The organism is Nonomuraea solani (assembly GCF_900108335.1).
Classification (GTDB): Bacteria; Actinomycetota; Actinomycetes; order Streptosporangiales; family Streptosporangiaceae; genus Nonomuraea; species Nonomuraea solani.
In genome coordinates this window covers 1-113,022 of sequence record NZ_FNVT01000022.1, presented here as the reverse complement: position 1 = coordinate 113,022, position 113,022 = coordinate 1, and the positions used below count along the sequence as shown (strand labels likewise).

Annotated in this window: 102 protein-coding genes, 2 tRNA genes and 1 pseudogene (1 of these 105 only partly in view); 67 read left to right on the top strand and 38 right to left on the bottom strand. The window is 70.9% G+C overall.

The window, feature by feature from the left end:
• Positions 1-1,223: the 5' end (the start) of a non-ribosomal peptide synthetase gene (locus C4V41_RS48940; protein ID WP_103962924.1), read on the bottom strand. It extends 1,876 nt beyond the left edge of the window; the window shows 1,223 of its 3,099 coding nt (coding positions 1-1,223); its start codon is at positions 1,221-1,223; the stop codon falls past the left edge of the window.
• A gap of 288 nt (positions 1,224-1,511) precedes the next feature.
• Between C4V41_RS48940 and C4V41_RS48935 the strand changes: the two genes are divergently transcribed.
• From C4V41_RS48935 to C4V41_RS48925, 3 genes are all read left to right on the top strand, one after another.
• Positions 1,512-2,216 (top strand): LuxR C-terminal-related transcriptional regulator, encoded by a 705-nt coding sequence (locus C4V41_RS48935; protein WP_146104077.1) that lies wholly within the window; start codon positions 1,512-1,514, stop codon positions 2,214-2,216.
• A gap of 121 nt (positions 2,217-2,337) precedes the next feature.
• Positions 2,338-3,459 carry a hypothetical protein gene (locus tag C4V41_RS48930; RefSeq protein WP_103962922.1) on the top strand — a complete coding sequence of 374 codons (1,122 nt, stop codon included), beginning with the start codon at positions 2,338-2,340 and terminating at the stop codon, positions 3,457-3,459.
• Complete coding sequence (locus C4V41_RS48925) at positions 3,459-4,100, top strand: flavin reductase family protein (RefSeq protein ID WP_200824765.1); 642 nt, start codon at positions 3,459-3,461, stop codon at positions 4,098-4,100. The genes C4V41_RS48930 and C4V41_RS48925 overlap by 1 nt, the downstream gene beginning before the upstream one ends.
• A 22-nt stretch (positions 4,101-4,122) precedes the next feature.
• Here C4V41_RS48925 and C4V41_RS48920 read toward each other — a convergent pair whose 3' ends face one another.
• From C4V41_RS48920 to C4V41_RS48900, 5 genes are all read right to left on the bottom strand, one after another.
• Positions 4,123-5,298: a PucR family transcriptional regulator gene (locus tag C4V41_RS48920; protein ID WP_103962921.1), complete on the bottom strand. Its 1,176-nt coding sequence runs from the start codon at positions 5,296-5,298 to the stop codon at positions 4,123-4,125.
• Positions 5,299-5,424: 126 nt separating this feature from the next.
• Positions 5,425-6,180: a thioesterase II family protein gene (locus tag C4V41_RS48915; protein ID WP_103962920.1), complete on the bottom strand. Its 756-nt coding sequence runs from the start codon at positions 6,178-6,180 to the stop codon at positions 5,425-5,427.
• Between the two features lie 28 nt (positions 6,181-6,208).
• Positions 6,209-8,065 (bottom strand): alpha/beta fold hydrolase, encoded by a 1,857-nt coding sequence (locus C4V41_RS48910; RefSeq protein WP_160150660.1) that lies wholly within the window; start codon positions 8,063-8,065, stop codon positions 6,209-6,211.
• Positions 8,062-8,796 carry an enoyl-CoA hydratase/isomerase family protein gene (locus C4V41_RS48905; RefSeq protein WP_160150659.1) on the bottom strand — a complete coding sequence of 245 codons (735 nt, stop codon included), beginning with the start codon at positions 8,794-8,796 and terminating at the stop codon, positions 8,062-8,064. The genes C4V41_RS48910 and C4V41_RS48905 overlap by 4 nt, the downstream gene beginning before the upstream one ends.
• A 79-nt stretch (positions 8,797-8,875) precedes the next feature.
• The gene (locus C4V41_RS48900; RefSeq protein WP_103962917.1) at positions 8,876-9,397 is read right to left on the bottom strand and encodes a class I SAM-dependent methyltransferase; all 522 of its coding nucleotides are present in this window, start codon (positions 9,395-9,397) and stop codon (positions 8,876-8,878) included.
• 305 nt (positions 9,398-9,702) lie between these two features.
• On the opposite strand from C4V41_RS48900, the gene C4V41_RS48895 reads away from it, so the two are divergent.
• From C4V41_RS48895 to C4V41_RS48880, 4 genes are all read left to right on the top strand, one after another.
• Complete coding sequence (locus C4V41_RS48895) at positions 9,703-10,794, top strand: nitric oxide synthase oxygenase (protein ID WP_235030860.1); 1,092 nt, start codon at positions 9,703-9,705, stop codon at positions 10,792-10,794.
• A 108-nt stretch (positions 10,795-10,902) separates the two neighbouring features.
• Complete coding sequence (locus tag C4V41_RS48890; RefSeq protein WP_103962916.1) at positions 10,903-12,093, top strand: cytochrome P450; 1,191 nt, start codon at positions 10,903-10,905, stop codon at positions 12,091-12,093.
• The gene (locus C4V41_RS48885) at positions 12,090-13,502 is read left to right on the top strand and encodes an aldehyde dehydrogenase family protein (RefSeq protein ID WP_103962915.1); all 1,413 of its coding nucleotides are present in this window, start codon (positions 12,090-12,092) and stop codon (positions 13,500-13,502) included. The genes C4V41_RS48890 and C4V41_RS48885 overlap by 4 nt, the downstream gene beginning before the upstream one ends.
• On the top strand, positions 13,499-14,086 hold the full coding sequence (locus C4V41_RS48880; RefSeq protein ID WP_103962914.1) for a class I SAM-dependent methyltransferase: 588 nt from the start codon (positions 13,499-13,501) through the stop codon (positions 14,084-14,086). The genes C4V41_RS48885 and C4V41_RS48880 overlap by 4 nt, the downstream gene beginning before the upstream one ends.
• A 22-nt stretch (positions 14,087-14,108) precedes the next feature.
• Here the strand turns inward: C4V41_RS48880 and C4V41_RS48875 are convergent, their stop codons facing one another.
• The gene (locus C4V41_RS48875; RefSeq protein WP_103962913.1) at positions 14,109-15,137 is read right to left on the bottom strand and encodes a LacI family DNA-binding transcriptional regulator; all 1,029 of its coding nucleotides are present in this window, start codon (positions 15,135-15,137) and stop codon (positions 14,109-14,111) included.
• A gap of 181 nt (positions 15,138-15,318) precedes the next feature.
• Between C4V41_RS48875 and C4V41_RS48870 the strand changes: the two genes are divergently transcribed.
• The 4 genes from C4V41_RS48870 to C4V41_RS48855 are packed head-to-tail and all read left to right on the top strand — an operon-like array spanning position 15,319 to position 19,798.
• Entirely contained in the window at positions 15,319-16,596 is a 1,278-nt protein-coding gene (locus tag C4V41_RS48870) for an ABC transporter substrate-binding protein (protein WP_103962912.1), read from the top strand.
• Positions 16,597-17,547, top strand: a complete 951-nt coding sequence (locus C4V41_RS48865; protein ID WP_103962911.1) for a carbohydrate ABC transporter permease — start codon at positions 16,597-16,599, stop codon at positions 17,545-17,547.
• A complete protein-coding gene (locus C4V41_RS48860) occupies positions 17,544-18,371 on the top strand; it encodes a carbohydrate ABC transporter permease (RefSeq protein ID WP_103962910.1) in 828 nt (275 codons plus the stop codon). Before C4V41_RS48865 ends, C4V41_RS48860 begins: the two co-directional genes overlap by 4 nt.
• A gap of 26 nt (positions 18,372-18,397) precedes the next feature.
• Entirely contained in the window at positions 18,398-19,798 is a 1,401-nt protein-coding gene (locus tag C4V41_RS48855; protein WP_200824764.1) for a pyridoxal phosphate-dependent decarboxylase family protein, read from the top strand.
• On the opposite strand, the gene C4V41_RS48850 is transcribed toward C4V41_RS48855, so the two are convergent.
• Positions 19,787-22,579, bottom strand: a complete 2,793-nt coding sequence (locus C4V41_RS48850; protein WP_103962909.1) for an AfsR/SARP family transcriptional regulator — start codon at positions 22,577-22,579, stop codon at positions 19,787-19,789. The genes C4V41_RS48855 and C4V41_RS48850 overlap by 12 nt on opposite strands.
• Positions 22,580-22,772: 193 nt before the next feature.
• On the opposite strand from C4V41_RS48850, the gene C4V41_RS48845 reads away from it, so the two are divergent.
• From C4V41_RS48845 to C4V41_RS48830, 4 genes are all read left to right on the top strand, one after another.
• On the top strand, positions 22,773-23,285 hold the full coding sequence (locus C4V41_RS48845; protein ID WP_235030859.1) for an RNA polymerase sigma factor: 513 nt from the start codon (positions 22,773-22,775) through the stop codon (positions 23,283-23,285).
• Positions 23,282-24,157: a hypothetical protein gene (locus C4V41_RS48840; RefSeq protein ID WP_103962907.1), complete on the top strand. Its 876-nt coding sequence runs from the start codon at positions 23,282-23,284 to the stop codon at positions 24,155-24,157. Before C4V41_RS48845 ends, C4V41_RS48840 begins: the two co-directional genes overlap by 4 nt.
• A 110-nt stretch (positions 24,158-24,267) precedes the next feature.
• Entirely contained in the window at positions 24,268-24,657 is a 390-nt protein-coding gene (locus C4V41_RS48835) for a hypothetical protein (RefSeq protein ID WP_103962906.1), read from the top strand.
• A 22-nt stretch (positions 24,658-24,679) separates the two neighbouring features.
• A complete protein-coding gene (locus C4V41_RS48830) occupies positions 24,680-25,063 on the top strand; it encodes a hypothetical protein (RefSeq protein WP_103962905.1) in 384 nt (127 codons plus the stop codon).
• A gap of 126 nt (positions 25,064-25,189) precedes the next feature.
• Here the strand turns inward: C4V41_RS48830 and C4V41_RS61250 are convergent, their stop codons facing one another.
• Complete coding sequence (locus C4V41_RS61250; RefSeq protein WP_200824763.1) at positions 25,190-25,294, bottom strand: malate:quinone oxidoreductase; 105 nt, start codon at positions 25,292-25,294, stop codon at positions 25,190-25,192.
• Positions 25,295-25,360: 66 nt separating this feature from the next.
• Between C4V41_RS61250 and C4V41_RS61245 the strand changes: the two genes are divergently transcribed.
• Positions 25,361-26,215: a hypothetical protein gene (locus C4V41_RS61245; protein ID WP_146104075.1), complete on the top strand. Its 855-nt coding sequence runs from the start codon at positions 25,361-25,363 to the stop codon at positions 26,213-26,215.
• Here the strand turns inward: C4V41_RS61245 and C4V41_RS48820 are convergent.
• Positions 26,208-27,260 carry a chymotrypsin family serine protease gene (locus C4V41_RS48820; RefSeq protein WP_146104074.1) on the bottom strand — a complete coding sequence of 351 codons (1,053 nt, stop codon included), beginning with the start codon at positions 27,258-27,260 and terminating at the stop codon, positions 26,208-26,210. The two genes, C4V41_RS61245 and C4V41_RS48820, sit on opposite strands and share 8 nt — an antisense overlap.
• A 426-nt stretch (positions 27,261-27,686) precedes the next feature.
• On the opposite strand from C4V41_RS48820, the gene C4V41_RS48815 reads away from it, so the two are divergent.
• Entirely contained in the window at positions 27,687-29,558 is a 1,872-nt protein-coding gene (locus tag C4V41_RS48815) for an ABC transporter ATP-binding protein (protein WP_103962902.1), read from the top strand.
• A 148-nt stretch (positions 29,559-29,706) separates the two neighbouring features.
• Here C4V41_RS48815 and C4V41_RS48810 read toward each other — a convergent pair whose 3' ends face one another.
• A complete protein-coding gene (locus C4V41_RS48810; RefSeq protein ID WP_160150658.1) occupies positions 29,707-30,702 on the bottom strand; it encodes an ArsR/SmtB family transcription factor in 996 nt (331 codons plus the stop codon).
• Between the two features lie 292 nt (positions 30,703-30,994).
• On the opposite strand from C4V41_RS48810, the gene C4V41_RS61240 reads away from it, so the two are divergent.
• Positions 30,995-31,471 carry a hypothetical protein gene (locus C4V41_RS61240; RefSeq protein ID WP_146104073.1) on the top strand — a complete coding sequence of 159 codons (477 nt, stop codon included), beginning with the start codon at positions 30,995-30,997 and terminating at the stop codon, positions 31,469-31,471.
• Between the two features lie 357 nt (positions 31,472-31,828).
• Here the strand turns inward: C4V41_RS61240 and C4V41_RS62430 are convergent, their stop codons facing one another.
• A complete protein-coding gene (locus C4V41_RS62430; protein ID WP_160150657.1) occupies positions 31,829-31,966 on the bottom strand; it encodes a hypothetical protein in 138 nt (45 codons plus the stop codon).
• A gap of 85 nt (positions 31,967-32,051) precedes the next feature.
• Between C4V41_RS62430 and C4V41_RS48805 the strand changes: the two genes are divergently transcribed.
• From C4V41_RS48805 to C4V41_RS48795, 3 genes are all read left to right on the top strand, one after another.
• Entirely contained in the window at positions 32,052-32,297 is a 246-nt protein-coding gene (locus C4V41_RS48805) for a hypothetical protein (RefSeq protein WP_103962900.1), read from the top strand.
• Between the two features lie 52 nt (positions 32,298-32,349).
• Complete coding sequence (locus C4V41_RS48800) at positions 32,350-35,097, top strand: helix-turn-helix transcriptional regulator (protein WP_103962899.1); 2,748 nt, start codon at positions 32,350-32,352, stop codon at positions 35,095-35,097.
• A 98-nt stretch (positions 35,098-35,195) separates the two neighbouring features.
• Positions 35,196-35,930: an SDR family NAD(P)-dependent oxidoreductase gene (locus tag C4V41_RS48795; protein ID WP_103962898.1), complete on the top strand. Its 735-nt coding sequence runs from the start codon at positions 35,196-35,198 to the stop codon at positions 35,928-35,930.
• Here C4V41_RS48795 and C4V41_RS48790 read toward each other — a convergent pair.
• Positions 35,854-36,285, bottom strand: coding sequence for an SbtR family transcriptional regulator (locus tag C4V41_RS48790; RefSeq protein WP_146104072.1), 432 nt, complete (start codon positions 36,283-36,285; stop codon positions 35,854-35,856). The genes C4V41_RS48795 and C4V41_RS48790 overlap by 77 nt on opposite strands.
• An 84-nt stretch (positions 36,286-36,369) precedes the next feature.
• Between C4V41_RS48790 and C4V41_RS48785 the strand changes: the two genes are divergently transcribed.
• Positions 36,370-37,107 (top strand): SDR family NAD(P)-dependent oxidoreductase, encoded by a 738-nt coding sequence (locus C4V41_RS48785; RefSeq protein ID WP_103962896.1) that lies wholly within the window; start codon positions 36,370-36,372, stop codon positions 37,105-37,107.
• On the opposite strand, the gene C4V41_RS48780 is transcribed toward C4V41_RS48785, so the two are convergent.
• Positions 37,079-37,717: a sigma factor gene (locus C4V41_RS48780; protein ID WP_103963017.1), complete on the bottom strand. Its 639-nt coding sequence runs from the start codon at positions 37,715-37,717 to the stop codon at positions 37,079-37,081. The genes C4V41_RS48785 and C4V41_RS48780 overlap by 29 nt on opposite strands.
• Positions 37,718-37,894: 177 nt before the next feature.
• On the opposite strand from C4V41_RS48780, the gene C4V41_RS48775 reads away from it, so the two are divergent.
• From C4V41_RS48775 to C4V41_RS48760, 4 genes are all read left to right on the top strand, one after another.
• Positions 37,895-38,716 (top strand): AAA family ATPase, encoded by an 822-nt coding sequence (locus C4V41_RS48775; RefSeq protein WP_103962895.1) that lies wholly within the window; start codon positions 37,895-37,897, stop codon positions 38,714-38,716.
• Positions 38,709-39,464: a helix-turn-helix transcriptional regulator gene (locus C4V41_RS48770; protein ID WP_103963016.1), complete on the top strand. Its 756-nt coding sequence runs from the start codon at positions 38,709-38,711 to the stop codon at positions 39,462-39,464. The genes C4V41_RS48775 and C4V41_RS48770 overlap by 8 nt, the downstream gene beginning before the upstream one ends.
• Positions 39,465-39,544: 80 nt before the next feature.
• Positions 39,545-40,507 (top strand): alpha/beta hydrolase, encoded by a 963-nt coding sequence (locus C4V41_RS48765; RefSeq protein WP_103962894.1) that lies wholly within the window; start codon positions 39,545-39,547, stop codon positions 40,505-40,507.
• A complete protein-coding gene (locus C4V41_RS48760; RefSeq protein ID WP_103962893.1) occupies positions 40,504-41,208 on the top strand; it encodes an alpha/beta fold hydrolase in 705 nt (234 codons plus the stop codon). The genes C4V41_RS48765 and C4V41_RS48760 overlap by 4 nt, the downstream gene beginning before the upstream one ends.
• A gap of 43 nt (positions 41,209-41,251) precedes the next feature.
• Here C4V41_RS48760 and C4V41_RS48755 read toward each other — a convergent pair whose 3' ends face one another.
• The gene (locus C4V41_RS48755; RefSeq protein ID WP_103962892.1) at positions 41,252-41,686 is read right to left on the bottom strand and encodes a cupin domain-containing protein; all 435 of its coding nucleotides are present in this window, start codon (positions 41,684-41,686) and stop codon (positions 41,252-41,254) included.
• Between the two features lie 286 nt (positions 41,687-41,972).
• On the opposite strand from C4V41_RS48755, the gene C4V41_RS48750 reads away from it, so the two are divergent.
• From C4V41_RS48750 to C4V41_RS48740, 3 genes are all read left to right on the top strand, one after another.
• A complete protein-coding gene (locus tag C4V41_RS48750; RefSeq protein WP_146104071.1) occupies positions 41,973-42,539 on the top strand; it encodes a hypothetical protein in 567 nt (188 codons plus the stop codon).
• Between the two features lie 130 nt (positions 42,540-42,669).
• A complete protein-coding gene (locus C4V41_RS48745; protein WP_103962890.1) occupies positions 42,670-44,025 on the top strand; it encodes a PepSY-associated TM helix domain-containing protein in 1,356 nt (451 codons plus the stop codon).
• 151 nt (positions 44,026-44,176) lie between these two features.
• Positions 44,177-44,557, top strand: coding sequence for a hypothetical protein (locus tag C4V41_RS48740; protein WP_103962889.1), 381 nt, complete (start codon positions 44,177-44,179; stop codon positions 44,555-44,557).
• Positions 44,558-44,608: 51 nt separating this feature from the next.
• Here C4V41_RS48740 and C4V41_RS48735 read toward each other — a convergent pair whose 3' ends face one another.
• Positions 44,609-45,172, bottom strand: a complete 564-nt coding sequence (locus tag C4V41_RS48735; protein ID WP_103963015.1) for a DUF4291 domain-containing protein — start codon at positions 45,170-45,172, stop codon at positions 44,609-44,611.
• Positions 45,173-45,243: 71 nt separating this feature from the next.
• On the opposite strand from C4V41_RS48735, the gene C4V41_RS48730 reads away from it, so the two are divergent.
• The 3 genes from C4V41_RS48730 (at position 45,244) to C4V41_RS48720 (ending at position 51,135) form a co-directional block, all read left to right on the top strand.
• Complete coding sequence (locus C4V41_RS48730; RefSeq protein WP_103962888.1) at positions 45,244-45,876, top strand: pyridoxamine 5'-phosphate oxidase family protein; 633 nt, start codon at positions 45,244-45,246, stop codon at positions 45,874-45,876.
• Positions 45,877-46,033: 157 nt separating this feature from the next.
• Entirely contained in the window at positions 46,034-49,870 is a 3,837-nt protein-coding gene (locus tag C4V41_RS48725; RefSeq protein WP_103962887.1) for a Pls/PosA family non-ribosomal peptide synthetase, read from the top strand.
• Entirely contained in the window at positions 49,867-51,135 is a 1,269-nt protein-coding gene (locus C4V41_RS48720; RefSeq protein ID WP_103963014.1) for a M1 family metallopeptidase, read from the top strand. The genes C4V41_RS48725 and C4V41_RS48720 overlap by 4 nt, the downstream gene beginning before the upstream one ends.
• 132 nt (positions 51,136-51,267) lie before the next feature.
• Here the strand turns inward: C4V41_RS48720 and C4V41_RS48715 are convergent, their stop codons facing one another.
• Complete coding sequence (locus tag C4V41_RS48715) at positions 51,268-52,665, bottom strand: serine hydrolase domain-containing protein (protein WP_103962886.1); 1,398 nt, start codon at positions 52,663-52,665, stop codon at positions 51,268-51,270.
• Positions 52,666-52,825: 160 nt separating this feature from the next.
• Here C4V41_RS48715 and C4V41_RS48710 point away from each other — a divergent pair, with 160 nt between their 5' ends.
• Positions 52,826-53,785 (top strand): ATP-binding cassette domain-containing protein, encoded by a 960-nt coding sequence (locus C4V41_RS48710; protein ID WP_103962885.1) that lies wholly within the window; start codon positions 52,826-52,828, stop codon positions 53,783-53,785.
• Positions 53,782-54,588: an ABC transporter permease gene (locus C4V41_RS48705; RefSeq protein WP_103962884.1), complete on the top strand. Its 807-nt coding sequence runs from the start codon at positions 53,782-53,784 to the stop codon at positions 54,586-54,588. The genes C4V41_RS48710 and C4V41_RS48705 overlap by 4 nt, the downstream gene beginning before the upstream one ends.
• 10 nt (positions 54,589-54,598) lie before the next feature.
• Here C4V41_RS48705 and C4V41_RS48700 read toward each other — a convergent pair whose 3' ends face one another.
• Together C4V41_RS48700 and C4V41_RS48695 are read right to left on the bottom strand one after the other, a co-directional pair.
• On the bottom strand, positions 54,599-57,733 hold the full coding sequence (locus C4V41_RS48700) for a BTAD domain-containing putative transcriptional regulator (RefSeq protein ID WP_103962883.1): 3,135 nt from the start codon (positions 57,731-57,733) through the stop codon (positions 54,599-54,601).
• A gap of 29 nt (positions 57,734-57,762) precedes the next feature.
• Positions 57,763-57,966 (bottom strand): hypothetical protein, encoded by a 204-nt coding sequence (locus C4V41_RS48695; RefSeq protein WP_235030858.1) that lies wholly within the window; start codon positions 57,964-57,966, stop codon positions 57,763-57,765.
• Positions 57,967-58,112: 146 nt separating this feature from the next.
• Here C4V41_RS48695 and C4V41_RS48690 point away from each other — a divergent pair, with 146 nt between their 5' ends.
• The gene (locus C4V41_RS48690) at positions 58,113-58,475 is read left to right on the top strand and encodes a peptidase inhibitor family I36 protein (RefSeq protein WP_103962881.1); all 363 of its coding nucleotides are present in this window, start codon (positions 58,113-58,115) and stop codon (positions 58,473-58,475) included.
• Between the two features lie 42 nt (positions 58,476-58,517).
• Here the strand turns inward: C4V41_RS48690 and C4V41_RS48685 are convergent, their stop codons facing one another.
• Positions 58,518-61,364, bottom strand: coding sequence for an AfsR/SARP family transcriptional regulator (locus C4V41_RS48685; RefSeq protein WP_160150656.1), 2,847 nt, complete (start codon positions 61,362-61,364; stop codon positions 58,518-58,520).
• Positions 61,365-61,526: 162 nt separating this feature from the next.
• On the opposite strand from C4V41_RS48685, the gene C4V41_RS48680 reads away from it, so the two are divergent.
• Complete coding sequence (locus C4V41_RS48680; protein WP_103962879.1) at positions 61,527-62,348, top strand: NAD(P)-dependent oxidoreductase; 822 nt, start codon at positions 61,527-61,529, stop codon at positions 62,346-62,348.
• 29 nt (positions 62,349-62,377) lie between these two features.
• The gene (locus C4V41_RS48675; protein ID WP_327537513.1) at positions 62,378-62,728 is read left to right on the top strand and encodes a winged helix-turn-helix transcriptional regulator; all 351 of its coding nucleotides are present in this window, start codon (positions 62,378-62,380) and stop codon (positions 62,726-62,728) included.
• Here the strand turns inward: C4V41_RS48675 and C4V41_RS48670 are convergent.
• Positions 62,721-63,365, bottom strand: a complete 645-nt coding sequence (locus tag C4V41_RS48670; RefSeq protein WP_103962878.1) for a DUF998 domain-containing protein — start codon at positions 63,363-63,365, stop codon at positions 62,721-62,723. The two genes, C4V41_RS48675 and C4V41_RS48670, sit on opposite strands and share 8 nt — an antisense overlap.
• A gap of 63 nt (positions 63,366-63,428) precedes the next feature.
• On the opposite strand from C4V41_RS48670, the gene C4V41_RS48665 reads away from it, so the two are divergent.
• Together C4V41_RS48665 and C4V41_RS48660 are read left to right on the top strand one after the other, a co-directional pair.
• Positions 63,429-64,103 (top strand): TetR/AcrR family transcriptional regulator C-terminal domain-containing protein, encoded by a 675-nt coding sequence (locus C4V41_RS48665; protein ID WP_103962877.1) that lies wholly within the window; start codon positions 63,429-63,431, stop codon positions 64,101-64,103.
• 57 nt (positions 64,104-64,160) lie between these two features.
• Positions 64,161-68,576, top strand: a complete 4,416-nt coding sequence (locus C4V41_RS48660) for a WD40 repeat domain-containing protein (protein WP_146104070.1) — start codon at positions 64,161-64,163, stop codon at positions 68,574-68,576.
• Between the two features lie 8 nt (positions 68,577-68,584).
• Here the strand turns inward: C4V41_RS48660 and C4V41_RS48655 are convergent, their stop codons facing one another.
• A complete protein-coding gene (locus C4V41_RS48655) occupies positions 68,585-69,739 on the bottom strand; it encodes a lactonase family protein (RefSeq protein ID WP_160150655.1) in 1,155 nt (384 codons plus the stop codon).
• Positions 69,740-69,863: 124 nt separating this feature from the next.
• Between C4V41_RS48655 and C4V41_RS48650 the strand changes: the two genes are divergently transcribed.
• The 3 genes from C4V41_RS48650 to C4V41_RS48640 all read left to right on the top strand — a co-directional run bounded on the left by C4V41_RS48650 (position 69,864) and on the right by C4V41_RS48640 (position 71,469).
• Positions 69,864-71,270 carry a hypothetical protein gene (locus C4V41_RS48650; RefSeq protein WP_103962874.1) on the top strand — a complete coding sequence of 469 codons (1,407 nt, stop codon included), beginning with the start codon at positions 69,864-69,866 and terminating at the stop codon, positions 71,268-71,270.
• A 46-nt stretch (positions 71,271-71,316) separates the two neighbouring features.
• Positions 71,317-71,390 (top strand) — tRNA-Lys (locus C4V41_RS48645).
• A 7-nt stretch (positions 71,391-71,397) separates the two neighbouring features.
• A tRNA-Pro gene (locus tag C4V41_RS48640) sits at positions 71,398-71,469 on the top strand.
• A gap of 35 nt (positions 71,470-71,504) precedes the next feature.
• Here C4V41_RS48640 and C4V41_RS64840 read toward each other — a convergent pair.
• A complete protein-coding gene (locus C4V41_RS64840) occupies positions 71,505-71,756 on the bottom strand; it encodes a hypothetical protein (protein WP_235030857.1) in 252 nt (83 codons plus the stop codon).
• On the opposite strand from C4V41_RS64840, the gene C4V41_RS66300 reads away from it, so the two are divergent.
• The gene (locus C4V41_RS66300) at positions 71,712-72,299 is read left to right on the top strand and encodes a flavin monoamine oxidase family protein (protein WP_407670163.1); all 588 of its coding nucleotides are present in this window, start codon (positions 71,712-71,714) and stop codon (positions 72,297-72,299) included. The two genes, C4V41_RS64840 and C4V41_RS66300, sit on opposite strands and share 45 nt — an antisense overlap.
• Here C4V41_RS66300 and C4V41_RS48630 read toward each other — a convergent pair.
• Positions 72,223-72,951: an MBL fold metallo-hydrolase gene (locus C4V41_RS48630; protein ID WP_103962873.1), complete on the bottom strand. Its 729-nt coding sequence runs from the start codon at positions 72,949-72,951 to the stop codon at positions 72,223-72,225. The two genes, C4V41_RS66300 and C4V41_RS48630, sit on opposite strands and share 77 nt — an antisense overlap.
• A gap of 71 nt (positions 72,952-73,022) precedes the next feature.
• Complete coding sequence (locus tag C4V41_RS48625; protein WP_103962872.1) at positions 73,023-73,583, bottom strand: hypothetical protein; 561 nt, start codon at positions 73,581-73,583, stop codon at positions 73,023-73,025.
• A 62-nt stretch (positions 73,584-73,645) separates the two neighbouring features.
• On the opposite strand from C4V41_RS48625, the gene C4V41_RS48620 reads away from it, so the two are divergent.
• The 21 genes from C4V41_RS48620 (at position 73,646) to C4V41_RS48525 (ending at position 99,166) form a co-directional block, all read left to right on the top strand.
• Positions 73,646-74,155: a PadR family transcriptional regulator gene (locus C4V41_RS48620; RefSeq protein ID WP_103962871.1), complete on the top strand. Its 510-nt coding sequence runs from the start codon at positions 73,646-73,648 to the stop codon at positions 74,153-74,155.
• 828 nt (positions 74,156-74,983) lie between these two features.
• Positions 74,984-75,730, top strand: coding sequence for a hypothetical protein (locus C4V41_RS48615; RefSeq protein ID WP_146104069.1), 747 nt, complete (start codon positions 74,984-74,986; stop codon positions 75,728-75,730).
• Positions 75,676-82,965, top strand: a complete 7,290-nt coding sequence (locus C4V41_RS48610) for a polymorphic toxin-type HINT domain-containing protein (protein WP_146104068.1) — start codon at positions 75,676-75,678, stop codon at positions 82,963-82,965. The genes C4V41_RS48615 and C4V41_RS48610 overlap by 55 nt, the downstream gene beginning before the upstream one ends.
• 21 nt (positions 82,966-82,986) lie before the next feature.
• A complete protein-coding gene (locus C4V41_RS61235) occupies positions 82,987-83,250 on the top strand; it encodes a hypothetical protein (RefSeq protein WP_146104067.1) in 264 nt (87 codons plus the stop codon).
• Positions 83,251-83,524: 274 nt separating this feature from the next.
• The gene (locus tag C4V41_RS48600; RefSeq protein ID WP_103962867.1) at positions 83,525-83,917 is read left to right on the top strand and encodes a hypothetical protein; all 393 of its coding nucleotides are present in this window, start codon (positions 83,525-83,527) and stop codon (positions 83,915-83,917) included.
• A gap of 193 nt (positions 83,918-84,110) precedes the next feature.
• On the top strand, positions 84,111-84,368 hold the full coding sequence (locus C4V41_RS61230; RefSeq protein ID WP_146104066.1) for a hypothetical protein: 258 nt from the start codon (positions 84,111-84,113) through the stop codon (positions 84,366-84,368).
• A gap of 717 nt (positions 84,369-85,085) precedes the next feature.
• Positions 85,086-85,343, top strand: coding sequence for a hypothetical protein (locus C4V41_RS48595; protein ID WP_103962866.1), 258 nt, complete (start codon positions 85,086-85,088; stop codon positions 85,341-85,343).
• 230 nt (positions 85,344-85,573) lie between these two features.
• Entirely contained in the window at positions 85,574-85,711 is a 138-nt protein-coding gene (locus tag C4V41_RS62425; RefSeq protein WP_160150654.1) for a hypothetical protein, read from the top strand.
• 61 nt (positions 85,712-85,772) lie between these two features.
• Entirely contained in the window at positions 85,773-86,888 is a 1,116-nt protein-coding gene (locus tag C4V41_RS48585; RefSeq protein WP_103962864.1) for a CIR N-terminal domain-containing protein, read from the top strand.
• 298 nt (positions 86,889-87,186) lie between these two features.
• The gene (locus tag C4V41_RS48580) at positions 87,187-88,533 is read left to right on the top strand and encodes a helix-turn-helix domain-containing protein (protein WP_160150653.1); all 1,347 of its coding nucleotides are present in this window, start codon (positions 87,187-87,189) and stop codon (positions 88,531-88,533) included.
• A gap of 12 nt (positions 88,534-88,545) precedes the next feature.
• Positions 88,546-89,154: an HAD family hydrolase gene (locus tag C4V41_RS48575; protein WP_146104065.1), complete on the top strand. Its 609-nt coding sequence runs from the start codon at positions 88,546-88,548 to the stop codon at positions 89,152-89,154.
• 175 nt (positions 89,155-89,329) lie between these two features.
• Positions 89,330-90,520, top strand: coding sequence for an adenosylhomocysteinase (locus C4V41_RS48570; RefSeq protein ID WP_103962861.1), 1,191 nt, complete (start codon positions 89,330-89,332; stop codon positions 90,518-90,520).
• On the top strand, positions 90,517-91,500 hold the full coding sequence (locus tag C4V41_RS48565) for an NAD-dependent epimerase/dehydratase family protein (RefSeq protein ID WP_103962860.1): 984 nt from the start codon (positions 90,517-90,519) through the stop codon (positions 91,498-91,500). Before C4V41_RS48570 ends, C4V41_RS48565 begins: the two co-directional genes overlap by 4 nt.
• Positions 91,497-92,372, top strand: coding sequence for a glycosyltransferase family 8 protein (locus C4V41_RS48560; protein ID WP_103962859.1), 876 nt, complete (start codon positions 91,497-91,499; stop codon positions 92,370-92,372). Before C4V41_RS48565 ends, C4V41_RS48560 begins: the two co-directional genes overlap by 4 nt.
• Positions 92,359-93,876 (top strand): glycosyltransferase family 2 protein, encoded by a 1,518-nt coding sequence (locus tag C4V41_RS48555; protein ID WP_103962858.1) that lies wholly within the window; start codon positions 92,359-92,361, stop codon positions 93,874-93,876. The genes C4V41_RS48560 and C4V41_RS48555 overlap by 14 nt, the downstream gene beginning before the upstream one ends.
• Positions 93,873-94,481, top strand: a complete 609-nt coding sequence (locus tag C4V41_RS48550; protein WP_103962857.1) for an AAA family ATPase — start codon at positions 93,873-93,875, stop codon at positions 94,479-94,481. The genes C4V41_RS48555 and C4V41_RS48550 overlap by 4 nt, the downstream gene beginning before the upstream one ends.
• Before the next feature lie 5 nt (positions 94,482-94,486).
• Complete coding sequence (locus C4V41_RS48545) at positions 94,487-95,500, top strand: Gfo/Idh/MocA family protein (protein WP_160150651.1); 1,014 nt, start codon at positions 94,487-94,489, stop codon at positions 95,498-95,500.
• A 5-nt stretch (positions 95,501-95,505) separates the two neighbouring features.
• The gene (locus tag C4V41_RS48540; RefSeq protein WP_160150650.1) at positions 95,506-96,447 is read left to right on the top strand and encodes a phosphotransferase family protein; all 942 of its coding nucleotides are present in this window, start codon (positions 95,506-95,508) and stop codon (positions 96,445-96,447) included.
• 12 nt (positions 96,448-96,459) lie between these two features.
• Positions 96,460-96,849 carry a cupin domain-containing protein gene (locus C4V41_RS48535; protein WP_103962854.1) on the top strand — a complete coding sequence of 130 codons (390 nt, stop codon included), beginning with the start codon at positions 96,460-96,462 and terminating at the stop codon, positions 96,847-96,849.
• A gap of 8 nt (positions 96,850-96,857) precedes the next feature.
• Complete coding sequence (locus tag C4V41_RS48530) at positions 96,858-98,036, top strand: DegT/DnrJ/EryC1/StrS family aminotransferase (RefSeq protein WP_160150649.1); 1,179 nt, start codon at positions 96,858-96,860, stop codon at positions 98,034-98,036.
• 23 nt (positions 98,037-98,059) lie between these two features.
• Positions 98,060-99,166 carry a zinc-binding dehydrogenase gene (locus C4V41_RS48525; RefSeq protein WP_103962852.1) on the top strand — a complete coding sequence of 369 codons (1,107 nt, stop codon included), beginning with the start codon at positions 98,060-98,062 and terminating at the stop codon, positions 99,164-99,166.
• Between the two features lie 17 nt (positions 99,167-99,183).
• Here C4V41_RS48525 and C4V41_RS48520 read toward each other — a convergent pair whose 3' ends face one another.
• The 5 genes from C4V41_RS48520 to C4V41_RS61220 all read right to left on the bottom strand — a co-directional run bounded on the left by C4V41_RS48520 (position 99,184) and on the right by C4V41_RS61220 (position 102,763).
• Entirely contained in the window at positions 99,184-100,233 is a 1,050-nt protein-coding gene (locus C4V41_RS48520; protein WP_235030870.1) for a phosphotransferase, read from the bottom strand.
• A gap of 580 nt (positions 100,234-100,813) precedes the next feature.
• A complete protein-coding gene (locus C4V41_RS48515) occupies positions 100,814-101,266 on the bottom strand; it encodes a hypothetical protein (protein ID WP_103962850.1) in 453 nt (150 codons plus the stop codon).
• A gap of 383 nt (positions 101,267-101,649) precedes the next feature.
• Complete coding sequence (locus tag C4V41_RS61225; protein WP_146104063.1) at positions 101,650-101,892, bottom strand: hypothetical protein; 243 nt, start codon at positions 101,890-101,892, stop codon at positions 101,650-101,652.
• A gap of 383 nt (positions 101,893-102,275) precedes the next feature.
• Complete coding sequence (locus C4V41_RS48505; protein ID WP_103962848.1) at positions 102,276-102,575, bottom strand: hypothetical protein; 300 nt, start codon at positions 102,573-102,575, stop codon at positions 102,276-102,278.
• Positions 102,575-102,763: a hypothetical protein gene (locus C4V41_RS61220; RefSeq protein WP_146104062.1), complete on the bottom strand. Its 189-nt coding sequence runs from the start codon at positions 102,761-102,763 to the stop codon at positions 102,575-102,577. The genes C4V41_RS48505 and C4V41_RS61220 overlap by 1 nt, the downstream gene beginning before the upstream one ends.
• Positions 102,764-102,770: 7 nt before the next feature.
• Here C4V41_RS61220 and C4V41_RS61215 point away from each other — a divergent pair, with 7 nt between their 5' ends.
• Positions 102,771-103,808 carry a hypothetical protein gene (locus tag C4V41_RS61215; RefSeq protein WP_146104061.1) on the top strand — a complete coding sequence of 346 codons (1,038 nt, stop codon included), beginning with the start codon at positions 102,771-102,773 and terminating at the stop codon, positions 103,806-103,808.
• Positions 103,809-103,835: 27 nt separating this feature from the next.
• Here the strand turns inward: C4V41_RS61215 and C4V41_RS66295 are convergent.
• From C4V41_RS66295 to C4V41_RS48475, 5 genes and pseudogenes are all read right to left on the bottom strand, one after another.
• Positions 103,836-103,916 (bottom strand): annotated as a pseudogene (locus tag C4V41_RS66295) (endonuclease domain-containing protein); the annotation flags it as partial.
• Positions 103,913-105,055 (bottom strand): epoxide hydrolase family protein, encoded by a 1,143-nt coding sequence (locus C4V41_RS48490; RefSeq protein ID WP_103962845.1) that lies wholly within the window; start codon positions 105,053-105,055, stop codon positions 103,913-103,915. The pseudogene C4V41_RS66295 and the gene C4V41_RS48490, both read right to left, overlap by 4 nt.
• Positions 105,055-105,453 (bottom strand): VOC family protein, encoded by a 399-nt coding sequence (locus C4V41_RS48485; protein ID WP_103962844.1) that lies wholly within the window; start codon positions 105,451-105,453, stop codon positions 105,055-105,057. Before C4V41_RS48485 ends, C4V41_RS48490 begins: the two co-directional genes overlap by 1 nt.
• Before the next feature lie 17 nt (positions 105,454-105,470).
• Entirely contained in the window at positions 105,471-106,307 is an 837-nt protein-coding gene (locus tag C4V41_RS48480) for an alpha/beta fold hydrolase (protein ID WP_103962843.1), read from the bottom strand.
• Between the two features lie 24 nt (positions 106,308-106,331).
• Positions 106,332-106,883: a dihydrofolate reductase family protein gene (locus C4V41_RS48475; protein WP_103962842.1), complete on the bottom strand. Its 552-nt coding sequence runs from the start codon at positions 106,881-106,883 to the stop codon at positions 106,332-106,334.
• A gap of 142 nt (positions 106,884-107,025) precedes the next feature.
• On the opposite strand from C4V41_RS48475, the gene C4V41_RS48470 reads away from it, so the two are divergent.
• Both C4V41_RS48470 and C4V41_RS48465 read left to right on the top strand, forming a co-directional pair.
• Positions 107,026-108,216: an alpha/beta hydrolase fold domain-containing protein gene (locus C4V41_RS48470; protein WP_200824759.1), complete on the top strand. Its 1,191-nt coding sequence runs from the start codon at positions 107,026-107,028 to the stop codon at positions 108,214-108,216.
• A 37-nt stretch (positions 108,217-108,253) separates the two neighbouring features.
• Positions 108,254-108,544 carry a hypothetical protein gene (locus C4V41_RS48465; protein ID WP_146104060.1) on the top strand — a complete coding sequence of 97 codons (291 nt, stop codon included), beginning with the start codon at positions 108,254-108,256 and terminating at the stop codon, positions 108,542-108,544.
• A 74-nt stretch (positions 108,545-108,618) separates the two neighbouring features.
• Here the strand turns inward: C4V41_RS48465 and C4V41_RS62420 are convergent, their stop codons facing one another.
• From C4V41_RS62420 to C4V41_RS62415, 3 genes are all read right to left on the bottom strand, one after another.
• Complete coding sequence (locus C4V41_RS62420) at positions 108,619-108,756, bottom strand: hypothetical protein (protein ID WP_160150648.1); 138 nt, start codon at positions 108,754-108,756, stop codon at positions 108,619-108,621.
• A gap of 204 nt (positions 108,757-108,960) precedes the next feature.
• The gene (locus C4V41_RS48460) at positions 108,961-112,062 is read right to left on the bottom strand and encodes an NACHT domain-containing protein (RefSeq protein ID WP_160150647.1); all 3,102 of its coding nucleotides are present in this window, start codon (positions 112,060-112,062) and stop codon (positions 108,961-108,963) included.
• A gap of 621 nt (positions 112,063-112,683) precedes the next feature.
• A partial coding sequence (locus C4V41_RS62415; protein ID WP_200824758.1) for a hypothetical protein occupies positions 112,684-113,022 on the bottom strand: 339 nt, incomplete at its 5' end.

The window sequence follows — 113,022 nt, the reverse complement described above, 5'->3', positions numbered from 1 at the left end:
CACGTCTGCCGCCATTCGAGCCCGGCGTGCGAGGTGACCTCGGCGGGCTCGTCCTCGACGAAGCGCACCTGGTAGAGGGGCGGCGCGGTGGAGTCACCCTGCGGGAGCTCGTCCACGAGGTGCTCGAACGGCGTCTCCCGGTGCTCCATCGCCTGCGCGCGGGCGTCGGCGATCTGGGCGACCAGCGCGGCGAACGTGGGGTCGCCGGTGAGGTCGGCCCGCAGGACGACCGTGTTCTCGAACGGGCCGAGCACGTTCGCCCACTCGTCGGGGCGGCCGGGCACCGGCAGGCCGACGGCGAGGTCACGCTGGCCGCTGTACCGGGACAACACGGTCAGCCAGGCGGCGAGCAGCACGTCCGGCACAGTGGCGGGCGCGGCGGTGGTCGGCCCAGTGGCGGTCTGGGCGGCCACCTCCTTCCAGCGGGCCGCCAGACCTGCCGGCACCCGCCAGTGGTGGCCGGCGCCGGACAGCGAGCGGCCGCCCATCGGGGGGCGCGGCCGGTCGCTGGGGAGGTTCAGGTCGGGCAGCCCGCCGAGGCGGTGCCGCCAGTGGTCGAGGTCCTGGGCGGCCGCCGGCGTGGCCAGCCGCTCCCGCTGCCACTCGGCGAACCCGGCGAACGTGGCCGGCTCACCGCCGCTCGGCATGTCGGCCGGGGTGGCGGTTCCGGTGTACGTTCGCGCGATCTCGCGGATGAGCAGGCCGACGCTGGCCTGGTCCATGACGAGCTGGTGCGCGACGACCACCATCGTGTGATGGCCGGGCGCCCGGCGTACCAGGGAGATCCGCATCAGCGGCGCGGTCGCGAGGTCGAACACCTGGGCCGCCTCCCTGGCGACCAGCCGCCCGATCTCCCGGTCCTGCTCGTCCGGGGCCAGCCCGGACACGTCCACGACCGGCACGCTGAGCCACACCGAGGTCGAGGGGGCCCACACCGGCTCCCCTTCGACCTCGACGAACCCGCCGGTGAGGAGCTCGTGCCGTCCCGCCACCGCCCGGACGGCCTCCTGGAGCGCGGCCGTGTCGAGCGGGCCGCGCACCTCGGAGACGCCGAGGACGTGGGTGGGGATGCCGGGCTCCATCCGGCGGAGCACCCACAGCCGCCGCTGCAGCGGGCTGAACCGGTCGACGCCGCGACTCCGCTTCTCGACGAGCAGCTCGGCCAGTAGCCGCCGCTTCTCCTCCGCGGAGAGGTTGCCTATGTCTTCACGGCGAGAGGTCATCGTCCGTTCCCTTCGGGGGTGGCGGCAGAGTAGGCACGCTTTCTACTCATCTCGCCGGGAAGGGTAAGTACGCCGCGGCCGGCACTCACAGGGCGGAATTCCAACATTCGCTGTCGGAGCCGCCTTCCGGTGACCGGCAATCGGTGGCCGCGACCAGCCACGCCCGACGGCCGGGACGCAGACGCGTTTACGCTCGGTGAGCCGGGGGAGGGCGGTGGGGTGTCCCCTAAAGCCATCAACGGGGAGGCTGACCGGCACACGCACCACGTCGATTCCGCCTTACCCCCCTTGCCATCCCCAGGGCCACCGCATCCGGCCGCCGCGCGGGTGGACGTCCTCGTCATCGAGGCCGACCCGCTCGCCCGCGGCGTCATCAAGGACAGCCTGCGCCGCGAGCCGTGCCTGAACCTCCTCGCCGAGGCCGACGGCAGAGACGGCGCCAGGAAACTGATGCGTTCGTGCCCGCATTGCGTGGTCGTCATCGACCCGTACCAGCCCAAGATGGGCTCCTCCGTGCTGCACGAGATCGCCGAGACCTGCCAGTGGCAGGTCCTCGTGTTCACGGCGACGCGCTCCAGGTCGTACGTCTCCCAGGCGGTCGCCGCGGGCGCGATGGGCTACCTGCTCAAGGAGAACGGCGCCTGCGCGCTCAGCGCCGCCGTGGTCTCGGTCGCCTCGGGTAACGTCGTGCTCGCCGACTCGGCGGCCCGGGCGCTCCTGCCGATGCCCGCCGGCGGCAGCACACGGGGCCGGCTGCTGCGCAACCTCACCGAGCAGGAGCTGCGCATCCTGCGCTTCCTCTCGCTCGGAGCGAGCACGTCGGAGATCGCCGCCGTCCTGCGCATCAGCGACTCCACGGTCAAGTCGCACGTCTCACACATGCTGTCCAAGTTGGAGGTACGCGACCGCACGCAGGCCGTCGTCTTCGCCTACCAGAGCGGTCTCATCTCGGTCGCCGACTTCGACTGGACGCCCGCCGCCCACCGGGACTGACCGCTTTTCCGGAAGCCGGAAGACGACGGTGGCCGGGTCGTGCACGTCGGGATCGTTCGGCCGGAGTGCGGTGGTTCCTACCATGGTGGCCTGCTTCACCACGGCACGAGGAGGTCGGGTCATGGGCGCGGGTTGCCCCGATATCCGGATCGTCGTCCTTCCGGAGGACGGTCTCGTCCACAGTCGTACCCCGCTCGATGGCCCGCTCCTGGCGGACCTCGCGGCGGCGGCGGACACACTGGCCCGGGCCCGCCTCGCCCTGCTGGACCCCGCCGGGGCGCCGGGCCGTGACCTGCTCGGTGGAGCCGCCGACCAGGTGTGCGAGCTGGCCCGCCGGGCGGCGCTGCCGCCGCTCGACGTTTCCGGGCTGGCGCCGATCGTGCCGAACCACGAGTATTTCGGCGTCCGTACGGCGCCGCTGGACGGGCCGCGCCTGGCCGCCGAGGTGACGACGATCGCCGCCCGCGCCCTCGACGACCTGCGGCACGCCCGGCTGGAGGTGAACGACCTGGCGGCCGAACTCCTGGCCGTCTCCGACCTGCTGACCGCCCTCCCGGGCGACACCGCCGGAAGGCCGGGTGGACCTTCCCGGAAACCGGGCGACGGGCCGTATTTTCCGGTGCCGACCGAGCTGACCCGCTGGATCGTCGTCCACCACCTCTACTTCCTCCTCAACCTCCGCGCCGCCGCCGCCGTGACCCGGGCCGTCGGCGCGGTGCGGAACGGCGACCGGGCGGCCACGCTGGCCGAGCTCCGGGAGGCGACCGTGCACGTGCGGGGCTTCACCGCCGCCATGGTCCACTCCGGCGACATGTCCGCCGCCTGCTACGAGGCGACCGTCCGCCCGACGATGCGCCCGCCCGCCGTGGACACCGAGCTGACCGGCCGCACCCAGCCCGAGCACCGCGCGTACCGGCGCGCGATGGCGGCGCTCGTCGAGGAGTTCGCCGAACCGTACGACACGCTGGCCGCCCGCGACCCCGAACTCGCCCTCGCCAGGGACGCGCTGCTCGAAGCCGACCTCATCGACATCGAACGCCACGTCCTCGTCGCCGCCGCGCTGGTGGGCGGCGACCGCTCGATCGTCCAGGGCGAGGCCACCGAGGGCAACGCGGTCAGCATGCTGCGCACGATGCGGCACGCCAGGGCCGACCGGTATCGGCTGCTCATGAGATACGGCGACGACGTGGCGGCGGCCCTGCCCCTCCTCGCCACCGCCCGCCCCGGAAGGGAGAGCACCTGATGGCCGGCTCGCACGCGCGACCCCCGATGGACCTCGACCGGGACCTGGAGATCGATCCGGCCGAATGGAGCAGGCCGGACACCTACGACCTGGTGACGGCGCTCGTGGTGCCCAGGCCCATCGCCTGGGTCTCGACGGTGTCGCCGGGCGGCCACCGGAATCTCGCGCCGCACTCGTACTTCAACCTCGTCGCCGACCATCCGGTGCACGTGGCGTTCAGCTCCGTCGGCGTCAAGGACACCCTGCGCAACATCCGCGCGACGGGCGAGTTCGTGGTCAACATCGCCGGCCAGCCGCTGCTCAGCGCCCTGGACGCGACGGCCGCGGACGTCGAACCCGAATGCGACGAGTTCATGATCGCGGGGGTCACTCCGGAGCCGGCGCGGTGTGTCCAGGCGCCGCGCGTCGCAGAGGCGCCCGCGCACTTCGAGTGCGTGCTCGCCGACGAGGTGCCGGTCGGCAACTGCATTTTGATCATCGGCCGGGTGGTGCACGTGCACGTGGCGCCGTCCGTCTGGTCGCGGCGCCGGGTGGATCCCGCCGCACTGGATCCGACCGTGCGGCTTTCACGCAGGTACGGGATGCTCGCGCCGGTGTTCACGCCCGAGGAGAGCCCGAGCCCGCACGTCCTGGCAGAGTGAGGGTGCTGCCGTACGGGACCGTTCAGGAGGCGACCGGCAGGGGCTTGCGCGGCCAGTCGAAATAGCGCGCCCCGATGAGAGCGATCTCCAGCGCCAGCCGCTCCCTGGGCACATGGACGTCGTGCCCGGTCAGGACACGGATCCGGTTCAGCCGGTACGTCACCGCGCGCTCCGTCAGGTAGAAGCGCCGGGCGACCTTGGCCGTCACGCAGCCGGAGGCGAAATAGCCGTCCAGCGTCTCCAGCAGCGGCTCAGCACCATAACGGGCGTTGACCAGCGGCCCCAGCACCGTGTCGATGAAGTCCGCGATGACCTCCGCGTCCCTGAGCACGACCCGGTAGAGCAGCAGGTCGGCCGCCGCGATGACCCGCTCCGAGAAGCGGAGCCTGGCGGCCAGCCGCAGCGCCTCGCCACAGTCACGGTAGGAGCGGCACACTCCCTGGACACCGGTACGGGGCTGGCCGACGGCCACCCGCCACGCGGTCGCCGCCTCCTGCTCGATCACCCTGGCCAGCGCCGCCCCGATGGGGGCCTCCGCTCTGCCCTCCTGCCCGGCCGGCGCCGCCACCGGAGCGATCACCAGGATCCGGCCGTCCTTGACGGCCGTGAGCACGTTGCCGTGCTCCACGCCCGCCCGCAGGGCGGCCTCGGCCCGGCCCAGGACCCGGTCCGACTCGCCGAACGGCCGGGCCGCCTCGGCCACCGCCACGACGTGGTCGGCCAGGAGCTGCAGGCCGAACCGTTCGGCACGGTCGGCCAGCGAGCTGATGTCGCCCGTGCCCTCCAGCAGGTCGTCGATGAACCTCCGGCGGGAGTCCTCCTCCGCGCGCAGGGCCTCCACCTGCGCCTGCTGGTAGCCGGAGGTCACGGCGGCCACCGCGGTCGTCATGGCGGTCAGCACGTCGGAGCCCATCGCCGCCACGGCGTCGGCGTCGATCATGCGGCTGCACCGCCCGCGCGCCATGCGCGGCAGGTCGGGCCAGGCCCGCTTCGTCGCGTCGACGAAGAGATCGACGGTGTCGCCCAGCGACAGGCCCTCGTGGGCGGCGGTCGCGCCCGTGCTCTCACATTCCTTCATCTCGCGCTGGCTCAGCCGGCGGCCCGTGACGGCCACGTCGAGCAGCGTGTCGGGGTAGCCGCCTAAATCGGCCCCACCGGGTTCCACGACCAGCTGGAACCTCTTCTCCTTGTCTGCCATGGGTATCACCCAAGTACGTTGTCGATGGAATACCGTCCAGGCCCCAGTGAAACGCGATAGGCAGGACCTGTCATCCGCCACAGGAGGACGACGACTCCTCCAAAGTGGGCCGCCGTCCCGCCCGGCTCAACTATCGGTGGAGAGGGCCTTCACGATCACGGCCAGCACGTCGGCGCGCCGGTCCTGGACGAAGAAGTGGCCGCCGGGCACCTCGTGGGCGGCGAACGCGGCGCTCGTCTGCGCCTGCCAGGCCGCCGTCTGGGCGAGGTCGGCCTCCGGGTCCGTGGTGCCGCAGAACGCCGTGACGGGGTGGTCGAGGGGCGGCTCCGGCTCGTACGCGCAGTTCTCGACGACGGCGAAGTCGGCGCGCATCACCGGCAGCAGCACGTCGAGGACCCCGGGGATCTCGAACACCTCGGGAGGCAGGCCGCCCAGCTCGCGCAGGCGCCGCACCAGCTCCGCCTCGGGCAGCGGGTGCAGCGGCGGCGGCTGGGGCAACTGCGGGGCCGGGCAGCCGGACACGAACAGGTGCCGGGGCGCCGGCGCGCCCATGCGGCGCAGGCGGCGGGACAGCTCGAAGGCGACGCGTGCGCCCATGCTGTGGCCGTACAGGGCGAAGGGCCTGTCCAGCACCTCGACGACGGCCGGGGCGAGTCCGTCGAGCAGCACGCCCATGTCGTCGATGGGATCCTCGCCCATGCGGCTCTCGCGGCCGGGCAACTGCACGGCGCACACCTCGATCGTGGCGGGCAGCCCGCTCGCCCACCCCCGGAACGCGGCCGTGCCGCCGCCACCGTGCGGCAGGCAGATGAGCCGGAGGCCCGCCGCCGGGTTGGGCGGGCTCATCCGGAACCAGCTCGTACGTCCGCCCGGCACGCTCATACCGACCCCCTGACTCGTCACCACCTTTTCATCCCGACCAGGGCACCGTCACGGCCACGATCCAGCCGAGCAGGCCCGCCTGGATCAGGGCCGCCACCCTCGGGTCCCGGCCCGTCGCGTAGGCGGCCGCGGCCAGCGGCTCGAACAGCAGGAGCAGCACGCCGAGGAACAGGGCGTAGAGGCCGACGATGTCCTGGAAGACGCCCAGGGCCAGCCCCGCGTAGACGACGATCACCGCCAGCAGGCGACCGGCCAGCGAGCTCGCCACGGCGACGAGCAGGTTGCCGCGCCGCAGCAGGCCCTCCAGCGCCAGGAAGAAGGGCAGGGCCAGGGCGGCGGAGACGATGCCGGCGATCGCGCGCTCGGAGGTGGGGACGAGCCGGTGGAACACCGGGCCCAGAGGGGCGAGCAGCACGTATGTGCCGGCCAGGCCGACGAGGACGGGCGGCACCAGCCGGGCCGCGCCGCTGGTGAGGGGATGTGGCGGGGCCAGCACCCGTCCCAGCCGGCTCGCCGGGGCCAGGGCCGGGATCGCCAGGAGGATCCCGCCGGAGATGGCGAGGAAGGCCAGCATCGCGTCGCCGCCCTCAAGACCGAGGAACCCGGCCAGCGTGCGGCCGTCCACGCCGCCCACGTACTGGAAGGGCAGCGAGACGAGCATCGCCCCGAGGAACAACCCGAGCCGCCAGTGCATCCCGGCCCCGGAACCCACCCCGGCCCCGCTCCCGGCCCTGCCTTCGGCCCCGCTCCCGGCCCCGCTCCCGGCCCTGCTTGCGGTCATGCCGCCGCCCGCGCTCCCACCCCCACCTCCGGTTCCTTCCGCAGGGTGGGCGCGGCGTTGCGGCGGGATCGTCCCGGCAGGGCCGTTTCCCTCCGGGACCACGGCGTGCACGCGAGGTTCCGTCATGACCATGCCGTACGTCGCGCGGACGTCCGGGGGACGGGGGGCCGTTCTCCTGGCCGCCCTGCCCACCGCGACGCCCAGCCCCGCCAGCAGCACCAGTGCGCAGGGCAGGTACCACGCACTGAGGCCGAGGCGCGGGTCGTCGAGACCCGGTGGCCGGCGTGCCGGGTTGCCGGCCGAGGTGTCCATCCAGGCGACCGCCTCACGGAACGCCGTGTCCGACCACAGCACCGTCATGTGGTCGGTGCCCGGGACGAGGCTCCGCCGTACGGCCTGGCCCGTCAGCGGGTCGCCGTACGTCCGCCCCTCCTCGGGGGTCACGTCCGCGAGCTGCCGCGCCGTACCCAGAGTCTCCTCGTGGATCGGCCGCGCGTCCCCGGCGGCGACGAGGAAGAGCGCGTTGCGCGGCCGCAGCGGCCCGGCCAGGGCCGGGTTGACCGAGCCGGAGAGCGCGACGGTGCCGACCGGCCGCGGGTCCCGCGAGGCGAAGTCGAGCACCAGCGCGGCCCCGAGCGAGTGCCCCATGAGCAGCACGCGCCGGCCGTCCACGTACGGGTAGGTCCCCAGCCAGTCGACCACGGCCTTGAGGTCGGCCCGCAGCCGGTCGGGCTCCGAGGCGAACGGCGTGACGGAGAACGGCGTCCGGCTGGCCCCGTGACCGGCCAGGTCGAAGGCCACCACCGCGTACCCGGCCCGGGCCAGGCTGCGCGCGATCGGGCTCATCATCTCCCGGTCGGCGCTGTGACCGTGCGCGATGACCACGACGGGAGGCCGCTGCCCGGCGGGCCGCGGCAGCGTGAACCCGATGGCCGGATGCCCGGCGGGCGGCCGGCCCGGCACGAAGACGGTGGCCGGGATCCGCCCGGCGATCTCGACGTCGCGTCTCGGTGGCCCGCTCCAGTTCTCGGACCCCAGCCTGAGCAGCAGGAAGGTGGCGGCCAGCAGGGTGACGACCAGCAGGATCCCGCCTGTGCGCCTCATCGCGACAACCAGGCGGCGGCCGAGGCGTGGTGGTGCTCGGAGCCCAGGCATTCCGCCTGCCGGGCCAGATACTCCTGAAGGGGGTCGGCGCCCGCGCCGGACAGGCTCAGCAGCCGCTTGCAGACCGCAAAGCTGTGCACCTGGGACAGCGGCGCCAGCTCCCGCGCCAGCTCCGTGGCGGCGCCCAGCGGGTCGGGACTCACCTGGTCGAGCACCCCGAGCTCGGCGGCTCGCGCGGCCGTCCACCGGTCGCCGAACAGCACCATGCGCCGCGTCAGCGCCACCCCGACATAACGCGGCAGACGGTGCACGCCGAAGCCGGGTATGAGGCCCTCCCGGATCGCGGGCAGTTCGAAAACGGCGTCGGGAGAGGCCACGCGGGCGTCGCAGGCCAGCGCGATCTGGAACCCGCCGCCCAGGCAGTGGCCGTGGACGGCGCAGATCACCGGTTTCGGCATCTCCTCGCAGAGGGCGACCGCCCGTTCCCACTCGTCGAACCACTCAAGGGGGATCCGCCCGGTCGCCAGCGCGGTCAGGTCGATACCGCTGCAGAACGAGCGCCCCGCGCCGTGGATGACGACGGCGTGGACGTCGGGGGAGCCGGCGCAGTCGTGCAGGGCCAGGCCGAACTTCGCCAGCGCCGCGCCGTCCACCGCGTTGAGGACCTCCGGGCGGTTCAGCCGCACCTTGGCGACGTGGTGCTCGACCGTCACATCTACGGGTTCCGACATGCGAGGGAGAGTAGGCCGGGGTCTGCGGGCCGAGGAAGGTGCCATCCCCGACCTTCGATCCGGCGGCGCTTTCCGGATTTCAGAAGGACAGGTCGACCGCGCGTACGAGGCCCAGAAGGAGCCTGCGCCGGTCGGCCACGCGGAACCCCGCCTCGCGCACCGGCCGCCACGCGTGCCGTCCGGCGTGCACGTGATCCAGCACCAGCAGGTGGCCGCCCGGCCGCAGCACCCTCCTGATCTCCGTGAAGGCCGGGCCGCGGCCGAGCAGCGTCAGGCTCAGCGCGCACACCGCGACGTCGAACGAGCCGTCCAGGAAGGGCAGCCGGTGGGCGTCCGACTGGCACAGCGCGACCCGTACCCGCGTGTCGTGGTCTCTGGCGTGGGCCAGCATCGGGCGGCTGTAGTCGACCATCGCGACGCGGCAGCCCGGCGGGTAGTGCGGCAGGTTGGCGCCGGTGCCCGCGGCGACGTCGAGGACGTCGCCATGGGCGCGCGAGCACAGCCAGGCCCGCGCCCGGGCGAACGCGTGCCGTTCGAACGGCCGCATCGCCTCGTCATAGTCGGCGGCCTGGCCGTCCCAGTCCGCGCGGCTCGCCACCATCGCTCCACCGTAGGGAACGGGCACGTCACCCCGGAACACCCCAGGCCCGACGTTTCCGGCGTCCGGAAGGGCGGACCGGGCCGGGCGTCGGTGCTCGGACCTTCGGGATCACCTCGTCCTCCCCGTACATTCGGCCCATCACCATCACTCCCACACCGCGTCCGGGGCTCGCGCCGCGGACCCGGAGGGGACGGAGGAGGTGAGCACAGATGCGTTACCTGCACTGACGTAACGCGGATGTAGCACTCGGTGGCCCGGCGGCATCGCCGGGTCACCACCCCCGCCCGCTGCGCGAGGAGGAGAGCATGACGGAGGTGAGCGTTCCCGCCTCCGGCTCGATGGACGAGGCCGAGGCGTTCGTGCGGCGGTTCCACGACGAGAATCCCGAGGCCGGGCCACCCGGGCGGCGGCTGGAAGAGGTGCGCAGGTCGATCGGCGAGCACGGCACCTACGCGCACACCTCCGCCGAACTGGCCCACGCCGCCCGCGTGGCCTGGCGCAACAGCAAGCGGTGCATCGGCCGGCTCTACTGGCGCAACCTGGTGGTCCGCGACCGCCGCCACGTGACCACGGCCGAGGGCGTCTACCTCGAATGCGTCGCGCACCTGCGGCAGGCGTACGCGCACGGCCGCATCCGCCCGATGATCACGATCTTCGCGCCGGAGATCCCCGGCCGCGCGGGGCCGCGCATCCACAACGAGCAGCTCATCAGGTACGCCGGCTACCGCCGCGACGACGGCACCGTCCGCGGCGACCCGCGCAACGCGGCGCTGACCGAGCGCGTGCTGAAGCTCGGCTGGCCCGGCGGCCCCGGGACCTCGTTCGACCCGCTGCCGCTGCTCGTCGAGACGCCGGGGGAGCGGCCGCGGCTGTTCGACCTGCCCGCCGAGGCCGTGCGCGAGGTGCCCATCGGCCATCCCGATCTGTCCTGGTTCGGGGAGCTGGGGCTGCGCTGGCACGCGGTGCCGGCGATCTCCGACATGACGCTCGTGGCGGGCGGGCTGCGCTATCCGGCGGCGCCGTTCAACGGCTGGTACATGGGCACGGAGATCGGCGCCCGCAACCTGGCCGACGACGACCGGTACGCGATGCTGCCCGAGATCGCCCACCGGATGGGGCTGTGCGCCGCCGACCCCCGCACGCTCTGGAAGGACCGCGCGCTCGTCGAGCTGAACGTCGCCGTGCTCTGGTCGTTCCAGCGCTCCAGGGTGACGATCAGCGACCACCACACGGAGGCGGAGCGGTTCATGCGGCACCTGGAGCGCGAGCGCCGCGCGGGCCGGCGGGTGCCCGCCGAATGGGCGTGGATCGTCCCGCCGCTGTCCGGCGCCGCGACGCCCGTCTTCCACCACGTGTACGACGACGTGGACCTCCTCCCCGGCTTCGCCGGCCACTGAGCGTTGCCGGAGACCGGAAATCTGGGCCGCGGAAGATGTCCCGTAAGCGGCGTATCTGAGATCGGGCGCGCTTGATTACCGTCGGGGCGACATGAGGAGGTGCCTCGAGTGACGGCTTCCACGACGGCGCATGCGGCCGATCCGCTGTTCAACCCGCTCGACGACGACGTCCTGTCCGACCCGTACCCGGCCTACCGCCGGCTGCGGGAGACCGCGCCGGTCTACTGGCACGAGCAACTGGGATGCTGGCTGCTCACCAGGTTCGCGGACTGCTCTGCCGTGCTGCGCGACTCCCAGCGCTTCGCCGCCGACTTCCGCCGCATCGGCGAGCCCACCCCGCCGACCCTGCTGAGCCTGCAGACCCTTGACCCGCCCGACCACACGCCCCTGCGCCACCTGGCCCTGGACGCGGTGCGCGCCCAGGACTTGAAGGCCGTCGAGGCCGCGCTGACCGAGCGCGCGGACGCTCTCCTCGGTCCGCTCATGGACAGGGGCACGTTCGACTTCGTCCGCGACTTCGCCGACCCGTTCACGCTGTTCGCCATCACCCGTTTCATCGGTGTCGACCCGCCGCGCACCGGCGACGCCTTCGACCGCCTGAACGACGACCTCGACCGCAGCATGGACGCCCAGCTCGCGCCGGACGCGCTGGACCCGGGGCTGAAGGCCAGGGCCGCGTTCAACGACCTGGTCCGCTCCTGGCTGGCCGACCCGCCGCGCGCGGGCGCGCTCGGTTACGTGGCCACGCACCTGGCGGGTTCGGGGGTGGCCAACGACGAGGTGCTGGTCAGCTCCGTACGCGCGTTCTTCCACGCCGGGTTCGAGGTGCCCAGCCGCTTCCTGGGCAACGCCGTCGCCCGCCTGCTCCGGCATCCCGACGCCGAGGACGCCCTGCGTACCGGCACGGCCGCGCTCGACCCGGCGATCGAGGAGCTGCTGCGCCTGTCGAGCCCCGTGCACGCGCTCAGCCGCGGCAGCACCGAGGACGTCGAGCTGGGCGGCGCCAAGATCCGCCAGGGCGACGTCGTCACCGCCATGATCGCGGCGGCCGACCGCGACCCGGAGCAGTTCCCCGACCCGGACACGATGGTGCTGGACCGCCACCCCAACCCGCATCTCGGCTTCGGCCGCGGCTCCCACTCGTGCCTGGGGCTCAACGTCGCCCGCGTCGAGGCGAGGGTGGTCCTGTCGGCGCTGCTGAGCCGCCCCCGCCTGCGCCTCGCCGGGGAGCCCGTGGTCCGGCGCAACGCCACGCTGCGCGGCCTGTCCAGCCTGCCGGTCACGGTGACGCGGCCATGAGGGGCCTCTACGTCGACGGCGCCTGGGCGGACCCGCACGGCGGCACGCTGGACGTCCTCGATCCCACCACGGAAGAGAGCATCGGAGCCGTCGCGCTGGGTGACGCCGGGGACGTCGACCGGGCGGTCCGCGCGGCCGCGCGCGCCTTCCCCGGCTGGTCGCGCACCCCCGAACGGGAGCGGCTCGGCCACGTCCGCGAGATCGGCCGGCTCATCGGCCTGCACCTCGACGAGCTGACCGAGCTGATCGTGGCCGATCTCGGCATGCCGCGCGCGATGGCCCGCGACGCGCAGGTCGCCGCCCCCGCGCAGATCTTCACGATGGCCGCGGACCTGGCCGAGGGCTTCTCCGCCCCCTCGCCGGTGCCGGGCGCGGCGGCGGACACGCTGGTCGTCCGCGAGCCGGCCGGCGTCGTCGGCGCCATCACGCCCTGGAACTTCCCGCTGCAGGAGATCGCCGCCAAGACCGCCCCCGCCCTGGCCGTGGGCTGCACGGTGGTGGTCAAACCCAGCGAGATCGTCCCTATGGCGGCGCTCCGGCTGGCGGAGCTCATCGACGCCGCCGGGCTGCCCCCGGGCGTGTTCAACCTGGTGCCCGGCACCGGTCCGGTGGCGGGCGCGGCGCTGGCCGCGCATCCGCTGGTCGACATGGTGTCGTTCACCGGCTCCACGGTCACCGGTGCGCTGGTCGCCGAGGCGGCCGGTCGCGGCGTGAAGAAGGTCGCCCTGGAGATGGGCGGCAAGTCGCCGTGCGTGCTGCTCGACGACGCCCCGCTGGAGACGGCCGTGCCGGACACGGTCATGAACGCGTTCTTCAACTCGGGCCAGACCTGCAACGCGCTCACCCGTCTGCTCGTGCCCCGGGCCCGGCTGCCGGAGGCCGAGAAGCTGGCGGTGGCGGCCGCCGAGTCGAACGTCGTCGGCGACCCCCGCGACGCGGAGACCACGCTCGGCCCGCTGGTGTCCAGGCGGCAGCTCGAACGGGTCCTCGGGTACGTCCGCCGAGGCGGTGGCCGCCTGATCACGGGTGACCGGGCGCTGCCGGAACGTGGCTTCTTCGCCGCTCCGGCCGTCTTCACCGAAGTTCCGCCGGACGCGGTGCTGGCCACGGAGGAGATCTTCGGGCCGGTGCTGTGCCTGCAGGCGTACGAGGGCGAGGACGAGGCCGTCGCGCTGGCGGGCGCCAGTCCGTACGGGCTGTCGGCGGCGGTGTGGTCGGCCGACCGGGAGCGGGCCTCGCGCGTCGCGCGCCGCATCCGCGCCGGTCAGGTGCACATCAACGGCGCCGGCTTCGACCTGGGCGCGCCGTTCGGCGGCTTCAGGCAGTCTGGCCACGGCCGGGAGGGCGGCCGGTACGGGCTGGAGGAGTTCACCCAGCCCAAGGCGCTGCTCGGCGGGGTCGTGACATGAGCGAGCGCTGGTTCAGGTTCCTCTACCGGATCCGCCTGACGCCCTGGGAGACCAGGGGACCCGTCCCCGAACTGGTCGAGGCCGTGGACGGGACGGCCGGCTTCCCGGCCCTGCCCGCCGGCCGGGCGCTGGACATCGGCTGCGGGACCGGCACCCACGTCATCTGGCTGGCCGGGCGCGGCTGGGACGCGGCCGGCGTGGACCTGACGCCCGTGGCCATCGCCCGCGCCCGCGAGAAGGCGGAACGTGCCGGCGTCCAGGCCCGCTGGTACGTGGGCGACTTCATGGACCCGGCGGGGCTCGGCCTGGGCGACGGATACGGCCTGCTGTTCGACCGGGGCTGCCTGCACAGCGTGCCACCCGGGGACCGGGACGCCTACGTGCGGGCGGTCACCCGGATCGCCGCGCCGGGAGCCGTCCTGCTCCTGCTCGGCTGCTACCCGAGCAGGGGCCCGTGGCCCAAGCCGGCCGGCATCGCGAAGGGAGAGGTCGCCGCCCGCTTCGCCGACGGCTGGAAACTGGAGGCCGACGAGGACCGGGAGCGCGGCCACGCGGCCTTCTACCGACTCCAGCGTGTCCCCTGAGACGCCGGAACGTACGGCAACTTTACCGAAAGTTTCGGAGTCGAGCTGTGCTCTCCCGGACGACGAGGTCGATGCCCAGTTCGATACGGGGCCGCGTCAGCGGCTCGCCCTGCGCGAGCTTGAGGAGCATGGTCGTGGCGGCCGCCGCCATCTCGGCGAGCGGCTGCCGGATCGTGGTCAGCGGCGGGGTCGTCCACTGGGTCGAGGGCAGATCGTCGAACCCCACCACGCTCAGGTCGTCGGGAATGCGCAGCCCCAGCCGGTACGCGGCCCGGTAGACGCCCATGGCCTGCCCGTCGTTGCAGGCGAAGATCGCGGTCGGCGGGTCGGGCAGCCGCAGCAGCCGCTCGGCCTGGGCCAGGCCGCCCTCGACGGTGAAGTCGCCCTGGCCGATCAGGGCCGGGTCGGCGGCCACCCCGGCCATGTCGAGCGCGGTGCGGTAGCCGTCGAGGCGGGCCCGGCTGGACAGGGCGAAGTCGGGCCCCGTGATGATCGCGATGCGCCGATGCCCCAGGTCGAGAAGGTGGCGGGTGGCCGCGAGCCCGCCGTTCCAGTTGCTCGCGCCGACCGAGACCTGCGGGCCGGGATCGTCGAGCGGGTCGAGCAGCACGAGCGGCACGCCGCGCGTGGCGAGCTGGTCGCGCTGGTCCTCGTTGAGACCGGAGAACACCGCGATCACGCCGGTCGGGCGGCGGCTCAGCACGCCCTCGATCCAGCCCTTGCCGGGGATGTGGCGGTGCTGCAGCTCCGACAGCACCACGGCGAGCTGGTGGTCGCGGGCGACCTGCTCGACGCCCTTGGCGATCTCTATCGGATAGTCGCCCTCCAGAGCGTGAAAGACCAGCTCCACCAGGGGCGCCGGGCTGACGCGCCGTTGCGGGCGGTAGCCGTGCTCGCGGATGAGGCCTTCGATGAGCGCGCGGGTCTCGGGGGCGACCTCGGTGCGACCGTTCACGACCTTGGAGACGGTCGCGGTGGACACCCCGGCCAGCTCGGCGAGCTGCGCGATGGTGAGTGGCGGTGATGACGGGGTGCCGCCGGCTGCGGTCATGGCCGGAAGTCTATCGGCGCGGATTCGGATTCGTTTCGCTGCGCTGAGTGAGAAGTTCTTGACGGATTTCGAAGCGTCGACCTAGAGTCCCCGGTTAACAATCGGAATTCCCTCCGAAACTTATTAAACCATCTGACGTCTGGTCCCCCCACCCGCCACCGCACGTTCGGAAGAGATCACCGTGAAGCTCCGCATCGTCACACCGGCCACGCTCGCCGTGGCCCTCGCGTTGACCGCCTCCGCCTGTGGAGGCGGCGGCGGCACCTCGGCCCAGCCGTCGGGCGACGGCAAGTCGTTCGAGTTCTGGTCGTTCACCGGGATCAACCAGAAGGCCTCGGTCGAGGACTACCAGAAGCAGAACCCGGGCGTTCAGGTGAAGCTCACCGAGGTGGGCTCCTCCGTCGAGACCGCCCAGGCGCTCACCACGGCGCTGGCCGGCGGCAAGGTGCCCGACCTGGTGCTGATCCAGGGTGACGACCTGCCCAAGTTCGTCCAGCAGCCGCAGAACTTCCACGACCTGCGCCCGATGGGCGCGGACAAGATCAAGGGCGACTACCTGGACTGGGTGATGAGCCAGTCCACGGCCGCGGCGGGCGAGATCATCGGGATCCCGACCGACGTCGGCGGCATGGCCGTGGCCTACCGCACCGACCTGTTCAAGGAGGCCGGGCTGCCCACGGACCGGGAGGAGGTGGGCAAGCTCTGGCCGACCTGGGACGCCTTCATCGAGACCGGCAAGAAGTACACGGCGAAGACCGGCAAGGCGTTCGTGGACAACGCCGGCACCAGCGTGTTCTACCAGGCGGTCAACCAGGGGCCGCAGAAGTACTACGACCCGTCCGGGAACGTCGTCTACAGCACGAGCCCGCAGGTCAAGACCGCGTTCGACCTGGGGCTGAAGGCAATTCAGGCCGGGATCACGGCCAAGCAGAGCTCGTTCACCGACGGGTGGAGCGCGAGCATGGGCAAGGACCGGTTCGCGGTGATCGCGGCGCCGTCGTGGATGCTGGGCGCGATCCGCAGCAACGCACCCGACACCAAGGGCAAGTGGGACATCGCCACCATTCCGGGGGGCGCCGGCAACTGGGGCGGCAGCTACCTGGCCATCCCCAAGGGCGCGGCCAACCCCAAGGCGGCCTGGGACTACATCACCAAGACCCAGTCCCCGCAGGCCCAGCTCGATCACTTCGCCGACTCCGGCTCGCTGCCCACCACGCCGTCGGTCTACAAGGACCCGAAGCTGACCGGGCTGAAGGACCCGTTCTTCTCCGACGCGCCGACCGGGACGATCTACACGAACTCCCTGCTCGGGCTCAAGCCGTTCCGCATCGGCCCGGACAGCTCCGCCATCGGCCAGGAGTTCATCAACGCCATCACCAACGTCGAGCAGGGCAAGGGCGACCCCGCGCAGGCGTGGACGACGGCGCTGGCCAACATCAAGACGGCCATCGGCAAGTAGATGACGACCTCCGTTAGGCCGGCACCGGCGGTGGTGCCCGAAAGGACGGCGCGGGTCCGGCAGCGGCTGGGCGAACGCCTGGCGCCGTACGCGTACATCGCGCCGTTCTTTCTGATCTTCTCGGTGTTCGGGCTGGTGCCGCTGCTGTTCACGTTCTATGTGGCGCTGTTCGACTGGAACCCGATCGGCGAGCACGTCTTCATCGGCCTGGACAACTTCACCCGGCTGCTGGACGACGCCCGGTTCTGGAACGCCGCCTGGAACACGATCAGCATCTGGCTGCTGTCCACCGTGCCGCAACTGCTGATCGCGCTCGGGCTGGCGCACCTGCTCAACCACGCCCGGCTGCGGCTTGCGGTGTTCCTGCGGATGTCGATGGTGGTGCCGTACATCACCTCGGTCGCGGCCACCACCATCGTCTTCGCCCAGATGTTCGATCGCGACTACGGCCTGCTCAACTGGCTGCTCGGGCTGTTCGGCGTCGGGCCGATCGACTTCCTGCAGTCGGTGTGGGGCAGCCACGTGATGATCGCGGTCATGGTCACCTGGCGCTGGTTCGGCTACACGACGCTGCTCTACCTGGCCTCGCTCCAGGCGATCCCGCGCTCGATCTACGAGGCGGCGGCCGTGGACGGCGCCGGCGCCTGGAAGCAGTTCCGGCACATCTCCATCCCGTCGCTGCGGCCGGTGATCGTGTTCACCATCGTCACCTCGACCATCGGCGGCCTGCAGATCTTCACCGAGCCGCTGCTGATCTCCCGCGCCGCCCCGCTCACGTGCGGCCCGGTCCGTCAGTGCCAGACCCTCACCCTCTTCCTGTACGAGCAGGGCTTCGGCCAGTTCCAGTTCGGCTACGGCTCCGCCATCGGCGTGGCCCTGTTCGTCCTGATCATCGCCATCGCCACGCTCAACTACGTCCTGTCCACCCGCATCCGCCCGGAGCGATCGTGAACAAGTCCAGCCGGGTCCGCTGGTGGACCTACCTCATGCTCGCGCTGGCCGCCGTGGCCTGCCTGTTCCCGCTGTACTGGATGTTCGTGGTCGCGACCACCGACACCGCGACCGCCACCCAGCTACCGCCCGAGGTCGTGCCCGGCGGGAACTTCTTCCACCTGGCCGGGCTGGTGTTCACGACGGTGCCGTTCGTGCGCTCGATCGTCAACAGCCTCATCGTGGCCGGGACGATCGGCGTCGGGCACGCGGTGCTCTGCTCGCTGGCCGGGTTCGCGTTCGCCAAGCTGCGCTTTCCCGGCCGCAACGTGCTGTTCCTGATCGTGGTGCTGACGATGACGGTGCCGACGCAGCTCGCCGTCATCCCGCAGTACATGATCATCTCCTCGCTGGGCTGGGTGGACACCCTGCAGGCGATCATCGTGCCGGGGCTGGCCAGCGCGTTCGGCATCTTCTGGATGCGCCAGCACCTGTCCACCACGATCAGCGACGAGATCCTCCAGGCCGCCCGCATCGACGGCGCGACCACCTGGCAGATCTTCTGGCGGATCGCGTTCCCGCTGGTCCGGCCGGCCGCGTTCGTGCTCGGCCTGCTCGGTTTCGTGACCGCGTGGAACGACTTCCTGTGGCCGTTCATCGTGCTGAAATCGCCGGAGATGTACACCGCGCAGATCGCCATCAAGGCCCTGCAGAACAGCTTCACCGTCGATCTCGGACTGGCCATGTCGGGCTCGTTCCTGGCCACCCTGCCGCTGATCGTCCTGTTCGTCTTCGTGGGCAGGCGGATGGTGGCCGGGATCATGGACGGTGCCTTCAAGGGCTGACGGGGCGCGTGTGGCACGATGCCAGCATGTCCGAAATGCCGCGCTATGCCCTTGAACCTGACCAGGCTCACATGCGCGAGATGGGCATGGCGGCACTGTCCCTGGTCGAGGCGTACATCCGGGATCTGCCCCACCTGCCCGCCTTCGACCTCGGCGGCGCCACCGACCTGGCCGCCCGGCTGCGCGAGCCGGCCCCCGAGCACGGCACCGACTGGGACGGGCTGCTGGAGACGGTGGCCGCGGCGGCCGCCGGCGGGGCGACCAGCGCGGGGCCGGGCTATCTCGCCTATGTCCCCGGCGGCGGCCTGTACGTGTCCGCGCTGGCCGACCTCCTGGCGGCGGCGCTCAACAAGTACGTGTCGGTGTGGAATCTGGCGCCCGCCTGCGCCCAGATCGAGGCGACCGCGATCCGCTGGTTGTGCGACCTGTTCGGTTATCCGCCGGCGGCGCGCGGCATCCTCACCTCCGGCGGCTCGATGGCCAACTTCTCGGCCGTCGTCACCGCGCGTACCGCGCTGCTCGACGAGGACTTCCTCGACGGCACCCTGTACGTCACCGACCAGACCCACGCCTCCTCGGCCAAGGCCGCCCGGCTCGCCGGCTTCCCGCGCGCCCATGTGCGCACGGTGCCGACGCTCGGCAGCCTCACCATGGACCCGAAGGCGCTGGCCCGCATGGTGGCCGACGACCGCGCGGCGGGACGGCGGCCGTTCCTGGTCATCGGCAGCGCCGGCACGACGAACACCGGCGCCGTCGATCCGCTGGACGCCCTGGCGGACGTCGCCCGCGCGGAAGGGCTCTGGTTCCACGTCGACGCGGCCTACGGCGGCCCGTTCCAGCTCACCGAGCGCGGCCGGGCCCTGCTGCGCGGCATCGAGCGCGCCGACTCGATCACCCTCGATCCGCACAAGGCGATGTTCCTGCCGTACGGCACCGGCGCCCTGCTCGTCCGCGACGGGCCGCGGCTGCGCCAGGCGCACCACCTCGACGCCCACTACCTGCAGGACCTGGGCGCCGAGGACGACATCCCCAACTTCACCGAGTACTCCCCGGAACTGACGCGGGACTTCCGTGGCCTGCGGCTGTGGCTGCCCATCAAGCTGCACGGGCTGGCGGCCTTCCGCGAGGCGCTCGACGAGAAGCTCGACCTGGCCAGGGTGGCGCACTCGGCGCTGGTGGACGCCGGGTTCGAGGTCCCCTGGGAGCCTTCGCTGACGACCGTGGCGTTCCGCCGGGTGCCCGGCGACGGCGACGCCGACGCCTGCAACGCCCGGCTCCTGCGGCGGGTCAACGCCGGTGGCCGGGTGCTGCTGTCCAGCACCATGATCGGCGGCACGTACATGCTCCGCCTGTGCGTCGTCAGCCACCGCACGCACCTGGACCGCGTCGAAGAGGCCATCGAGGCGATCCGGAACTCAGATCGATAACGTGCGCAGGGCGTCGAGCTTGGCCTGTACGTGCCGCGTCTTCGTGGTGTGAGCCTGAGCCCGGTAGATGATCAGGGCGTGGTTCCAGGATTGGGCGGCCTCGGTGTGCCGGCCGAGCGCGTGGTAGGTGTCGCCCAGCCGCGACAGGGTCTCGGCCTCCTTGCTGGCATAACCGGAGGCGCGGCGCAGGTCGAGGGCGTGGTGGTAGTAGTCGAGGGCTTGCGCGTGGTGGCCGGTGTTGTGGGCGATGTAGCCGAGGCTGTCGAGCGTCGCCGCCTCGCCGAGACGGTCGCCGTGGCGGCGGTTCAGGACCAGCGCCTGCTCGCAGTGCCTCTGGGCATCGGCGAAGTCGGCCAGCAGCGCGTGGTTCCAGCCCAGGGAGTTGAGCGCGTTGGCCTCCTCCGTGGTGTCGCCGACCTTCCGGTACAGGCGCAGCGCGTGCTCCAGGTGGACCAGCGCCTGCTCGTGCTCGCCCTGCTGCTCCCAGGCCAGGGCGAGCGTGTGGCGTACGTACGCCTGGCCGGGAATGTCGCCGGACCGCTCGTACAGGGACAGAGCCTCGGCCAGATGCGGCAAGGACTCCTCGTGGTGCCCCGCGCGGGCGCAGGCGCGGCCGAGCATCTGGTGGATCAGGGCGTGGGCCGCCGAATCCTCCGGGTGCTCGACGGTCGAGGCCATCCGCCAGGTCGAAACGGAGGTCTGGAGCAGGTTGTGACCGAGATGGAAGGTGTCCAGCGTCCAGGCCAGTTGCCACACGGCGAGGTGCAGCCCGTGCTCGGCGGCCAGGCGCTGGGCGGCCAGCAGGCAGGGATGCTCGGCCCTGAACCATTCCTGCGCCGTCGCCGCGTCCGCCAGGTTGCGCGGCAGGCAGCCGGGCGCGGCCGGGGCCAGCTCGAACATGCCACGGCGGCGGGGGGAGAGCAGGAGGTCGGCGACGTACGAGGTGTGCAGGTAGAAGTCCACCAGCCGGCGTACGGCCGCCGCGCGTTCGTCCTCGCTCAGATCGCGGGCGGCGCGTTCGATGGCATAAAGCCGGACGAGATCGTGCATCCGATACCGCCCAGGAACGTGCTGGTGCAGCAGATGGGCGGTCTCCAGCGTGCGCAGCAGCGAACGGGCCTGCACCACCGAGCGGCCGATGAGGCTGGCGGCGGCCGTCAGGCTGATGTCCGGGCCCGGCGCCAGACCAAGCTGGGCGAAGGCCCCGGCCGCCGCGGCGGGCAGCACGCCGTAGGAGGAGCCGAAGACCTCGCGTAAGTCGGTGCTCAGCTCGTCGGTCTGTAACGCGTCCAGCCGGGTGCTCTCCGCCTGGAGCTCCTCGGCCAGCGCGGTCAGGGGCAGCCCGGCGTCGATGATGGCGCGCGCGGCGACGATGCCCAGGGCCAGCGGCAGCCCGGCGCACGTCCTGATGATGTCGTCGGCCGCCTCGCGTTCCGCCGACACCCGGTCCTGGCCCAGGCGGCGTTTCAGCAGCCGGCCGGCCTCGGCGTGGGAGAGCGGGCTCAGCCGCAGCAGATGAGCGCCCTCGGTCGCGATCAGGCCGGTGAGCACGGTACGGCCGGTCACCAGCGTGAGGCTGCCCGGCGACGGCGACAACAGCGGGCGCACCTGGTCGGTCTCGCGGGCGTTGTCCAGGATGACGAGCACCCGCTTGCCGGCCAGCAGGTTGCGATAGAGCCCGACCTGCTCCTCGAAGGTGGACGGTATGCCGTGGTGCGGCGGCTGCAGGAACCCCAGAAGGATCCGGACGGCCTGGGCGGACGGCATCTGCGTGGCGCCCGGGCTGAACCCCTGCAGATCCACGTAAAGCTGACCATCGGGAAAATGCTCCCGCACCCGGTGGGCCCAGTGCACGGCGAGCGCGGTCTTCCCGACTCCGCCCGTGCCGCTGATCACGCAGGTCGTGGCGGTGTACGGCGGCTCCTCGTCTTCAGTGAGGACGAACGCGTCCAGGGCGGCCAGCTCGGCCTCCCGGCCGCTGAAATGCTTGACGTCCGACGGGAGCCGGTAGACCCCCGCCCGCGGCGCGGACCCGTTCACCACCATGGTGCCGGCCAGGATGCCGGCCTGGAGCTGCTGGAGCTCCTCACCCGGTTCGAGGCCCAGTTCGTCGATGAGCACCGAGCGGGCCTGCCGGAATGCCTCCAGCGCCTTGTCGCGCTGGCCCGCCTGCGAGTGCGCGAGCATGATCAGGTGCCAGGCGCGCTCGCGCAGCGGCTGCTCGGCGACGAACAGCCGCAGGTCCTCGATGGCGTTCGCGGGCAGGCCGAGCGCGATCTTCGCTTCGGCCCAGTCCAGGCGCGCCGCGGCCAGCCGCTCTTCCAGCTCGGTCACGCGGGCGAGCATGGGGCCGGCGAGCGTGGTGCCCTCGGCGGGGCGTCCCCGCCACATCGACAGGGCGCTCTCGTACTGGCGGGCGACGGCCTGGAGGTCGCCCTGCTCGGCCGCGGCGTGCGCGAGCCGTACCGCCTGCTCGAACCGCAGCAGATCGACCTCTTCGACGGCCGCTTCGAGCAGGTAGCCCGTGTCTTTGGTGGACAGCCGCGTCTCCGGGGGCAGCGCCCTGCGCAACTGCGAGACGTACGTGTGCAGGTTCGCGATCGCCGACGCGGGAGGCTCCTCCCAGAGCGTCGCGACCATGCGTTCCCTGGAGACCACGGTGTTGACGTTGACCAGGAGGGTGGCGAGCACGGCGCACAGCTTGCCGCCCAACTGGACCTGCCGGCCATCGGGCCAGCGTACCTGCACCGGGCCCAAGACCTTGAAAGTCGCATCAACCAAGGCCCTTACTCCTTGCTTATGACGCTTGTGGTATCTGGGCCGATTGTTACCTACAGGTCTTCACGGGTCGAGAGGGGAAAGACAGGAAGATCGCTCACATCGCTCGCATCGAACCAGGATCCGGAGATTTGCAACGCCCCGCAGGATGCCGGACACAAACCAGGGTGTCCGCCACCTTCGGCAAGGAGAATCCGTGACAGACCGGGATCGCTTCGAAGCGGTCTATGACGCGTACTACTCGGCGATACACCAGTACGCCGCCCGCCGTACCGGCTCGCCCGACGACACCGCCGACGTCATCTCCGAGACGTTCCTCACCGCCTGGCGGCGGATCGGCGAGGTGCCCGAGGGGGAGCGGGCGCTGCTGTGGCTCTATGGTGTGGCCCGCCGCGTCCTGGCCAACCAGAAGCGCGGCGCCTCGCGCCGGGCCGGCCTCGCCGACCGGCTCCGCGACGAGCTGGCCGCCGACCGGCCGGGCACGCCGGCCGATCTGGAGTACGTCCGTGCCGCCTTCGACGAGCTGGGCGAGCGGGACCGGGAGGTCCTGGCGCTGGCGTGCTGGGAGGAGCTGAGCAGCGAGCAGATCGCCAAGGTCCTGGGCTGTACGGCCATCGCCGCCAGGACCCGCCTGCACCGGGCGCGGAAACGACTGGCGGCCACACTGCGCCGCCGGCCGTCCTCGACGATCGTGATGGGGGAAGCGTGAAGAACATCGATCACCTGGTCAAGGCCATCGACCCTGCCCCGCACGCGCCGGTTCAGGGGCCCGGCGCGCGCGAGCTGCGGGCGGCGATCATGGCCACCACCACTCCGGCGCGCCGCCGGTTCCTCACCACGCGGCCGGCACTGCTGCTGTCGGCGGCGACCGCCCTGGCCGTGGCCGTCGCGATCGGCGTCGGCCTGCCGTCCACCGGCCCGGCCACCGAATACGCCAACGCGGCCGTCTCCATCAAGAAGGGCGACGACCATTTCAGCGTCACCATCACCGACCCCGCGGCCGACCACCGGCGCTTCGAGGAGGCGTTCCGCGCGGTCGGGCTGAACGTCCGGGTGAAGGTCATCCCGGTGGCGCCGGACGAGGTGGGTGACCTGATCGGCCCGGTCGTCCCGGAGGGCTTCAGGTGGCACGGCAGCATCGGTGTCCAGGATGTGCGGCCGTGCGCGTCGGCCTTCTGCGGCAAGGTCTGGATGCCGTCCGACTTCCCCGGCCGGGTCGTCTTCGGCGTCGGCCGCCCTGCCGAGCCGGGCGAACCGTACGCCAACGACCGTCCCTACGACCCCATGGGGGAGGAGTCGCTGAAGGGCTACAAGACGCACGGCAAGAAGGTCGCCGTGGTGCGCGCCGAGGCGCTCCGGCGCGGGCTGAAGGTCACCTACCGCCTGCTGTGGAAGCAGGGCGAGGACGGCTACCGCGATCATCCCGCCACCGCGGACCAGGTCAAGAACGGCTGGACCGTCAACGGCACCCGCCCGTACAGCTCCGACGCCGTCGAGCTCTACGTCGAACCCGGCCCCGGCGCCGCGCCCGAGCCGCTGAAGGTCCCCAACCCTCAGTGGTACGACGATCTCACCAACTGAGCACCAATATTCCTTGAGCGTAGGGCTGCGGCGCGGTTCGCGACGCGGCCCTCACACGCTGCCTATTTTCAGCTACGGATCGTATCTGTACGTCATCGAAAGGAACGTCTATGTTCCGTAGCACCCTTGCGGGCGCCCTGGCGCTGGTCGCCACCGGTGGCATTCTCGTCGCCGCCGGCCCCGCCGCACACGCCGATCTCTGGGCTCCGTACGCCAGAGCCGGGGCCATCGTCGACGCGGACGGGAAGCTGAACAACGGCAAGAACGTCATCGACTCCTGGCGGGCCGGCACGGGCAAATACTGCGTCCGGGTCGCCTACGACGTGGACGTGGCAAAGGCGCTGATCCAGATCACGCCACGGAACGCCCGGCGGCTGCCGCACATCGCCTACCGGAACAAGTCGGCGACCTGTAAGCGGGACAACACCGTCGCCGTTCACGTCTACGACACGACCCACGGGCGGCTCGCCGACGGCGGCTTCGACCTGGCCATCTCCTGAACGGGACCAAAGGGACACCGACATGAAGAACTACAAGCGCATCGCGGCCGGAGCACTCGCCGCGGCCGCCGTCCTGGTTCCGTCCGCCGCCCGCGCGGACACGCCGTACGCCCAGGCGTCGGCCAAGGTGGAGATGGACGGGTCCGTCTCACGGAGCAAGCACATCAGCGATGTGTGGCACGTGTCGAAGGGCACGTACTGCGTCGCCGTCGACGAGCACGTCAATCTCGACGGCGCGGTGGCGGTGCACGCCACGCCGGTCGGCCTGTACAACGCCGCGCGTACGCTGTCCGTGGAGGTCGGGGGAGCACCGTGTGGCTGGGGCCGCGATGACATCATCGCCGTCTACAGCAGGGTCGCCTCCAGGGTGCCGGCCGACACCGCGTTCTATCTGACCGTTTCCTGAAGTTCCACGAAATGGCCGCGCGGCATCGCCCGCGCGGCCGCTTTTCATGAGCGTCGAGGTGTGGTGCCCGGAAGGTCTCCGGCGCCGATCGTGTCCCGGATCCTGTGGCGTTCGTCCTCGGCCGCGTCACTGGCGCTGCGATGCCGCGTTGGAGCTCGCCCGCCGGAGCAGCGCACCGAGGGTGGCGCTCATGATCCCGCCGCCGACCAGCACGACGTCGTAGGTGCTCACTTCCATGTTTCCTTACCGCTATTGGAGTTCTGTACGGCGCTGCCCTCGATGACTATCTTTGGCAGTGTGCGTAACGTCCGGAGAAGGACAACATTAGCGCTCGTGCTTGTTCTCGTGGTGGCATGCGGAAATGCCTCGGACACAGCGAGTGAGAAACGTGTGCCGGCCGACATTCCCCCGAAGACCCTGGATGACTGGGCGGCCTTTCCGGCCGATCGGGCCCCGCGGCCATTGCTGATCATCGGTGACCTTCCGATGGCCGCCCCGTCGGAACGCATGCCGGACGAGCTCAAAACCATGACGCGGAACCGGGCGTTCGTCCGTAAATTCGGTCCTGTTGAAACGCCTTCAGGAAAAGTCCGGGTGGAACTTCCAGACGGCCCGGCCGAAATGTCACTGATATCAGCCGAAAAAGCGTTCACGGCGATGGCCAGGCCGGCCCCGGACACGGTGGAGGTCGTCCGGGGTGAGCTGGGTTCGGCTTCGTTCGGCACCGACATGGGCGCCGTGAAACTCCCGGCGTGGCTGTTCTACGTGCGGGGAGCAGAGGCTCCGGTGGCCTGGCCGGCGATCGACCCGGCGGCGCTCTGGAAACCGGGCGAAGTGAGAGCGACCGCTGTGGCGGCGGACGCCCGGCTGGCGCCGGATGGCCGATCCCTGACGGTGAGCCTGCCCGGCCCGCCCGACCCCTGCCCAGGCCAGCAGCCGGTCAGGTACGAGACGCGGGTCATCGAATCGGAGCAGGCGGTCGCCGTCGGCGTACGGGCCGTCGGCGCCCCCGCCGAAGACTGCGTCAGGCTCGCGTTCGGGCGAATGGCCGATTACGGCTTCGTGCTGAAGAGCGCGCTCGGCGGCCGCGTCCTGGTCGACGCGCAGGGTGGCGTCATACCCGTCACGCGGCCGCCGTCGATCATCAGGTGATCGTCGTTATGCCGAAGTCGCGCCAGGCGGTACCGAAGTCCTGGTAGGTCATGGCATTGCCGCCACAGCCCGTGACCGTTCCCTTGGCGACGACGTTGGCCGTCCCGGACAGGGTGAACACCGGGCCGCCGCTGTCGCCGCCCTGGCAGGCGGGCGATCCGTTGGTCCGCTCGGAGTAGATGAGGTCGCTGTAGCACTCGTAGTTGCCGTATACGTCGTTGCCGCACGTGGTGGCGGTGAAGTTGCCGGAATTCTGGATGCTGCACACGGCCCCGCTGCGCGAGCCGGAATGGCAGACGAACTCGCCGGAGTAGGCCCAGTCCCAGCCGGCGACGCCCTTGGTGAATTCGCCGCCGGTGTTGAGGCCGCCGGGAACTCCGCCGTCCCAGATCCGGCTGCCGGCGTTGGTCGAGATCAGCAGGAGGTCGTGCGCGACATGTTCATGCGTCGCGGTGCCGACGAAGATGCTGTCGTTCCCGTTGTTGTGACTTCCGTTGATCCTTCCGCAGTGGCCGGCCGTGAGAAGGTATTCGGCGCCGCCTGCCACGACGCCGAAGCCGGCGGTGCAGAAGGCGCCGTTGTCGTTGTTGTTGAGCCGCATGCCGCCGTAGAAGGGCGAGCTGTCGTTGAGCCGGCCGGCCGGGGTGATCCGCTCGTGCTTCTCGACTCGTACGGGGACGGCGACGTCCTGAAGAATGGAGGCCGCGCCCGCCTGGTCCGACTCCGTCTGCATCACCAGGCCGCTGCCGTCGACCGGAATCGTCACGGTGTGGAACGGCGAGGTGGGGTTGGCCCGCATGCGGGCGACCATGGCGGCCGAAGCGGCTTGGAGCTCGGCGAGCGAGTGCGGTGCGCTCCTGGTCTGAACGGGCGCCTTCTCCTGCGCGGAGACGACGGCCGTTTGCACGTCGGCGGGCGGCGAGCCCTTCCACCAGAGGACGACCTGGCCGTCCCGGAACGCGATCCCCGCGAACCCGGGGGCCTTGGCGCGTTCGACGGCCCAGCGGATCTTGCCGGCGGCCTGCTGGAGGGGTATTTGGGCCATCAGTTTTTCGCGGTCGGCCGGGGCGATATAGCTGAACGGAGTGGATTCCTTCTGGACTCCCGGCTTTTCGTCATCGGCGGACGCCGCCGGGCCGAAACCGAAAGTCAGGGAGCCGGCGAGGATGATTGCCGATAATCGCTTCACGTTTCAGACCTCCGTTGGTGGTGGGGCAATTGCCGGATCATCAACACAGATCATGCGCACGAGGAAATAAGCTCGTCAACTCTTGTCTTGTCGCTTGGCATGTGCTGTCGCGGCCCGTACCGAATTCAGCCTTCCGAAACATCGAATAGAGATTCCAAACGGGCGGCATCGGACAAATATGGCCACGAACCGAAAACATGGACCATCTGTGCACAACGGGGCCTGTCCGGCCGTACCCACTCCAAGTCAAAACTGTCGGTGACGAAGTCCATACTCTCGGTCATGGCAGAACAGGCCCTGGACATGGGCGAGATCACGATCTCCGATTGGTACGGCCACGCCGACAAGATGGCCGAAGTCCGCTTCCGCACGATCGCCGGACGCCTGCCCTCCCTCGTGCGCCAGGCCATGAAGGTGGCCTGGCGGGCCAACCCCCGCGACATCCTGTGCGCGGTCATCCTCAACCTGCTCGGTGGCGTCTTCACCGCCTTCGGACTGCTCGCCACGACGGGCGTGCTCACCGCGCTCTTCACCGCCGGGCCGACCCTCGGCCGGGTCATGGCCGCGCTGCCCAGCCTCGCCCTGGTCGCCGCGGCCGCCGCGATGCGCGCCACGTTGCAGGCGGGCGCGGGATGGGCCCAGGCCCGCCTCAACCCCCAGATCTCCCGCCTGACCGAGGAGCAGCTCTACAGTCTCACCAGCGAGGTCGCGCTCGTGGCCTTCGACGATCCGGATTTCCACGACGCCCTCGAGCGCGCCACCGCGCGCGGCATGTACGTCGCCTCGACCGTGGTCACCGCCGCGATCGACGTGCTCACCGCCGGCATCGGGCTCGTCGCCGTGGCCGGTGTGCTGAGCATGCTGCATCCCGCCCTGCTGCCACTCCTCCTGCTCGCCGTGCTGCCCGATTCGTGGGCCGCCATCCGCGGCGCCCGCATGCGCTACACCACCGAATACGCGCTCATCCCGGCCCGCCGCCGCAAGTGGATCATCGGCAAACTGCTCGCGGAACGAGGCGCCGCCGCCGAGGTCCGCGCGTTCACCATGCGGGGTTTCCTGCTGCGCATGTACGACGCGGTAGCCGCCGCCGAGCAGGACGTCCGGCTCGGGCTCGCCAGGCGGCAGACGATCACGCGGCTGATCGGCGAGGCCATCGGCGGCCTCGGCGCGGCGCTCGTCTACATCGCCCTCGGCCTGCTGCTGGCCGTGGCCGCGATCCCGCTCGCCGTCGCCGGCACTGCCGTCCTGGCCATCAAATCGGCCCAAACCTCACTGGCCAACCTCATGTACGCGACCAACCGCCTCTACGAGGAGGGCCTCTATTTCACCGACTTCACCGGATTCCTCGACCTCTGCACCGAGCGGCACCGCCCGCCGAGCGCCGGTTCCGCCACCACGGCCCTGGCCGGCTTCGAGCGCATCGCCGTCGACGGGGTCACGTTCTCCTACCCCGGCTCCGACACCCCGGCCCTGTCCGGGGTGTCGTTGAAGATCGACCGCGGCGAAGTGATCGCGTTCGTCGGCGAGAACGGCTCCGGCAAGACCACCCTCGCCAAGATCCTGTCCGGCCTCTACCAGCCCGACAGCGGCGTGGTCCTCTGGGACGACGTCGACCTGGCGGACGTTCACCCCGACGCGGTCCGGCTCCGCACCGCCGTCATCGCCCAAGACCACACCCGCTGGCCGCTCACCGCCCGCTACAACATCACGATGGGCACCGACAAGGGCGAACCCGCCCTGCACGCCGCGGCCGCCATCGCCGGTGCCGACGACGTCATCGCCGACCTGCCCCACGGCTACCGCACCCTGCTCGACCGCCGCTTCAAGGACGGCCATGAGCTGTCCGGCGGCCAATGGCAGCGCATCGCCGTCGCCCGCGGCTTCCACCGCGACGCGGACCTGCTCATCTGCGACGAACCCACCGCCGCGCTGGACGCCCGCGCCGAACATGCCGCGTTCGAGGGTCTGCGCAGCCATGCCGACGGCCGCACGGTGCTGCTGATCACCCACCGCCTGGCCAGCGTCCGCTACGCCGACCGCATCTATGTCCTGGATCACGGAAAGATCGTGGAGCAGGGGACTCATGAAGCACTGATGGCCGAGGGCGGCCTCTACCACGAGCTGTACACCCTCCAGGCAACGGCCTACCAGTAGGACTACCGGCATCGTCGCGCAGGCCAGTGCGACATGGCGCTTTCATGTTCGCACTGGCGCCCATCAGGTGGTGAGCCCGGTGGCGAGGTGCGGCCATCCGGCCATTCGGCTCTCCTTGATGCGCGATTTCGTCACCGTGCAACGGTCGTCACATCCGTGACCTCGTCGGCAGGCGGCCTGCGAGCAGGGCCTCGCCCAATGGGCTCAGGGTGTGCAGCATTGTGGTGGCGGTGCGTCGGCTGGCGATCAGGCCCGCGTCGCGTAGTACGGCGGTGTGGTGGCTGATGGTGGGCGGTGACACCCCGACACGCTGGGCCAGCTCGCCGGTCGTGCCGCCGTCGGCCACGGCTCGCAGCACCGCGGCCCGGGTGTCGCCGAGCAGCCGGGCCAAGGCGGTGTCGTGCCGCGTGGGGACCGGCTCGGGGTGGTGCTCCACCGGGTAGACGACGGCCTGCGGGAGTTCGGCGTCGAAGATGGTGAGCGGATGGAGCCGGTTGAAGTAGGAGGGGATCAGCAGCAGGCCGCGCCCGTTCAGATGAATGTCCCGGCCGGAGGGATGGAGAGGGATCTCCAGCACCGGGAAGCGCCAGCGCATGCTCGGGCGGAAGCTGTCGAGCAGGCCGTGCATGCCGCCCTCACGCAGGGCGTGGCGGCGCCGGGCGATGTCGCTGTCGACGCAGGCGCGGATCGTCGGCCAGTACGGCTCGACCGAGAGCCGATGGTAGGCGCGCATGACGTCGCCGAGTTCGGCCAGCGCGCCCGCTCTGCCGGTACGGAGGTCGTCCAGCCAGGCGCCGTGGCCGGGCCCGTCGCCGAGCCGGCCGATCTCCTCGCGTAATCGGCGCCGGGACGTGCTCAGAATGGCGTTCAGGGCTTCTTCCAGCCCGAGCGCGCCCTCTGGGGGAGTGAGCAGGTCGGGGTAGTAGGCGGCGTGGGGCGCGACCGGTAAGAGCCGGTCGCGCACGGGCCGGGCCAGACCCGCGCGATGCAGGTCGTGGCGCACCTGCCGCCGCCACGGCCCGAACGTGTTCTTTCCGTACGTGTTCGGCAGGGCCTGCAGGCTGCCGACGACCTCCCACATCACGTCCGGCCCGTTCGCCACATGAGTGCACGCCAGGTCAGCGCGCGTGAAATGAATGCGCATCCGCCCGCCCCGTCTCCCCGTTGCCCGCATATCCGGCGCTCCCGCCGCGCCGTCTCAGTCAGGAAGACAACGCCGCCCCGCCGTTCTCTACGCACCGGGCGGGAAGCCTTGTGACGCGCATGCGGTGTGCTCCTATCACCGAACGGACACCATCACGAAGGCCAACCGTCGTCAGGCCCCGCGTCTTCGCCCCCTGAACAGGGCGTTTCGAGCCCGATCGAAACGCCCTGGCGCGCTCACAGGCACCAGGAGACGGTAAATCCGTGGGAATGCGCGAGAAGGAGAGTGGCACATGCGCGGACGACTACGGGCTGCGCTTGCGATCGTCGCAAGCGCACTTTCTGTGCTGGTCCTCGGAACTCAGCCGGCGTGGGCGGACTACGACATCAAAGGCTGCAAGGTTTCCTACGGTTACTGCGAAACGGGGGCGATAATCCCGCACAATTCTGAGCTGTGGGTCATCGCCCGGTTCTACGTATGTGGGGGAGGAGCGGTCGAGGCACGCCTTCGTGATTACTCCACCGGTGAGATAGTCGACACCTTCTTCGTAAGAGCGGGCGGCGATGGCAGCGGCGGCGGCGTGTCGCTTCCCTGGCCTTTCCCTCCGGACTGGCCAGGTGGCACGCCCGCGTGCAACAGCGAGAGAGAAATGGTCTACGGCCTGCAGTATCGCCATTGGTACGGCCTGGAAGTCGACGGCGGTGCCGTTGCCGCCGCCGTGTGGATCTGCAACATGACGTACGATCCGCGCAATGGCAGGACCTGCTAGGGAGGTCGGCCCAAGCCCCTGTTTCCCTCGGGCGATGGAGGTTGTGCGGGATGAAACCGCACCCTGCGGGAACCGGGAGACGGATGGCCACGCCGGCAGTCCACGGAGACCGCGCCGGCGTCCCGGAGTCCGCGATGCGCCTCCCGCGAAGGACGCCCCAGGACCCGGCCGCCGCCCGGCGAGCGCGGATGCGCCCTGGGCTGCGGCCGCTTGGTGAGCGGGGCCGTGCTCTGGGCTGCGGCCGCTTGACGAGCGGGCATGAGCTTTGGATCCCGGCCGCTTGGCGAGCCGGGCGCCCCTCACCTGGCGCATCCTGTCCGGAACCGTCTCCCGGCCGCCCGGGGAGGTGCCGGGCGCTCAGGATGAGCAGCGCCGCCAGGCGGCTCGCACAAAGCGGTCACGCGCGACCAGCTCGGTCGTCAGCAGGATCGCGACCGCCTCGGCGGTCGGAAGAGCCGCCAGAACGGCGACCTGCTCGGCGGCCGGAAGAGCCACCGGGCAACGAACTGCTCGGCGACTGTCCGCTCGATGAGGCCCTGCGCCCCGAGGAGGCCGGGCCTTCGCGATCGGGCTGGAGCCGGTGTCCACGGAGACGGCGGGCGGCCAGAACTCGGCGGTCGTGGGCGGGCGCCTCGAAGGGTGCTACATCGGCGGCTTCCCGTTCATGGTGGGCCTGGGCACGGCACCCGGCCCGGTCGCCGGCGGCCGGTTGTTCCTCCGTCTGGGACAGGCGGCCTGGCCCGTGGTGAGGGCCGGTGCGGTGCTCGCCGGTGTCGCCGCGGTGGTGGCGGTGCGCGCGCACCGGGGGAAGGGACGCCTCCGCTAGCGGTTTCACCTGTCTTGGGGGTATTCATAAGGGGGCAAACGGGCGGGGGGCCGTGGATCGACGTAAGCGGGGCACCAAGCTGCTCGGGCGGGGGCGGGAGTGTGCTCTTCTCGATCAGCTCATCGTGGCCGTCCGCATGGGAGAGAGCCGCGTGCTCGTGGTGCACGGCGCGCCGGGAGTCGGAAAGTCGGCGCTGCTGGAGTACACGGAGAGCACGGCGACCGGCATGCGGGTGTTGCGCGCGGCCGGTGTCGAGTCCGAGATGGAGCTGGCCTTCGCCACCCTGCATCAGTTGTGCGCGCCCCTGCTCGACCGCCTGGAGAACCTGCCCGTGCCGCAGCGCGACGCGCTCCAGACGGTGTTCGGGATGCGCGGAGGCGCCTCGCCAGAACGCTTCCTGGTCGGCCTGGCCGTCCTGAGCCTGCTGTCGGACGCCTCGGAAGGAGGCCCGCTGCTCTGCGTGGTCGACGACGCGCAGTGGATGGACCGGGCCTCGGCGCAGGTCCTCGGGTTCGTCGCCCGGCGGCTGCTGGCGGAGTCGGTCGCCCTCGTCTTCGGCTCCCGCGAGTGGGGTCAGGACCTGCTCGGACTGCCGGAGCTGGAGGTCACCGGGCTGAAGGCCGCGGACGCGCACGCGCTGCTGGACTCGGTGACGCACGTACGCATCGATCAGGACATCCGCGACCGGTTCGTGGCCGAGACCAGGGGCAACCCGCTGGCCCTGCTGGAGCTCCCGCGTGAGCTGGCCGTGACCCAGGTGGCGGGCGGTTCCGGCCACCTGGACGCCGACACGCTGCCGAGCCGGATCGAGCGGAGCTTCCTGGCCCGGATCGACGGGTTGCCCGAGCAGACCCGGCTGCTCCTGCTGATCGCCGCCGCCGAGCCGGTCGGCGACCCCTCGCTGGTGTGGCGGGCCGCCGAACGGCTCGGCGTCACCCCGGCGACCGTCCTGGCGAGCGGGACGGACGGGCTGCTGGAGTTCGACGTACGGGTGATCTTCCGTCATCCGCTCGTGCGGTCGGCCGTGTACGGGTCGGCGAAGGAGGAGGATCGCCGGGCGGTCCACCTCGCATTGGCCGAGGTCACCGACGCGCGGGCCGACCCAGACCGCCGCGCCTGGCACCTCGCGTCCGCCACCGCCGCGCCCGATGAGAGCGTCGCCGCCGAACTGGAACGCGTCGCCGGCCGCGCCCAGGCACGCGGCGGGCTGGCCGCCGCGGCGGCGTTCCTGCAACGATCCGTGGCCCTGACCATCGACCCCTCGCGGCGCGCCGAACGTGCTTTGACCGCCGCCGACGCCGGCCTCCGGGCGGGCGACATCGAGGCCGCGCGCCGGTTCGCCGGCATCGCGGAGCGGAACGCCCAGGACGAGTTCCAGCGCGTGCGAGCCCACCTCGTACGCGGTCACATCACGTTCGCCACCGGCTTCAACAACGAGGCGCCGCTGATGCTGCTGACCGCCGCGCAGCGGCTGGAACCCTTCGACATGGACCTGGCGCGGGAGACGTACTTCATCGCCTGGGCCTCCGCGTCGTTCGGCGCCGGAAACCGGGACAGCCTCATGGCCATCTCGCGGGCGATGAGGGAACTTCCCGCCCCCGAAGGCGGCCCGCGGGCCCTCGACCTCGTGCTGGAGGGCTATGCGCTGCTCATCACCGACGGCCGGAGCGCCGCCCTGCCCACGTTGCGCAGGGCGAAGGAGGCGCTGACGGACCATCCCGTACAGGATCTCCTGAAATGGGGCTGGGCCGCGTGCGGTGTGAGCGCGCTTCTCTGGGAGGACCGGATCATGCCCGACACGCCCGCCAGGGCGGTCGAGGCGGTGCGCACGGCCGGCGCCCTGTCCGAGCTGCCCCTTTATCTCCATTCGCTGGGGATCCCGATCTCGTTGAGCGGCGACTTCGCCGCCGCGGCCGCGCTCGTCGCCCAGGCCGATGCCGTCGCCGACGCGACGGGCGTGCCCATGACGCGGCACACCGAGCTCCTGCTGACGGCCATGCGGGGCAGGGAGGCCGAGGCCGAGGCGCTGATCGCCGCCACGATCGAAGAGGCCGGTGCCAGCGGCCAGTTGAACGGCGTCGCGTCCGCTCAATGGGCGGCCGCGGTCCTCTACAACGGCCTGGCCCGCTACGGTCTCGCGCTGCCGGCGGCCCAGGCCACCACCCGGAGCGCCAACGTGATCGTCTCCCAGTGGGCGCTGCCCGAGCTGGTCGAGGCGGCGGCGCGCACCGGCGACGACACGGCCGCCCGCGGGGCGCTCGAAGGGCTGGCGGACGCGGCGGAACCGTGCGACACGGACTGGGCGCAGGGGATCCTGGCCCGCTGCCGCGCGCTGGTCAGCGACGACGACGCCGCGGACGGCCTCTACCGCGAGGCGATCGAGCGGCTGGGCCGGACGATTCTGCGCCCCGAGCTGGCGCGCGCTCACCTGCTGTACGGCGAGTGGCTGCGCCGGGACCGCCGGCGGGCCGAGGCGCGGATCCACCTGCGGACCGCGTACGAGATGTTCGTGTCGATCGGGATGGAGGCGTTCGCCGAGCGGGCCCGCCGCGAGCTGCTCGCCACGGGCGAGACCGTGCGCAAGCGCAGGAACGGAACCTCGACGAGCGACGAGCTGACGGCGCAGGAGCGACAGATCGCCCTGCTCGTACGGGACGGCCTGTCCAACCCGGAGGTCGGGGCGCGTCTCTTCCTCAGCCCGCGCACGGTCGAGTGGCACCTGCGCAAGATCTTCACCAAGCTCGGGATCAGCTCCCGCAGGCAGCTCGGCGACGCCCTGATACCGGTGACCAGTACGTAGCTCGGCCCGACCAGTGGGACACCCTGGTGCGACCCGGCAGGCGCCCGCGCCACCCTCGTCGTGTCCGCGACTCGAGGGACCCGAGGAATGAGGCAGCCATGTACGACCGGCCCCTGGACGGAACCGTCGCGCTCGTCACCGGTGCCGGCGGCGGGATCGGCGCCGCGACCGCGCGCCTTCTCGCCCGCGAGGGCGCGGCGGTGGCCCTGGCCGCCCGCCGCCGCGACCGTCTGGACCAGGTCGCGAGCGAGATCGCGAAGGCGGGCGGAGAGGCGGTCGCGCTGGCGGCCGACATCACCGAGCCCGGACGCGCCGACGACCTGGTGCAGGACACGCTGGATCGGTTCGGCCGCCTGGACATCCTGGTCAACGGCGCCGGGATCATGCTGCTCAACTCGGCCCTGCACACCACGGTCGAGGAGTGGGACCGGATGATCTCGCTCAACGTGGCGGCGCTGCTGCACGTCACGCACGCCGCCGTCCCGCACCTGATCTACGCGGCGTCGACCTCCCCGCGGCAGGTGGCGGACCTGGTGAACGTCGGCTCGACGGCCGGGCGCGTCGCCCGCCCGGGAAGCAGCGTGTACGGCCTGACCAGGTCCGGCCTGGCCGCGTTCACCGAGTCGCTCCGCCAGGAACTGGCCGGCGAACGCGTTCGGGTCAGCGCGGTGGAGCCCGGCGACACCGAGGAGCCGTGGCCGGAGGACGTCGCGGACGCGATCGGCTACATCGTCACGCGAAAGCGGCGCGTCGCCGTCAGCGAGATGCTGGTTCGGTCAGGGGCACCCGGCCCGGCGGTGGGTACGGGAGCACCCGCCCGGAACGCGTGGTGAGGCCGTCGAAGACCAGCTCCAGGTAGCGCCGCCACGCCTGCGGTTCGGCGGCCAGCAGCGGCGCCGCCGTGTGCTGGATGCCGCTCATCAGGAGGACGACATCGGTGCCGGTGAGCTCAGGCCGGACGGCGCCCTGCTCGCGGGCGCGGGCGGTGAGCGTCTCGACGACGTCGCACAGGCGGTCGATCGCGTCGCGTACCTGCGGGTGCTGCACGGACGGGCGTCCGACGACCTCGCAGAACGCCCGATCCCTGCAGAAGATCTCCACGCCGGCCGTCATGAACCGGCGCAGCGCCACACCGGGATCGTCGGCCGTGAGCAGCGCGGTGGCGGTGCCCATGAGCTCGTCGAGCATGCCGAGCATGATCGCCGCCAGCAGCTCCTCCTTGGAGGCGAAGTGCCGGTGACCGAGCGGTCCGTTTCGTGAAGAGAGAAGAACATGAGCAGCACGCTGGACGGAAAGGTCGTCCTCATCACCGGAGCGTCGTCGGGCATCGGCGAGGCCACCGCGCTGGCCCTCTCGGCGGAAGGAGCCCGGATCGCGGCCGGTGCCCGCCGCGCCGACCGGCTGGAGGCCCTCGTCCACAAGGCACCCGGCGCCGCGCTGGCCCTCGACCTCGACGTGACCGACCAGGAATCGGTGCGAGCCGCGGTCGCGAAGACCGTCGAGCACTTCGGCGCCCTGGACATCCTGGTCAACAACGCCGGGCTGATGCTCGCCGGCCCGATCGCGGGCGCGGACCTCACCGAGTGGACGCGCATGGTCGGCACCAACCTGCTCGGCTCCATGTACATGATCCACGCCGCGCTGCCGCACCTGTTGGAGAGCAAGGGCGCCGTCGTCCAGGTCTCCTCGACCTCCGGCCGGATCGCGTCGGCCGGCAACGGCGCCTACGCCGCGACGAAGTTCGGCATCACCGCCTTCGCCGAGGCGCTGCGGCAGGAGGTCACCGCCCAGGGCGTGCGGGTCGTGCTCGTCGAGCCCGGCTTCGTCGCCACCGAACTCACCGACCACATCACCGACCCCGCCATGCGGGCCGCCGCGCGCGACATGGCCGCCGCCATGCGCACCCTGCGGCCCGAGGACATCGCCGGCGCCGTCGTGTACGCGGTCACCCAGCCGGAGCACGTCGCCGTCAACGAGATCCTCATCCGGCCGACCGACCAAACCCGGTAGCGACGTCGGTGGCCAGCAGGTCCTCCAGCTCCGCGAGGTCGCCGGTCCGCGCGGCGGCGAGGAAGGTCCGTACGAGCCGCCGGTGCGCGGCGGCGCTCACCGGGTGGCGCCGCCCGGTGGCGAGGTGGTCACGGGCCCGCCGCACGAGCTGCCGCGCGTGGTCCTCGCCCAGGTGGAGAAGCTCGGAGATCCGCCGGTAGGGGTAGTCGAAGCCGATGCGCAGGAGGTAGGCCGCCCGTTCGGCGGGGGTCACCCGCTCCAGCAGCAGCCGGATCGCGGTGCCGACCGCCTCACGCCGTTCGGCCGCCGTCTCGGGGCTGACCGAGCGGTCCGTCGTGTCGGGCAGCCAGGGGCCGGCGGCGGTCTCGTGACGCCGGCGAGCGGACTGGACGACGTTGATGGCGAGCCTGGTGGTGGTCAGCGCGAGGAACGCGGGCGGGCTGACGACGACCGAGCGATCCGTACGCGCCCACCGCAGCCACGTCTCCTGCACCACGTCCTCGGCCTCGCCCACGTCGTGCAGGACGCGCAGGCCGATCGCGAAGAGCCGGGGCGCGGTGCTGACGAACACCTGCTCCTCGTGGCCTCTGTGCGGCTCCAGCAGGTTCATGGTCACGATCTCGGCTCCGTTCGCACCCCGGCATCCGGCGATGCCGATGTGATCACGGTCGTTTCCGTGGCCCTCGGATCGCGCCCTGGGGAGACCCTGGTCGATACCCTGGCCCGGGCCACGGGGACCCCGGGGGCGAGGCACGAAACGATCTAAGATGGAGCGACGGGGGCGTACATGGCGGGTTCACCGCTTCGAGGGCGGCAGATCGAGTGCGACACGCTGGACCGGCTCGTGACGACCGTACAGGTCGGCCACAGCTCGGTCCTGGTCCTGCGCGGCGAGGCCGGCATCGGCAAGACGGCGCTGCTGGAATACACCCGGGGCGCCGCGTCCGGCTGCCGGGTGGCCAGGGCGGCGGGCGTCGAGTCCGAGATGGAGCTGGCCTTCGGCGGCCTGCACCAGCTCTGCGCCCCGTTTCTCGATCATCTCGCCCGCCTGCCGGAGCCGCAGCGCGACGCGCTCGGAACGGCGTTCGGCCTGAGCACGGGCACTCCGCCCGACCGTTTCCTGGTCGGGCTCGCGGTGCTCAGCCTGCTCGCCGACGTGGCCGAGAAGGAGCCGCTGGTCTGCCTCGTCGACGACGCCCAGTGGCTTGATCACGTCTCCGCGCAGACCCTCGCCTTCGTCGCCCGGCGCCTGCTCGCCGAACCGATCGGGCTCGTGCTCGCGGTGCGCGATCCCCACCTCGAACCCGAGCTGACGGGGCTGCGGCAGCTCGGCGTGGGACGGCTGAGCGACAGCGACGCCCGCGCCCTGCTGGACTCCGTGACCCCCGGACGGCTCGACGAGCTGCTGCCGTCGGCTCTGCACCTGCGCGTGTCGAACCGGGCCCTCGCCGGCGAACTCGCGGGCGCCGACGCGCTGCTCGCCGAGGCGGTGACGATCGGCGAGGTGACGGGCAGCCGGTTCTTCGCCCAGTACGCGGCCCTCGTACTCGAACCCTGGAAGGGCAGGGAGGCCGCGACCCGCCAGGGTGATCGAGACGATCATGCGTGACCCGGCCCTGCGGCGGGAGGGCAAGGCGGTGACCGCCACCCAATGGGCGAGCGCGGTGCTCTGCAACGGCCTCGGTCGTTACGAGGAGGCGTACACCGCGGCCGAGCGCGGCGCCGAGCACCCGCAGGAGCTCGGAGGGCCGTTCATCAGGTCCCTGGTCGAGCTCGTCGAGGCCGCGGTCCGCAGCGGAAGGCCGGCCCGCGCCGCCGGGGCCGCCCGCGAACTCGACGAGCTGGCCCAGGTCAGCGGCACCGACTGGGCCCTCGGAACGTCGGCGGGCGCGCGTGCCCAGGTGAGCGAAGGACCGGTCGCGGAGACGCTCTACCGTGAGGCGATCGACCGGCTCGGCCGTACCGAGGTCCGGATGACGCTCGCCCGGAGCCGCCTCCTCTATGGCGAGTGGCTGCGCCGCGAGAACCGCCGCGTCGACGCGCGCGAGCACCTGGGCATCGCCTACGAGATGCTCAGCCGGATGGGCGCCGAGGCGTTCGCGGAGCGCGCCCGTCGCGAGCTGCAGGCCACCGGCGAGACGGTACGCAGGCGCACCGCCGAGGCGCGCGCCACCCTCACCGCCCAGGAGGCGCAGATCGCGCGCCTGGCCGGTGACGGGCTGACGAACCCCGAGATCGGCGCGCAGCTCTTCATCAGCCCGCACACCGTCGAATGGCATCTGCGCAAGGTGTTCGCGAAGCTCGGCATCGCCTCCCGTAAGCAGATCAGCACCACACTGCTCAGAAGCACGGCCTGAGTTTCCTTTCGGCCCCGCTGTCACAGATCGGCGGGCTGCCCGGTCTTAGCGGGCGAGTCAAGGAAACGGAGCCTTTCGCAATGAACGATAACGTCCTGGAGCCGGCGGCGCGGGAGCTCGCCGCGGCGACCTCCAAGCCCCCGTTCCTGTACGAGCTGGGCGTCGACGGCGCCCGCAAGGTGCTCGACGACCTCCAGGCCGCGCCGGTCGACAAGCCCGACGTGGCCGAGAAGTGGATCACCGTGCCCGCCGGGGCCGGCGACGTGCGCGTACGGATCGTCAGGCCCGCCGCGTCGTCCGGCCCGCTCCCGGTCGTCCTGTACGTCCACGGCGGCGGCTGGGTGCTGGGCAACGCGGGCACCCACGACCGGCTGGTCCGCGAGCTGGCCGTGGGCGCGGGCGCGGCCGTGGTCTTCGTCGAGTACGCCCGCTCGCCCGAGGCCCGCTACCCGGTCGCGATCGAGCAGGCGTACGCCACCGCCCAGTGGATCACCCGCAGCGGTGCCGACGAGGGGCTCGACGCCTCCCGGCTCGCGGTCGCCGGTGACTCGGTCGGCGGCAACATGGCCGCCGCACTGACCCTTCTGGCCAAGCGGCGCGGCGACGTGACCTTCGTGCACCAGTCGCTGTACTACCCGGTCACCGACGCCGCCCAGGACACCGCCAGCTACCGCGAGTTCGCCACCGGCCCGTACCTGACGGCCAAGGCGATGGCCTGGTTCTGGGACGCCTACACCACCGACCCGGCCGAACGCGCGCAGATCACCGCCTCCCCGCTCCGCGCGAGCCTGGAAGAGCTGGCCGGGCTGCCGCCCGCGTTCGTCATCGTCGACGAGAACGACGTGCTGCGTGACGAGGGCGAGGCCTACGCCCGCCGGCTCACCGAGGCCGGCGTGCCGACGACCAGCGTCCGCTACAACGGCACCCTGCACGACTTCATGATGCTCAACCCGGTCAGCGGCACCCAGGCCGCGCGCGCCGCCACCGCCCAGGCCATCGCGGTGCTCGGCGCCGCCCTGAACACCGGAAAGGCCGGCGCATGAGCGAGCGGCCCGTCATCGTCCTGGTCCACGGCGCCTTCGCCGAGTCGGCGAGCTGGAACCGGGTCGTCCAGCGCCTGCACGGCGACGGGCTCACCGCCGTCGCCGTGGCCAACCCGCTGCGGAGCGTCGAGGGCGACGCCGCGTACGTGCGCGACGTGATCGCCGGCATCGGGCGCCCGGTCGTCCTGGTCGGCCACTCCTACGGTGGCATGGTGATCACGCAGGCCGCCGGCCCGGCCGTCCGCGCCCTCGTCTACGTCGCCGCCTTCGCCCCGGAACCCGGCGAGAACGCGTTCCTGCTGTCCGGCAAGTTCGAGGGCAGCACGCTGGGGGCGGCGCTGGAGGCGTACCCGGTGGCCTCCGGCGGCAACGAGTTCCGGATCGCCGCGGACAAGTTCCACCACCAGTTCTGCGCCGACCTCGACGCCGGGGAGGCCGCGCTGATGGCGGCGACGCAGCGGCCGGTGACCGAGCGCGCCCTGACCGGCGCGCTGACGGGGGAGGAGCCCGCCTGGCGTACCACTCCGTCCTGGTTCGTCCACGGTGAGCGTGACCTCAACATCCCGGCCGAGGCGCTGCGCTTCATGGCCGAACGCGCCGGCTCCCGCGGCACCCGCGAGGTCGCCGGGGCCTCCCACGCGATCGCCGCCTCGCAGCCCGACGCCGTGACCGCCACCATCCTCGACGCCGCCTCGGCATAAAGGAGAAAGGCGGGAACCGATTCCCGGTTCCCGCCTTTCGTCTTCACGCCCGCGGCGCGCGGCGATCCCGGCGGGCTTCCAGCTCCTCCGGCTCGACCACGGTCAGCATCGGCTGCCCGGGCGCGCAGAACATCGTCACCACGAACGCCGACTCCTCGTCCGCGAAGTGGTTGCCGTCCTGGTAGTGGATCACGTCCCCGCCGGGCTCCCAGAACGCCTCACCGGCCCGGACCACCCGCACGGGGTCGCCTTCGAGCTCGAAGTCGATGGCGCCCTTGATCACGTACCCGAACGCGGGGCCGGAGTGCCGGTGCGGCGGCGCGCCAGGGCTGTTCGGCGGCAGGGTGACCAGGATCGTCATCGCCTCGGCCCCCGCCGGCGCGGGCGGCGCGCCCGGCACGGTGGCGACCACGTCGAGCTTCGGCGGCGGGCCGCTCTTGTCGGGGTTGTCGAGGTGGTGGTTGTGATCGGTGCTCATCAGGCTTCCTTCGTGAGATGTACGGGCGGTTCTTGGTGGCCGTTGCTGATCAGAGTGGGTATCGGTGTGTCGCGCAGCCCGACGTCGGTGAAACCGGGGACGGGTCGCGACATGTGTCATCTCCGGCGGTGAGGTCGTGGCTCTCCTCCCACATGACCGGGTAGCCCCGGCCGGTTGTGACAGGAAGCCGGATGTGACGTGCGTCTCAGCGGCGGACCGGCCCGTACGGGTGGGGTGATCGCCGAAACAGCCCAGGGAAGATCGGGGCATATGGCACTATTGCCGGGTGCATGTCGGCCGACCTCTCTGGCGCGCGTTGCGTGCCTCCTCGTTCGCGGGGGCGTGCGTGCTGGTGTCGGCGGCCCTGCACGTGCTGGCCGGGGGCACGGTCGTGCACCTTGGGCGGATGGCCGTCGCGCTGGCGGTGGCCTGGGCGGGCGCGTACCTGCTCGGTGGCCGCCCGCGCGGCATGAACGTGCTGCTGGGCGCGTGCTTCGCCGCCGAGTACGGCATGCACCACCTGTTCGGCGGCACCCTGCCGTCCGTGATGGCGCAGAACCCGCACGGGCACGCCGGCGGGCTCGGGATCGGGCTCGGGATGCTGCTGGTCCACGCGGTGGCCGCGGTCGGGTCCGCGTGGTGGCTGTCGCGGGGCGAATCGGGCCTGGCGATGCTGCTGCACCTGGCCGTCGCGGTGCTGGCCGGGTTCTGGGTCGCGCTGCTCGTCGTGGCCGGCGTACCGGCCGTGGCCAGGCACGCGGTCGCCTGGGCCGCCCCCGTGTGGCGGCGGCGGTCGCCGTTCGCCGCGTGCGTGTCCCGGCGTGGGCCGCCGCTCTCTTTCTCCGTTAGCTGATCGGTTTCGGGCCGCGCGGTCTCGTCGCGCGGTCGTTCCCGCGCGGCCGCCTTTTCCGCGGCGGCGCGCTTTCGAGCTGTCTTCCGAGACGTCGCGCTTCCGCGCTCTCGCTGAACGGAGAAACGCCTTCATGACCTCCATCGACGTCCCGCCCACCCCCGTGACGGAGCCCGGCGCGCCGCGCCGGGCGGGCCTGCGCCCCCTCGTGCTGCGGCTGCACTTCTACGCCGGGCTCCTCATCGCCCCCTTCCTCCTGGTCGCCGCGACCACCGGGCTGCTGTACGCGGCCTCGTTCCAGATCGAGAAACTCGTCTACCAGCACGAGCTGACCGCACCGGCCGGCCAGGCCCGGCTGCCCCTGACCCAGCAGGTCGCGGCGGCGCGGGCGGCGCAGCCGCAGGGCAAGGTCAGCGCGGTACAGCCCGGCGTCGAGGCCGGGCAGAGCACCAGGGTGCTGCTCGACGTGCCCGGCCTGGCCGAGAGCACCAAGCTGGCCGTCTTCGTCGATCCGCACACCGCCCAGGTACGCGGGAGGCTGGAGAGCTACGGCAGCTCCGGCGCGCTCCCCGTACGGGCGTGGATCTCGAACCTGCACCGCCACCTGCACCTGGGCGAGCCCGGACGGATCTACAGCGAGCTGGCGGCGAGCTGGCTCTGGGTGGTGGCCCTCGGCGGGCTGGTGCTGTGGGCGACCGGGCGCCGGCGGCGGTTCCTGCCCGAACGCGGCACCACGGGCCTGCGGCGCACCATGTCCTGGCACGGCTCGGTCGGCGTGTGGGTGGTGCTCGGCCTGCTCTTCCTGTCCGCCACCGGTCTGACCTGGTCCAAGTACGCCGGCGAGAACGTCGACGACCTGCGTACCGCCCTCGGCTGGTCGACCCCGGCGATCTCCACGTCGGCCGGCGACCACGCCGCGCACACCCCGGGCGCCCACCAGCAGGAGACCACCTCCGCGATCAGCGTCGACCGCGTCGCCCAGACGGCCGCGGGCAAGGGGCTGTCCGGCCCGCTGGAGATCGTCTGGCCGGCCGAGTCCGGCGGCGCCTACGTGGTGAAGGAGATCGACAAGCAGTGGCCGGTGCGCCTGGACCAGGTCGCGGTCGACTCCGCCACCGGCCAGGTGAGCGGCGAACTGCGCTTCGCCGACTTCCCGCTGGCCGCCAAGCTGACCCGCTGGGGCATCGACGGGCACATGGGCCTGCTGTTCGGCCTGGCGAACCAGATCGTGCTCATGGGGGTGGCCGCCGGGCTCATCACGCTGATCGTGCTCGGCTACCGGATGTGGTGGCGCCGCCGCCCCGCCGCCGGCGGCCTGGCCGTGGCACCCGCGCGGGGCGCCTGGCGGCAGGTGGGCCGGACGCCGGTGGGGCTGCTGGCGCTGCTCGCCGTGGGCGTGGGGATCTTCCTGCCGTTGATGGGGATCAGCCTGCTGGTGTTCCTCGTGATCGACCTTCTCCTGGGGCGCAGGGCCGCCGGACCTCGGTGAATCCATTGTCCGGCGTCCGTCCAAAGATTGCTGGACGGACGCCGGACAAAGATCCCTTGCCGTCCGCCGGGGCCGCCGGTGAGCGTGGGGAGCGAGCCCCGGCGGCACGAGAGCGGGCCGGGGCCGTACGCACCGAGACAGGAGAAGGATCATGAGGAAGCTCGTCCCCGCGGTGGCCGGATTCGGCGCCGCCTTCGCGCTGCTGACCGTTCCGTCGACCGCGTCCGCCCAGTCTTCGCACACCTCCGTGGCCCAGACGCAGAGCGTCCACCGGGCCTCCGCCGCCTGTACGTCGCCGAGAGGCAAGAGGATCAACGCCTCCTGGGGCGACGGCAACGTCTCCACCACCGTGTACTTCAACAACCACTGCAACCAGAAGCGCTGGATCGAGCTGAAGTTCGTGAAACAGAACCACGACTTCTTCTGGAAGTGCTTCTCGGTCAACCCGCGGACCAGCGGCAAGAAGAAGATCGACAACTCCATGCCGGACAAGGTGGTCATCACCAAGAAGAAGGCGAACTGCCCGGCCTGACCCCGCTCGGGGCCCGCACCGACCTTGGGGGCCGGTGCGGGCCGGCGCGTCTCATCGGGGCGCCAGGCGATCCTCCAGCGCCGGGGGCAGCGCGTAGACGCGCTCCGGCGGGAACAGCCGCTGCGCCTGCGCGGCCCGGCCGCCCTGGACCAGCGCCGCGGCCTTGCGCACCTGCGGGGTGAGGTCGGCGAGACCGACGATCCACTCGTCGGCGAACGTACGGATCAAGTGGCGGCCGATGCCGACCTGGATGCTGTAGTGGTTCAGCGCCGCTCCGCGCGGGGAGCGCTCCGGGTCCCACTGCACGTGCACGGCCGCCCGCGCCACGTCCTCCGGGTCGGCGGTCGTCGGCACGGCCTGGGACAGCGCCTCCTCCCAGCCCTCCCGGGTCATCCGCACCGCGAGCACGCGCTCCTGGCCGGGCTTGCGGGCCCAGTTGCTGCGGTGCATCAGCCACAGGAACGAGGGCTTGATCCACGTCATGCGCCGGAACGAGAACGGCGCGACGAACCGTCCCGCCCGCAGCGCCGCGTCGGCGATGGCGGGGGAGTACGCCTGGTAGACCACGATCGTGCGAGCGTCGTGGTCGGCACGAATCTGATACTGGGGCGCCATGCCCGGCACCCTGCCATCCGCGCCACGGCCGCCGCGAACGGATTTCCTTCGACTAAGGTTAGCCTTTCCTTATGAATCCTTCTGAGATCCGTACGGTGGCGACCGAGGCCGAGCTCCGCGCGATCGTGAAAGAGCCGCCGCAGACCATCTGGGACAAGGACATCGCCCGGATCGACGCCCACGCGCGCACGATCATCGCCCACTCCCCGTTCGTCCTCCTAGCGACCTCGAACTCGGACGGGACCTGCGACGTCTCACCCCGGGGCGACCCCGCCGGGTCGGTGCTGGTGCTCGACGACCACCGCCTCGTGCTCGCCGACCGGCCGGGCAACCAGCGGCTCGACAGCCTCCGCAACGTGCTGCGCAACCCCCACGCCGGGCTGCTGTTCATCGTGCCCGGCATGAACGAGACCCTGCGGGTGAACGGGCGCGCGACGCTCGTGTCGGACGCGCCGTTCTTCGACGACCTGGTGGTCCAGAACAAGCGGCCCCGGCTGGCGATCCTCATCGACGTCGAAGAGCTGTACATGCACTGCGCCAAGGCGTTCCTGCGCGCCTCCCTGTGGAAGCCCGAGACCTGGCCGGACCGCAAGAGCCTGCCCACCCTCGGGCAGATCGCCAAGGACCAGATGGGCATCAAGGGGGTGCCGGCGAAGGTGATCGACGCGGGGCTGGCCCTGGACTCGAAGATGAACCGTTACTGACACCGGACGGGCGTACGCTGACGCCTGGCGGAAGGTGGAGCGGAATACGATCGGCCACTGGGGTCGTTGGGGACGGGGTGGCATGAAGGGCCACCACGGTGGCGGATGGTACGAATGCTGCGCACGGAGACCGCCCGCCTGACACAGGGAGCAGCGTTTGCGTACCGACACGACCGGGTTAAAGCCCAGAACCGCCGCCGCGGTCTATCCCGCGGGCCTGCTGGCGCCGTCACCCCGTACGTTGCTCGACATTCTCGACGAAAGCGTACGCCTGCATCCTGAGGCGCCCGCGCTCGACGACGGCACCGTGTCCCTCGGCTACCGCGCCCTGCGCGCCGAGGTCGACCGGGTGGCCGCCGAGCTGGCGGAGGCCGGGATCGGCCGCGGCGCCCGGGTGGGCGTGCGCGTCGTGTCGGGCACCGCCGAGCTCTACGTCTCCATCCTCGCCGTGCTCGCGGCCGGTGCCGCCTACGTGCCGGTGGACGCCGACGACCCCGACGAGCGCGCCGAGCTTGTGTTCACCGAGGCCGGCGTGCACGCCGTCATCACCGACAAGCTGACCGTGCTCGAAGGCAAGAACGATGGGGGCCCGCCCGGTCCCGGCGACGACGCCTGGATCATCTTCACCTCCGGCTCCACCGGCAAGCCGAAGGGCGTCGCGGTGACGCACCGCTCCGCGGCCGCGTTCGCCGACGCCGAAGCGGAACTCTTCCTGCGGGAACGCCCGCTCGGCCCCGGCGACCGGGTGCTGGCCGGGCTGTCGGTGGCCTTCGACGCCTCGTGCGAGGAGATGTGGCTGGCCTGGCGGCACGGCGCCTGCCTCGTGCCCGCGCCCCGATGCCTCGTGCGCACCGGGATGGACCTCGGCCCCTGGCTGGCCGAAAGGGGCATCACGGTCGTCTCGACCGTTCCGACGCTGGCCGCGCTCTGGCCCGCCGAGCACCTCGGCGGGATCAGGCTGCTCATCTTCGGCGGCGAGGCGTGCCCGCCCGAGCTGGCCGAGCGGCTGGCCGTACCGGGTCGGGAGGTGTGGAACACCTACGGGCCCACCGAGGCGACCGTGGTGGCCTCCGCCGCGCGGCTCACCGGCGACCAGCCCGTACGCATCGGCCTGCCCCTCGACGGATGGGACCTGGCGGTGGTCGGCGGCTCGGGCGAGCCGGTCGACATGGGGGAGACCGGCGAGCTGGTCATCGGGGGCGTGGGCCTGGCCCGCTACCTCGACCCGGTCAAGGACGCCGAGAAGTACGCGCCGCTGCCGTCGCTGGGCTGGGAACGCGCCTACCGCAGCGGTGACCTGGTGCGGGCCGACCCCGAGGGCCTCGTCTTCGTCGGCCGGGCCGACGACCAGGTGAAACTGGGCGGGCGCCGGATCGAGCTGGGCGAGGTGGACGCCGCGCTGCAGGCGCTGCCCGGCGTCACCGGCGCGGCCGCCGCCGTCCGCACCGCGGGCGGCGGGCACCAGGTGCTCGTCGGATACATCGTCACCGGCCCCGGCTTCGACACGGACGAGGCGCGTGACCTGCTCGCCGACTCGCTGCCCGCGGCCCTGGTGCCGCGCCTGGCGCCCGTCGAGTCGCTCCCGACCAGGACCTCGGGCAAGATCGACCGCGACGCGCTGCCCTGGCCGCTGACCGAGCAGACCACGCCGCTCGACGGGCTGAGCCCCACTGAAGAACTGCTGGCCGAGCGCTGGACCGCCATCCTGGGCGTCGCGCCCGACGGCCCCGGCGCCGACTTCTTCGCCGCCGGCGGCACCAGCCTGGCCGCGGCCCGGCTGGTCTCCGTGTTGCGCCCCGACTATCCGGACATCGCGGTCGGCGACGTGTACGCGCAGCCGACCCTGGCCGGCCTGGCGGGGCTCCTGACCGCCAGGGGCGAGCCCGAGCCCGCCCGGCCGCCCGTGGTCCCCATGCCCCGGCGGGCCGCGCTGGCCCAGACGCTGCTCATGATCCCGCTGCTCACCGTCGGCGCGATGCGCTGGATCGTGCCGCTGGCCGCGCTCGGCAACCTGCTCGCGCCGGCGTGGGCGCCCGCCCTGTCCTGGTGGTGGGTGGCGCTCGGCGCGCTCGTGTTCATCACCCCGATGGGCCGGATGAGCCTGTCGGCCGTGCTCGCCAGGTCGCTGCTGCGCGGCGTCAAGCCCGGCAGCCACCCGCGCGGTGGCGGCGTACACCTGAGACTGTGGTTCGCCGAGCAGTTCGCGGCCAGGCTCGGCGTCCCCGACCTGGCCAGCGCGCCCTGGATGACCTGGTACGCCCGCCTGCTCGGCGCTCAGGTGGGCGCGGACGCCGACCTGCACTCGCCCCCGCCCGTCACCGGGCTGCTCAGGGTGGGCAGGGGCGCGTCGGTCGAGCAGGAGGTGGACCTCAGCGGCCACTGGTACGACGGCGACCTCCTGCACATCGGCGAGATCCGGATCGGCGCCGGCGCCACCGTCGGCTCCCGCGCCACGCTGCTGCCCGGCGCGCGCATCGGCAAGAACGCCCAGGTGGCGCCCGGATCTGCGGTCGTGGGCAACGTGCCCGCTGGCGCCCTCTGGGCCGGCGCGCCGGCGTTCAGGCAGGGCAAGTCGCGTCGGACGCGCCCCGATGAGCGGGCCGCCCGCTCCCGGCTGTGGGCGGCGCTCTACGGCGTCACCGCCGTCGTGCTCAGCCTGCTGCCGGTGGTCGCGGCCGGCGCCGGACTGGCGATCCTGGCCTGGTTCGCCCGCGACGCGCGCACGCTCGGCGCGGCCCTCACGTCCGCACTGCCCGGTGTGCCCCTCGCGACGCTCGCGGGAATGGCGGCCTTCGCCCTGGTCACGCTGGTCAGCGTGCGGCTGCTCGGCCTGGGCCTGCACGCCGGGCACCACCCGGTGCACAGCCGCCAGGCGTGGCAGGCGTGGGCGACGGGACGGCTGATGGCCGCGGCCCGCGTCTGGCTGTTCCCCCTGTACGCCAGCGTCCTGACCCCCGCCTGGCTGCGGGCGCTCGGCATGAAGGTGGGCCGCGGCGTCGAACTGTCCACGGTCCTCGCGCTGCCCTCCATGACGTCGGTCGGCGACGGGGCCTTCCTCGCCGACGACACGATGGTGGCGCCGTACGAGCTCGACGGCGGCTGGATGCACATCGCGGAGGCGCGCATCGGCAAGCGCGCCTTCCTCGGCAACTCCGGCATGACCGCCCCCGGCCGCAAGGTGCCCAAGGACGGCCTGGTCGGCGTGCTGTCGGCGACCCCGAAGAAGGCCAAGTCCGGCTCCTCCTACGTGGGTATGCCGCCCATGAAGCTGCACCGCACCGCCGAGGAGGGCGACCGCAACCGCACCTACGACCCGCCCATCCGCTACAAGGCGGCGCGGGCCCTCGTCGAGGCGTTCCGCGTGGTGCCCGCCATGTGCGCGGTCGCGCTCGCCGTCCTGGTCGCCGCCGCCTTCGCGGCACTCGCGGCACGCTACGGCTTCGCCGCGGCGGCCGCGCTGAGCGGCGTGGTCATGGCGGCCGCCGGCGTGGTCGCGGCGGCGGTCGCGACGGCCGCCAAGTGGGCCCTGGTCGGCCGCATCAAGGCGGGCAGCCAGCCGCTGTGGAGCTCGTTCGTGTGGCGCAACGAGCTGGCGGACAACTTCGTCGAGGTGCTGGCGGCGCCCTGGTTCGCGCAGCCGTGGCTCGGAACCGCGCCGCTGAACGTGTGGCTGCGCTCGCTCGGGGCACGCATTGGACATGGGGTCACGTGTGACACGTACTGGCTGCCCGAGGCGGACCTGGTGACCCTGGGCGACGGCGCGTGCGTCAACCGGGGCTGCGTCCTGCAGACACATCTCTTCCACGACCGGGTCATGAGCATGGACACGGTCATCCTCGACGACGGCGCGACGCTGGGCCCGCACGGTGTGGTGCTGCCGGCCGCCCGGGTGGGCACCGACACCACGATCGGGCCGGCCTCTCTGGTGATGCGCGGCGAGAACGTGCCGGCCCGCACCCGCTGGTTCGGCAACCCCATCTCGGCGTGGCGATGACGCCGTATTTTCCGGGTCACGGCGACCACCGGTACGGCGTCACGCACTACGACCTGAGGCTGGCCTACCGCGTCCCGGCCAACCGGATCGACGGCACGGCCCGGCTGACCGTGGCGGCCGCTGAGCCGCTCGGCGTGCTCGACCTCGACCTCGGCCGGTTCCGGGTCGCGGGCGTCACCGTGGACGGCGTGCGCACCCGCTACACGCACGGCCAGGGCAAGCTGCGCCTCACGCTGCCCAGGCCGCTGCCCGCCGGGGCGCGCGCGGGGGTCGAGGTGCGTTATTCGGGCAATCCCGTACCGGTACCGAGCCGGTGGGGCGGGCTGGGCTGGGAGGAGCTGACCGACGGCGCGCTCGTCGCCGGGCAGCCGATCGGGGCGCCTTCGTGGTTCCCGTGCAACGACCGGCCGGATGACAAGGCGTCCTACCGGATCTCCGTGACGACCGCGTCGCCGTACCAGGTGATCGCGAACGGCGTGCTCGTGGCCAGGCGGCGCGGGGCCGGGACCACGACGTGGATCTACGACCAGATCGAGCCGATGGCGACCTACCTGGCGAGCGTGCAGATCGGGCGCTACCAGCTCACCGACATCGACGGCATCCGGCTGGCCCATCCGGCTCGGCTGGCCACCCGCGTGCGCCACGACTTCGGGCGGCAGGGCGAGATGATGGCACTGTTCGGCGACCACTTCGGGCCCTACCCGTTCGCGGGCTACACCGTCGTGGTGGCCGACGACGACCTGGACATCCCGGTCGAGGCACAGGGCATGTCGATCTTCGGCAGGAACCATGTCGACGGTGTGCGCGGGTCCGAACGGCTGATCGCGCACGAGCTGGCGCACCAGTGGTTCGGCAACAGTCTCACCGTGGCCTGCTGGAGCGACATCTGGCTGCAGGAGGGCTTCGCGACCTACGCCGAGTGGCTGTGGTCGGAGGGGTCGGGCGGCCTGTCCGCCGACGGTCACGCGAGCCGCTGGCACCAGCGGCTCGCGCTGCTCCCGCAGGACTTCGTGCTGGCCGATCCCGGGCCGGCGGTGCTGTTCGACGACCGCGTCTACAAGCGCGGCGCGCTGACCCTGCACGCGCTGCGCCAGGCCCTGGGCGACGACGTGTTCTTCCCCGCGCTGCGCGACTGGACCGCCGGGTGGCGGCACGGCACCGTCGGCACCCGCGACTTCGCCGGGCACGTCCAGCGCTACGCCGCGCAGCCGGTCGGGCCGCTGCTGTCGGCCTGGCTGCACAACAAGGCGCTGCCGCGCCTTTAGGGCCGTCCGCCGAGCACGGTACGTCCTTTCGGCCGATCATGAAAGCCTGCCCGGAACGGCACCATGGCCGGTCATGAACCGAACCCTGACGGCCTGCCTGCGCAATCGCAGCGCCACGGAGCAGATCGACCGCTATCTCGCCACGGGCCGCCTGCCGGCCTGACCGTGGTCGGTGGCCCGGGTGAAGAGCCGCCCGGCGAGGTCCACGCCCGTGACCGCGCCGTCGTCGTCGCGGGTGAAGAAGCCGCGCTGCCCCTTCAGGCCGCCCTCGACGATGATGTACTCGTCGCCGGGCAGGAACCCGATGCGGGCCGGCGGGTGGTCCGGGGGCATGTCGGCGTCCGACCTCTGGCGGATCTCCGGCTTGATCCCGACCCCGAGCGTCACCTCCAGCCCGTCGGTGGCGAGGTCGAGGTTCATGACGTCGATCTCGTAGCGGCCGGCGACCTCCCGCGCCCGCCCCTCGTCGTACGGCATCGGCTCCGGGTCCCGCTCGGCCAGGCCGAGATGCTCTTCGAGCACCCACCGGACGACCGCCTGGTTGAACGGGTGGCCGTCCGGCCCGGCGTTGGCCAGGGAGACGACGGCGAAGTCGCGCTCGGGCACGATGAGCAGCTCGGCGAACTGGCCGTTGCCCGACCCGGCGTGCCCGATCGTGCGGACACCGTCCACGTCCTTCAGGAACCAGCCGATGCCGATGCCGTCGCCGAGCGTGCTGGCCCGCAGCGCGACCGTCCGCTCCCGCATGCGGCGCAGCGCCTCGGCCGGCAGCACGCCGTCGCCGGCCCCGAGGTGGAAGCGGGCCCAGCGCAGCAGGTCGCTCACCGAGGACACGATGCCGCCGCCGGGGTTGTTGCCGTGCGAACCGGCCCGCCACGACGTCCACGGGCGCGCGGGCACCAGCGTGCCGTCCTCGTCGCGGTTGTGCCCCACGGCGAACCGCCTGGTCATGACCTCGTCCAGGTCGAAGAAGGTGTTCGACAGGCCGATCGGCTCCAGGACCAGCGCGGCCACGGCCCGCTCGTAGGGCAGCCCGGTGACGTGCTCGATGATCCGCCCGGCCAGGTTGTAGCCGGCCTGGCTGTAGGAGGCCCGGGCGCCGGGCGGCGCGATCAGGGTGAGCCCGGCCATCTTCGCCACGAACGCGACCAGCGAGCCGTCGCCCTCGTCGGTGTCGATGAGGTTCCAGTCCAGGCCGGCGGTGTGGTTGAGCAGGTTCGACACGGTGATCCGCGCCGCGGCCTCCTCGTCGGCGAGCCTCAGCTCGGGGACGTACCGGCGTACCGGCGCGTCCAGGTCCACCCGCCCCTCCGCGGCCAGGCGCGTCAGCGCGGTCGCCGTGAAGGTCTTGGTCACCGAGGCCAGGTGGAACAGCGTGCGCTCATCGACCGGCAGCGGGTCGGCGACGCTCGTCACGCCGTGGAACGCGTGGGTCTCCCGGCCGCCCGCCAGCACGCCGACGGCGGCTCCGGGGATGCCGAACTTCTCGGCCAGCGCCTCGACGGCGGCGGTCAGCTTCTCCTGCGACATGGGTTTCTCTTTTCGCCTCGTTGGTGTGCACCCCGAACACTGGCCGCCGCCGCTGAGACCGCTCTGACGGCGCACAAAGACGCGCCATCAGCGCGAAATCCGCGCCCTGTCAGCGCGGCCCGGCACTGTCAGGGACGTCGAGAACCGCGAAGGAGTGACGATGACGTACGCGATCCAGGCCGAGGGCCTGATCAAGAGGTACGGGGACAAGGCCGCGCTGGACGGCGTCGACCTGGAGGTGCCGGCCGGCAAGGTCATGGGGGTTCTGGGGCCGAACGGCGCCGGCAAGACCACCACGGTGCGGATCCTCGCGACCCTGCTGCGCCCCGACGGCGGCCGGGCCACGGTCGGCGGCCACGACGTGCTGAAGGACCCGGTGCGGGTCCGCACCCTGATCGGCCTCACCGGGCAGTACGCCTCGGTGGACGAGAGCCTGTCGGGCGTGGAGAACCTGATCCTGCTGGGCCGCCTGCTCAATTTGTCGAAGCGGCAGGCCAGGGCGCGAGCCGCCGAGCTGCTGGAGCGCTTCGAGCTCACCGACGCCGCCACCCGCCCGATCAGCACGTTCTCGGGAGGCATGCGCCGCCGGCTGGACCTGGCGGCGAGCCTCGTCGGCAGGCCGCAGGTGCTGTTCCTGGACGAGCCGACCACCGGGCTCGACCCGCACACCCGCAACGAGCTGTGGGAGATCGTGCGCGGCCTGGTCGCCGATGGCTCCACTGTGCTGCTCACCACCCAGTACCTGGAGGAGGCCGACCAGCTGGCCGACCGCATCACCGTGATCGACCACGGCCGGGTGGTCGCCGAGGGCACCCCGGGCGAGCTGAAGCGGCGCATCGGCGGCCAGATCCTGCACGTGCGGCCCACGGTCACCGCCGACGCGGACGCCGTGGCCCGGATGCTCGGCGACCTGACCGGCGCGCGCCCCGCCGCCGACCCGAACACCGGCCTGCTCACCGTCCCCGCCGCCGACCCGATGCTGATCTCCGCGCTGGTCAGAAGGCTGGACCTGGCCGGCATCACCGCCGACGAGCTGGGCCTGCGCCTGCCCAGCCTCGACGAGGTCTTCCTGGCGCTCACCGGACAGAAGAACGACATCACCGAAAGGACCGCGGCATGAGCACCCTGTACGCCGAGCCGACCCCCCTGCGCGTCAGCCCCCTCCAGGCCGCCCGGCACGGCCTGGCCCTGGCCGGGCGGGGCGTCACCAAACTGCTGAAGACGCCGATCCAGCTCGTCGACGTCATCCTGACGCCGATCGTCTTCCTGCTGATGTTCGTCTACCTCTTCGGCGGCGCGATCGGCGGCGGCGACATCGACGGTTACCTGCGGACGATCGTGCCCGGGATCATGGTCATGACCGTCTTCCAGGCCAGCATCGGCATCGGCGTCTCACTGAACGCCGACGCCGGCACCGGCGTGTTCGACCGGTTCCGCAGCATGCCGATCGCCCGGTCGGCGCCGCTGGTGGGCGCGGTGCTCGCCGACATCGTGCGCTATGTGGTCTCCCTGGCCGTGCTGCTGACGCTCGCGCTGATCATGGGCTACCGGATCCAGACCGGCCCGGTGGCCACGCTGGCGGCGGTCGCGCTGCTGCTGGGCTTCGCCCTCAGCTTCTCGTGGCTGTCGGTCTACGTCGGCATGCTGGTCAGGACTCCGGGGTCGGTCCAGGGGCTGATGACCATCCTCGTGCTGCCGCTCACGTTCGCCAGCAACGTGTTCGTCCCGGCCCAGACCATGCCCGGCTGGCTGCGGGTCTGGTCGGAGGTCAACCCGGTCAGCCTGATGGCCGACACCGTACGCGGCCTGCTGAACGGCGGCGAGGTCGCCGGCCCGCTGACCGGCGCCCTGGTCTGGATGGCGGCCGTCGTCGCGATCTTCTTTCCCCTGGCCATGCGCGCCTACCGCAAGAACGCGGCTTGACCCCGCGCGCCTACCGTGGGAACGCCGCCTGATCGGCCAGCCAGTCGAGTGCCTCCTGCCGTGGCGACTCCAGTCCACGGCGGTAGGACTCCCGGTAGCCGTCCGCGCCGAGCCGCTCGGTGAGGGCGGCCACCAGCACGCGCAGGTCCGGGTCACCCTCGTCGAACGCGCCCCGCAGCACCTCGCTCCTGCCCAGCGCGAACGCGGCACCGGCCGGGTCGTCCTCCAGCGCGTACAGCCCGGCCAGCAGCTCGGCTCCCCACGCCAGCCCGTTCGCGTGGCCCTGGGCGAACAGGGGAGGGACGACGGCGGGCAGCAGCGCCCGCGCCGGACCGGCCGCCCCCTCGGCGAGCCGGATCGCCATCCGGAAGCCCGCCGCCGCGTGGCTGGGCAGCCCCTCGGTGGACGGCAGCCGCCGCGCGAGGACCTCCATCCGGTCCAGCGCCTCCTCGGCCCGCTCCAGCTCCCCGGCGACGCGGTGCGCGACCGACAGCGAGGAGTACATGTTGGCCTCGGTACGCCGATGGCCCAGCTCCTTGGCCTGCCGCACGGCGGCGTGGACGTCGCGCAGGGCGCCCTCCAGGTCACCGGCGTTGACCCGCTCCCGCGCCAGCCGGGACCTGGCCCAGTAGAGGTGCATCTCGGTGCCGAGCTCGAAGCCGATCGCGACCGCCCGCTCGGCGGTGGCGATGGACGGCCCGTGCTCGGCCCGCAGGGAATGGTCGCGGCTGATCCGCAGCAGGCTCATCAGCAGCCCCCAGCGGTCGCCGACCTCCTCGAAGCCGCGCAGCGCCTCCTGCCGCGCCTGGACGCCCGTCAGCAGGTCGCCACTCTCGACGCGGACGTGGTCCTGGGTCCAGATCGCGCTGGCGCGTACCCAGGGGTCGGGCGAGGTCAGGGCCTGCTGCAGTTGCCCCTCCATGAGGTCGGCGGCGGACGTCAGTTGCGCCATCCGCAACATCGGCAGCGCGGGATGGAACCCCATGGTCTCCGCCGAGTCCGCGTCCTTGAGCGGCCCATGGGACTGCAGGGGGCCGGCCGCGGACTGCACCAGGCTGAACGCGGCGCGTACCTGGCCGGGCAGCGCGTCGCCGAACTTGAGCACCTCGGTCACCGACGTCGCGTACTGGGAGGTCATCCCCTTGAGCCCCCAATACCAGAACAGCGCCCTGACGAACCTGGTCGCCGTCGGCGCGTCGCCGGCGTTCAGCGCGGTCCGTAGCCCGAAGACCAGGTTGTCGTGCTCGGCGTCGAACACCGCGATCGCCCGCAACTGCTCTCTGGTACGCAGCAGCGGCTCGTGCTCCTCGGCCAGCGTCAGGAAATAGTCCGCGAGCCGCGGGAAGACGTCGTCGCCCGAGGCGTCGAGCCGCCCGGCCGCGTACGCGCGGATCGTCTCCAGCATCCGATACCGGTCGCCCGCCCGCTGGACGATGGACTTCTCGACCAGCGAGCCGATCACGTCGAGGACGTCGTGGGCCGGCAGCGACTCGTCCGAGCAGACCGCCTCCAGCGCGGCCAGGCTCGCCCCGCCGGGGAAGGCCGACACCCTGCGGGCCAGGACCCGTTCGGCCTCGTCCAGCAGGTCCCAGCTCCATTCGACCAGAGCCAGCAGCGTGCGCTGGCGCGGCAGCGCGGTCCTGCTGCCCGAGGTGAGCAGCCGGAACCGGTCGTCGAGCCGGCGCGCGATCTGCTCCACGCTCATCGAGCGCAGCTTCGCCGCGGCCAGCTCCAGCGCCAGCGGCATCCCGTCCAGCCGCCGGCAGATCTCCACCACGGCCTCGACCGTGGACTCGTCCACCGCGAAGCCCGGTTTGACCCCGGCCGCCCGGTCGGCGAACAGCCGGACCGCGGCCGCCCCGGCCGCCTCCGACGGGTCCGGGTCTTCGGCGGGCAGGTCGAGCGGGCCGAGATGGCACAGCGCCTCCCCGGTGATCGCCAGCGGCTCCCTGCTGGTGGCCAGGATCCGCAACTGCGGCAGCCGGGTGAGCGCCTGGTGGGCCAGCTCGGCGACCGCTTCGACCAGGTGCTCGCAGTTGTCGAGCACCAGGACGGCGTCGCCGCCGTCGAGCCGTTCGGCCAGCCGGTCGACCGGGTCGGCCGGCTGCGGCTGCCCGCTGCCGGACAGGCCGCCGACAGCGCCCAGCACCGCGTCGAGCAACTGATCGGGCTCGCGCACACCGGCCAGCGGCGCGAACCACACCCGGCCGCGCTCGCAGGCCCGGTCTCTGGCCGCCGCCTCCAGCGACAGCCTGGTCTTCCCGGCGCCGCCAGGGCCGACGACGGTGACCAGCCGCGAGCCGGTCATCAGTGCCGCGAGCTGCGCCAGCTCGCCCTCCCTGCCGACGAAGCTGGTCAGTTGCGCCGGAAGCCGGCTCGACGCCGCCTGCCGCGGCGGCACGGGGCGGTCCAGCTCGCCACGGAGCAGGGCGAGATGGGCCTCGCGCAGTTCCGCGGAGGGGTCGACGCCCAGCTCTTCGCTCAGCCTGCCGCGGATCTCCTCGTAGACGGCCAGGGCGTCCGACTGGCGTCCCGCCGCCGCCAGCGCGCGGATCAGCAGCTCGGCCATCCGTTCGCGCAGCGGGTGCGCGGTGGCGGCGGTCCGGAGGTCGGCCAGCACCTCGGCCTGTAGCCCCAGGCGTACCTTCGCCTCGAAGCGGTCTTCGGCGGCGGCCACCCGCAGGTCGTCCAGCCGGGTGGCGAGGTTGCGGGCGAACGGCGCCTCCAGCACGTCGGCCAGCGCCGGGCCGCGCCACAACTCCAGCGCCGCGCCCGCCAGGGACGCGGCGTCCTCCAGCCGGCCGGCCGCCAGCTCGCGCCCGCCGCGCGCGGCCAGCTCCTCGAACCGGTGCGCGTCGAGGTCATCGGCGGCCAGGGGCAGCCGGTAGCCGCCCGCGCCGAACTCCAGCGTCGCCGTTCCGAGCAGCGCCTTGCGCAGCCGGGAGACCAGGCCCTGCAGCGCGGCCGTGGCCCCGGCCGGCGCCTCCTCGCCCCACAGGTCGTCGATCAGCGACTCGGGCGACACGGGACGGCCCACCTCCAGCGCGAGCCGCGCCAGCAGCATGCGCAGCCGGGCGCCCGGGAGGTCGATCGGGGTCCCGTCATCGGAGAGGCACTGAACCGGGCCCAGCATGACAATCCGCACGGGAGTAGCTTTCCAGATCTCCGGCTATCTCATCCGCGCGGCCGCCCGCGCACCCGGCGTACCCCGACGAACAGCAGCCAGAGCCCGGCCAGCGCGACGATCGGCCCGATCACCGCCCACAGCGTCACGCCGCTCATCACGCTTCCACCGACGACACCGATCCCCTGCAGGGTCCACAGCGCACCCACGGCGACGAGCAGCACCCCGCCGACCAAAGACAGCCATCCCATCACGACCCCAGTCTGCCGCCTGATCGCGCCGCGCGAGGCGGCAAACGGGCCCCACCGCGAAGTGAGATCTCCATAACTTTCCGTGTCTGATCGTTGACCATGCGTATAACGTGCGGGAGTCCCAAGCAGTCAGCGAAAGGAGTCCCCCCATGAAAACCCTCAGTGCGCTGGTCGCGCCGCTCCTCGCGGCCGGCGCTCTGGCGCTGCCGGCCGCGCCCGCCCAGGCGGCCGTCCCGGCGTGCCACGCCCATGTGTGCCTGTGGACAGGACCCAACTACACCGGGGCCGTCCACACCTGGTGGGAGGCCGACGGCAACAGGTTCATCGGCGGTACGCACGCCGACAACGTCGGCTCGTTCGTGGCCACGAGCGGAGCCTGCTTCGTCGACACCGCCGACAGTGAGTGGAACTGGCACGCCAAGCGCCTGGCGTCCGGGGGCGACTACAGCCCCAACTACCACGGCAGGTTCGGCGGCGTGATGGACCGCATCGCGCCCGCCCGCTACTGCTGATCCCCCTGGCGGCCGGGTCTCCCTCACCCGGCCGCGCCCCTGCTACAACTGCTCGTCGATCACCGCCGGCGTCGGCGGGTTCGCGCTCGACTCGATGGCCAGCCTTTCCTGCGCGGTGAGGTGGCCGAGGTCGTACAGGACGGCGGCCGACCTGCGCCAGTGCTCCCGGGCGGCCTCGTGCTCCCCGGCGTCGTAGAGGGCGCGCCCGAGCCCCCACAGGTGCTCCGCTTCCGGATAGCTCCCGCTGCCGACCTGATGGTCGATGGCCAGGACCCGCCGGAAACACGCGATGGCCTGCCGCGTGTCGCCCCCCAGCCGGTACGCCTCCGCCAGGTTGCCCATCGCCGAGACCAGCGTCTCGTCCTCCTCCAGGCTCTCCAGGATGGCGACCGCCCGCTCGTGGGTCTCGATGGCGTCCCGAGGCCGGTCGATCCGCTGGTAGACCAGGCCGAGGTTGGTCAGGCAGACCCCCTGGGCCAGGCCGATGCCGAGCCGGTCATAGATGGCCAGGGCCTGCCGGTAATGGTCGATGGCCTCCTCCATGCGCCGCAGATGGCGGAACGCGGTGGCCAGGTTGGTGAGCTGAGCCGCCTCACCCCGGTCGTTGCCCAGCTCCCTGAGCGCGGCCAGCGCGGTCTGGAGGTGCGGAATCGAGTCCAGCGACTCGCCGAGCTGGATCATGGACCAGCCGAGCTTGCTGTGGGCGGTGGCACGGTTCAGCAGGTCGCCGGTACGGTCGGCGGCGGTCACCGCCAGGCCCGCCAGCTCCCGCTGTGCCTGCCACAGGCCGAGGTAGTCCATGAACGTCGCCATGGCGGTGCCGAGCGCGACCGCGAGGGACGGGCCGTCGCCGGGGGCGTCCATGGCCTGGCGGACGGTCGCGACGAAGTTCCCGTTCTCCGCCCTGATCCATTCGCGCGCGTCCCGCCGGTCGTTCAGCGCGATTCCCGGGTGCACGAGCTCCCGCGGTGAGAGGGCGGCCGGCCATTGGAGATGCGGATGGATCAGCCGCAGCGCGGTGCGCGCGGTGGCCAGCTGGCAGTGCAGCGCACGCTGGACGGCCCGCGTCCTGGCGTCCTCCGGCTCCTCGTCCGTGACCCGTTCGCGGGCGAACAGGCGTACCAGGTCGTGCAGCCGGTAGCGTCCCGGCGTGGCCGTCTGGAGCAGGCGCTCGTCCGCCAGCCGATCCAGGATCCGCTCGGCCTCCGGCTCGGGCAGGCCGGCCAGCGCCGCCGCCACCGGCACGCTGGTGTCGGGGCTCTCCAGCAGCCCGAGCAGCCGGAACATCCGGGCGCTCGCGCCGGCCCGCAGGTCCTCGTAGCTGACCTGCAGGCTGGTGCGGACCGCCCGGTCGTCGGCCCGCAGCTCGGTCAGGCGGCGCTGTTCGCCGCCGAGCCGGTCGGCGATCACCTGGATCGGCCAGGAGGCGCGCGTGTGCAGCCGGGCCGCGACGATCTGCAGCGCCAGCGGCATACCGGCGCACACACGGACGATCTCCGCGCACGCGGCCCGTTCCGCGCCCACCCGGTCCGCGCCGACCAGGCCGGTCAGCAGCGCGGTCGCCTCCTCCTCCGGGAGCGCGCCCAGCTCGTGATGGCCGAACTCCGTGAGCGAGCCGAGCGTCCGGCGCGACGTCAGCAGGACCGCGCAGGTGGCGCTGCCCGGCAGCAGCGGCCGTACCTGCGCCGCGCTGTGCGCGTTGTCCAGCACGATGAGCACCCGCTTGCCGCCGCACAGGGAACGGAACCGCCCGGCGGCCTCCTCCACGCTGGACGGGATGGCCGAGTCGGTGACGCCGAGAGAGCGCAGGAACCTGGCCAGCACCTCGCGGGGCGGCAGCGGCTCGACGCCGAGGGTGGACCCGAGCAGGTCCACGTAGAGCTGCCCGTCGGGGAAGTCGGCCGCGACGCGGTGGGCGACGTGCAGGGCCAGCGCCGACTTCCCGATGCCGCCGGCTCCCGTGATGGCCGCCATCCGCCGCTTTCCGCGCGTCGTGAGCTCGGTGAGCCGCTCGACCTCCGTGGCCCGCCCGACGAAACCGGCCACGTCGGCGGGCAGCTCGCCGGGGACGGGAGGTGGCTGCGGGCCTGTGGTGAGGCGAGTCTCGGCCGGTGGGGAGGCGGCGAGCTCGGGGTCGTCGTGCAGGATCGCGTGCTGGAGCGTCCGTAGCTCCTTGCCGGGGTCCACGCCCAGCTCCCGGCGCAGCAGCATCGCGGTGCCGTGGTACGCCTTGAGCGCCTCCGCCTGGCGGCCGGACCGGTACAGGGCCAGCATCAGCTGGGCCTGTAACCCTTCGCGCAGCGGGTACGCGCCCGCCGCGACCAGCAGGTCCCCGACGACGTGATCGTGGCGGCCGAGCCGCAGGCTGACCTCGAACCAGCGCTCCAGCGTACGCACCCGCTCCTCGGCCAGCCGCGGCACGTCGTCCCGGTGCACGACCTCGGAGGGCACGTTGGCCAGCACGGGCTCCCGCCACAGCTCCAGCGCCTGGCCGAGCAGCTCCGCCTCACCGGCGAGGTCGCCTTCCCCGGCGGCCTGCCCGGCGTGCCGCACGAGCCGGCGGAACCGTGCCAGGTCCAGCCGGTCTTGCTCGACGTCGATGACGTAGCCCTGCGCGTGCGTGCGGATCAGCGTGGGCTCGTCGGAGTCGCCCAGGACCCGGCGCAGCCGCGTCACGTACGTGTACAGCGCGCTCCGCGCGTTGACGGGGGCGTCGGCGTACCAGACGCGATGCGACAGCTCGTCGTAGGAGATCTCCTGTCCCGCGTTGAGGAGAAGAGTGGCCAGCACCACCCGCTGTTTGCCAGCGGAGATCGCGATGGGCTCGTCGGCGTGGGTCGCTCGCAGCGGTCCCAGGACACTGAAGCGCAGATCCCGGCCATCCTTCATGGGTGCGCATCGCCTCCGTATCACCGGCGGAGGGGCTGCCGCCCGTCCGCGGATCGGCCAGTCGTTCGATACCGTCTCCAGCCTGTCACTAACCGGGAGGTAATCACGCACTTCAAAGTGCGTTCTTGTGACGCGTACCGGCCCGAGTGGACAGTGATGCGCATGAACATCCGACATGAACGAATCAGCGTCCTCGGTCTGGGAGCCATGGGACGCGCGCTCGCGAGCGCGCTCCTCGAAGCCGGTCGCGAGGTGATGGTCTGGAACCGCACGCCCGGGAAGGCGGGCGACCTCGTCGCGCGCGGTGCGCGGGAGGCGTCGAGCGTGGCGGAGGCGATCGGGGCGGGCGGCCTCACGGTCGTGTGCCTGCTGGATGACGCGAGCGTCCGCGAGACGCTCGCGCCGGCCGCGCCGAAGCTGGCCGGCGCCACGCTCGTCAACCTGACCAGCGGTTCCGTACGGCAGGCGCGCGAGCTCACCACCTGGCTGGACGAGCACGGGGCGCGCCTCCTGGCCGGCGGGATCATGGCCGTGCCGCCGACCATCGGGACCGAGGGGGCCTTCATCCTGTACAGCGGCGCGCGTGACCTGTTCGACCGGGCCGCCCCCGTGCTCGCTCCCCTTGGCCGTCCTCATTGGGTGGGGGAGGATCCGGGGTTCGCGGCGCTGTACGACATGGCCGCCCTGAGCGGTATGTACGGCATGAGCGCCGGGGCCGACCACGCCTTGACCCTGGTCCAGGCGGAAGGCGGTGACGTGGAGGCGTTCAAGCGCGAGGTGCTCCAGCCGTGGATGGAGCAGATGTTGCCGTTCATGGTCCCCGACGTCGGCGTGCACGAAGCCGTACCGGACGAGTTCAACCCCGCGATGCAGGCGACCGGCCTGGAGAACATCCTGGCCGCCTCGGGGGAGGCCGGTGCGCCCACGGAGCTGGGCGGGCACCTGCGCGCCTCGCTGTGGCGGATGCGGAGCGCCATCCGCTGACCCGCGACGCCCCGGCTACCATGGGGCAGATGCGCAACCCGCCCTACATCTGTGCCCTCGACGCCGTGATGGACGTCGTCGGGGGCAAGTGGAAAGCGCTGATCCTCTGGGCGCTGGACGAGCGGCTCCACCGCTTCGGCGAGTTGCGCCGCAGCCTTCCCGGTGTCAGCGAGAAGGTGCTCGCCCAGCAGTTGCGCGAGCTGGAGGCGGACGGGATCGTCCGGCGGACCGTGTTCGACGAGACGCCGCCCCGGGTCGAATACGAGCTGACCGCCGACGGCGTCGCCCTCTACGCGGCACTCGGCGCGCTGGGCGAGTGGGGTGAGCGCCGGATGCGCGCGCTCGACCTCGTCCCCACCCACGGCGAGGAGGTCAGCTGACCTCGCGGCGCAGCCGTACCGCCAGGAGTGAGGCCCAGCCCCAGCCCACCACGGCCAGGAGGCGTAGCAGGAGGCTCAGGGGCTGCGCGTCGTCGCCGCGCTCCGACAGGACGCCGGACAGCACGTAGATCGTCGGCAGTGCCACCCCGGTGGCCGCGCACGCGAGCGCCCACCGCCGCTCGCCCTGCGCGGCGAACCGCCGGGCGAACACGAAGCAGGCCGCGACCAGCGACACGAGCACCACGAAGAAACCCGCCCCGTGCAGGACGTGGCTCACGTCCGTGGAGCCGGGCACCCCGGCCGGCGCCCCCTGCGGATAACCCCACCCTGGCGCGGTACGGAAGATCCCCGCGATGATCAGCCCGGCTCCGAACGTGCCGATCAGCAGCGGCCCCCACGTGCCGCCCCGGCCGGGGTGCAGCGCGCGCCGCATCCCCACGGCGCCCGCGACGTAGAGCAGCCCGGTGACCACGAAATCGGCGATCTGGATCCAGCCCAGGTCGCCGAGGCTCAGCAGGCTGAGCGGCTGCCGCCGGGGGTCGAAGCCGGGGCGTGTGTAGTCCTGGATCAGCACGGTGGCGATGAAGAGCGGGCCGGCGGCGGCGCCGCATGCCAGTAAGGCCCTGGTCGGTTGCATGGTCCCCCTCCTTAGCAGTGCTAAGGCCATCATGTTCCCTTAGCGCTGCTAAGGTGTCAATCCATGAGCGAGACCAGGCGCCCGGCACTCACCAGGCACACCCTGATCGAAACGGCGCTTCGCCTGCTCGACGACGTCGGGCTCGACGGGCTGACCGTGCGCAGGCTGGCCACCGAGCTGGGCGTGCGCAACCCGGCGCTCTACTGGCACATCCGCACCAAGCAGGAACTGCTCGACGGCATGGCCGACGCGATCATCCTGGCCGCCGGGATGGGGCCGCCCCGGTCGGGCGAGAGCTGGCAGGAGTGGCTCGCCCGCCGGGCGCGCGCGTACCGGGCCTCGCTGCTCGCGCACCGCGACGGCGCCCGCGTGGTCGCCAACGCGGCGAACCTTGGCCCGGCGACGATCAGGCTGTTCGACGAGGAGCTCACCGCGCTGGTCGGTTGCGGTTTCACTCCTGTGCTGGCGCTGCGCACGATCGGGAGCTGCACCAGCTACATCAACGGCTTCGTCCTGCGGGAGCAGGCCGAGCGGCCGGAGGTCGCGGGCGAGCCGTCGGACCGGCTCGCGGCGGTGGCGGCCCTGCTGGAGCGCGGGATGGACGCCACTCTGATGCGGGCGTTCCGGGAGGGCGCGAGCGCGCTGGGGGAGGAGGCCTTCGAGCACGGCCTGCGCGTCCTGATCGACGGCACGGCCGCCGCGCTCCAGTCGGAGGGTGAACGATCCGATGGCCGATGACGCCGTTGTGTGATAGCTCGATAACGGAGAGTGTCGAGGCGGCGGCGTGGTGATGGTGTGGCGGATGCGGGAACGGGTGGCGATCAGGCCGGAATCGCCCGGGAACGGGCTCGGGCGGGGGTCGCGGCGGCGGTGGCGCGGCAGGTGGCGCAGGGGGCTGCCCGGCTGACGCCGCCCGCTCTCCTGGCCGTGCTCTCGGCCGGGGCGCTGATCCCGCTGGCCCTGGCCGCACCGGGCGGGGTGGCGCTGGCCGGGATCCAGGTGCTGGCCGGCGTCGGCACCAACGTCCTCAGCGACGTCATCGGCCAGGCCATCGAGGCCCTACGCCGCGCCGCCCAGAGCGACGCCGAGACACCGGAACAGGCCGGCCAGGATGGCGACGGGACGCTGGGATGTGCCGACCAGAGCAACGCCGGGGCGCTTGAGGCGGAGGTCGCCGGGCGGATCGAGCGCATGCTCGCCGAAGACGGCCGGCGGTCTGAGGCGCTGCGGGCGGAGATCGCCGCCGTGCTGAAGAGCGTGGACGCGGCCGAGGTCGCCCTGCGCGTGGCGATCGAGTGCGGAAACCGTACGCTGCAGGAGCGGCTGGCGGCCGGATTCACGGCCCTGACCGGCCAATTCTCCGGCTTCGGCTTCCTGCTGACCAGCGTCGAGCGGGCCGCGGCGGAGATCCAGGAGAGCCTGCACCGGCAGGACGCCGAGCACCGGCACGACCGGGAACGGATGCGGCTCCAGTCCGCGCACCTCATGCTGATCCGCGAAGAACTCGCCGCCCTGCGACAGGCCCGCCCGGAACCGAACGACGGCCGGGCGCGGTGGGAGCGGGGGAGCCCGTACCGGGGGCTGCTGGCCTTCGAGGCCGACCACAGCCAGGTGTTCTACGGCCGGGAACGCGCCACCGCGGACCTGGTCGGCACCCTGGCGGCACGACTGTGCGAGGGGCCGGTGGTGGTCACCGGCCCCTCCGGGGTGGGCAAGTCCTCGCTGCTGCGGGCGGGCCTGCTGCCCGCACTCGCCCGGGGCCTGCTGCCGGTGCCCGGCGCGGCCCGGTGGCCGTGCCTGGTCCTCACCCCGACCCGGGACCCGCTCGGCGAGCTGGCCACCCAGCTCGCCGCGCGGAGCGGGGCCGACCCGGTGGCCGCCCGGCACTCCCTGGCCGCCGAGCCCGACCAGGCCCACCTGCTGGTACGGCAGGCGACGCTGGCAGGCGACGGCCCGCGCGACGGGCGAATGGTGATCGTGGTGGACCAGTTCGAGGAGTTGTTCACCCTGGCCGGGCAGGCCGAGGCGTTCGTCCGGGCCCTGGCCGCGACGGGCCCGGCCGCCGCGGTGGTCATCGGGGTCCGGGGTGACTTCCTGGACCGGTGCGCGGCCTACCCGGTGCTGGCCGAGGCGATGACCGGCGGACAGTACGTCCTGGGCCCGATGACCGAGCCCGAACTGCTGCGCGTGATCACCGGCCCGGCCGCCGCCGCGGGGCTGGAGGTGGAGTCCGGCCTGCCGGAGCTCGTCCTGCGCGAACTGGACACCCGCCGCGGCCCAGCACACCTGAGTGGCGGGTACGGCGTCGGCGCCCTCCCCCTGCTCTCCCAGGCGATGCTGGCCACCTGGGACAACCGCGACGGCGACCGGCTGACCATCGCCGGGTACGGCAGGGGCGGCGGGGTGGAGCGCGCGGTCCAGAACTGCGCCGACGCCGTCCACGACGCCCTGCCCGCCCGGCAACGGGAGATCGCCCCCTCGCTGTGCCGGCGTATGACGGTGGTGGCCCGTGACGGACGGCTCGCCCGCCGCCGCCTGCCCCGGACGGAACTCGCCGACGCCGACGTCCGCGCCGTCGTGGACGCGTTCGCGGCCCAGCGACTGATGGTGGTCACGGACGCGGGCGCCGAACTCGCCCACGACTGCCTGCTCCAGGCGTGGCCCCGGCTACGCGGCTGGCTCCAGGAGGACCTGGCCGGCCAGGCTTTGTACGGGCAACTCCTGGACGACGCCGAAGAGTGGGCCACGAACGCCCGCGACCCGTCATTCCTGTACCGAGGCGCCCGCCTGACGGCAGCCCAGCAACTCCGCACCACCCGCCGCGATGACACCAACGACCTGCCGGAGCCCAGCGTTCCCGAGGGCCTCCCGGAGCCTGGCGTTCGTGAGGGGTCGCCGGAGTCCGGGGCCTGTGAAGGGTTGCCGGAGTCCGGCGTTCTGGAGGGATCGCTGGAGTGCGGGCGGACGGTGTGGGAGTTTCTGGATGCGGGGGAGGCGGCTGCCGCGCGGCGTAGGCGGCGTAACCGGACGGCGCTGGCGGGCCTGATCGCGCTGGCCGTCGTCGCCAGTGCCGCCGCCCTGGTCGCGGTGGCGGCGGCGCGTACGGCCGAGAGCCAGGAACAGGTGGCCGAGACCAACCTCAGCAAGGCCCTGTCCCGGCAACTGGCCGCCCAGAGCGTCGGCTTCGCCACCACCGACGCCTTCCTGGCCGCCCGGCTGGCCACCACCGCATGGCGCACCTGGCCGACCGCCGAAGCCCGCCACGCGCTGGTGAACGCGTCGGTGTCACCCGTACGCGGCATGCTGCCGGGAACATCACCCGCCGTGACCTCGGTGGCGCTCAGCCCGGACGGCCGAACCGTGGCGACCGGCGAGTTCGACGGCACCGTACGGCTGTGGGACGTCGCCTCGCACCGGCAGATCGGCAGTCCGCTCACGGGTCACGGCCATAGCGTGTACGACATCACCTTCGCGCCCCGCGGCGACCTCCTGGCCTCCGCCGACACCGTGGACGTACGCCTGTGGAACCTGACCGCGCAACGCCAGGCCGGGGCACCGCTCACCGGGCATGAGGGCGTACCCAGGCTGAGCTTCGACCGTAACGCGGGACTGCTGGCCGTCACCCACGACGAGGGGGGCAAGCTGTGGGACCTCGGCACGCGCAAGCCGGTCGGCTGGCTGTCCGGCAGCGGTGGCCCGCCACGCTCGATGGCCTTCAGCCCCACCGGCGACACCATGGCCACCGCCGACCGCACCGGCGTACACCTCTGGAACACGGCCACCGGCAAGCGGACGGGAGCCCCCGTCACCCGCGACCGGCACGTGACCGCACTGGCCTTCGCCCCCGGCGGCGACACGCTGGCCACCGCGGCGGGCACGAAGGCACGGCTCTGGCGCGTCACCTCCCGCGAGCCCATCGGCCGTCCCATCACATCGGCCGACGACACCATCGTGGCCCTCGCCTTCACCGGCCCCGGAACGCTGGCCACGGTCCATTCCCACGACGGCACCGTGCGGCTGTGGAATGCCGCCACCGGTGCGCCGATCGGCCCGCCGCTTCGGTGGGGCAAGAAGGCGGTGTACGACGTGGCGTTCGGTCCTGACGGCAGGACGGTGGCCACGGCGGACGCGTACGACAAGACCGTCAGCCTGTGGGACATCGCCATCCACCGGCAGGCGGGCGCGCCACTCGCCGGGCACGCGGAGGGCGTGTACAAACTGGCCTACAGCCCCGACGGCAGAACCCTGGCCACCACCGACGCCGGAATCGTGCGGTTGTGGGACGTGGCCACCCGCGAGCAGCTCGGCGCCCCCTTGGACCTGGACGGTCTGGACGGCTACGTCCGCCTGGTGTCGTTCGGCGCCGACGGCCGTACCTTGATCGCCGTGGGCGACGGCGTGGCGCGCCGCTGGGACGTCGCCTCCCGCGAGCCGGCCGGCCCTTCGATCACCTGGAAGGACGGCCTGGCCGTGCTGACCGCCTACAGCCCCAGGGCCGGGATCCTGGCCACGTCCGACGCGACCCTGCGGACGCCCGTGCGGTTGTGGGACGCCGTGACCGCCGCCTCGCTGGGCGAGCTGCCGATGCCGCGAAATGCCTACTTCACCTCGATGGCGTTCAGCCCCGACGGCCGCGTCCTGGCCGTCGCCGACGGCTCGGACAAGGGCATCCATCTGTGGGACCTCGATACCCGCATGGAGATCCTGCCGTCGCTCACCGGGCATCCCCGCTTCGTCAACGCGATGGCGTTCAGTCCGGACGGCCGGATCCTGGCCAGCGCCGGTGGCGACGAGAGGACCGTCCGGCTGTGGAATGTCGCCGGTGGCACCCAGATCGGCGCGCCGCTGGCCGGGCATCAGGGGCCGGTGCGCGCCGTGGCGTTCAGCCCCGACGGCCGGACCCTCGCCAGCACCGGCAGCGACGACAGGACCGCCAGGCTGTGGGACGTCGCCACCGGCCTGCAGATCGGTGTGCCACTGATGGGGCATGAGGGCAGGGCGGGCGCGGTGACGTTCAGTCCGGACGGCCGGACCCTGGCGACCGCCGGAGGCGAGGACCGAACGGCCCGGCTGTGGGACGTCGGCCTGCGGCCGGATCTGTTCTCCGTCACGTGCGCGCTCGCCAGCCGGCCCCTGGACCGGCGCGAATGGGGGCGGTTCCTGCCGGACGAGCCGTACAAGGAGACCTGCCCCTCGGACGCCGGTCCCTGAGAAGGGGATCAGTGCGGGCCGATGGTCACGGACTGGAAGAGCGGTCGGATGCCGCCGGTCGAAACAGGTGCGCCGATCGGTGTCAGGCCGCCGTCCACCCCCACCGCGAACGTGACGAGCTCCGAGCGGAGCGTACTGACATGAAGCCGGCCCCCGTCCCGGGTCAGCGCGAGGCCGACCGGGCCGCGTCCCGCGTCGAAGGGAGCGCCGGGGACCGGGCGCAGGGAGCCGTCGGCGGCGATCGTGAAGCCCCACACCTTGGTGGCGATGTCGGGATTCACGTTCAGGCCGCCGCTGGTGAGATAGAGCCGCCGGCCGTCCGGGGTCACCGCGGTGCCGATGGGCACGTCGGGCGCGCGGTACGGCGAGCCGGGCACAGGCGTGAGCCCTCCGTCCCGGCCGATGGCGAAGCCGAACAACTGGCGTTCCGACACGCTCGTCAGCACCTCACACGCGACATAGAGGAACCGCCCGTCGGGGGTGACCGACATGCCGAGCCCGCCCCGTTCGACCGGCACCGGCTCGCCGGTCCTGTGCAGGGTGCCGTCGGAATGGACGGAGAAGACGACGACGAAGCCGGGCGGCTCGGTGTCCTCCTCGGTGATCGCCGGCCTGCCGTGGCTGACGTACAGGAAACGGCCGTCGGGGGTCATGGCCAGTCCCCGGGGGCTGTCCTGGCCGGTGGGAACGGCTGCGCCGAGGTCGCGCAACAGCCCGCCGCGGCCGATGGTGAACGCCGACACGGTGCCGTCGGCGGCGTTGGCGACGTACAGGGTCCGGCCCGAGGGCGCGACGACGATGCCGAACGGGAACGCGCCCGTCCCCACGGGCGGCGCGAGCGGGGCGAGCCGCCCGTCGCTGCCGACGCGGTACTGGTGGACGCTGTTGTCCAGCCCCGTCACGACGTACGCGGTGCGGCCGTCGCGGGCGAGCACGAGCCCCCGCGGCTGCCGCCCCGTCGGGACGAGCGGCGGTTCGAGCACCGGCACGCCCGCGCCGCCGACGCGGAAGAGCGCGATGTCGCCGGTGTCACCGTTGGTGACGTAGAGGGTGCCCCCTGAGCTGGCACCGGCCGGCGCGCCGGCGGCGAGCAGCACGCTCACGGCCAGCACGATCAGCCCCAGGTACGGTTTGCGCAGCAACGATCCGATCCGGGTCGGCATGCCTGCCAGCGTACGTCGCCGGCCCGCTCCGCGCGCCGGCGAACAAATCACCGGCCATCGCACCCATACATAGCGCCGGACAAACCAGTCGATTCCCGCCGCCGGCGCGGCCATGATGGCGACCATGAGCAAGCGCAAGAAGGGGCCGGCCTCCCGCAAGGAGATCCTCGCCGAGCTGCACGGCTCACTGGAGCGCCGCTACCGCCCGGAGGACGTCGCCGACCTGGTGCTGCAGGCACTGGAGGGACGGCTCACCCGGCATGAGCGCGTCGTCCTGGAGCGCGCGGCCAAGCACTCCTCGCGGGGCACGGCGTGGTTCTCGTCGATGTCCACCGACTACGCCCGCCCGGTGGGCGGGGCCCGGCAGGTGGCGGCGGCCACCCGGCTGTTCGGAAAGCGCGCGGAAGTGGATCCGGACGATCCGGAGTCGCTGCTGGAGTTCGCGGCGAGCATGGGCCGCTCGATCGCATGGTCGCCGGCCCGTACCGACTTCCTGGCCGACCGGCTCAACCGGCAGGCCCGTGAGGCGGCGGGGATGGACCTGTCCAAGCGGCAGTACAACCGGCGCTTCCGGATGCTCCGCCGGGTGTCGGCCAAGGCCGGGACGCTGGCCGTCGAGCAGGACAAGCGGCGGCTGCTGATGGTCGGCGTCACGGGGTTCGCGGCGGAGGTGCCGCTGGAGCGGTTCACCGCGGACGCCGACGCGGCCTGCTTCATGGCCTACTACACCGCGCGCCGCAAGCTGCGCAGGGAGTTCACGTTGTCGGGGCGGGACAACCCGTTCGACGAGATCGCCTCACTCCTGCTCGACCGGTGCACGAACCGGTCCGACTGGTGGATGATCGCCCAGGTGCGGACGAGCCCCGACGTCCTGGAGCACCTGAGCGACCAGGAGCGCGGTGTGCTGCTCGGCCGCTGGTCGTCGGTGCTGCGGCAGAGCGCGACCATGCTCGCCGAGCGCTGGCGGCCGGACACCGACCGCGAGTCGATGATCGTACGGCGCGGCCATGACTCCACCACCTGGAACAACCTGGCCGTCGCCTACAACGCGGCCCGGGCCGGCTGGCTGGCCTGCCTGTCCGCGCTGAACGCCCTGGAGCTGCTGGACGCGGCGTGCCCCGGCAAGGTGATGCGGCTGATGGCCGCCGACCTGGCCGCCTGGCACCGCTCCACGGGCGGCGACGTCGATCCGAACACGAAGGTGTGGTCGGCGCTGCCGCCGCCGTGGCAGGTGCTCGACGGCAGTGCGGCCTGTACGCGCGCCGACGTCGAGTCCGCCTGCCGCCGGGCCGGCCTCGACCCGGCCGCCTCGGGCTGGACGGCGCCCGCCCCGCGCCGCGCCACGGCGGTGTTCCGGCCCACGCCCGAGCTGGTCCACGGCGTCACCATCGCCGACCCGGTGTGGGCGGCGCTGCTGCGCCGGGCCGGGGTGTTCAGCGGCGGGCCCGTCAAGGAGGAACTGGCCGCCGACGCCGAGCACGGGCTGCGGTCCGGCGTGGTGGCGAGCGAACTGCCCGAGAAGTCCTGGTGAAAAGGAGTGGCGCGAGGGAGTCGGCGTCGAGCACACTGAAGACGGCCACGCCGTAGCTCAGTGGTAGAGCGCCTGGCTCTTACTCCAGGTGGACGCCGGTTCGAGCCCGGTCGGCGATGGGCGAGGCCTCGTTGTAGCTCAGTGGTAGAGCGCCCGGCTCGGGACCGGGTGGACGCCGGTTCGAGCCCGGTCGACGAGGCCGCCCTCGCGGGCGACAGGGGTGAGATCGTCGCGTCAACTGATCTCGTAAAGGTCAGCGCCGTGGCGGTCGGTGGGTGCGCTGATGTGTCCGTCATGCGCGGACACCCCACCCACCGGAGAAAGCACATGTACGACCACCCATCCGACGTGATCGCCGTCGAGGGTGGCGCGCAGCAGGACCGCCTCGATGGCGGGGCGCACGTACCGGCCGTACGACTGGCCCGCCGGCTCGGTGACCGCGTGCGCCTCGGCACCCCGGTCGACCGTGTCGCCCAGGACGAGCACGGCGTCGTCGTGGCCTCGGGGATCGGGCCTGGCGGGCGGCGCACGTCGTCATGGCGATTCCGCTCATACTGTCCGGCCGCGTCACCTGCGAGCCGACAGCAGCTCGCGCTCCGGTGCTCGGCTTCCTTGAGGGGCCGAGGCCCGGTCCATGAGCGCCCGGCCGGCGAGCGCCGGGCGGCGGTTCTCGATCAGCCGGCCGGGCTGTTCGGTCCGCGGGCCGCCTCCCCGGCGACCTACGCCGAACGGGACTGGGACGCCGAGCCGTTCACGCGGGGCGCCTGCTCCGCCGTCTTCCCGTCCGGCGCCTGGACCCAGTACGGGCCCGCGCTGCGCGCCCCCGTGGGCCGCATTCACTGGGCCGGTGCCGAGACCTCGCCCCGCTGGTACGGCCACATCGAGGGCGTCATCCGATCAGGCGAAGCCACGGCCACCGCCATCGCCCCCCTCAAAAAAGGGCCATCTCCCCCTAAAGGCCGTCGGCCGTCACGTGGTAGGTCTGCCCGTCGCCGGGGAAGTGGATGGCCGGCCGGCTGGAGGAGGTGACGTCGTCGTCCCTGTGGGTGGCGATGAGCGGAAGCCCGGGGTGGCGGTCGGCGAGGGCCTCGACGTCGTCCAGGCCCATGTGACCCGCCTTGCTCTGATGGAACGAGGTGTCCAGGACCAGGGCCGCGCTCTGCCCGGCCAGCTCTTCCACGGCGGGGCAGAGCACGGTGTCGCCGGTGTAGCCGAGCCGGGTGCCGGCCGCGTCGGTGATCAGGTAGCCCAGTGAGGGGACGGTGTGCCGGGTGGGCAGGGCGCGGACGGTGTAGCCGTTGCCGGACCACTCGCCGCCGTCGCCGAGCTCGACGAAGCGCGGCCTGGTGTTCTCCTTGACGTGCGGCCAGCTACCGGGATAGGCCAGCTCGAACAGGTGCTCCACGCGCCCGCCGAAGCCGCCGGGCCCGATGAGCACCAGCTCGCTGTCGCGGGTGCGCAGCAGGCCCTGTTCCAGGAACAGGAAGACGATGTCGAAGAAGTGGTCGGCGTGGAAGTGGGTGATGAGGCAGATGTCGATGCCGGCCGGGTCCAGGCCGTCGCGGTGCAGGGCCTTCATGGCGCCGTTCGGCGCGTCGATCAGGATGGTGCCGTCGACGAGCGCCGACGCGCTCATCCGGGTGCTGAGGATCGATCCGGTTCCGATGAGGTGAAGCCGCATGGCGCTCCAACGTTGAGTTACCGTATGATTACTCAGCGTAACGGCAGTGACGGCTTGCCATCAGGTGACAGTCAGTTCGCCCGGCCGACCTGCTTGGGATACCACGCCGTGAAGACGGCGGGCGCCGCGAAGGTGGCCACCTTGATGGCGATGACCAGCGTGGTCGCGTGCGGCGAGACCCGCAGGACGAGCGTCAGGGAGAGCGCCGCGACCGTGAACGCCGCCGCCCAGACCGTGGTGATGATCGCGTTGACGCGGTGGAAGCGCGGGGTCTTCCAGACCTCTTCCGGCGCCATCGTACGCGCGATGCCCAGCGTGAAAGGCTTGCCGATGGCCAGCGAGCCCCAGGCGGTGCCCGCCAGCCAGACGTTGACCAGCGCGGGCCCGTACGGCGTGAGCGCCGAGTGCGGGTTCGCGAGGGAGAGCGCCGTGAGGGCGGCGAAGAAGAGCGCCGCGCTCGACTCGATCACCATCTCGTCCCAGGCCCTGCCCGCCCGGCGGTCGGCGGCGACGAGGGCCAGGGCGATGACGAGGCCGGCGATGGCGCCCCAGCGCCACTCGTCGCCGGTCGCGATCACGGCGTAGACGATCCAGGGCAGAAAACCGAGCAGGCCGCGCACGTACGCTCCCATGACGTTCCTGTAGTGACATGTCGAAAGTAGACGTTCATATCCGGACATGTCAACATAGGAAGATGAGCCTCCGACACGCCGTGCTGGGTCTGCTCGCGGAGGGACCCGCGAGCGGATACGACCTGATGAAGACCTTCGACGTCTCGCTCTCCAACGTGTGGCCGGCCACGCAGAGCCAGCTCTACGCCGAGCTCGGCAAGCTGGCCGAAGCCGGTTTCGTGGACGTAGCCACGCAGGGGCCGCGCGGCCGCAAGGAATACGCGCTCACCGGCGAGGGCCTGGCCGAGCTGCGCCACTGGCTCACGGCGGTCGAGCCGGCCAGGACGACGCGCAGCGACATGCTGCTGCGCGTGTTCTTCCTGGCCAGGATCTCCCCGGAGGAGGCGCGCGAGTTTCTCCGGCATCAGGCGGAGCTGGCCGCCGGGCAGGTGGAGCGGCTGGAGGGCATCCGCGCGTTCGTGGAGAGCGGCACCGACGACCTGTCGGTGTACGGCCGCATCGCGCTCGAATACGGCCTCCGCCTCGGCCGCATGCAACAGGAGTGGGCCGAATGGGCCGAGAGTCAGGTCTGACTCCTCAGGGCCCCAGCCGGATGACGAGCAACACGCCGGCGAGCCGGCCGGGCGGCGGCCAAGGGCAGGGCCACCAGGGAGATCGCCCCGGTGGCCAGGCCGATGACGGTGGATCAGCGACGAGTTTCGGCCGTCACGACCTACCCAGGACGTCCTCCACCAGCCGCCAGTCCACGAACTTGAAGTCCGCAGCTCCCCATATTGGACGATGACGGATGATGTCACGCCTCGCTATTTGTGCAGGTAAGAGACTTGCTTGCTGGCCAATCGGTGACACGATGACCACGCGAAGCTGGGATCGTCTGGAACTGCCGGTCTCCTTACGGTCTCCCGAGCCGCACGGCATCGGACAACCCGGTCTATGGATGGATGCATGCCTGAACATCGGCAGTCCCGACCGGAAAGTCACTCCCTGGAATCACATGAAACGCTTGCGTGAGTCAAGCAACGGCATTGGGGCTGGCCCGGGAAGTGGTGACGTTGGACAGGCGGCCTCACCCGTCGGTCCGAGACCCTTCCCGCGCCCCGCGCTCCGGCGACGAAGAGGTTACGACGCCGTGCGGATAGCCTTGGTAGATTTGCCCCGATCATGCGGTTCGTCACTATCTGTATATCTTCGATAGTAAAAGTGGCTCTTGTTGCTTGATCATGCTCCCGTTACGCTTTGCCCGTTTGGTGACCAGCTCCGAACTGCTCAGGTCAAGGCGATTGTTGATACCTCGGGCGGGGGTGGAGCGACGTTCGGCGTCCCCGTTGGCCGCCCCTCGTTGGTTCGGAGCGTGATGGCGCATGCGCCGGTTTTTGTCGTGGGCTCGTACACCTCGGTCGATGACCGGAGTGACGGTGGCGACGCTGCTGGCGTTGACGCCGGGTCTTCTGCAGTTGGCGCCGCAGCCGGTAGCGGCCGCAGCGGCAGGTGAGAGCATCACCGCCGTAGCGCAGGGGTCACTCACCCTTCCCCGCCAAGCCATGGGATCGTTCCAAACCCTTGCGTCGCTGGTACCCGCATCAGCGGCAACGGCCGAGCTGCCGCCGGGAACGCCATCTGACATGAAGGTGCCTGAGGAGGCGGCACCCGCTGACAACGCCGTCCGTGATCAGAACCCCCAGGCGCCGGACAGCGGCGGCGAAGGCGAAGCGCTACCGTCTGGTGCCGCCCGTGCCGAGGCGCTGGATGCGGCGGCGCTGACGGTGGTGGAGGACATGTGGCCGTTGAACGGTGCCCAAGTCGGGTCACTGACACCGACGCTGGTGGCGCACGCGACGAACGGAACCGCGCCGTACACGTACCTGTTCAGCTTGTGCGCGAGCCCGGACGGCGAGGAGAGCGCCTCCGACCCGAGCACCTGGTGCAGCCAAGGCAACCTGCCGATCTCCTCCGGCTACCTGCCCGCCGGAGTGAACACCTGGAAGGTCCCGGCCGGGAAACTGAAGTGGGGCACCACCTACGCGTGGCAGGTGACGGTCGGTGCGGTCACGTCGGCGTATCGGGTGCTGGTCACGCGGCGCGGCAGCCCACCGTGGGAGCGCAGCTTGCCGCCCGGGGCGAGAACGGCCAGGAGTTTCATCCGGTAGCGGGCAACTACACCACCACGGTGGCAGACGCGTCGGTGGCCACGGTGGGGCCGGCCCTGTCGGTGGTGCGCTCCTACAACAGCCTGGACGCCCGCCGTGACGGCTTGTTCGGGGCGGGCTGGTCAACCCGCTACGACATGCGCATCGCCGCCGAGCCGAGCGCGTCGCTGCTGGTGACCTACCCCGATGGGCGGCGGCTGCGGTTCGCGCCGAAGGGCGACGGCAGCTTCCAGGCGCCCTCGGGTACGTTCGCGACGCTGGCCGAGGTATCGGGTGGCGGCTGGAAGCTGATGGACAAGTCCGCGACGATCTACCATTTCACCGCGCAGGGCAAGCTCTCGAAGATCACCGACAACCGGGGCCGCGCCCAGAATCTCAGCTACGGCACCGACGGCAAGCTGGCCAAGGTCACCGCGGCCGGGGGCCGTTCACTCACCTTCACCTGGACCGGCGCGCACGTGACCGGCGTGGCCACCGACCCGGTCAACGGCGCGCCGCTGACGTGGACCTACGGCTACGACGGCGACAAACTGATCAGCGTCTGCCATCCCGAAGCGGCCCCCAACTGCACCAGCTACGGCTACGGCACGGGGTCGCCCTATCGGGGCCTGGTCGAAGACGACGAGCCGGTGGGCTACTGGCGGCTGGACGAACCCGCCCTCCAGCCCACCCCCACCCCCACCGCGCAGCCGACGCCCACAGCGTGCCCGCACGGCTGCGAGCCGAGCCCGACCAACGACGCGGAAAGCCGCGGCTGGGGCGCCGGCAAGGCCGACTACGATCAAGTGACCCTGGAGCAGCCGGGCGCATTGGCTGGCACCGGCAACACCGCCGCCTCCTTCTCCGGCACCTCCCGTCTGCGGCTGCCCGATCACGCCATCGCGCGCATGGCCGATCAGCTGTCCCTGGAGCTGTGGTTCAAGACCACCACCAACGGCATGCTGGCCTTCGCCGCGCCGTCCGAGCCGGTCATGTCAGGGCGGATCAACGACGGTGTGCCGCTCCTGTACGTCGGCACCGACGGCAAGCTACGCGGCCAGTTGCGGGTCCTGCAGTCCAGCGGTGCGCCCCTGATCGCCCCGATCACCTCGGCCGCCTCCGTCGCCAACGACCAATGGCACCATGCCGTGCTGGCCGGCTCCGGCAGCACCCAGACGCTGTACCTGGACGGTGCCGTCGTCGGGACCCTGGCCGGGACGATCGACCACAACTGGCTGGCCTACGCCACCATCGGCCACGGCATCACCGCGGCCGCTTGGCCGGCGGCCAAGCCGGTGAACGCAGGCGTCGGTCTAACCGCGTGGGGGTTCGCCGGCCAGATCGACGAGGTCGCCGTCTACGACCGGGCGCTGAGCGCCGGGCAGAGCGCAGCGCACTACGCGGCCCGCGCCGCCGCACCTCACGCGCTCAAGAAGATCACCTTGCCGTCCGGCCGCGTGTGGGCGGACAACACTTACGACCCGGCCGCTGATCGCCTGCAGGCGCATACCGATCAGCACGGCGGCATCTGGAGGCTCACCGCACCGAGCCCGGTCGATCCTGCCACCGGCATCAAGACGGTCTCCTATATCGACCCCCAAGGCGGGAAGCTGAGCTTCGAACACGACGCCTGGCGCGGTGACCGGCTCAAGTCCCGTACCGACCAACGCCTGCAGAAGACCACCATGCTGTACGACAGCGCGGGCTTCCCGCAGGAAGTAAACGCGCCCAACACGGTGGTGACGAATACCAGTTATGACGAGCGTGGAAACCTGCTGGCCACGGCCGCATGCACGCCGGTAACCGGGACGGCCGCCGACGACGACGAGTACGACAACCCCTACACCTGCTTCCGGCAAAGCGACGCGACCCATGTCGCAGCCCGTGCCTGGGGCGGCTACCAGGTCAACGCCGATGACGACTTCGACCCGCGTAACGACCAGCTGATCGCCTACCGGGACGGCCGCTCCACGTCGTCCACCGACAACACCTACGCCACCACCCTGGCCTACAACCAATATGGCCAGCAGACCAAGCAGACCACACCGGCCACCCTGGACTTCCCCAACGGCCGCTCCAGCGAAGCGACCTACACCGACGGCAGCGAGCCGGCCATCGGCGGCGGCACCACACCGGCCGGGCTGGTGAAAACGCGCATTGACGCCAAAGGCAACACCACCCAGCTGCGCTACCGCGCGACGGGCGACCTGGCCGAGCAGACCGCCCCGTCCGGGCTGGTCACCACGTTCGAACACGACGCCCTCGGCCGGGTGACCACCCAGACCCAGATCTCGGACGCGCACCCCGGCGGCGTGAAGACCACCATCACCTACGACAAGCTCGGCCGGCCGGCCAGCCAGACAGCCCCGGCCGTGAAGAACGAGATCTCCGGCGTCACGCACACCGCCAAAGTGACCTACGTCTATGACCCGGACGGTAACAAGCTCACCGAAACCGTCGCGGACCTGACCGGCGGCGATGCGACGCGGACCGTCACCTCCACCTACGACGCCTACGGCCGCCAGGACAGCGTCACCGATCCCGAGGGCGGCGTGGTCCGCACCACCTGGAACACCCTCGGTCTGCAAGCGACGGTCACCGACCAGCTCGGCTCGGTGTTCGGCTACACCTACACCGAGCGCGGCGAGCTGCACACCAAGACGCTGAAGAACTGGACCGGCAGCCCGGTCAGCCCGCAGCCGGCCAAGGAGATCACGCTGGAGTCGTACTCCTACGACCCCGCTGGTCGCCTGGCCGCGAAGTTGGACGCGATGGGTCGCAAGACCTCCTACGACTACTTCGCCGACGACCAGGTGTGGAAGGTGACCGCCAACGCTGTCAAGCTGAACGGCGCGACCACCACCGAGGACGTCGTCCTGGAGGAGAACGACTACGACGACGCGGGCAACCTCACCAAGAAGGTGACCGGTGGTGGCTTTGCCACCACCGACTACGCCTTCGACGCCGCTAGCCGCCTCACCTCCACGACGCTGGATCCGGCTGAGCTCAAGCGCAAAACCTCCTACAGCTACGACGAAAACAACCTGATCACGAAGGAGACCCGGACGGGAGCCGGCAGTTCCCGTGAAGAGATCACGACCTATGGCTACAACGCGTCCGGCATCAAGACGCGGCAGACGATCGAGAACGGCGCCCAGGACCTCACCACGACCTGGACCGTGGACGATCGCGGCTTGACCACCGCGATCATCGACCCGCGCGGCAACGCGGACGGCGCCACGGCTGCCGACTTCACGACCAGCAACCGCTATGACGCGCTGGGCCGCCTGATCGAGAGCACGGCGCCCAGCGTGCAGGTGGACAAGGCCGGCGCGGGCCCGGTCACGGTCCGGCCGATCATCCGTCGCGGCTACGACGCCTTCGGCGGCCAGACGCACACGGTCGATGCCGAGGGCGGCACCCTTACCACCGCCTACGACAAGGCGGGCCGCGCCGTCCGGTTGACGATGCCCGCCTACACCGCGCCCGGCGGCGCGGCGGTCACTCCGACGGTGGCGCACGGTTACGACAAGGCCGGCCGGCGTACCAGCACCACCGATCCGCGTGGTTATGTCACTACGACCGACTATGACGCGCTCGGCAACCCCGTCCGCCAGGTTGACCCCGGGCCGTCCGGCCCCGGCGGTGTCTGGATCGCCGAGTTCGACCTGGCCGGTGAGCAGCTGGCCGGTGTGGACCCGAACGGCGCCCGCGTCGAGGCCACCTTCGACGACCTGGGCAGGAAGATCACCGAGACGGTGATCGAACGCAAACCCACAACGGCCGCCCACACGACCGGGCTGACCTACAACCACGCAGGCATGCTGACCAAGTCGGTCGAGCCGGGCAACAAGACCGCCACGTTCGTCCCCAACGCCGCCGGCGAGGTCAAGAGCACGACGGATCCTGCCCAGAACACCACCAGTAGCACCTACGACCTGACCGGACGGCCGCTACGGGTCACCGACGCCACCGGCAACGCCACCGAGATGGTCTACGACCTGGCCGGCCGGCCGACCGAGGTCAAGGACCTGAACAAGGCCGGCGACACGCTGCGCTCCTCCCGCTCCGGCTATGACCTGGCCGGCAACCCGATCAGTCAGACCTCGGCCGAGAACCACACCACCCAGCAGAGCTTCGACGCGCTGAACCGGCTCACCTCGCGCACCGAGCCGGTCTCGGCGACCGAGGAGATCGTCACCCGGTTCGGCTACGACCACAAGGGCGCCCGCACCAAGCTGACCGACGGCCGCGGCAACACCACCTGGACCACCTACAACAGCCTCGGCCTGGTGGAGAAGCTCATCGAACCCGCCACCACCCAGCACCCGAACGAGGCCGACCGCACCTGGACCTACGGCTACGACAAGGCCGGCAACAACACCACCATCGCCCAGCCCGGCGGCGTGCAGATCACCCGCACTTACGACCACCTGGGCCGGCTGAAGCAAGAAGACGGCGCAGGAGGGGGCGCGGCCACCGCCCAGCGCATCCTGGACTACGACCCCGCCGGCCAGCTCACCACCGCCGGCGACTACACCCTGGAGTACAACGACCGCGGCCTGCTCACCAAGCTGACCCAGCCCACCGGCCAGCCGAGCACGATGAGCTACGACGCCAACGGCAACCTCGCCCAGCGCGTCGATGCCGCCGGCACGGCCACCTTCACCTGGGACACCGCCAACCGGCTCAAGACCGCGACCGACCCGGTCACCGGCCGCACCCTCACCTACGGCTACGACAAGGCCAACCGCGTCGAGACCCTGAACGCGGCCAACCCGGCCAGCACCCAGACCTTCGGCTACGACGACATGGGCCGGACCACCTCCCACACGCTGACGAACAGCACCGGCACCCAGATCGCGAAGATCACCTACGGGTGGGACCTCGACGACAACCTCACCACCAAGACCACCACCGGCCTGGCCGGCGCCGGCACCAACACCTACGGCTACGACCACGCCAACCGGCTCACCTCCTGGACCGCCCCCGGCGGCACCACCACCGCCTATGAATGGGACGCGGCCGGAAACCGTACCAAGGCCGGCGACAAGACCTACAGCTACGACGAACGCAACCGCCTGACCCAAGGTGACGGTACCGACTACACCTACGCTCCGCGCGGCACCCTGGCCACCCAGACCAAGAACGGCGCCACCACCCAGCTGACCTTTGACGCCTTCGACCGCCTCATCGCCGACGCCGACAGCCTCTACGCCTACGACGCCTTCGACCGCGTCACCTCCCGCATCACCGGCGCCACCAAGCAAACCCACCACTATGCCGGTCTGAGCAACGACCTCGTCGGTATCAGCGCCGACGGCAGCCTTCAGGCCAAGTACGCCCGAGACCCGTTCGGCGCCTTGCTTAGCCTGCAAGAGGGCACCGGCCCGGCAGCCGCCACCATGAGCGACCTCCACGGCGATCTCGTCGGCAACTACACCGCGACCGCGATCACCGCCTCCACCGCCTACGACCCCTTCGGCGCCGTCACCGCCCAGACAGGGGACAAGGCCAGCCTCGGTTACCAGGGTGAATACACCGACCCGGACACCGGCAAGGTCAACATGCACGCCCGCTGGTACCAGCCCGGCACCGGCACCTTCACCAGCCGCGACACCGCCACCCTCGACCCCGCTCCCTCCGTCCAGGCCAACCGCTACACCTACGCCAACGCCTCCCCCATGGTGGGAATCGATCCCACCGGTCATGCCACGGTCATCGGCGGCGATGCGATTGCCGGCCTCGCCTCCTACTCGCCCAGTGCCGACTATGGCTACGCCGGTGCATCAAGCGCGCCTGAGGATTGGTCCGGCAGCGCGATCGGAGACTGCATCGCCTGCATTACGGCAGGCGAAGTCATCACGGGCGGTTTCGTCGTGGTGATGACCGTGGAACAGGTGCTGACACAGCAAGTGCTGCCGAATGGCATGACAACGCCAAAGGGTTTTGAGGGTGTAGATAAGCGCAAGCAGCAATACCTGGTGGATTACGTCCTTGGTGGCGCCACTGAGAAGTGGCAAGTAGACACCATGTGGAAGATATTGAAACTGCCCACCACCAAGGTAGCCGCAGACGGTTCCATTGTATCGCCAACGGCATCAAATAAATCGTTTAATGCGGCCTGCGTGAGCTTGTTCGGCTCGGCCGGCTGCGGGGCCGTCAAAGACGCGACGGCCAAGGCTGCCCTCACCGAGAAATACTGGAAAGAGTGCCTCCCTCATCCTAGCAACAACACGAAATGCATCCAGTGGCAGGCTGAACTCCGTCTCGGCGAGGACCAACTTCGTGAGCTTACGCGGCTGTGGGGGGAGGTCAAATATGGAAAGAACAGAAGCTCCTGGGAATCAGCCTTAAACTTCTTCTTCGGAGACGCAAAGGACTGCGCGAACGGCAGCATCACTGGCTGCGTGCTCTTTGCGATGAATTTCATACCAGGAGCAGGAATTGCATCAAAGGGCGTCAAGGGAGTTATCAAGGGTGTCGGTGCGCTTGGGAAGAGCGGCAGCGTAATAGCGAAAGCTTGCAGCAGTTTCGTGCCGGGAACTCTGGTGCTGATGGCGGACGGGGGTCGCAAGCCAATTGAAGACGTACGCGTCGGGGACGAGGTCCTGGCCACCGATCCGGCCACCGGTGAGACCGTGGCCAAGAAAGTCACAGCACTGATCAACGGTTCCGGCACCAAGAATCTGACCGAGATCACCATTGGGACGGAGAGTGCGGGCGACGCCAGCCATCCGTCGGTCGTCGCAACGTCCCAGCATCCTTTCTGGGTTCCTTCCTTGAAGAGATGGGTTGACGCGACGTATCTTCAGCCGGGGACATGGCTGCTGACGTCCACAGGTACGTGGATCCAAGTCGCAGATGTCAGGCGATGGACAGCGGCACAGCAGGTGCATAACCTGACGGTCGCTGACCTGCACACCTACCATGTGGTAGCAGGCGACCAAGCCATCCTGGTCCACAACGATCCTCCGCTTCCGACCCAAAAGGACGGGAAGAACCAACCCCTTACGAATAAGCAGGCTACAGATCTGGCAAAATATCTCGGTTACGCAAAGACAAATTTCAAGGTGCGCGGCCAGATCGTCTTCTGGAATAAGAAAACAAAAACGTATATATCACAGGATATCGGACATGGCGACGGTTCGCACAATGGAGGAACGTGGAAGATTGCTGATTCGGTGGAAGGTCTCGGTCGCAAGGAGACAAGAACTGCCACGACGGATGCGCTATTGAACGTCCTGAAATGCTAGGAATATCGTCAGGTGCTTGCTATGAATGAAGATTCGCCCTATTGGTCTATTGATGTTCCTGGATTGGATAGAGAGTCGGCGCTGGAGCTGGTGCGCTTGATCGTCGAGCAAAATGCTAAGCTGGCGCCTATTCCCGTAGATCCACACTTCTTTATGACGCTCCATCTTGATCGAGAGAGCGTTGAGGTGCTCCGGGATTCGCTGCGACGAGATCAGCTAGATCATGTAGGAGTATCTCTCTTGGAGGCTCTCGAAGAATGGCTTGAGTGGCCGGGAAGTGCATAGTGTGATTCGCCGAACAGAGTCTGTGGGTGTCGAATATTGTCTCACTGGGTTTGATCTGGGGTCTTGCTGTGCTCGATGGCTCGGCTTCGGTAGGATCGCAGGATGGCTCTGCGGCTGATGTACTTGATCGTTTCACGGGACCGGTACGCCGAGTCCGCGCTGGGCGAGGCCCGTGAGGCGCTGGCAAGCCTGTACATCACCGTGAGAGCGTCGATCGCGGTTGTGGTGGGCTCGCACCGGCTGGCCATGAGCATCGGCTACCGCCACGCCCCCCGTGGTCGTGGCCAGCAACCCGTCCTTCTCCTTCGCGGACGGGCCAGGCCGCCGCAAGCACACAGTGGCTCGGTGGAACACCGATGCGCTGCCCTCGTTCGTTGACTGGCCGGGCCTGATCGAGACCCTGAACCACGCCGACCCGACGGCCACACCCGAGTCGGGCTGGGGAGGCTCCAGCAGCATTATCAGCTCACCGCAGGGCGTCGGCTCCGGCTTGACGACTTGGCAGGTCACCGGAATTGTCCACGAGTTCCTCGCCGAGGGCGTTCAGCAGCACGCCTGGGAGGTGGGGGAGTACGCCGACTACTACGACGCCCTCCAGACGACCGGCCAGCCGTACGACGTGGAGCAGCAGGACATGCTCGCCACCGTGGTGTGCCCGACATGTTGAGCTTTCCATGGTCAGGGTCTGGGTGCTCCAGCCCATCGGTACCTACCGCCGCATCAGGGGACACGAGTTCTCCCTGAAGCGCCCCTCAATGGCGGCGACGGTGCTTACGCGGTAAGCACCCACGCGGTCGCTCTACGCGTCATACGTTCCCAGGTCCGCGGTCAGGCTGGGGCATTCGCTGCAAAGATGGCCGATGGCCATGGCTTTGAGAAGCATGTTGAAGCATGTTCTCAAACGGCCCGAATTTCGCGGCATACGCACTCGCAAGGAATACGCAGCTCTGATCCAAGATATCATAGAGACGGGCCAGGCCAAGAATGTCAAGGGTCAGTCTGGAGTTGTCGCCTTTTGGAAAAATGGTGTTGTGGTCTTCTGGAATAAAAATGATCCAAATTTCGGCACGGCCTTTCCCCCGAAGCAGGGCAAGGCGTATTGGGACAACCTGGATTAACTTTTCGATGGAGGTTTCAAATGCGGGCCGTGTCACTTCGTACTGATCTTTTCGGTCTCGAACTGTCTGCCAGGGAGGTTCGTATGGTTCTTGCGGGTTTGCGTGAAACAGACCGAAAGCTGGAGGATTGGGAGTTTCAAACAAGAACTGGATTCGAGCGAGGCGCGCTGAGAGCATTCCATGATGCCATTCACGCCGTTCTAAAAGGCTGAATGGTAGTCAAGACCTGTGCGTACGTGCTTCGCAGACTCGGTCGTGGCACTTCCGGCTCTGGTTGGTCATTTGGTGATCGCATGAGGACTGAACTTCTTAGATTTAACCTAACGGGATCCGTGGCAGGGTCTCCCGGGCTGGCGGCGCGTGCTCCAACTCGTCAGCGGCCCACGGAGTGCTGATCTCGCAGGTTTGGGTTCCCTGTGGGGTGATCCCCAGGCGCTTACTGGTGAGATCTCCGAGGTCGGGGATGCTCTCATGCAGCCGGGGAGGGGCGTGTTACAGATGTGCGGGGGTTGGCGCCGAAGTAGTGCCAAGCCGCGGTGCCCTTCATCCTAGCGCGCTGATGTAACCCTAATTCTAGGGCGTCGCTGCCGTCGCCTCGATGTTTGTGTGAGGCAGGCGCGGCAGGCGGCGCGTAGCCCAGCCTGTGGCAGTCGAGCGATTCGCGCAGGCGTTCACTTAGTATTGGACACAGCGGCCCGCTGCGCACGCAACGCCGCCATGCTGGACGACCTGGAGGTCACCAGCCCCGCCGAGCCGCCCGCCGACGTCACCGACTACCTGGCCCGCGAAATCCGGACTGACGCCGCCAAGGTGCCGGCCGGGCCGCTGATCGTCACCATCGCCGCCTTCGTCAAGGGCTCACACCTGCCCGCCGAGGCGGTCCGGCGCGCCCTGGGCGAGCTCCGCAAGAGCGGGAGGATCTCCTGCTACCGCTACTTCCGCGGCCAGCAGACCGAGATCGACCTACCCGACTGATCCCCGAGGCCCAGTTCCACCTGGTCCTGCATGGCCAGCTCGACGGCCTGGACACCAGCCACATCCGGCCGGTCATCATCGCCGACCTGTAGGAGGACCCGCGCGCTGCCCCCGGCACCCTGGCGCCGGTCCTGGGGCGCGCGGGCACGTAGGGAAAGCTTCCCCCGAGCCGAGGTCTCGGCCATGTCATCGAGAGGAAGCATCGAGGTGCGGATCTGTCTGGAGGAGCGATGGCGATACAGCAGGCCTACTGGAGCAAGTTCCTGGCCCACATTCGGGCGCTCGGACGCCCGGAGAAGGCGATCACGGACCTGGTCCTGCCCCGGGCCGCCGTGCAACGCCTGCTGCGAGAACAGGCGGACCTGTGACAGGAGGTACACCAGCAGGTCCTGGCGCACCGCGGGGCGGTCCTGCGCAATGTGGTCAACCATGGTGGCCGCTACCCGCACAAACCAGGCCAAGGTGGAGCGGGACCAGCAGCGGGCGGACCTGGAGCGCCGCCAGCGGGACGAACTGCGTCAGCAGGCGGACCCCACCCGCAGTGCGGCGACCCTGCTGGAGCTGGAGGCGTTACAAGCGCGGCTGCGGCAGGAGGGGTACGCCGGTGCCAACGCCCTCAGCTTCACCGAGACGCGCAAGGTCGGAACGGGTGAGGTCGCCGCCGCGTCCGTCCACAAGGTCACCTGCAAGCTGAAGACCGTGCCGGGCCCGGCCAAGCTGGGCTTCAACCTCCAGTTCACGATCGCTCCCGACACCCTGGCAAGCCATGTGGAGAAGCTGGGTCAGGCGGAGGTGGTGCACGACTCCTTCCCTGCGCGCAGGCGCGCGCGACCGTGTACATGCACGACGGAGAGCGAGCGCGGTCCCCTGCCGCCAGGGACCCCTCCGTCAAAACCTTCGCCGGATCTGGCCCAAGAGGCGCCCCGGGCCGGCGGAGGGGACGGTAGGCCAGAGCGCATGGACACCGCCTTGCCCGGCCTGGCTGACGACGGCCACGCCGATCTGGTGCGCGACAGCTTGGTCACGCTGCTGACGATCATGCGGCCGGACTGGGGCACCCGCCAGGCCGTCGCCGGCCGCGTGCGCTTCGCCGAGAACCGCATGAAGCTGACCCTGCCCCAGCTCCGCCTGCAGGCCGTCACCGCGGCGGTCACCCCGAACGCGCCGCCGGACGCGTTCATCCGCACCACCCCGGCCGATGCGCTGCGCCTGGCCGACCCCGAGCACACCTCGAAGGCGATCGCCCAGCTGCGCCGTCAGCTGCACGAAACCAGCACCACCTGCCCAGCTTCGCCACCGGCGCCCTCGCAGGCCTCCGGCGAGGGCGCCCCGCGCGATGCTGCCGAGCAGGTCGCCGCCGACCGCGCGATGCTCGCCCAGGCCATGGCCGTGGCCCGCCGCCGGCAGGACCGCCAGGCATGGACCGCCCGGCAGCGCACCGGCGAGCACGCCCCGGACGTGCCGCATGCGCTGGAGGGCTTCGCCATCGCCGACCCGGCGGGGCGGGAGTCCGACGAGGCCGCCACGCCCGACGACGAGTGGTAACAATCGAGGTAGATCACCGGCCCGGCTGCGACCCCAGCCCGGTGTCACGTCCCCGCCCCGGGGCCATCCCCCGGAGAGGGTCTCCTGACCTGTACGGTCGCGCCCGTTCAAGATCGCCGGGGACGTAAGGCTGTGCCAATGGCCTTTGATCTCGGCTCAGAACCGTATCTCGTGGCCACTGTCACATGACCGGTAAGGCGACCACGATAGCCATAGTCATGTCATGGGGGGTGGGTTAGCTTCGTGGTGCCGGGCGCGGGCGGGCGACGGTTATCGGACTCGAGACGGCGGGTGCGCCATGAACGAGGTCGACGTCCTGGTCGGGCGCCAGGTGGCCGCGGCCCGCCGACGGAGGGGGCTGTCGCAGGTGGCCTTCGCCGCTTTGATCGGGCGCAGTGAGAGCTGGGTGTCCAAAGTCGAAACGGGCGTCATTCGGCTGGACAGCCTCAGCCTGGCCCAGAGGATCGCTGAGCTGGTCGGGATTCCTCTGGAGTGCCTGCTCGCGCTGGAGGCCCGTACCGGACATCGGCAGGTGCCGGTCGGGCAGGGGCAGACCCTGAAGCTGATGCATTTGTTGATCAATCCACGTGACTGGGAGATGTGGGACGAGGTGAAGCGCCGATGGTTCTTCGGGCAGGCTGCCGCTTCGGTGATGACCATGCTGGATTTGCTGCGGACTCATCCGGCGCACGCCCATGACCTCGGCGATAGATTCGAGTCGGTTCGAGCCGGCCGGGTCCGGCTGGATGGCGAGACGGTGGAGGGGCTGGAGCAGGCCACGCTCGGCTACCGCCGCGCCTACCGGTCCTCCTCGGCGTTCTCCTTGATCGGTCCGGCCTACGGCACGTTGAACGTGCTGCTGGAACTGGCGCCGGACGCCGGTGAGCACCATGACCGTGTGGTGTCGATGATCGGGCAGATGGGCGCGCTGGTCGGCACGATGCTGATGCTGGACTTGGGCGACTTCGATTCCTCCCGGCAGTACCTGGCGATCGCGGCGCGGGCCGGCCAGCAGATCGATGACCCGCAACTGCTGGGGTTCGCGCTCGGGTGCCGGGCTTTTCATGCCTCCTACAGCGGTAACCGCAGGGGCGGCCTCGGCTTCGCCCGGGGCGCTTTGGATCTGGCGGGGCGAGGGATCCACCCGGTCACTCGTGGCTGGTTGTCGGCGGTGGCCTCGGAGATGCACGCCTCCTCCGGTGAGGACCGGGAATGTGAGTTTCTCCTGGATGAGGCGGCCTGCCACCTGGGGCGCACTGATCTGGCTGATCTGGCTGATCCATGGCTGGGGATCGGAGTGTTCAACGTCGACAAGCTGGCGGCCTATCGAGGCGGGGGGCTGATGCGCCTGGGACGGTATGGCGAAGCACAGAACGCGCTGCTGGGCGCGCTGGGCCGGCTGGATCCGGCATTGCGTAAGCACCGCTGCACCGCCCACATCGACCTGGCCGAAGCGTTTGTGCTGGACCGCAAGATCGATGACGGTGCCGAGCACGCCATCGACGCGTTAAGGATCATCGAGAGTACGCGGCATGCCGACAGTCTGCGCCGGGTGGAGAAGCTGTTCACCGCGGTGCGGCCCGCCCGGACGGCGACGGTGCGGCGGCTGGGTGAGAAGCTCATCGCGTTGAAGGCGATGTCGTAGTCGGAGGTGCCGGTGTATCGCGGGCTGATTTTGGACTTCGGTGGAGTGATCACCACCGACTTCTACGGGGCGCTGCGCGCGTTCGGGGTGCGTGAAGGTCTCGGCGCCCACGCCGTCGAACACGTGCTGCGCGGCACCTCGGAGGGGAGTGCCGCGCTGGCCGCCGTGGAGGACGGGCGCCTGTCCCAGCACGAGTACGAAGCCACCGTGGCGCGTCTGCTGGGAGTCGAGCCCGCGGGGCTGCTGGGCCGGATGCTCGCCGACCTGCGCCCGTGCCAGCCGGTCCTGAACCTGGTTGCGCGCGCCCGTAGCGCGGGGATCGCCACCGCGGTGCTGTCGAACTCCTGGGGCACCGGCGTCTACGACCCCTACGCCGGTTATGCCTTGCAGGAGCGGTTCGACGCAGTGGTGATCTCCGATCAGGTCGGGCTCCGCAAGCCCGGTGAGGCGATCTATCAGCTCACCCTCGACAAGATTGGCCTGGCCCCGTCAGAGTGTGTCTTCGTCGATGACACCGCCCACAACCTGCCGCCCGCCACCCGGCTCGGCATGGCCGGCGTGCTGTTCGCCAACGTAGATGCGGCCGTCGCGGAGTTGGAGGACCTTCTTCAGCTCGGTTGACCTGGGGCGATAGCACCCTGGTTCCTACCCCGTAACCGGGTTCCGCATGTGAGAGGACTGGGCGGCTTACCTTCCGGAGTGGAGATTCCGCTTCTGCCCACGGGAGGCGATCGATGACCATGCCGTGCACGCTCCTGCCTCAGGTCACGCGCGACCAGCACACCGGTGGTGGCCAGTGCTGACTCACCGCCTGACCACCCCTCACGAGCGCCTGACCGATCTCGCGTCGGCTCCGCCGGCTCCGGCGGACATGTTCTTCTCCTGGCTGGCCTCCACGTTGCCCGCCACCGACGCCGCGTCTCTGGTCATCTCCCATCTGCTGCCCGGGCAGATGGACTTCCTGTCAGCGCTGGACCACACGACGCCGATCGCCGCGGTGCTGCCCAAGCCCAAGTCGGTCAACGCGCTGGTGCGGGAGGAGACCGCCGCGGCCTTTCGATGTGATCGACTGGATCGGGTTCGGTGCGCCGATCCACGCTGGCTCACCGACTACGTGGGCGAGCGCGCGCAAGGCCGCCGGGTGGTGTTGTCAGATGTGGGCGGCTACTTCGCCCCGGCCCTGGCCGCGCTGTGCGCGGCTCTGCCGGACCAGGTCGCAGGCGTGGTCGAGGACACCGAGAACGGGCACCGCCGCTATGAGGCGCTGCCCGCGCTGCCGTGCGGCATCTACAGCGTGGCCCGCAGTCCGCTGAAGGAGCCTGAGGACCGGCTGGTCGGTGAGGCGATCGTGTTCTCGGTGGAGACGCTGCTGCGCCACCTCGGCCAGGTACTGCCGGGACGGCAGGCATGTGTGCTGGGCTACGGGAAGATCGGCGCGGGTATCGCCGCCGCCTTGCACGCCCGGCATGTGCGCGTCCTGGTGGTGGACAGTGACCCGGTCCGCCAGGCCCAGGCCATTGCGGTCGGCTACGGCTCAGCGGGCCTGAGCGACGTGCTGGCCTGCGCCGATCTGGTCTTCTCCGCGACGGGCAACCGCGCGCTGGGGATGCAGCACCTCCCGTTCCTGCGCGAGGGGGCGTTCCTGGCCGGGGCGACCTCTCGCGACGACGAGTTCGACCTGGCCGTCCTGGCCCGTCCCGGCGACGGCATGGTCCGGGAGGAGCTGATCCCCGGCGTGTCCAAGATCAGCGCAGGGTGCGGGAAGTCGTTCTTCCTGCTCGGCAACGGCAATGCCGTCAATTTCCTGCACACCTCGGCGATGGGCTCGGCCATTCACCTCATCAAAGCCGAAATGATCCTAGCCGCCGCGCTGCTCGCTGAGCAGCAGCACGCGCCCGGCCTCTACGAGGTGCCCGCTGCTGCGCGCGCGGCCACCGCCGCCGCATGGGTCGAGACTTTCGGCTCGCGATCCGGGAGACACCTATGACCAGCCATGATCTTGCCAGCAGAGATCTTGACGGTGCCCGCGTTCTCGTCACCGGGGCGGCCGGGTTCGTCGGCTCCCACCTGTGCGAACAACTGATCCGATCAGGTGCGTCCGTCATCGGGCTCGACAACCTGTCGACCGGACGCCGCCAGAACCTCTGCGCGCTCACCGGCGAGCGCTCCTTCACCTTCCTCGACGGTGACGTGACGCTGCCGCACCCCGTCCACGGCCCCCTGGACGCGATCATGCACCTGGCCTCGCCCGCCGCGCCCCGCGACTACCTGGCGCTGCCGGTAGCGACGCTGCGGGCGGGGGCGCTGGGCACGCTGAACATGGCCGAGCTCGCCCGCCAAAAGGGCGCGCGACTGCTGCTGGCCTCCACCTCCGAGGTGTACGGCGACCCGCTGGAGCACCCCCAGGCCGAGTCCTATCTGGGCAACGTCAATCCGATCGGGCCGCGCAGCGTCTATGACGAGGCCAAACGCTTCGCCGAGGCCGTCACCGCGCAGGCCGGCCGCACAGGGGTGCGCACCGCGATCGCCCGCATCTTCAACACCTACGGGCCCCGGATGTCCGGCGCCGACAGCCGGATGGTCCCCACCTTCATCCGGCAGGCGCTCGCCGGGGCCCCGCTCACCATCGCCGGGGACGGCACCCAGACCCGGTCGCTGTGCTACGTCGACGACACCGTCGAGGGCCTGATCCGGCTGCTCACCTGCGGGTTCGCCGACCCCGTCAACATCGGCGGCACCCACGAGATCACCGTGCTGGAACTGGCGCACCTGATCCGCGACCTGTGCGGCTCCCGCTCGCCGATCACCTTCGTTGATCTGCCGGCCGATGACCCGCGCCGCCGCCGCCCCGACATCACCCGGGCGGCCCGCGTGCTGGGCTGGGAGCCGCAGGTGAGCCTGCGCGAGGGCCTGGCCCGCACCCTGGCCTGGGAGCGCCGGCAGGTCACGGCGGGGGCGGTGGCATGATGGAACGGCCGCCGGCACCGATCGTGTGCTGCGTCGATGACGGGTATGTGCGGCCGTTGACCGTGCTGCTGCAATCGCTGGCCGCCGTCCCCGGCAACGCCGGGCTGCGGATCTGGGTGCTGCACGAGAACCTGTCGTTCCGAAGCCGGGCGCTGCTCCACCGGCACGGCGACCGGCTCGGGCTGGACGTCGGCCTGCGCCCCATCACGCCCGCGGCTGCCGGTCCGGTGTCCGGATGGGTGTCAGAAGCGGTCTACCTGCGGCTGGAAATCGGGCAGACACTCGGCGACCAAGAGCGAGTACTCTACCTGGACGCCGACATCCTGGTCTTGGGAGAGCTGCGCCCCTTGCTGCTCACAGACCTGGGGAGCGCCGCGCTGGGCGCGGTGCGAGATGCGCAAAATCCCGTGATCGGCGCCGGGATCGCACTGCCCGGCTGGGCCGAGCTGCGTCTCCCGCACGGCCGGGACTACTTCAACTCCGGGGTCATGCTCATGGACCTGCCCGTGTGCGAACGGCAAGGCCTGTTCACCGATGCCCGCCGATTCCTGATCGAGCGCCCCGACAAGGTGGTGCTGTGGGACCAGGACGCGCTGAACGTCGCCGCCGCCGACCGGTGGCTGCGCCTGGAGCGGCGCTGGAACACCTTCGCCCTGTCCGCGCTGGCAGCCCAGCCCGGCTACCGGCACGCGGACGCCGAACCGTATGAACCGCTGGCCACGCTGCTGGCCGACGAACCACACGCCGCCATCCTGCATTACGCCGGACCGGCCAAGCCTTGGCAGCAGGACTACCCGCCGGGCCGGTTGAAGGACACCTACCAGCGCTTCCTGCAGGCCGTGGTGAAGGCGGAGTCCGATGCGGGCTGGTGAGGCGGTGCGGGCCGCCGCCTGGGTCGCGGCCGCGGGGATGGTGGCCAGGCACACGGCGGGCGCCTGGCAGCTCAGCCGCACGCTCACCTGGCTGCGCCACGGCCGCCAAGCGCAGGAGACACCCCTTCAGAGCGGCCGGCCGCCTGAGGTGCAGGTGATCGTCCCGGTCTTGCGGGAGCAGGGGCATGTCGGGGCGGCGCTCGCCTGGTGGCGGCAGACCCTGCCCGTCTTTCCTGGCATGACCGTGACGTTCGTGTCCACCGCTCGCGAGGAACATGAACGTGCCCTCCTCTCTGAGACGGTGAGCCGCAGCGGGCGCCTGAGCGCGTCGCAGTTTCCGCAGGTGGCCGCACGCGACCTGAACGACCTCAACCGCGCCCGCGCCGCGACCGGCGGGAACCTGACGGTGGAGGCCGCCGAAGCGATCCTTGCCCGCACCCCTGTCACCCGTGACGTCATCGACGAGCTCCTGGCCGCCGAGGACTGGCCGCGGATTGGCCACCTCACCTACCCCGGTCTCGGACGCAAAGCCGCCCAGATCAACTACGCCGCACGCTCACTCGGGCCGTACGACTACCTGGCCGTCTACGACATCGACTCCCGCCCGAGCCGAGACGTGCTCACCGCCACCTACGCGCTGCTCTCCTCACAGCCGCACGGGCCGCCCGTGGTGCAGCAGCACGCCCTGCACGTTGCTCCGCATGTCGCGCCCGCGGCGTACCCTGGCCGCCGCCTCGCGCACGCGTTCGTGCGCGGGTCGGCGACGCTGCAGACGGTGTGGACGCTGCGCCGGGAGATCCCCTACGCGCGCCGCTACCACCACTGGATCGGCCGGGACGGCTGGACGGCGCGGGCGAAGGCGGGCCTGTCCCAGCCCGTCGGACACGGCCTGTTCCTGCGGCAAAACGTCCTGACGGAGGTGGGCGGGTTGCCGGAGACCACCGTGTTGGACGATGTACCTACCGGCGTGCGGTTCACCCTGCGCGCCATCCCCACCGTGAGCGTCCCCCTAGTGGGCGCCGTGCCCGCACCGGATTCGGCGGCCGAAGTGCTCGCCCAAACCCGCCGCTGGTTCTGCTCCTACCTCGACTACCCCGCCCTCATGCGAGCGGCCACGCAGGAGGGAGCCGGATCGGTGGGGCAGCGGTGCCTGATCTCCGCCGTCGCCATCTACCGGGGTACCGCCTGGCTGGCGGCCGGCCCGCTGACCGCGGTGACCCTCGCCGCCGCCCTGGCTCCCCGTTCGGCACCAGCGCTCAGGGTCACGGCCTGCGCCGGTGTGCTGCTGGCCAGCACCGTCCCCGTGCTCATGCTCGCCCGCGCCCGGCCGGGGCCGATGCCTGCCCGGCAGATAGTCCGAGACTCCGCCGAGCTGCTGGCCGCCTACCTGCTGCGCAGCATCGGCCCCTGGCAGGCGCTCGGCGCCGCCGTACGAGGCCGTCATCCGACCGGCACCGCATCGCCGGCGCCGAAGACTCACCGCCGTGAAGGAGCACCACGATGATCATCGGATTAGAGGGTGTGTCCTGTACCGGCAAGAGCACGCTGGCCTCGGCCTTGGCCGCCCGGCTGGGCCGCACCTGCGTCGTGCCCTGCTACTACCACGCCGCTCCGGATCCGTCCCTGCTGCCGGCTCCGCTGGCGGCCAGCGAAGCCGAGCAGCACGACGCGCTCGCCCAGCACCTGCAGATCGAACAGCTGCGGGCGCGCCACGTCCGGGCCGCTGTCGGCCGCGGTGCGCACGTTGTTCTGGACCGGACCGTGGACACCCTCCTGGCCCATCTGCGCGCGGTCGGCGCGATCCGCACTCTGGACGCCAACGCCTCGGCCCGCATCCTGGTCGAGCAGCACATCGTTCAGGGCCTGGCGGTGGTGCCCGAGGTGACCCTACTTCTACAGGCCGGTCATGAGGTGCTGGCGGCGCGGGCCAAGGGCCGCCCCGGCATGCCGCCGCTGTACTACGACGCGGTCTTCGCCGATGGCTTCCACGCCCATTTCCGCGCCCCGATCACCCCGATCTGCCTGAGCCTGGACGCCGCATCGCCTGCGGATCAGGTGCTCGAGCACGCGTGCGGGCTGCTCAAGCCGTACCTGGAGGGTCTGCGATGAACCCGATGAACCCGATTAACGTCGTCATCGTGGGGTGCGGGCTGATCGCCGGCCGGTGGATCCGCGCCCTGTCGGCCGACCGGCGTGTCACCATCGCGGCCCTGGTCGATGTCGACCGTGAGGCCGCCACCCGCCTCGCCCAGCGCTCCGGCCTGGCCGAGGTGCCGTGGTTCGCGAACCTGGAGTCCGCGCTCGCTGCGAACGGCTCCGGGATCGTCGCGGGGATCGTCGTCAACCTGACGCCCGCCGACCTGCACGCACCGCACACCCAGACCGCCTTGGAGCAAGGGTGGCACGTCTTCACCGAGAAACCCCTCGCGCTGCACCTGGACCAAGCCCGCGACCTGGTGCAACTGGCGCACCGTCGAGAACTGGTGCTCGCCGTGATGAGCAACCGCGGCCACGACCGCAGGTTTCTCGCCTTCCGCGACCTCGTGCACGCGGCAGGAGCGGGCCCCTACACCATCAGCCAGGACATGTTCGTCCGCCTTCCGGCCGCCGGGTTCCGATCCCAGCTGACCTTTCCCGCCGTGGCGGATCTGGCCGTGCACGCCTTCGACCAGATCCAGCAACTCATCCGCGCCGCCCCCGTCTCGGTGCACTGCACCGAGACGCCGCTGCCGTTCCTGGGCGCGCACTGCTCTATCGCCGCCGCGACCGTAGCGTTCGCTGATGGGTCGGTGTTCACCTTCCGGGGCGGCTTCACCGGCAGCCTCACCGGCATGGCCCACCGAACCTGCGCCGACGGACACTGGCGCATCGACCAGCCGGGCATCGGCTGGCAGTGGAACGGCCTGGACACGGTGGCGACCTTCCACGACGTCGACCCCGACCACCCGACCATCACCGCAATGGCCACCCCGCCCGACGGGCACGGCCCCCGCATCACCGCGATGCTCGACGCCGTACACGGCGGGCCGTGCCTGCCCGATGCGCTCGGCTCGATCGCCCTGCTCGATGCCGCGCTGCGCTCCGCCCGCACCGGTCAGCCCACCGACATGACGGAGGCATGGCGGTGACCCCGATGCATGCTGCCGTGGCTGCCCGGCTCACCGAAACGATCGCCAGCGCGGGCATCGTGCTGGACCGCAGCGGGCTGACACTCTTCGGGGCAGGGGCGGACAATATCGTGTTCGCTGGCCACACCCTCGATGGCCGCGCGCTGATCGTCAAAACACCACGGCGCGAAAGACCCCGGTACGGGACCGCAGCCTTCGCCGCCAGGGCCCTGGCCAGACACAGAGTACCGGCGCCGGAGGTCCTCTTCCATGATGCGTCGATCTGCGTCGAGACCCGGTGCCCGGGCGTGCCGCTGACCGGGGCAGAGGGTCTCCTGGACACCTGGGATTCCACCCCGTACCCGGCCATGCTGCGCGCTGCGAAAGAGGCGGGCGCCCTGCTGCGCCGCGCGCACACCATCGCCGTGCACGGCTACGGCCGACTCACCCCCACCGGAAGCGGCCCGCACCACACCCTGCTCGACTCGCTCCTGCCACACCCGGCCCCGCCGGCGATCGCGGCTCCGGCCGGCGGATTGGCGCAGGCGGCCCACCGCGCCGTCTCCGGCCACCTGTGGCGCCTACGCGATGCCGGCCCGCGCCTGCTGGTGGGCGACTGCGCCGCCCGGCACATCTTCCTCAACCCTGCCGACGGCGCGATCAGCGGCTTCATCGACCTGGAGAGCGCCCGGGGCGGCCACCCCCTGGCCGACATCGCCGGATTCAGCGTGCGCGAGCACCCGCAGATGGCCCAGGCATTGCTGCACGGCTACTTCCCCGACGGCGTCGAACTCGACCGGGCATGGGCGCTGACCCTGCACCGCGCCCGCATCGCGAGCAGCCTGCTGCTCTTTCACACCCGCCGCGGTGAGAACGAGCCCGCCCACCGCATCGCCGACTGCCTGGCCGCCGACCTGGCGGCGATCACCTCCCACAGCCCGACCGTCCTGCCCGCCCATCTGTCGTAAGGAGCACGCGTGATGTTGATCCGCACCACATCCGGGCAACGACTGACCGCCGAGAATCGGCCACCTGGCTGCCCGACCCATTCGGCCGGACGGTTCCGGCTGCGCGCCGATGGCAGCAGCCGCTTCGACCGGCACCACCACGACTTCGACGAGTTCTGGTTCGTCATGGCGGGCACCGGGACCATCTCGGTGGGCGAGAGCGTCCTGCAGGTACAGCCTGGCGACATCATCTACACCCCGGCAGACACCGATCACGACGTCCTGGCCGTCACCAGCGTCCAAGACCTGGAGGTGTTCTGGCTGTCCTGGTCCCTGCCGCAGGGTGCCAGCGGCCAGCACCTGCACCGAACCCTCGCCGACGCCGCCAAGCACCTGGTCCCCGCTCAGACGGCGGCGCTATGACCGGCGCGATGACGATGCGGCAGATGACGGTGCCGTTCCCTCGACGTCCCAAGTACGGCGAGACCGAGATCGCGGCCGTGACCTACCTGCTCCGGTCGGGCTCCCTGTCCGAGATCGGCCGGGGACCCGCCTGCGCTGCTCTCGAAGACGCCTTCGCTGCCGCGGCCGGCACCACGCACGCCCTGTCGTTCAACTCCGGTACCGCCTCCCTGCACGCCGCCTTGCACGCCGCCGGCGCGACGCCCGACGCGGGGGTGGCCATGTCGCCGATGACCTGGATTTCCGCGATCACCGTCGCGTTCCACGCCGGCAGCTTCCCCCTCTTCGCCGACCTCACCGAGGACTCGCCGAACCTCGACCCCGCCCAGATCGACCCGGCGAACTGCTCGGCCGTCCTCGTGACCCACGCCTGGGGCGTGCCCGCCGCCCTGCGGGAGTTCACCGGCCTACCGGTCCCGATCGTCGAAGACTGCTCCCACGCCCACGGCGCCCTGTATCAAGGCCGCCCCGTCGGCTCGTGGGGGGCGGCAGGCTGTTTCAGCCTTCAGGAGTCCAAAGCGGTCTCCGGCGGCGAAGGCGGCATCATGACCACCTCCGACAGCGCCCTCTACCAGCGGGCCATGACCGTCGGCCATCACCCCTACCGGCTGGCCGCCGAGCTCACCCACCCGGACCCGCTGCCCCTGGCCGGCGCCTCCTACAAGTTCCGCATCCCCGCCCTGTCCGCGGTGATCGCCCGCGAGCAACTGCGATCCCTGCCCAGCCGCATGAGCGACTCCGCGACCAACCTCACCCTCCTGACCCAGCTCATCGACGCCATGGGCTTGCCGCTCGCCCCGATGGCCGTCCCTGACGGTTCGGTACGCGGCTGGTACGGCACCCCGTTCACCATGCTGCAGCCGGTGCTCGACCCGGACGCCCTGAACGCCGCATGCACGGCAGCACGCCTGCCGGTCCGGGCGCTCTACCCCGACTGGCTGACGACACCCTTGCTGCAGCAACCCGCTGTGATCGAACGCTACTGGCCTCACATGCGCGGCCGGTGGACCCCTCCGGACGTGCGTGACTTCCCCCGCTACCAGCGCTTCCGCCAGCAGACCTTGATCTTGAAGATCCCCGACCTGCCGGTACCCGACTACATGCACCAGCTCGCCGCCGTCCTTGCGACGACGCTGCGCTCCCTGTGAACCGCGAACCCAGGAGGAACTCGATGGCCACCCTCACTATGCGCGCCGCCGTCCTGCACGAGCCCGGCAAGCCGATGTCCATCCACGACGTTCAGCTGCGCGAGCCCGAACACGGCGAAGTACTGATCCGCACCGCCAGCGTCGGCGTGTGCGGCACCGACCTGCACTTCGCCCAGGGCCGCTTCCCCTACCCCACGCCCACCGTGCTCGGCCACGAAGCCAGCGGAGTCGTCGAACAGGTCGGCCCCGGCGTCACCTCGATCCAGGCCGGCGACCGGGTCCTGGTCTGCGACCAGATGCCGTGCGGACGATGCGGCCCATGCCTGTCCGGCCGGATGGTCTACTGCACCGACGTCTCCGCCAAAGTCCGCCAGCGCGGCAGGCTCTGCCTCGACGACCAGCCGCTGCGCCAATATCTGGGCGTGTCCGCCCTGGCCGAGCTCATGCTCGTGGACGCCGCCGGGGTCATCCCCATCCCCGGCGACCTGAGCTTCGCCGCCGCCGCGCTGCTCGGCTGCTGCCTGACGACCGGGGCGGCGACCATCTTCAACACCGCGCGCCTGCGCCCCGGCCAGAGGGTGCTCGTGATCGGCTGCGGCGGGGTCGGCCTGGGCGCGATTCAGGCCGCACGGATCGGCGGCGCCGCCCACATCATCGCCGTCGACCCCGTACCTCACCGCCGTGACGCCGCCGCTGCTCTCGGTGCGACCGCAACCCTCGACCCCACCGACACCTCGACCGGAACTGACGATCTCATCGCCGCCATCATGGCGGCAGGCGGGGAGCGGGGCGTTGACGTCGCGGTCGAGGCCGTCGGTGAACCCGACCTGGCCACGGCCGCGTTCTCCACGCTGGCCCCCGGCGGGCAGGCCATCATCGTCGGGATGATGCCCGCAGGCGGCGACATCCGCCTGCCCGCGTCGCTGCTTCGGCACGGCCGCAGCATGGCCGGATCGGTGATGGGCGAGGTCCGCTCCCGGCATGACATCCCCGCCTACATGCGCATGGTCACAGGCGGCCACCTGGTCGCCGACGAGCTGGCCACCTCGTGCTGGCCGTTGGAGGAGGTCAATACTGCCTTCGAGCACGCCGCCGCCCGCAAAGGAGTCCGAGCGATGATCGAATTCTGAGCGGTTGGCCGGGTGGGTCAGGTACCCGCCGCGAAGGCGTGCTCGACCTCCTGGCGGTGGTCGGTCCACCAGGCCAGGAGCCGCTCGCTGGGGGCCATCAGCGAGTCCGGACCGTGGTCGTCGCGGTCGTAATGGAACTCGAAGATCCAGTAGTCGGACATGCGTTTCCACCACAACCGGTGCACCGCGTCGGCGAGATCAGCGCGCGACACCGGCATCACCGTGCGGTAGCCGCCCACGAAGGCGGCCACACGATCCAGATCGAGGCGACCGAGCTCGCCGCCGAACTGCACCTGCGCGGTCCTGGCCACCTCCTCAGCGAGGGGTTTGACCGCGACCCGGTCCCAGTCGAGCACAGCCGTAACCTTCCCCTTACGGCGCAGCACGTTGCGGTACTGCAGGTCGCCGTGGGTCCAGCCGAATGGTCCGGGAGCCTCGCCCTCGGCCGGAGGGGATGCTCCATGCTTGTCGAGGAGCACTTTGCGTTCTTCCAGCAGCTGCCGGGCCTGTTCGTCGAAGGTGTTCGGCTCGTCAATCGCGCTGATCGCGGTCAACAGCCGGTCGGCCTTGGCTAGCGCCACATCTGGGCTGGTCACTTTCGCGCGGGGTCGGACATCTGCCGTCGGCAGAAGTACGGGTGCTTGATCGCTCAGGGCTTGGTGGAGGCTGGCCACCAGCGCCCCGAAGTCGGCAACCTCGGCGAGCGGTAGGTCGACTCCCTCGATGTGGGTGCCGTGCGCCCACGGGGAGAGCAGATAGTGACGTGAGTCGATCTCCAGCACGGCAGCCCCGTCGCGGGTCTTCACCGGGGCGCAGACCGGAAGCCCGGCCGATGCCAACGCGCCCAGAACCAGCGCATTGCGGCGCGCGGTCTCCGCGGGGACGTCGCGCAACAGCTTGAGCGCGTACGCGCCGGTGACGGTGTCCAGGCGCCAGTTACGGTTCATCAGCCCCTCTGCGAGGAACGTCGCGTCCTGGATCGCGCCCAGCCCGAACTCCTGCCGTACCGTCATCAGGTCCTCGGCGTCCGGCCCGTCACGGAAAACACCCAGTGCCGCTGAAGTCATCACGGCCACGACGGTAGTCAGATTAACCCGAGCATGCACACCCAACATGCAAGGGGCAGCCAACAAGTCCAAGCGCTCTGGGTTGCCAGAGGGGTGGACTAGCGCGGACTCCTCCGAAGCCGCCGGTCACGGCCGGTCTGGCGGAGGTGACCTTGCTGGGTGGTCTGTTCACCGGTACGGGATGCTCTCTGGAGGTGCGGGCTGCTGGTACGCGCCCCGCACCCCTTCGTGATCGTCGATTGCTGAAAGTGCTGCCGGTGGGGGTGAGTGTGTCCTGCTCACAGGAAACGTGGACGTTCACCTGCTGGAACGCCATGGCGCTGCTCGGTTGATCTACTACCTGGCTTCGGCCGCCCAGCCGGGGGATGCCATCGCCGACACGGCCGTCCTCGGGCTCGTCTCCGGAGCCGAGCAGATGTTGATGGCTTGGCGGGACCTTCGCTACAGACACGCTCACGCTGTCGTCGCACACGAACGAAGACAACCCCACGAAAGACGAGCCGCTACCGGCTCACACCGAACGTCGCTCCTCGACGAGCCCCCGCTCACATCAAGAGACGCCCGACAATCAGTGGGCCGATCAGCCGTAGTTCTGAACCCACACCCTGACCGTGTGGGACTTGGGGCTGAGAGTGACGGTGGCCCTCCACTTCTCGCCGGCCCTCGCATCGTGGATACGGGTGTACATCTTCCCGCCCAGGCAGTAGCCGCGGTCGCGCTTCATTTTCATCCACCCACCACCTGGGCCGATACCACTGGGCCCCCATTTCAACAGGGTGGCCGTGGCCGCGGTGCCGTCACCGCCGTTCCAACATTGGGTGACGATCTGCAGGACTTTGGCCTGGCTCTTGATCGCCCCGGTATCGATGCCTCTGGTGTTTCCGCCGCCGTCCCAGATGGTGAACCAGCGGGGCTGGCTCGCCTGCTGGACGGAGACGGCGGCCGTCGTCGTAGTCGCCGCCTGGGCGGCGGGGGCGAGAAGCGTGCCGGCCGTAAGGGCGCCGGCGGCCAGGATCAGTGGTAGACGTCTCATCGTGCTTCCTTTCGCTGGTCGTCGTGGACACGGGAAAGGTAAGGCAGGGCTGGTTGAGTTGTTGTTGAGTCCGGGTTGAGGCCCCGCGCGGTCGTGGTGCTCAGGGTCACGTCCGACGTCGCCCCCAGCGCCGACATCACGATCACCTCCGACCGGCCCTTCGTGAACAGATCGTCGACGCTTCCCGATCAGCGAGGTAAGGCATGACCGCCTGCGATCGCCGACCGACCCGACCGGCTGCGTCGGTTGCGTGCCCGGCGCCATCCCAACGCCGCCCTGATCGACCGCTGGCAAAGGCGCAAGAACCGCACTACACCTGTATGCCTGGCTCTTGTAATGCCCCTCCCTACGCGCGGGGTACAGTGCTAAATGCGTGAACATGTTCACGCGGTGAACATGTTCATGGCCAGGGCCTTGGGATCGAGGCCGGGCAGCAGAAAGCCCCCGGGTTGGGTACCAGCCATTTCCCGGGGACCTCTGCTTAATGGGTGAGCAGGGCCTGGCCTTAAAAGGTCGGGCCCTCTCCGGTTGAGCCACCAGTCTGCCGCGATGAGCGCCGCCCGGATGCCGAGCGCCGCCCATTCCCAGAAGTTCCGGTGCCTCTTGCCGTCATCGTCGTTGTTCATCAGGCCCTTCCTGGTCGGCCCCCTGAACGAGTGGCGCTTGGGGGCGGGGGGCTGTAGACCCCCGTGGGGGTGGGATCTACAGATCCCGGGGAGGATCCCGTTGACGATGAGACATAGCTTATGAGGCGAGCATGTGGGGATGCGCCGTAGCTCGACCTACGCACGGAGCCGTTCGACAGCGGAAAACGCGCAGCCATTTAGCGCCAGAACCGCACGTCAGAAACGCTTCTTACATGCCAGGCGCACGAGTGAAGTGACCTCGGATAACGAGGAATGGGCGCGTCGCGCAACGCGATCACCAGGCGGTTCTGCTGAGGATTGAGGATCATCCGAAAGCCGCGATCAAAGAGCAATTATTGCGTTTTGGTAACGAATCACCTTGGTCAGTGCAGGAAGCGGCCCAGCCCGCCGCCCTGCCACGCCTGGTTGAGCCGGTCGGCGATCGCCTGGTAGGCCGCCTCCTGGTCGCGGGTCAGGACCACGTCCTCAACCGGGTCGACGTCGGCCAGGCGGTCGCGGAGCATCATCGCGTCCGGGTCGTCGGCCTGATCCAGCAGGGCGGCCAGGCGTGCCGCGTACGCGGCCAGATCGGCGGCCGTGGACGTGGCCTGGCCATTCTCCAGCCCATCGCGCACGGCCTCGGGCGCGGCGGGATCGCCGAGCACCCGGGCGGTGGCCTTCATCACCAGGATATTGGTGGTCTCGACGTCAACCAGGCGCAGCGGGGCGTGAGGTCCTGCGGGGCGGGCACGGGCCGGACACCGGGCCAGGGGCTGGCTTCTTCCTTGTCGGCCCGCGCGATCAGCGCCGCCTTGTCCAGCGCGGGCTGCTGGAGCCGGTGGCCGGCCGCCCGGAGTGTGAGCACGGCCATTGCGCCGATGCTGTCGGCGTCCGCGCGGATGGTGGCGAGCGTGGCCCCGGCGGGCAGGAGCCATCAGATCGATGACGAACGAGCCCCCGCCATCCTGCCCTCCGCCTGCCTGCACGAAGATGGCCGGTGGATCTGGGCGCACACCGGCTGGCCGGTGGAGGCGCCCGGTCAGATCGTGGGCCCGCCGCAGGAGTTCGCCCCGGCGCCGGGGCTGCGCTGGCAGGTCGCGGTCTGGCACGACCTCAGGGGCACCGAGGGGAAGGTGCTGGGCGAGGACTACGGCGGCAACACCTCCAACTGGCAGACGGTGGGCTGGTGCTCGACCCGGGACGACGCCCGCCTGATCGCCCGCGCCTACATGCCGCATCGCGACCACTACGCCCGCGCCGACGTCGTCGAGCACGGCACCGATAACGGCGAGGTCTCCCGCACCGTGGACACTTACCTGCCGGACCCGGACGCTCCCGAGCGCCCCCGCCCCGCCACCGCGCCCGGCCCGCGCCCGGCCTCCCCGCACCGATCGGAGATCCCCGAACCCGCCTGGTACCAGCGCCAGGACAACCCGCCGAACTCCTCCCTGATCGTGTGGACCCCCGCTGGCTGGAGGACCCTGATCTGGACCAACTGGCAGACCGGGATCATCGCCCAGGAGCTCGGCATCGGGGCCGGTGGCCCGTACGAGTGGGCGGAGGCGTGGGGGCCCCGGCACCCCGACCGCCACCTGCACGACTGGACCCAGGAAGGCCGCACGCTGACCCACCGGTTCCCCGAGCCCACCTACGAGGAACGCACTCAGTTCATCGACGCCGCGCGCCGCGCCCATGAGGACGCCCTGGTGGACGCGCTCGCCGATCTCCGGCAGGACCGCCCCGATCGGCCACGACCGAACGCGCCGGAGCCAGCACGCCGATGCCGTACGCGGGACCAGGCGCCGGCGAGGTCATCGACTGCAACCGGCTCTATAGGGGTCGTCGTGACGTGGGCGACGCGGGCAGCGCTGGTAATAGCTCGGGTCGACGTTCGCCGAACGCGGGGCGCGGCCTAGGGACGGCTCCCATCCGCCCCAGTGACGGGTGTTGCAATCGTGGCACAAGGGCGCGCGAACGTAGCCGTGCGTGTGACAGTGATCCCAGACCTGGGCGCGGTCGGTCATGCAGCGAAGAACGTGCGGATGTCGTGGACGAGGAGATCGGGTGCCTGGTGGGCGGCGTAGTGGCCGCCCCGGTCGTAGGTGCGCCAGGACACGATGCCGGCGTGGTCGCGCTCCGCACAGGCCCTGATGGCCTGCATGTCGTGCGGGAACTGAGCCAGGGCCAGGGGCGTGGTGGTCGGTCCGTCGGCCGGTGGTTGCCGCTCGTACTCAGCGTACAGCCGCATGGCGGAGGTGGCCGTGCCGGTCAGCCAGTAGATCGTGACGTGGGTGAGGAGGGTGTCGGCGTCCAAGCCGCCCATGGCCTGGCTGTTCCAGGCGAGCAGCCCGACCGGCGAGTCGGTGAGCGCGAAGGCGAGCGTGTGCGGCTGCCGGCCGTGGACGTGAGCGTAGGAACCCGCGTGTCGCTGCAGATGGCGCAGACCGTCCAGAGCAGCCCGATCGTCCGGCGTCAGCTCGCCGAGGTCGGGCTCGACGCTCGGCGGGTAGGACAGCCACTCGCCCTCGGGAAAAGAGAACAGCTGGGTCACGTGCGCCCCGACGACGGCCTCAGGCGCGATCCGGCCCAGTTCGGGGGAGACGTGTGAACCCCAGTCGTTGCCGGCGGCGCCGTAGCGGCGGTAGCCCAGGCGGTCCATCAGGGTCGCCCACGCGCGGGCGATGCGGCGCGGCCCCCAGCCGGTGTCCGGGGTGGGTCCGGACCAGGCGAAACCCGGCAGAGATGGGATCACCAGGTCGAACGCCACCTCAGGAGACAGGCCGTGCGCCCGCGGATCGGTCAGCGGACCGATCACGTCCAGGAACTCCGCCACGGAGCCCGGCCAGCCATGGCTGCAGATCAGCGGCAGCGCGTGCGGCTCCGGCGAGCGGACGTGCAGGAAATGCACCCGTGTGCCGTCGATCGTCGTGGTGAACTGCGGGTACCGGTTGAGCCGGTCCTCCCAGACGCGCCAGTCGTAGGCGTCGCGCCAGTGTTCCGCCAGCTGCTGTATCCGGGCGCGGGGAACGCCGTACCCGTCGGCCGCGCCGGCCGGCTCGGGCGCCCAGCGCGCCTTGGCCAGGCGTTCACGCAGGTCGGCCAGTTCGCTGTCGGGGACGCGGATCGTGAAGGGGAAGAGTTCCTGGCCCGTCCGCGGCTCCACTAGCTGCCCTCCAGGATCTGGGCGACCTCCCAGACGTTGCCGTCGGGATCCGCGAATGCGGCCGTGCGCCGTCGCCACGGGCGGTCCATCGGGCCGTTGAGCAGGCGTACGCCGTGCTGCTCCAGCTCCGCGCAGACGCCGTCCACGTTCGCCACCCGGATCGTGAACAGCGCCCGGACGCCGGACCTGGCGCCGGCCACCGTGGCCGGTTCGACCAGTTCGGGTGCCTGCTCACGCCGCAGCAGGTTGAGCATCATCGGGCCGAGCCGGACGACAGCCGACTCGTCGTCGTGGTAGACGACCTCCAGGCCGAAGACGCCGACGTAGAACTCCTGCGCCGCGGCGAGATCTTCGACGAAGAGGGTGACGACTTCTATCTCGTTCAGTGCTTTGATCATGATGAATCTTCCTCTGTTCAGATCTGCCGGCGGAGCCAGTCCAGGCCCTCTTCGGCGTGGCCGGTGATGGTGAAGTGGCTGTCGTCAGCGCGGAGCCGCAGTTCGGCGGTAGGGCAGTGGGCCGCCAGCCATGTCCCGTGGGAGGCGGGAACGATCCGGTCAGCGGCGCCGTGCAGGAGCAGGACGGGCGCGCTGATGGTGCCGGGGTCGCAGCCCCAAGCATGGGTGTAGGAGACGTCGTCGTCGATCTGACCGTAGGGGTCGGCGGCCAGAGCCGGCTCGCCCATCTTCCCCAGCCAGCCCCACGATCCCTCGAAGAAGGCCAGATCGGCCGCGGTGAACTCGCAGTCGTAGGCGAAACCCGACTCCTGCAGCGCCGCCCGCGCCTCGCGGCCCGCCGCCGCCGTTCCGAGGGCGGCCACCCCGGACGGGACCATCCCGGCGAACCAGTCAAGCCCGTCCGCGCCGTACGGGGCGATACCGGCCAGGCTCAGCACCGCCTGGACACGATCACGCAGGACGGCGGCGCACCCCAGAGGGTACGTCCCGCCGCCGGAGTACCCCACGACGGCGAACCGGCCGATGCCGAGCGTGTCCGCGACGGCTGCCGCGTCGGCGGCGAGCGAGGCGACGGTGCGCCCCGGCGCGAGGGCGGACCGGCCGTAGCCAGGCCGATCGAACGACACCCAGCGCAACCCCAGCCTGCCGGCCGCGGCGAAGAGCGGCTCGGGAGGCGAGCCCAGGTTGGGGGTGCCGTGATGCCACAGAACCGGCGGCAGCTCGCTCCCCGCAGGGGCCGTGTCGTACACATGCAGCGTGCGGCCCGCGGCCACCTCAACGTCCAGTTGGATCATGACGTGACGTCAGCGCCCGCGCCCTCAGGACCGCGGGCGGTAGTACAGCAGGACGTTGCCGGACTGGAACGGGCGCACCCGCATCAGCTCCAGCGGCACCGTCCCGGCTCCGGCGAACAGCGTGGCGCCTCCGTCCAGGATGATCGGATTGACCATCAGACGCACCTCGTCGACGAGGTGCGCGCGCAGCAGGGCGGCGGTGAGGGTGGAGCTGCCGAGGACCGCGAGGTCCTTGCCCGGGGTGTGCTTGACCTCCGCCAGCTTCTCCACCGAGGTCAACGCGACGGACGAGCCCGCCCAGGAGACCGTCTCCAGCGTGTCGGAGACGACGAGCTTGGCCAGGCGGTTCATCCGGTCGGCGATGCGCCGGTCGAATTGCGCGCCGAGATCGCCCGTCCAGTAGGCGGCCAGCTCGGTGTAGGTGGTGCGGCCGAGCACGAGCGTGTCGACCTCGTCGAGCTGCTCGACCGAATAGTCGGCGAACTCCTGCCCGAAGGTCTGCCAGCCGAGCCCGCCGTCGGGGTCGGCGTGATAGCCGTCGGCGCTGATCGCCATGAAGGAGAACATCTTCCGCATATCACTACTCCACGCACAAAGTTGGGGAAGTACCTGCTGCGATCCACCCTGGCGGCAGACCGTGCCGAAGGGAACGCCGCATCCCGCATGACACTTGTGCGGGATGTGCAGAACCGCAGGCCGGATGCCCGATCATGGGGAGGTGAGCGATCAAATCCCCCGCGGACAAGCGCCGGACAGCCTGGAGCTGAGGCATCTGCGCGCCTTCGTCGTGGTGGCCCAGGAGCTCAACTTCAGCCGCGCCGCCGCCCGCCTGTTCGTGTCGCAGTCCACGCTCAGCCGCCAGATCGCCGCGCTCGAACGCAGCCTCGGCTGCCTGCTGCTGCGCCGCTCCACCCAGAACGTCGCCCTCACGCCCGCCGGGCGGACCCTGCTCGACCGGGTGCCGGCCGTGCTCGACGACATCGACGACGTGGTCAGGGCCACCCGCTCGACCGGCGGGGAACTGGCCGAGCACATCCGGCGGCTCGGCGATCAGTTCACCGACCTGACCTACGCCGACGTGGACGCGCTGCGCGCCGCCGCCGAACGGCACTACGCGCTGATGCCGCTCGTGCCCGAGATCGCCGTCACCCCGGCCAACGCCGGCGGCGTGCCGGGGCTCGTGGCCAGCCCGGCCGAACCCGGTCGGGCCTGGGTCCTGCTGCTGCACGGCGGCACCTACACCAGCGGATCGGCGTTCGGGTTCCGGTCTCTGGCTGGGGCGCTGGCCGACGCCATCCGCGGGCGGGTACTCACCCCCGACTACCGACTGGCGCCCGAACACCGGTTTCCGGCCGCTCTCGACGACGTCCACGCCGCCTACACCTGGCTGCTCGGCCAGGGTGCCGCGCCGCCCGACGTCGTGCTGGCCGGCGATACCTCCGGTGCCGGTCTCGCACTCTCCCTGCTCCTGCGGCTCAAAGAGCACGGCGAGTCGCTGCCCGCCGGGTCGGTGTTGTTCACGCCGTACGTCGACCTCAACGCCGCAGCCCCGACGAGCCTGCCCGATGTCCCCGCGCCGAGCGCCACCCGCCAGGGCGCCGCCTGGGGCATCGCCCGCTACCTCGACGGGCACCCGCTCGACGATCCCCTTCTCGATCCGCTGCACGCCGACCTGCGCGGGCTGCCGCCCATGCTCATCCAGGCGGCAGCGGGTGACGAAGGTCTCCCCGACGCGGAACGGCTGGCCGAGCACGCGCGAGCCCAGGGCGTCGACGTACGGCTGGAGATCTATCCGGTGGCCGCCCAGAGCTTTCAGCTGTACTGGTCGTTCCTTCCGGAGGCCGCCGACGCCATGACCCAGATAGGCGACTTCGTCCGAATCGTGACCGCCTCCACAGGAGGAAGTTAGGTCCCAGGCCAGACGGGTGCCGGGCGGTTCTCCGTCCATGATCACGCTCCCGCTCTTTGTTGCCCTTGCAGACGATGCGCAGCGACCGCTCGCCGGGGTCGTAGCGCTCGCGCCGGGCGCCGGCCAGTTCGGCGGCGACGTTGCGCCCGGCCGGGACACGCGAGCCTTTGACGCCCTGGACATCCTGGACGCGCTGCAACGGGCGAAGTCATCGAGCCGCCGCGCCCGCCGCATCGGGATCGGTGCTGGTCTTGTCGTCATGGTCGCGGAGCATGCGCAGGACGGTCGCCGCCGAGGGGGTGCCGTCCTTTCCGCTTGCCTGTGGTGATGACCAGGCGTGCGGCGATGTCGGATCGTTCTCGGCGCCAACGGCTGCCTGCACGTTCCTCACCCCGCGAGAGGTCATCGGCGTTTGCTGTGCTTGGCCAGGAGGTCGGCCAGCCGGTCCTGCAGGGTGCGTTCCGGTGGGGCGGGGACGTCGGCGGTGCGTGCGGGGCCGGCGGCGCTGGCCACGGGGTCGAGGAACGAGAGGACAGCCATTAGCGCTGAGATGGATCATTGTGCAGATGGTCACCGCGACCTGCGGAAACGCTCAAGATCGCGCTATTGGGCCAGCCCATCCCGCCACCTTCGAGCCGGAAGCTGACTCAGCGCCGTTGGTTGTGTATCGCCCTGACCTGCTAGAACAGCCCGTATCGCTAATGGCTGTCCCGTCGTTCCTCGACCCCGAGGTCCGCCGAGCTCTCACTCCATGTCGCGGGAAGCGAGCCGTTCGGCCAGCAACGGATGCCGGAAGCGATAGGAGGCGCCGTTGCGGCTCAGGACGCCTTTGTCGCAGGCCTCGTCCAGGAATCCGATGAATGTCCACGGCAGCAGGCCCCGGGCCGCCAGCAGCGTGCGTTCCAGTTTCGCGATGCCGTACCTGCTCTGCGCCGCCGCCACCGTGATGCCCGCGGTGAGGCCGTAGGTGAAGAACGTGCTCACCGCGGCGATGACGCCGATCAGCGGCCGGTGCGTACCCGCCGTCGCCCGTACGCCGACCGCGAGGCTGATCGCCGCGGCGATGCCCAGCGTGCACCACAGGAACGTGCGGCGGTCGAGCTGGAGCAGGCGGCGCGGCACCATGACGTCCCGTTCGGTGGCCGACGGGCCCTGGGCGCCGAAGGCCAGGGCCGTAGCGAGCGTGGCCGACAGCCAGATGAACGGAAGCCAGACTACGCTGATCCGGGTGAAGGCGGCCGCGGCCGCCGCCGTTCCGCCGAGGGCCGCGCCGCCGAGCAGCCCGTACCAGGAGGCCCGCAGGCCGATCGACGGCCATCTGCGCCGGGAGATCTCCGTCGACACCTTGCCGGCCAGGGCGGCGGTCGCGCCGCAGAGGAACCCGAAGGCCAGGCCGCCGATCAGCGCCATCACGACCAGCGCGTACACGCCGGCCTCGACCACCGGGACGGTGCCGCCGCTCACCGCGGCCCGCGCCTGCGCGGGGGAGCGGAGCAGCCAATACAGGACGAGAGCCGCGAAACCTATGAAGACCACGACGGCGTTGGCCCAGCCCGCAGAGGTGGCGAACAGCACGGTGAGCGCGATCGCCGCCAGGACGGCCGGCGCGGCGGCACGTACCCGGTCCAGGAGCGAGAACCACATGCGCGGGGAGGGATCCTTTGCGGTGTAGTGGAGAGTGAGCCACACGATGAAGCCGGCCGCGATGCCGTCGGCCAGGCCGCGCGCCCATCCGTCGTGCACGTCGCCCTTCGCGGTGTGCGCCAGCACGCCAAACGCCGCCGCGGCCAGCGCCATCGCGACGCTCCAGATCCACGGCCGAAGCCGCGGGGCCGGGCGCCCCCGTACGATCATCGCGACCGCCCACACGGCGAGCCCGATCGCGAGGCCGTCGGCGGGCGCCAGCAGCCAGCCATGGGACGCGTGCGGACGGAACCCGTCCGCCCAGGCGTTGACCAGGGCAACCAGCCCGCCCGCGACCAGCCACGGCATCGGCGGCCGAGGCGGGGTAAGCACGCGCGCGTCCGCACGGACCGGGCTGATCCGCAGGGCGCCGGCGGCGAGCAGCGCCGCCAGGGTCCCCGTCGCGATCCAGCCGTTGACGTCCTGGTCCCAGCCGCTGACGAACCCGTCGGCAAACCCGGCGACGAAGCCCTGCGTGAGGTTCGCGGGCAGCGGGAGCAGCCTGATCGCCGCCGCGACGGCGGCCGCGGCCGCCCCGAAGAGCAGGGCGTACGCCGTACCGGTCCGTTTCAGCTCCAGGGGCCGCCAGCTGAACCCGCCGGCCAGGCCCGCGGTGATCCCGAGCTCGTAACCGCCGCTGATCGAGCCGGCGATGTAGACCCCGAGCGCGGCCATGACCGCCGCCCGCCCGCTGCCCGACACGAACAGGACGAAGCCGTAGCAGAGCACCCCCGCCGCCCCGATCCGCAGGCCGTGGGCCAGGCCGACCTCGGCGCTGTCGAACACCCACCGGTTGAGCATCCCCGTTGAGAAGGCCGTCCAGCAGAAGACCAGGAGCGGCGCGAGCACGGTGACCGTGACGCGCCGCCACGTGGGCGGCAGGCGCAGCGAGCCGAGGTCCCACCAGGTGATGTCCGGCCTTGCGACACGGTCTCCCGGCGGATCGGCGAGCTGGGTCAGCCATCGCCGCGCCGCGTCCGGGCGTTCCGGGAACTTCGCCGCGATATATCCGTCGAGCAGATAGCCGGGAACGTCGGGCTTGCCGCGTAACTCCGTCGGTTCAGGGCTCCCGTCGCCGCCGGGGTTGTAGACGCTGTCGGCGAGCACCGCCATCAGCGGCGTGTCGAACTCCCGCGCCAGCTCGGGCTCGCGCAAGATCTCCCAGCGCCCGCTTCGGGTGGAGTTCTGTTCGAGGTAGTCGATGATCTCATCTACCTTCTGTGCCCTGAGCTCCACGCCCTGGGCGCCGGCCAGGTGACGCACGGTGGTGTTCTTCGGATGGACGGCCGTGCGGAAGTCGTCGGTACGGCTGGTGAGCAGGACGTTGCGCAGGACGTACGACTCGACGTTGAGCCGGTCCAGGGCCTGGCGGCGGTTCACGGGCGGCAGCTCGTCGAAGCCGTCGAGGATGAGGGCGATGCGACGGGCCTTCAGCAGGGCCACGGCGAGCGTGCCGGTGTCCGGTCCGGCCGGGGACCTGCCGAGAAACGGATAGGTCGCGATCAGCCAGTTCTCCAGCCATTCCTCGAGTTCGGTCTGGTGCGGATTCCACGAACTGATCGGCACCAGCACAGGCACCTCCGGCGGCGCGGGTTCACGGCGCAGCAGGGAAAGCATGAGGTCGATCAGCAGTTCGGTCTTCCCCGAGCCGGGCGGACCGAGAATGACGAGCCTCCCGGCGGGCGTTCTGTCGATCCATACGAGGCTGAGCTGCTTGCCGTCGCCGCGCCGTCTTCGCCACTGTTCGTACACGTCACTACTTTTCGGTGCCCGGTCGAAACGCCGTGACCAGGCGAGGGATTGTTCGAAGCTTTCGAACAGTTCCGAGACGGCGCTCCTCCATTTGATCGGCAGCCGGCGCATCTCGGCCAGCCGGAGGGTGTTGGCCTCGCGTTCCCACTGGACCGTCACGGCGTGACGCAGGACTTCCGTGGCCTCGTCCACTTTCATCGGCTCATTGCCGGGTGCGGAGGCGCGATATTGGGCGACGATCAGGAGTACGGTCAGCACCGTGGTCACCGTCCAGGTCAGCGCGGTCCACCCCGGAGATTCGTGTGTCACGGTCGAGGTCGCCAGATTCGCCGCCATCCCCGCCAGCGGAGCCACGATGATCCCGGTGAGACCCGCTCTGGCCACCTGCCGCCCCGGCGTATTTCGCCCCATGACAGAACAGCACCATCCGGCCGTGGTGAGAACAACCGAGTTTGCCATTCTGCTTGGGTCTGTCCGGGGACAGCGGAATGGATGTGTGGCACGCTTTGCTGCCGTAGCAAAGCGGTGAAAGGTCGTCCACCTCGCAGATCCGTCGGCACTCGGCCGCCGCTCTTGAACGGATCTGGGTCACCGTCGGCTGGCCACCTCGGGCCAGCATCACGGTATGGCGCCCCTACGAGACCTTCGACACCGTGCGCCAGGAAGCGCTGCTGGAAGCCGCCGCGACCGCGCTGGACCTCATCCGGACCGGAAAGATCACCGCGCGCGGCAGCCTCGGCCCGCTGCTGACCCGAGGTCGAGGAACGATGGGACAGCCATTAGCGGTATGGGCTGTTCTAGCAGGTCAGGGCGATACACAACCAACGGCGCTGAGTCAGCTTCCGGCTCGAAGGTGGCGGGATGGGCTGGCCCAATAGCGCGATCTTGAGCGTTTCCGCAGGTCGCGGTGACCATCTGCACAATGATCCATCTCAGCGCTAATGGCTGTCCTCTCGTTCCTCGACCCCGGGGAAGTCCCAGAGTTCATGCGAACTGAAGGTTCATCCGATGGAACTGAAGGTTCTTCATCCCTCATGGACCGTTTCGACCCGTGGGTTCGTCGCGCCTGGCGGGGTCTTGCTCTTCAGCTGCGGTGGCCAGGAGAACGCGGGCGTTCTCGGCGTAGCGGATAGCGGTCTTGGGGTCGAGGCCGAACACTGCGGCGAGGTGGAGCGGGTCCGGGCCGTGTGTGAGGGCTTCCTCAAGCTGCCGATCAACGCGAAGGCGTTCGAGCGTCGCAGCCTGACCGCGGAGCTTCTTGGCGAAGTAGATCTTGGAGACCGGGCCGGTGCCGAGGGCACTCAGCTGATTGATCAGCAAGTGGGGATTGGCTGTGTTCGGCCAGCGGGTGCGCCGATAGTCGAGCCATTC

Excerpts from the sequence above, each read along its gene's own strand:
- C4V41_RS62425 (WP_160150654.1), top strand. The coding sequence starts at position 85,574 with ATGGCGATACAGCAGGCCTACTGGAGCAAGTTCCTGGCCCACATTCGG.
- C4V41_RS48905 (WP_160150659.1), bottom strand. The coding sequence starts at position 8,796 with ATGTCGGAACCCGTAGATGTGACGGTCGAGCACCACGTCGCCAAGGTG.
- C4V41_RS48900 (WP_103962917.1), bottom strand. The coding sequence starts at position 9,397 with ATGGTGGCGAGCCGCGCGGACTGGGACGGCCAGGCCGCCGACTATGAC.
- C4V41_RS48745 (WP_103962890.1), top strand. The coding sequence starts at position 42,670 with ATGACCTCCATCGACGTCCCGCCCACCCCCGTGACGGAGCCCGGCGCG.
- C4V41_RS48525 (WP_103962852.1), top strand. The coding sequence starts at position 98,060 with ATGGCCACCCTCACTATGCGCGCCGCCGTCCTGCACGAGCCCGGCAAG.
- C4V41_RS48930 (WP_103962922.1), top strand. The coding sequence starts at position 2,338 with ATGGGCGCGGGTTGCCCCGATATCCGGATCGTCGTCCTTCCGGAGGAC.
- C4V41_RS48835 (WP_103962906.1), top strand. The coding sequence starts at position 24,268 with ATGTTCCGTAGCACCCTTGCGGGCGCCCTGGCGCTGGTCGCCACCGGT.
- C4V41_RS61225 (WP_146104063.1), bottom strand. The coding sequence starts at position 101,892 with ATGAACAACGACGATGACGGCAAGAGGCACCGGAACTTCTGGGAATGG.
- C4V41_RS48460 (WP_160150647.1), bottom strand. The coding sequence starts at position 112,062 with ATGGGGCGAAATACGCCGGGGCGGCAGGTGGCCAGAGCGGGTCTCACC.
- C4V41_RS48785 (WP_103962896.1), top strand. The coding sequence starts at position 36,370 with ATGAGCAGCACGCTGGACGGAAAGGTCGTCCTCATCACCGGAGCGTCG.
- C4V41_RS48655 (WP_160150655.1), bottom strand. The coding sequence starts at position 69,739 with ATGCCGACCCGGATCGGATCGTTGCTGCGCAAACCGTACCTGGGGCTG.
- C4V41_RS48815 (WP_103962902.1), top strand. The coding sequence starts at position 27,687 with ATGGCAGAACAGGCCCTGGACATGGGCGAGATCACGATCTCCGATTGG.
- C4V41_RS48810 (WP_160150658.1), bottom strand. The coding sequence starts at position 30,702 with ATGCGCATTCATTTCACGCGCGCTGACCTGGCGTGCACTCATGTGGCG.
- C4V41_RS48880 (WP_103962914.1), top strand. The coding sequence starts at position 13,499 with ATGAGCGAGCGCTGGTTCAGGTTCCTCTACCGGATCCGCCTGACGCCC.
- C4V41_RS48820 (WP_146104074.1), bottom strand. The coding sequence starts at position 27,260 with ATGGCCCAAATACCCCTCCAGCAGGCCGCCGGCAAGATCCGCTGGGCC.
- C4V41_RS48910 (WP_160150660.1), bottom strand. The coding sequence starts at position 8,065 with ATGAGGCGCACAGGCGGGATCCTGCTGGTCGTCACCCTGCTGGCCGCC.
- C4V41_RS61235 (WP_146104067.1), top strand. The coding sequence starts at position 82,987 with ATGAATGAAGATTCGCCCTATTGGTCTATTGATGTTCCTGGATTGGAT.
- C4V41_RS62420 (WP_160150648.1), bottom strand. The coding sequence starts at position 108,756 with ATGGCTGTCCTCTCGTTCCTCGACCCCGTGGCCAGCGCCGCCGGCCCC.
- C4V41_RS48475 (WP_103962842.1), bottom strand. The coding sequence starts at position 106,883 with ATGCGGAAGATGTTCTCCTTCATGGCGATCAGCGCCGACGGCTATCAC.
- C4V41_RS48480 (WP_103962843.1), bottom strand. The coding sequence starts at position 106,307 with ATGATCCAACTGGACGTTGAGGTGGCCGCGGGCCGCACGCTGCATGTG.
- C4V41_RS48830 (WP_103962905.1), top strand. The coding sequence starts at position 24,680 with ATGAAGAACTACAAGCGCATCGCGGCCGGAGCACTCGCCGCGGCCGCC.
- C4V41_RS48710 (WP_103962885.1), top strand. The coding sequence starts at position 52,826 with ATGACGTACGCGATCCAGGCCGAGGGCCTGATCAAGAGGTACGGGGAC.
- C4V41_RS48865 (WP_103962911.1), top strand. The coding sequence starts at position 16,597 with ATGACGACCTCCGTTAGGCCGGCACCGGCGGTGGTGCCCGAAAGGACG.
- C4V41_RS48730 (WP_103962888.1), top strand. The coding sequence starts at position 45,244 with ATGAATCCTTCTGAGATCCGTACGGTGGCGACCGAGGCCGAGCTCCGC.
- C4V41_RS48780 (WP_103963017.1), bottom strand. The coding sequence starts at position 37,717 with ATGAACCTGCTGGAGCCGCACAGAGGCCACGAGGAGCAGGTGTTCGTC.
- C4V41_RS48630 (WP_103962873.1), bottom strand. The coding sequence starts at position 72,951 with ATGCGGCTTCACCTCATCGGAACCGGATCGATCCTCAGCACCCGGATG.
- C4V41_RS48535 (WP_103962854.1), top strand. The coding sequence starts at position 96,460 with ATGTTGATCCGCACCACATCCGGGCAACGACTGACCGCCGAGAATCGG.
- C4V41_RS48530 (WP_160150649.1), top strand. The coding sequence starts at position 96,858 with ATGACGATGCGGCAGATGACGGTGCCGTTCCCTCGACGTCCCAAGTAC.
- C4V41_RS48920 (WP_103962921.1), bottom strand. The coding sequence starts at position 5,298 with ATGGCAGACAAGGAGAAGAGGTTCCAGCTGGTCGTGGAACCCGGTGGG.
- C4V41_RS48790 (WP_146104072.1), bottom strand. The coding sequence starts at position 36,285 with ATGCTCGACGAGCTCATGGGCACCGCCACCGCGCTGCTCACGGCCGAC.
- C4V41_RS48875 (WP_103962913.1), bottom strand. The coding sequence starts at position 15,137 with ATGACCGCAGCCGGCGGCACCCCGTCATCACCGCCACTCACCATCGCG.
- C4V41_RS48550 (WP_103962857.1), top strand. The coding sequence starts at position 93,873 with ATGATCATCGGATTAGAGGGTGTGTCCTGTACCGGCAAGAGCACGCTG.
- C4V41_RS61220 (WP_146104062.1), bottom strand. The coding sequence starts at position 102,763 with ATGGCCGTGCTCACACTCCGGGCGGCCGGCCACCGGCTCCAGCAGCCC.
- C4V41_RS48585 (WP_103962864.1), top strand. The coding sequence starts at position 85,773 with ATGGTGGCCGCTACCCGCACAAACCAGGCCAAGGTGGAGCGGGACCAG.
- C4V41_RS48675 (WP_327537513.1), top strand. The coding sequence starts at position 62,378 with ATGCGCAACCCGCCCTACATCTGTGCCCTCGACGCCGTGATGGACGTC.
- C4V41_RS48555 (WP_103962858.1), top strand. The coding sequence starts at position 92,359 with ATGCGGGCTGGTGAGGCGGTGCGGGCCGCCGCCTGGGTCGCGGCCGCG.
- C4V41_RS48595 (WP_103962866.1), top strand. The coding sequence starts at position 85,086 with ATGCTGGACGACCTGGAGGTCACCAGCCCCGCCGAGCCGCCCGCCGAC.
- C4V41_RS48515 (WP_103962850.1), bottom strand. The coding sequence starts at position 101,266 with ATGAGACGTCTACCACTGATCCTGGCCGCCGGCGCCCTTACGGCCGGC.
- C4V41_RS48755 (WP_103962892.1), bottom strand. The coding sequence starts at position 41,686 with ATGAGCACCGATCACAACCACCACCTCGACAACCCCGACAAGAGCGGC.
- C4V41_RS61215 (WP_146104061.1), top strand. The coding sequence starts at position 102,771 with ATGCTGTCGGCGTCCGCGCGGATGGTGGCGAGCGTGGCCCCGGCGGGC.
- C4V41_RS61240 (WP_146104073.1), top strand. The coding sequence starts at position 30,995 with ATGCGCGGACGACTACGGGCTGCGCTTGCGATCGTCGCAAGCGCACTT.
- C4V41_RS48770 (WP_103963016.1), top strand. The coding sequence starts at position 38,709 with ATGCGTGACCCGGCCCTGCGGCGGGAGGGCAAGGCGGTGACCGCCACC.
- C4V41_RS48625 (WP_103962872.1), bottom strand. The coding sequence starts at position 73,583 with ATGGGAGCGTACGTGCGCGGCCTGCTCGGTTTTCTGCCCTGGATCGTC.
- C4V41_RS48885 (WP_103962915.1), top strand. The coding sequence starts at position 12,090 with ATGAGGGGCCTCTACGTCGACGGCGCCTGGGCGGACCCGCACGGCGGC.
- C4V41_RS48740 (WP_103962889.1), top strand. The coding sequence starts at position 44,177 with ATGAGGAAGCTCGTCCCCGCGGTGGCCGGATTCGGCGCCGCCTTCGCG.
- C4V41_RS48560 (WP_103962859.1), top strand. The coding sequence starts at position 91,497 with ATGATGGAACGGCCGCCGGCACCGATCGTGTGCTGCGTCGATGACGGG.
- C4V41_RS48795 (WP_103962898.1), top strand. The coding sequence starts at position 35,196 with ATGTACGACCGGCCCCTGGACGGAACCGTCGCGCTCGTCACCGGTGCC.
- C4V41_RS48545 (WP_160150651.1), top strand. The coding sequence starts at position 94,487 with ATGAACCCGATTAACGTCGTCATCGTGGGGTGCGGGCTGATCGCCGGC.
- C4V41_RS48690 (WP_103962881.1), top strand. The coding sequence starts at position 58,113 with ATGAAAACCCTCAGTGCGCTGGTCGCGCCGCTCCTCGCGGCCGGCGCT.
- C4V41_RS48580 (WP_160150653.1), top strand. The coding sequence starts at position 87,187 with ATGAACGAGGTCGACGTCCTGGTCGGGCGCCAGGTGGCCGCGGCCCGC.
- C4V41_RS48685 (WP_160150656.1), bottom strand. The coding sequence starts at position 61,364 with ATGAAGGATGGCCGGGATCTGCGCTTCAGTGTCCTGGGACCGCTGCGA.
- C4V41_RS48720 (WP_103963014.1), top strand. The coding sequence starts at position 49,867 with ATGACGCCGTATTTTCCGGGTCACGGCGACCACCGGTACGGCGTCACG.
- C4V41_RS48915 (WP_103962920.1), bottom strand. The coding sequence starts at position 6,180 with ATGAGCGTGCCGGGCGGACGTACGAGCTGGTTCCGGATGAGCCCGCCC.
- C4V41_RS48775 (WP_103962895.1), top strand. The coding sequence starts at position 37,895 with ATGGCGGGTTCACCGCTTCGAGGGCGGCAGATCGAGTGCGACACGCTG.
- C4V41_RS48540 (WP_160150650.1), top strand. The coding sequence starts at position 95,506 with ATGCATGCTGCCGTGGCTGCCCGGCTCACCGAAACGATCGCCAGCGCG.
- C4V41_RS48665 (WP_103962877.1), top strand. The coding sequence starts at position 63,429 with ATGAGCGAGACCAGGCGCCCGGCACTCACCAGGCACACCCTGATCGAA.
- C4V41_RS48670 (WP_103962878.1), bottom strand. The coding sequence starts at position 63,365 with ATGCAACCGACCAGGGCCTTACTGGCATGCGGCGCCGCCGCCGGCCCG.
- C4V41_RS48565 (WP_103962860.1), top strand. The coding sequence starts at position 90,517 with ATGACCAGCCATGATCTTGCCAGCAGAGATCTTGACGGTGCCCGCGTT.
- C4V41_RS48925 (WP_200824765.1), top strand. The coding sequence starts at position 3,459 with ATGGCCGGCTCGCACGCGCGACCCCCGATGGACCTCGACCGGGACCTG.
- C4V41_RS61230 (WP_146104066.1), top strand. The coding sequence starts at position 84,111 with ATGGCCATGGCTTTGAGAAGCATGTTGAAGCATGTTCTCAAACGGCCC.
- C4V41_RS48485 (WP_103962844.1), bottom strand. The coding sequence starts at position 105,453 with ATGATCAAAGCACTGAACGAGATAGAAGTCGTCACCCTCTTCGTCGAA.
- C4V41_RS48520 (WP_235030870.1), bottom strand. The coding sequence starts at position 100,233 with ATGACTTCAGCGGCACTGGGTGTTTTCCGTGACGGGCCGGACGCCGAG.
- C4V41_RS48735 (WP_103963015.1), bottom strand. The coding sequence starts at position 45,172 with ATGGCGCCCCAGTATCAGATTCGTGCCGACCACGACGCTCGCACGATC.
- C4V41_RS48715 (WP_103962886.1), bottom strand. The coding sequence starts at position 52,665 with ATGTCGCAGGAGAAGCTGACCGCCGCCGTCGAGGCGCTGGCCGAGAAG.
- C4V41_RS48650 (WP_103962874.1), top strand. The coding sequence starts at position 69,864 with ATGAGCAAGCGCAAGAAGGGGCCGGCCTCCCGCAAGGAGATCCTCGCC.
- C4V41_RS48705 (WP_103962884.1), top strand. The coding sequence starts at position 53,782 with ATGAGCACCCTGTACGCCGAGCCGACCCCCCTGCGCGTCAGCCCCCTC.
- C4V41_RS48680 (WP_103962879.1), top strand. The coding sequence starts at position 61,527 with ATGAACATCCGACATGAACGAATCAGCGTCCTCGGTCTGGGAGCCATG.
- C4V41_RS48895 (WP_235030860.1), top strand. The coding sequence starts at position 9,703 with ATGACGGAGGTGAGCGTTCCCGCCTCCGGCTCGATGGACGAGGCCGAG.
- C4V41_RS48615 (WP_146104069.1), top strand. The coding sequence starts at position 74,984 with ATGACCGGAGTGACGGTGGCGACGCTGCTGGCGTTGACGCCGGGTCTT.
- C4V41_RS48465 (WP_146104060.1), top strand. The coding sequence starts at position 108,254 with ATGATCACGCTCCCGCTCTTTGTTGCCCTTGCAGACGATGCGCAGCGA.
- C4V41_RS48765 (WP_103962894.1), top strand. The coding sequence starts at position 39,545 with ATGAACGATAACGTCCTGGAGCCGGCGGCGCGGGAGCTCGCCGCGGCG.
- C4V41_RS48760 (WP_103962893.1), top strand. The coding sequence starts at position 40,504 with ATGAGCGAGCGGCCCGTCATCGTCCTGGTCCACGGCGCCTTCGCCGAG.
- C4V41_RS48505 (WP_103962848.1), bottom strand. The coding sequence starts at position 102,575 with ATGAAGGCCACCGCCCGGGTGCTCGGCGATCCCGCCGCGCCCGAGGCC.
- C4V41_RS48855 (WP_200824764.1), top strand. The coding sequence starts at position 18,398 with ATGTCCGAAATGCCGCGCTATGCCCTTGAACCTGACCAGGCTCACATG.
- C4V41_RS48620 (WP_103962871.1), top strand. The coding sequence starts at position 73,646 with ATGAGCCTCCGACACGCCGTGCTGGGTCTGCTCGCGGAGGGACCCGCG.